Source organism: Paraburkholderia sp. Cy-641 (assembly GCF_011752945.1).
Lineage (GTDB): Bacteria > Pseudomonadota > Gammaproteobacteria > Burkholderiales > Burkholderiaceae > Paraburkholderia.
Window position 1 is genome coordinate 1 of sequence record NZ_VWWM01000025.1, and the last position, 109,899, is coordinate 109,899.

Consider the following 109,899-nt stretch of genomic DNA (forward strand, 5'->3'; position numbering starts at 1 on the left):
CGGCCGTGGCTCGCGACGCAGCGTTGCAGGTTGGCCGGCGCGCCTCCGGCGAGCAGCGCCCGATCGGCTCCAGTGCGGCTTTGGCGGCAACGGCCGCCGCCGCATCCGGCGTGTCGGCCAGAGCCGCGCAGGCGATGGCGGTACGCTCTGCGCCGGGCGGCGGCATGGCGGGGGAATCGATCCATGCTTCGACGCGCGGCAGCCGCGCGGCGTCGCTGCAACGTGCGGCGGATGCGGCGGGTTCGTTCAACCGGACAACGACATCGCGTCAGCCGCTCTCAACCGCGACGCGCACCGGCGGCGTCACGCCGCCGTCCGGTACGCGCAGGCCCGCGCCGGGTTTCGCGCACTCGGCGACGAACTCGCAGAACGTTGCCGAGCCCGCGAGCGTCGAGGAAACACTGCGCAGCATCGCGGAAAACACCGCGCGCTGGACCGATATGGCCGGCGTGAGCCTCGCGCGCAGCCGTGGCGTGGATGGCGTCAAGCCTGGCGATGTCGCGCAGGCGGCGATGCCGGTCGAGGCGCCCAGGCCGGCCAGCGAGGCGCCGGGTAGCGATCCGGTCCAGGCGGTTTCGGCCGGGTCTGTCGCGCAGGCATCTGCGGAGCCGGTGGTCGGGCGTGCGCCGGCGGTAACGCCGGCCGAGCCGTCGGTCGAAACAGCGCCGGTTGCATTGCCAGCCGCTGCTGCCGTGGCTGAGGAAACGGCGATAGCCGCTTCCGATGCACCCGTCGAGGACAGCAACGCGCCTGTCGCGCAATGGCCGACCGAGCCGCCAGTTATTCATGTGCCGGGAGCCGTTGCGTCACAGGTCATGGAGACTGCCGAGCCGGTGGCCGACGCCAACACGACCGAAACTCCGGCGGCCGTGCAAAACGCAAGCGCGACGAGTGGAGAGGCGGTGCATGCGTCGGCGGTATCGGCGGCGGCTTTGGTGGAGTCCGCGGCTGTCCAAGCCGCGCCTGTCGTGGCTATGTCCGCTGCGGCTGTTCGCGCCGAATCCGCGCCTCGCGAGTCGGCGCCGATCGAAACGCCACCGCTCTCGTCCGCGCCGCAATATCCGGCGTCAATCGGCGGCGCGTCGACATCGTTTCAGCGTTTTGCTGCACAGCTGGAGGACAATGCCTCACAGGAAGACGCAGCGCCCGTCGCTAACGATGCGACACACTCGGCGACGCGGGACAGCAGTCACACGGCACCAGCCGATGCAGCGATCAAACCGGTCAGCGGACCTAGCGCGGAATCTCTCGCCGCTGCGCAGACCGTAGTCGCCGCCGCGAGCACAGTCGCCCCAGCGCCGCGAAAGGAAGAACCCGCGCCAACCGTCGATTCAGCCACCACCGCAACCGCGGCACCGACGCTGCCGGCGGCTCCCGCAGCCGAAATCGTGGTCGACAAAACGCTCGTGCCTTGGGAGAGCAAGCTCGGGGCCGTGGCGGCTCAACGCCCCGTGTCGCCGTCGGGTTCGTCGCAACCCGATGCGTCGCAATCCGGGGCGGTCGCATCGCCCGGTGCGGTTGCGCAGTCTTCTCCCGCCACGCTGTCGTCTCCCGTTGCAAGCGCGACTATGGGTACGGGCGCGCAGGCAAGCGAACCTGCAACATCGTCCTCGACGACGGCCGCACGCTCCCCTGCCCTGCCCACGGCGACCGAACCCGCGAGCACACCGCCGACGCCTGACGCAACGCACACGGCGACGACCGCAACCGCGGCAGCGGCAACCCACGCTGCGCCCCCCGCCACGCCCACCCCGGCGCAAAGCGTCGCTTCGAACGTCGTGCGCTTCCCGGGTTTCGGCGCGACGGCACCCAGCGTCGGGCCGTCGCTCGGCGCGCATGAAACCGCCACCGGCAACACCCCGGCCGCTGTCCCGCCGATCGCCACAACACCCGCAGCGGCACCGGCCACTCCCGCACCGTCGTTCGGGCCAACCGTACCGGCCTCGTCCGCAGTCGAGCCGAGCACGCTGACCGCACCGACGCCAACGCCGGTCACATCGTCATTGGCGCCCATCGCGCCGGCTACGCCAGGCGCACTCGCCACCGCGCTCCCCACGCAGGTTGCCGGAACCACCGTTCCCACCGCGACACCTGCCGCACCGGCAACGGCCACAACACCCGCCGCACCCGGCGCATTCGCGGCGAACTCACCATCCACCGCATCGGGCCCGACGCCTGCACCCGCCTCGCCGATCGCCGACACGCCCCCCACGGCAAACGGCGCAAACAGCGCAGACAGCGCAGCCGCCCCCGCCGAGGCCGCCGCCCAGCGCCCGCCGCTGCGCGGCCACGCTCCGGTCAACGGCTTCGAATTCCACGCACCGGCCGCGTCGATGGTCGAACTGCCACCGCTCGATCTGCTCGCGCGCGCGGACGCCGGTGTCGAGCCAATCTCGGACGAAAAGCTCCGCGAGACCGGCCAACTGATCGAGCAGCGCCTGCAGGAATTCAAGGTGCCCGTGACCGTGGTCGGCGCATCGGCGGGGCCGGTCATCACGCGCTTCGAGATCGAGCCGGCGCTCGGCGTGCGCGGCAGCCAGATCGTCGGTCTCATGAAGGACCTCTCGCGCGGTCTCGGCCTCACGTCGATCCGCGTGGTCGAGACGATCCCCGGCAAGACCTGCATGGGCCTCGAACTGCCGAACGCGAAGCGACAGACGATCCGCCTCTCGGAAATCCTCGAAGCGAGCGTCTACCAGAATTCGCATTCGCAACTGACGCTCGCGATGGGCAAGGACATCACCGGCCACCCGGTCATCGCCGATCTCGCCAAGGCGCCACACATGCTGGTCGCGGGCACGACCGGTTCGGGCAAGTCGGTCGCGATCAACGCGATGATCTGCTCGCTGCTGTTCAAGGCGACGCCCGAGGAAGTGCGCCTCATCATGATCGATCCGAAGATGCTGGAGTTATCGGTCTACGAAGGCATTCCGCATCTGCTCGCGCCGGTCGTCACCGACATGAAGCTCGCGGCCAATGCGCTGAACTGGTGCGTCGGCGAAATGGAGAAGCGCTACCGGCTCATGTCGGCGGTCGGCGTGCGCAACCTCGCGGGTTTCAACCAGAAGATCCGCGACACCGAAGCCAAGGGCAAAAAGCTCGGCAACCCGTTCTCGCTGACGCCCGACGCGCCCGAGCCGCTCGCGCCGCTGCCGCTGATCGTCGTCGTGATCGACGAACTCGCCGACCTGATGATGGTCGCCGGCAAGAAGATCGAGGAGCTGATCGCGCGGCTCGCGCAGAAGGCGCGCGCGGCCGGCATCCACCTGATTCTGGCGACGCAGCGGCCCTCGGTCGACGTCATCACCGGCCTCATCAAGGCGAACATTCCGACGCGCGTGGCGTTCCAGGTGTCGTCGAAGATCGACTCGCGCACGATTCTCGACCAGATGGGCGCCGAGTCGCTGCTCGGCCAGGGCGACATGCTGTTCCTGCCGCCGGGCACCGGCTACCCGCAGCGCGTGCACGGCGCGTTCGTCGCCGACGAGGAAGTGCATGCGATCGTCGAGTATCTGAAGCAGTTCGGCGAGCCGCAGTACGAGGAAGGCATTCTCGACGGCCCCGCCACCGACGGCGGCGCGGCCCAGGACCTGTTCGGCGAAACGCCGGATGCGGAAGCCGATCCGCTCTACGACGAAGCGGTCACGTTCGTCGTGCGCACGCGGCGCGCGTCGATCTCGTCGGTGCAGCGGCAATTGCGCATCGGCTACAACCGCGCGGCGCGGCTCGTCGAGCAGATGGAAACGGCGGGGCTCGTATCGGCGATGAGCATCAACGGCAGCCGCGAAGTGCTGGCGCCGGGGCCGGCGGAGTAACGCCCGGCGGCATCGGCAGAACGGATCGCAGCATGAAACCGGACAGCGAGCGATCGGCCTGCGATTCGCAGCCATGCTGCGACCCAGGAAGACCAGGAAAAGTCGGCTGAGCAATAAAAAAACGGACCGTCTCACAGGGCTTGTGAGCGGTCCGTTTTCTTATTGCACGCGCTCCGTCGAATCACGCGCGTGCATCCCTCATCACGACGGCGACGCGAACTTGAAATCCACCGGCGAACCCAGCTCGAAATGCTGCTTCGGCGTCGGATCGAGAAAACCGGTCCGGGGATCGCGCCTGAACACGTACACGGTATCGCTCAACTGATTGCCGACGATCAGCCAGTTGCCGCTCGGATCGATCGCGAACTCGCGCGGCGATTTGCCGAGGCTCGACTGATGGCCGATCGGCTTCAGATGCCCGTTGGCCGGATCGACGGCGAAGATCACGATCTCGTTCGCGTCGCCGCGATTCGATGCATAGACGAAGCGCCCGTCCGGCGACAGATGGATCGCCGCGGCGCCCACCGCGCCCTTGAAGCCGGGCTGGCTCAGCGAGAGCGTCTGCGCGAGCGTGAGCCGGCCGTCGCGATAGTCGAACGTGCTGACCGTGCCGGCCAGTTCGCTCGTCAGATACGCATGCTTGCCGTCCGCGCCGAACACCAGATGGCGCGGGCCCGTTCCGGCCTTCTGCTGCGCGTAGCTCCAGTCGGCCGGCGCGAACGGGCCGGGGCTGCCCTGCGGCGTGTAGCGGTACGCGTACAGCTTGTCGGCACCGAGGTCCTGCGCAAACATGAAGCGGCCGTCCGGCGAGAACACGGTCGAATGCACGTGCGAGTCGTCCTGCCGCCCTTTCACCGGTCCGCCGCCCTCGTGGTGCACGGTCTGCACCGACGCGCCGACCTGGCCGTCGGACTGCAACGGAAACACCGCGAAGCTGCCGCCCGGGTCGGGCGCGACCGAGTAGTTCGCGGTCAGCAGAAACTTCTGGTCGGGCGAAAAGCTCAGGTAGCACGGATCGTTGCCATCCGAGGACACCTTGTTGAGAAACCTCAGTTGCCCGCGCGCGGCATCGAAGCCGAATGCGCTGATGCCGCCGCGCTGGGTGGCTGGACCGTTATCGCCGGGCAGTTCGTTGACCGCGTAGACGAAGCGGCGGTCGCGGCTCACGACGAGGAACGACGGATTGACCGTCTTCGCGACCGACACCTGGGTCGCCGCGCCCGTCTTCGTGTCGAAACGATAGACGTAGATGCCCTCGCTTCTGCCGCCGGTATAAGTGCCGACCAGCAGATTGTAGACGCCGTCGGCGGGGACCGGGCCGGAATCTTGCGCGTACGCTGGCGAAGCAGCAATCGAGACCATAAGCACGAAACCTTTTATCATCGAACGGGCGGCGTGGCGTGGCACGGGCCACGTTGCACGCCATGAAGCCGCCTTGGCGGCGCGGTCCGCGCGAGGGGGGACGGCCGGAGCGGGAGCACAGGCTGAAGCGCAAACACGAGGCATCACGCGGCGTATGACACTACGCGCGGCGGCACGGCAACGGCGAAGCATGGAACCTCCTCGACATCGGTCGGCGGGTAAGAACGGTGATAGCAGTAATCGCGGTGTCTGGTCTGCCTCGTCTGCCGCGCGCGGGGTCGAGCGTCGTTCTGCGTTGTTCTTGCCAAAGCCAGTATAAGAGCGTCCGGTCGGATCATGCAGCGAATGCAGCCAGCCATGCGGCCTAGGCAAGACCGGGGGGAGACCTGAGCGAGACCGATCCCAGGTAAAGACAAACTCATGCGAAGCCATTTTCGCCGACAATCACCGTCCCGCACCACGGGACATTTTTCAATTTCCAATCGCGTATCACGCGTCTCACCCTGGGAGTCTTCATGAACGTCACACTGAGCCTCGGTCCGCTCGTTTCGCTGATCGCCGGCATTCTGATTCTGGTCATGCCGCGCCTGTTGAGCTACATCGTCGCGCTCTATCTGATCATCATCGGCATTATCGGCATCTTCGGCGTGGGGTCGTCGCACCTGTGAGCGGCGCGTAACGCGAGATCGGGAGCGCGGCTTGCGTCCGGCAGCGGAACGCTTCGCGCGCCACGAAGTGCGCGGTGGAGAAGTTGCGGCGGCGTAGCGCAAGTGCGGCTGCAACAACGCCGCGGAGCCTGTCGCCGCGCATCGCACTGCGTCTCGCACAGTGCCTCTTACCGCGCATGTCGCTGCGCAGCATGAACATGGCAATGACAATAGCGCGCAACGAAGCACGCACTCCCGGCGGTACATGCCACGGACTATGGGCTACGGGCAACACGCGCAAAGCGGCCCAAAGCAACCACGCGAGCGCGCCACCCACGCTTGCGCACTCCGTGTCGGTCGTGAGCGGAACGATAGAACCCGATTCAGATAAAGCAGCGCGTCAAACCGCGTGCGTACGCAGTGCCGCTCAACCGTTCGAAAGCTGGTCGAGACGCAAACGCCCCTGCAGCGACAAGGCGCCAACGGCATAATGACCGTCGTCTTCCTGATAGCGCCGGAAGCAGGCCCGCTCGACCAGAAACGCCGCGGTCGCGAGCATGCAGTTGCGGCTCAGGCCAAGGTGGCCATGATCGAGTGGCAGCATCGAGTCGTCGGCAAGTTGGCTGGCGGCCGAGAGAATCGTGATGCAATCGGATTTCGACGGGTTCAGCATGGCTTTCGTCCTCGGAAACGGCGTCTCGATGCGCCATGAGCAAGGCCGATTCGCAGCCCGGTATGCACCGGACATCGGCATGAGGTTCAATTCTAAGCATGGATTTGACAATTTACCAATCGCGTTTTGCCGCACCACGCGATGAACCAACCCAGTTCATGCAGGTCCGGTAATAACCGGCTTTCGAGGCGCGGCACTCGCGGTACCCACCCGCAGTACCGTTTCCGGCCGTCCGCCATCACGACACGTTTTCCGACATGCCCGCACTCATCGAAGACTATGCACTCATCGGCGACGGCCACACGGCCGCGCTCGTCTCCCGCGAAGGTTCCGTCGACTGGCTCTGCTGGCCGCGCTTCGACTCCGGCGCCTGTTTCGCCGCGCTGCTCGGCACGCCCGACAACGGCCGATGGCTGATCGCGCCCGACACGTCGGCCAACGATGCCGCGCCCACCGTCACGCGCCGTTATCGCGGCGAAACGCTGATCCTCGAAACCGACTTCGAAACGCCCGAGGGCGCCGTCACGCTGATCGACTTCATGCCGCCCGGCAACGGCTGGTCGGAAATGATCCGCATCGTCGTCGGCAAGCGCGGCACCGTGCGCATGAAAATGGAGCTCGTGCTGCGCTTCGACTACGGCTTCTCGATTCCGTGGGTCGACCGGCTCGAACAGGACAGCGGCATCAAGGCAATCGTCGGCCCGGACAACGCGGTGCTGCGCACGCCGGTCGAGCTGCGCGGCGAAGACATGAAAACCGTCGCCGAATTCACCGTGACCGAAGGCGAGCGCGTGCCGTTCTCGCTCGCCTATGCGCCGTCGCATCTGCGTATTCCGCCCGCGCGCGACCCGCATACGGCGCTCGCGCGCACCGAGAATCACTGGCTCGAATGGTCGGCGCGCGGCACCGTCGAGGGGCGCTGGGCCGAACCGATCCGCCGCTCGCTGATTACGCTGAAGGCGCTCGCCTACGAACCGACCGGCGGCATCGTCGCCGCGCCCACGACCTCGCTGCCGGAGCAGCTCGGCGGCTCGCGCAACTGGGACTACCGCTACTGCTGGCTGCGCGACGCGACCATCACGCTGCTCGCGATGATGCGCGGCGGCTACTACGACGAAGCGCGCGCGTGGCGCAGCTGGCTCGGCCGCGTGATGGCAGGCGCGCCGGATCAGTTGCAGATCATGTACGGCATCGCCGGCGAGCGGCGCCTGCCCGAATTCGAAATCGACTGGCTGCCGGGCTACCAGGGCGCGAAGCCGGTGCGCATCGGCAACAACGCGGTCGGCCAGCGCCAGCTCGACGTCTACGGCGAAGTCATGAACGCGCTGCATCTCGCGCGGGTCGGCGGCCTGCAGGCGGACGCCACCGCCTGGAACGTGCAATGCGCGATGCTCGGGCACCTCGCGACGATCTGGCGCGAGCCCGACGAAGGCATCTGGGAAACGCGCGGCGGACGCCGGCACTTCACGTTCTCGAAGGTGATGGCGTGGGTCGCGTTCGATCGCGCGATCCGCTCGGCCGACATGTTCGCGCTCGACGGCCCGCTCGACGAATGGCGCGCGACGCGCGACGAAATTCACGCGGAAGTCTGCGAGAAAGCCTGGAATCCCGAGCGCAATGCGTTCGTGCAGCACTACGGCAGCGACCAGCTCGACGCGAGCGTGCTGCTGATGCCGCTGGTCGCCTTCCTGCCGCCGCGCGATCCGCGCATCAAGGGCACCGTCGAGGCGATCGAGAAGGACCTGATGCACGGCGGCTTCGTGATGCGCTACCGCACCACCGAATACGACGACGGCCTGCCGCCCGGCGAAGGCACCTTTCTTGCGTGCTCGTTCTGGATGGTCGACAACCTCGCGCTGCAGGGCCGCGTGAGCGAAGCGATCGAGATGTACGAGCGCCTGCTCGCGCTGTGCAACGACGTCGGTCTGCTCGCCGAGGAATACGACCCGGCCGCGAAGCGGCTCGTCGGCAATTTCCCCCAGGCGTTTTCGCATGTGGCGCTCGTGCACACCGGGCTGAACCTGATGAAACACGAGCAGGAAATGGCCCAGGCGACCGGCCAGCCGCCGCATAACGGCGCGCGCGAGATGGCCCTCGAGGGTGAGGCAAGCCCTGATAGCGGCGCAGCAGCATCGCCACTAGCATGATCCAGTGACAGTTTGCGTACCGTGTGTGCGCGAATTGTTGCGTTGCACAAATTTACATAGTTCGATATCATCGATCCGACTGTCGGCCAAAAACAATGCGCCCACAACCAAAATGGCCCGCCGCAACGCCTCACGCGTGTTTGCGAAGCCCAATGCGAACCGCCTAAAACGGAGCACCCATGCTCTATCAACTGCACGAATTCCAGCGGGCGATGTTGAGCCCCCTCACCGCCTGGGCCCAGGCCGCGTCGAAATCATTCGCGAATCCTGCCAGTCCCTTAGCCTACGTGCCGGGCGCCACGCGCCTCTCAGCCGGTTACGAACTGCTGTACCGGCTCGGCAAGGATTACGAAAAGCCCGAGTTCAACATCCACCAGATTGTCAAAGACGGTCATAACATCCCGATCGTCGAGCAGACCATCATCGAGAAGCCGTTCTGCCGCCTGATGCGCTTCAAGCGCTATGCGGACGACAGCGATGCCGTCAATCAATTGAAAGACGAGCCGGCCGTGCTGGTCTGCGCGCCGTTGTCGGGACACCACGCCACGCTGCTGCGCGATACCGTGCGCACGTTGCTGCAAGACCACAAGGTCTACATCACCGACTGGATCGACGCGCGCATGGTGCCGCTCGAAGCCGGCCAATTCCGCCTCGACGACTACGTCGCGTATATCCAGGAATTCATCCGCCACATCGGCGCGAAGAATCTGCACGTGATCTCCGTGTGCCAGCCGACCGTGCCGGTGCTCGCCGCCATTGCGCTGCTGGCGAGCCGCGGCGAAGACACGCCGCGCACCATGACGATGATGGGCGGCCCGATCGACGCGCGCAAGAGCCCGACCTCGGTCAACTCGCTCGCCACGCAGCATTCGTACGAGTGGTTCGAAAACAACGTGATTTTCACGGTGCCGCCGAATTATCCGGGCGTGGGCCGCAAGGTGTATCCGGGCTTCCTGCAGCACACCGGTTTCGTCGCAATGAATCCGGAGCGCCACGCGGCCTCGCACTGGGACTACTACCAGAGCCTGCTGCGCGGCGACGAAGACGACGCCGAAGCGCATCGCCGCTTCTACGACGAATACAACGCCGTGCTCGACATGGATGCCGACTATTACCTCGACACGATCCGCGTCGTGTTCCAGGAGTTCCGTCTTGCCGAGGGCACGTGGGATGTCGGCGGCGAACGCGTGCGGCCGCAGGACATCAAGACGACCGCGCTGTTTACGATCGAAGGCGAGCTGGACGATATTTCCGGCGACGGACAGACCTACGCCGCGCATGATCTGTGCTCGGGCATTCCCGCGAAGCACAAACAGCACTTCACTGCGGAAAAATGCGGCCACTACGGCATTTTCTCGGGACGCCGCTGGCGCACGATCATCTATCCGCAACTGCGCGACTTCATTCTCGCGCACAACAGCAAGACCACCAGGACGACGAAAGAGAAAGTCGAAGCCTAAGCATTAAACGTGCAATAGCATTGAAAAAGCCAACGGCCTCTACTGAGGCCGTTGGCTTTTCTATTGAGCTGGCTTCTCAACCCGGTGCTTCTCAACCTGGTTCGTGATACTGATTTTTGTTCGCTTTTTGCGTGGCCGGTTGCGAGCGCCCAAAACTCCGCTGCGATAGCCGTTCGCGGCGCGCACCGCCTCGGATCGCCTCGCCCCACCCGGCTACTTGCGCAACAGGTACGCGAGCAGCAACTCGGTATTCATCTGGATCACTTCGCTGCGTTCGGCGGCGCTGCTGAAATCGCGGCCGAGCGTCGCTTCGATCGTGAAGCGGTTCGACACAATGTAGTAGCCCATGCCCGAAAGCGTCACGTAAAAGCGCAGCGGATCGACGTTCGTGCGAAACAGCCCTGCTCGCTGACCGCGTTCGAGAATGCCGCCGAGCGTCGCGACGATCGGCGAGATCATTTCGCGGATGCGCGTCGACTTCTGCATATAGCGTGCTTCGTGCAGATTCTCGTTGTTGATGAGACGCAGCAGTTCGGGATGATCGCGATAGTAGTCCCAAACGAAATGCGCAAGACGCGTAACGGCCTCGACGGGTGCGACGCCGTTGAGTTCGAGCGTGCGCTCCGCTTCGTTGAGCGCGCTGAACGCATGCTCGAGTACCGCGGTAAACAGCTGCTCCTTGCTACCGAAGTAGTAATAGAGCATGCGTTCATTGGTTTCCGCGCGGCGGGCAATCTGGTCGACGCGTGCGCCGAACAGCCCACCATTTGCAAACTCTTCGGCTGCCGCAAGCAAAATGCGCCGCCGCGTGCCTTCAGGATCTCTTTTGATTTTCGGCTGATTCATGGTGGCATCGTCTTCGTGAGCCGCGTTATCCGGATCGCGCTGCCAGCCTCTCTCCTCGGACTTCGCGCTGGCGGCGTTGAGCGGGCGCGTTATGGTTGGGGAACACACCCTTTTCTGCGGTCTTTCGAAAAAGCGCTTCGATTATGGCACATGGATTGCGAATGGCAATCGGGGAAATCGGCGATAATGTGCTATTTAGTTCAGGCTGTGCGCACGCACACCCAACCCCCACGCCGCAACCGTGACAGACGTCAAAACACTCGCGGATCGCATCGAGGATCTGCTGCCCCAAACGCAATGCACGAAGTGCGGTTATCCCGCATGCCGCCCCTATGCCGAAGCCGTCGCAAGCGGCGCCGCGCACTATAACCAGTGCCCGCCCGGCGGCGCCGAAGGCATCGCGCGCCTCGCCGCGCTGCTCGGCAAACCGGTGCTTCCGCTCAATTCCGCCAATGGCGTCGAACGCGCACGGCCGCTGGCGGTTATCGACGAACAGGTTTGCATCGGCTGCACGCTTTGCATGCAAGCATGTCCAGTCGATGCAATAGTTGGTGCACCGAAACAGATGCACACGGTCGTCGCCGAACTGTGCACCGGTTGCGATCTATGCGTGCCGCCCTGCCCGGTCGACTGCATCGCGATGCTGCCCGTCACCGGCGAGGCGACCGGCTGGGATGCGTGGAGCCAAGGCCAGGCCGATGCCGCGCGCGAGCGGCATCACCGTCACGAAACGCGTCTTGCGCGCGAACGCGACGCCGCCGAAGCGCGTGCTGCGGCGCGGCGAGCTGGCAGCGCCGGCGCCGCGGTGAGTCCGGCAAGCGTAGCGGCCGCGGCGTCAGCCGAGGGTGGCGCGGCAGCGCCTGCCGCCCCGGTTACGGCTACCGCCGCCGACGCCGAAGCGAAGAAACGCGCAATCATCCAGGCCGCGCTCGAACGCGCCCGCAAGAAGAAGGAAGAAATGACCGCGACAGGCCAGGGACCGCTCAACACCGAGAACGTCAGCGCCGACGTGCAGGCCCAGATCGACGCCGCCGAAGCGCGCCGCCACCGTCTCGGCCTCGGCACGGCGCCCGGGAACGGCAAGCCGCCCAAACCGTCCGAGCCGCGCTGAGCGCATGCGAAACCGCGCACATTCGCCCGGTTAGCCGAGCCGCCCCCCACCCACCGACACGCTCCGCATGAACGCGAACAAACGCCGCGCTATCTACGAAACGCTTCAGAGCCTGAATCCGCATCCAACCACCGAGCTCGAGTACACGACGCCGTTCGAACTGCTGATCGCGGTGCTACTGTCCGCGCAAGCAACGGACGTGTCGGTCAACAAGGCGATGCGCAAGATGTTTCCGGTCGCGAATACGCCGCAGAAGATCTTCGATCTCGGCGAAGCAGGCGTCGCGGACTACATCAAGACGATCGGCCTGTATCGCACGAAGGCGAAGAACGTCATCGCGACCTGCCGCATCCTGCTCGACCAGTACGGCGGCGAGGTCCCCGAGGATCGCGAGGCGCTCGAAAGTCTGCCCGGCGTCGGCCGGAAAACGGCCAACGTGATCCTCAACACGGCGTTCGGCCATCCGACCATCGCCGTCGATACGCACATCTTCCGCGTCGCCAACCGCACCGGGCTCGCGCCGGGCAAGGACGTGCGCGCGGTCGAGACGGCGCTCGAAAAATTCACGCCCGCCGAGTTCAGGCAGGATGCGCATCACTGGCTGATCCTGCATGGGCGTTACGTGTGCAAGGCGCGCCGGCCCGAATGCTGGCATTGCGCGATCGAGCCGCTGTGCGAGTTCCGCCCGAAGACGCCGCCGCCCGATCTGTGAGCGGTTTGCGGTTTGCGGTTTGAAAGGCGATGCGGCGTGGCGCAAACAACGGTGCGGCGCCCGCGCGACGCGGCTCGGCCGCGCTCCGTCGGAAGCACCGCCAGCGCCCACCCGCACCCCATCGCACCCGGCGTAAAATAACGGGTTCGCGCACGCGACGCGCCCACTCCCACGCACCGGTTCCACGATGTTCAATCCCAGCCGCGACGAAGTCCGCCTCTTTTTCACCGATACCTGGCGCAAGCAGCGTCAGGGGGAAATCCTGACGCCGCTCGAGGCCATCGCCGCCGACTGGATCGTCGAGCATCCGGAATATCACGCCGATCTGAGCGACGGCGCCGCCGCCCAGGCGCAGGACTATTCACCCGAGCGCGGGCAAACCAACCCGTTCCTGCATCTGTCGATGCATCTGGCGATCTCCGAGCAACTGTCGATCGACCAGCCGCCCGGCATCCGCGCGGCGCACGACCGGCTCGCCGCCCGCCTCGGCTCGACGCACGACGCGCAGCACGCGATCATGGACTGCCTCGGCGAGACCATCTGGGAAGCACAGCGCACCGGCACGCCGCCGGACACCGACGCGTATCTGCAACGGATCGAACGGCGCGCGACGCGCGACTGAGCCCACGTTGCACCTGCCGAGCATGACTGCGCGCAAGACGCCGGCCCGGGCTCGTTCATCGACACGCAACACACCTCAGGTACGCGCCCGACAGCAAGCCAAAGCCTGGCCCCCAAAGCAAAACACCCCGCCAAGGCGGGGTGTTTTTCGTTCTCCGTTCGCGCAATCACACGATTGCACGACGAATCTCGCGGGAGCAAGCGCCGGCCACCCGGCGCCCACGTCGACCTGACTTCAGGCGGGCTTACTTCTTCTGCACGAGATCGCCGTCGAGCGATTCGACATAGGCCGCGATGTCCTTCATGTCGCTGAGCGACAGGCTTTGCACCTGCGCCTGCATGATCGCGTTGTTGCGGCCGAAATGCGGATTGCCGGTGCCCATCTGATACTGACGCAGCGCCCAGTAGACGTAGTCGCTATGCTGACCGGCCAGCTTCGGATACTCCGGGCTGACGGGCTTGTTCAGGTTGACGCCGTGGCAGGCCGCGCAGTTGTGGCTGTCGGCCAGCACCTTGCCGTTGGACGCGTCGGCCGCGTGCGCGGCGTTCGCTGCAACCAGACCGATCACTGCCGCCGACGCGCATGCAGCCTTGAACACCGTGTGGAGTGCCTGTTGGGGCTTAATCATGAGATCTCCTATCCCGCGAATTTGATTAGCTGGTGACCCACGCCTAACGACGCCGATCACTTGTCGGGATTGTTTTGCGAAGCGGCAGTTTGCGCGGCGTAGTAAGCGGCGATGTCGGCAATGTCCTGATCCGACAGCGAGGCCGCGATGGCGTGCATCGTGTCGAAATGGCGGTCGCCCTTCTTGTAGGCATGCAGCGCGTTTTCGAGGTAGGCCTGATTCTGGCCGCCCAGCTTCGGCACGCGGAACACTTCCGGATATGCCGTGCGGTATTCGGGAATACCGTGGCAGCCGATACACATCGCGACCTTGTCCTGGCCCGCTTTCGCATTGCCGACGACATCCGCTGCCTGCGCGCTGGCCGCATAGCCCGCGAGCACCGACAACGCTGCGATCACGACGTGTTTGCCGACGAATTTGTTCATAGCATGTAACCTGGCTTGAGGGGAAACGGGCGCCCAGAAAGGCAACGGCCCGCGCCGTTCTTTTTGTAGGGTAGCCACGCAGGCAAAAAATCGGGCCCATTGTACCGCGACGCCGCGCCGAACGTCCACAGACGCCGAAGCGCCGCGCCACCTGCCCGCGCGCCTTGTCCAGCATGCCGCGCAGGCGCTTCTGCGGCCGTCCGCACGCGCCCACGCAACGCGGCACACGGCGGGGCCCGATACCGCCCGACACCTTACGCGAGCCGGTTTCAGGGCAACAGGTCTTCTGACTTATACTGGGTTTTTTCCCGAACACGAGCATCTCGCCATGCGTTTCGAAGGCTCATCGCAGTACGTCGCCACCGACGACCTCAAGCTCGCGGTCAACGCCGCGATGACGCTCAAGCGTCCGCTGCTCATCAAGGGCGAGCCGGGCACCGGCAAGACCATGCTCGCCGAGGAAGTCGCCGCCGCGCTCGGCATGCCGCTCCTGCAATGGCACATCAAGTCGACCACCAAGGCCCAGCAGGGCCTGTACGAATACGATGCGGTCTCGCGCCTGCGCGATTCGCAGCTCGGCGACGAGCGCGTCAAGGACATCCGCAACTACATCGTCAAGGGCGTGCTGTGGCAGGCGTTCGAGTCCGACGAGCAGAGCGTGCTGCTGATCGACGAGATCGACAAGGCCGACATCGAATTCCCGAACGACCTGCTGCGCGAACTCGACCGCATGGAGTTCTACGTCTACGAGACGCACGAGCTGGTACGCGCGAAGCATCGCCCGCTCGTCATCATCACGTCGAATAACGAGAAGGAGCTGCCCGACGCGTTCCTGCGCCGCTGCTTTTTCCACTACATCAGGTTTCCGGACGCGACGACGATGCAGCAGATCGTCGAGGTGCACTACCCCGGCATCAAGAAGGAACTGCTCGCCGCGGCGCTGCAGAGCTTCTTCGAACTGCGCAACGTCGCGGGGCTCAAGAAGAAACCGTCCACCTCGGAGCTGCTCGACTGGCTCAAGCTGCTGCTCGCCGAGGACATCCCGCCCGAAGCGCTGCGTTCGGCCGACCAGAAGCAGATCATTCCGCCGCTGCATGGCGCGCTGCTGAAGAACGAGCAGGACGTGAACCTGTTCGAGCGGCTGCTCTTCATGAACCGCAACAACCGCTAACCCGCGTCGCGTGGGCGCTGCCGATCGCCACCGGGCCCTTTCGAGCCCGCCCGGCCGCAGCGCCGCCCGACCTTCCGCCGCCGCAGGACACCCAGCATGCTGATCGACTTCTTCTACTCGCTGCGCGCCGCCAGGCTGCCGGTCTCGGTGAAGGAATACCTGACGCTGCTCGAAGCGCTGAAGGCCAACGTGATCGCGCCGTCGCTCGACGAGTTCTACTACCTCGCGCGCATCACGCTCGTGAAGGACGAACAGTACTTCGACAAGTTCGACCAGGCGTTCGGCGCCTATTTCAACGGCGTCGCGGCCACCTCGGAACTCGCCTTCGACATTCCACTCGACTGGCTCAAGAAGAAGCTGCAACGCGATCTGTCGCCCGAGGAAAAGGCGCAGATCGAGGCGATGGGCGGCCTCGACAAGCTGATGGAGCGCCTCAAGGAACTGTTCGACGAGCAGCAGGAGCGCCACGAAGGCGGCAGCAAATGGATCGGCACGGGCGGCACGTCGCCGTTCGGCAACGGCGGCTATAACCCGGAAGGCGTGCGCATCGGCGGCGACGCGGCCGGCAACCGCACGGCGGTCAAGGTCTGGGAAGCACGCGCCTATCGCGACTACGACGACCAGGTCGAAATCGGCACGCGCAACATCAAGGTTGCGCTGCGGCGGCTGCGCCGCTTCGCGCGCGAAGGCGCGGCCGAGGAACTCGATCTGCCCGACACGATCCGCAGCACGGCGGCGAACGCCGGCTGGCTCGATCTGAAGATGGTGCCCGAGCGGCACAACAACGTGAAGGTGCTGATGCTGCTCGACGTCGGCGGCTCGATGGACGACCACGTCAAGCGCACCGAGGAGCTGTTTTCCGCCGCCAAGGCCGAGTTCAAGCACCTCGAGTTCTACTATTTCCACAACTGCGTGTACGACTTCCTGTGGAAGAACAACCGGCGCCGCCATGCCGAGCGCACGCCGACGTGGGACGTGCTGCACAAGTTCACGCCCGACTACAAGCTGATCTTCGTCGGCGACGCGACCATGAGCCCGTACGAGGTTTTGCAGCCGGGCGGCTCGGTCGAGTACAACAACGCCGAAGCCGGCGCGGTGTGGCTGCGCCGCCTCGCCGATCATTTCCCACACTTCGCGTGGCTCAATCCCGAGCCGGAAGCGCTATGGCCGTACCGGCAGTCGGTTAGCGCGATCCGCGAGGTGCTCGGGCATCGCATGTATCCGCTCACGCTCGCGGGGCTCGAGACGGCCATGCGCGTGTTGAGCAAATGACACCCTGGGCGCAGGCCACCCGCCTCCGCGTGGCCGACGTCGCCCACGCAGCAGAATCACGCCGCTTTAACTTCGACAACAAGAAAGTATTCGCATGAGTTCGCGCATGAGTTCGCCTCCTTCACCCCAGCTGTCCCCCGCCACCACGCCGCCCGGGCGTCTCAATCCGCTCGCCGATACGTCGCTGTCCGCGATCGTCGCCGGCTTCGTCGCGGCGATGACCGGCTACACCAGTTCGCTCGTGCTGATGTTCCAGGCGGGCCGGGCCGCGCATCTGAGCGACGCGCAGATTTCCTCGTGGATCTGGGCGCTCTCGATCGGCATGGCGCTGTGCACGATCGGCCTGTCGCTGCGCTTTCGCGCGCCGATCGTGATCGCGTGGTCGACGCCGGGCGCAGCGCTGCTGATATCGTCGCTGCCGAATGTCGACTACGCGCAGGCAATCGGCGCCTTTATCGTTTGCGCGGCGCTGCTCACGCTGGTCGGCCTGACCGGCTGGTTCGACACGCTCATGAAGAAGATTCCGGCCGGCATCGCGGCGGCGCTGCTCGCGGGCATCCTGTTCGAGATCGGCATCGAGATTTTCCGCGCCGCGCAGTTCCAGACCGCGCTCGTGCTGACGATGTTCTTCACCTACCTGATCGTCAAACGCTTCGCGCCGCGTTACGCGATCGTCATGACGCTCGTGGCCGGCACGATCGCCGCCGGCGCCCTCGGGCTGCTCGATTTCAGCCACTTTCACATCGCGCTTGCGCATCCGGTGTTCACGATGCCGGCGTTCTCGGTGGCGGCGAGCGTGAGCATCGGCATTCCGCTGTTCGTGGTCGCGATGGCCTCGCAGAACGTGCCCGGCATCGCGGTGCTGCGCGCGGACGGCTACACGACGCCGTCCGCGCCGCTGATCGCGACGACCGGCATCGCCTCGCTACTACTCGCGCCGTTCGGCTCGCACGGCATCAATCTCGCGGCGATCACGGCAGCGATCTGCACCGGCCCCGAAGCCCACGAGAATCCCGCCAAGCGTTACACGGCGGCGGTCTGGGGCGGCATTTTCTATCTGCTCGCGGGCATCTTCGGCGCGACGATCGCCGCGCTGTTCGCCGCGTTGCCGAAGGCGCTGGTCGTGTCGGTCGCGGCGCTCGCGCTGTTCGGCTCGATCATGAGCGGCCTCGCCAACGCGATGCAGGACGCGAGGCAGCGCGAAGCCGCGCTCGTCACGTTCATGGTGACCGCCTCGGGACTCACGCTGCTGTCGATCGGCTCGGCGTTCTGGGGGCTGGTCGCGGGCGTGGTGACGCAAGTGGTGTTGAACGCGCGGCGCGCCTGAAGCGCCCAGGCACGGCCTATGCGCGCGAACGGATCGCAAAGGCCCGCCGTTTATGCCGTCCTCGGCGATCCGCCATAGAATAGATGCATCCGGCAGCGCGTCCCAGCCCTATCATGGGACGCGCTGCGGCGTGACCCGCGGCCGCCGGCACCGGCTCTTCCTGCCGGTACGGCGGCAATCTCATTTCTCCTGAACCACGGCGCACGCGCGCCCAGAAGGCTCGAACATGACAACCGCACTCGATCAACTCAAGCAATACACCACCGTCGTGGCCGACACCGGCGACTTCCAGCAGCTTGCGCAATACAAGCCGCGGGACGCGACCACCAATCCGTCGCTGATTCTGAAGGCCGTGCAGAAGGACGATTACCGGCCGCTGCTCGAAAAGACCGTCAAGGCGCATGCGTCGAAGCCGGTCGGCGCGATCATCGACCAGTTGCTGATCGCGTTCGGCACCGAAATCCTCAAGATCATCCCGGGCCGCGTGTCGACCGAAGTCGACGCGCGCCTGTCGTTCGACATCGAAGGCTCGATCGCCAAGGGCCGCGAGCTGATCGCGCTGTACAAGGACCACGGCATCGGCCGCGAGCGCGTGCTCATCAAGCTCGCGTCCACCTGGGAAGGCGTGCGCGCGGCCGAGGTGCTGCAGAAAGAAGGCATCCACTGCAACATGACGCTGCTGTTCTCGCTGGCCCAGGCCGCCGCCTGCGCGGAAGCGGGCGCGCAACTGATTTCGCCGTTCGTCGGCCGCATCTACGACTGGTACAAGAAGAACGCCGGCAGCGCGTGGGACGAAGCGAAAGACGGCGGCGCCAACGATCCGGGCGTCAAGTCGGTGCGACGCATCTACGCGTACTACAAGAGGTTCGGCTACAAGACCGAGGTGATGGGCGCGAGCTTCCGCACGACCTCGCAGATTCTCGAACTGGCCGGCTGCGATCTGCTGACCATCAGCCCGGAATTGCTGCAAAAGCTGCAGGAGAGCGGCGACCCGGTCGAGCGCAAGCTGTCGGCGCAAATGTCGGGCGACGCGGACATCGAGCGCGTGCCGGTCGACGAAAAATCGTTCCGCTTCCTCGTCAACGACGACGCGATGGCGACCGAGAAGCTCGCCGAAGGCATCCGCGCGTTTGCGGCGGACGCGGTGAAGCTGGAGAAGCTGATCGACGCGCTGCGTTGATGCGCGGAGCGTAGCCGCGGTTGCGGTGGCCCGTCGGCTCTGCCGCTCTGCCGCTCTGCCGCTCTGCCGCTCTGCCGCTCTGCCGCTCTGCCGCTCTGCCGCTCTGCCGCTCTGCCGCTCTGCCGCTCTGCCGCTCTGCCGCTCTGCAGTATGAAGCGGCCAGTCGCGCGGCGGCCAGCGGCAACGCAAGGCATCATCACAGGACGGCCCTGAACCTCGCGGTTCAGGGCCGTTTCGTTTGCCTCTCGCCGTTTGCCGTTTGTGCAGCCCAAGCCGATACCCAACTCGCAAGGCACCCGACGTCCGCACGCTCCCACACCACGCCGCCTACTCCTGCGCCTCACCGTCACAAACCACGCACGGCAGACGACTACAATCGACCCCACACCCGCCCCGTCTCGCCGTCACGCGCGGAGAAACGGCGGCAGTCGGCCCACGCCTGATCTTTCAAGGAGACGATCATGTACGTTCAGCCTTACGTGTTTTTCAACGGCCGTTGCGAGGAAGCGCTCGACTACTACAGCGAAAAGCTCGGCGCTCAGGTGATCTTCAAGATGCACTTCAGGGATGCGCCGCCCGACCCGAACAACCCGCCGCGCCCCGAACTCGCGGACAAGATCATGCACGCCAACGTGCAGCTCGGCACGACCTTCTGGATGGCCTCCGACGGCGCCTGCGATCCCGCAGCCGGTTCGTTCAACGGCTTCAGTCTGTCGCTGACCGTCGAAGACAGCGCCATCGCCGAAAAAAGCTTCAACGCACTCGCCGATGGCGGTCAGGTCGTGATGCCGTTCCAGAAGACGTTCTGGAGCGAAGGGTTCGGCATCGTGGAAGACCGCTTCGGCCTGAAGTGGATGGTCACGCTGCCGCCGCAGGTTTGAGCGGCGCATCGCGGCAGTCATACGGCGAACGTACCGCGCGGCACCATTCGGCTCAGCGCCGGGCGTCACGGTAGGCGGTCACGGCCGGGGCACCGGCCAGAGGCCAAAACCAAAGCCAAGCCTTGGTGACGCACCATGAACGCGTCGCAAAACGACTCCGCCACCCCGCCACGAAGCGCCACACAAACAGCAACGCCCGCAAACTTTCGTCTGCGGGCGTTGCGTTTTCAGCATGCCATCAAAATCCGGAACCGCTCCGGAACGACGGAAGCCGCAAATCCATCAGCTTTCGGCCATGTCCAGATAGTCTTCCGGACTCGTGCGGTCCTCGCCGCCCTGCATGCCGACCACGCGCACGAGCAGGCTCACCACGACGGCCACCACGAGGTTCACGATCAGCGACCACACCGCCGCATAGCCCGGAATCGCCATGCCGAACAGGTGGATCGTGAAGATCGAACCGGCGAGCTTCAGCGAAATCGCCATCCACGTGCCGGTCGCGATGCCTGCTGCCCAGCCGATCAGCAGGCCCCGGTAGTCGAGCACGCGCGTGTAGAGACCGAGCACGATCGCCGGCAGCGTCTGGATGATCCAGATACCGCCGAGCAGTTGCAGCTGGATCGCGTACGTGAGCGGCAGGCCGAGAATGAACGCGACCGCGCCGACCTTGACGATCAGCGAGACCAGCTTCGCGACGTTGGTCTCCTGCTCGTGCGTCATGTTGCGGTTGATGAACTCCTTGTGCACGTTACGCGTGTACAGGTTCGCCGCCGCGATCGACATGATCGCCGCCGGCACCAGCGCGCCGATACCGATCGCCGCGAACGCCACGCCGACGAACCACGACGGGAAGAAGTGCAGGAACAGCGCCGGCACCGCGAAGTTCGGGCCGAATGCCTTGAAATACGGCACGAATTCCGGCATGTCCTTCACGCCGGCCGCGAGCGCCATGAAGCCGAGCAGCGCGAGCAGACCGAGCACGAGCGAATAGGCCGGCAAGAGCGCCATGTTGCGGCGGATCGTGTTGCCCGACTTCGACGACAGCACCGCCGTGATCGAGTGCGGATACAGGAACAGCGCGAGCGCCGAGCCGACCGCGAGCGTCGCGTAGGCGCTATAGCCGTTCAGATTCGAGACGTCCGGCGACTTCAGCAGCAGCTTGGCCGGCGGCACCGCGCCGAAGATATGGCCGAAGCCGCCCAGTTGCGGCGGAATCACGATGATCGCGGCGAAGATCGTCACGTAGATCAGGATGTCCTTGACCACCGCGATCATCGCCGGCGCGCGCAGGCCCGAGGTGTACGTGTAGGCCGCGAGGATCGCGAACGCGATGATGAGCGGCAGATCGCCGACGAAGCCGGTCGTGTCGAAACCGAGCGCGCCGATCACCACTTCGATACCGACCAGTTGCAGCGCGATGTACGGCATCGTCGCGACGATGCCGGTCACGGCGATCGCGAGCGCCAGCATGCGGCTGCCGTAACGCGCCGAGACGAAGTCGGCCGAGGTCACGTAGCCGTGGCGCTTGGCGACGCTCCACAACTTCGGGAACACGACGAACGCGAACGGATAGATCAGGATCGTGTACGGCAGCGCGAAGAAACCGGTTGCGCCCGCACCGAACACGAGCGCCGGCACCGCGACGAACGTGTAGGCGGTATAAAGGTCGCCGCCGAGCAGGAACCACGTGACGATCGTGCCGAAGCGCCGGCCGCCGAGGCCCCACTCTTCGAGATGGGCCAGATCGCCGCGCCGCCAGTGCGCCGCGACGAAACCGAGAATCGTGACGCCGATGAAAAACAGAACGAAGACGAACGTTGCAATGGGGTTCATTGTTGTGCGCCCCCTTGCGAGCGGCCCGTATAGCGGGATTTGGTCTTGTTGTAGACGAACGCGGTAATGACCGCGCTGATCAGCACCCAGAGCAGCTGATACCAATAAAAGAACGGGAAATCGAACAGCTGCGGCTCGACCTTGTTGTAGGACGGCACCCAGATCATCGCGATCCAGGGCAGCAGCAACAGCCAGAGCCAGTGCTTGCTGGCCTTCTTCACGTCGGCGTCGTGAGCCATGACGTCTCCTCTTTCCTATTTGAATTGTTTGCCCGTGGTCGACGGGAGGTGGAATCACAGCGGGTGGTCGTCCCGCGGTCGGCCACGGACGCCCCGAAAGCTTCGAAAGAGTATAGGAGCCCCGAACGCCCGGTCAAGCAGGGACGACCCGAGGCGCAACGGCGCGCGGCAAGGCGCATATCGTAGCGGTATGTATCGGCATGCCGGGGCACGTAGCGGCACGCGAGGCCATGCGGCGGCAACGCGCCGCCGCGATGCGGCTCGCCGGCCGGCTTACCTCAGCCAGCCGCTACGGCGATCAGATCGCAAACGAAGCGCCGCTCTGCCCCGTCGATTCGCGCAGCCCCCTGATCCACTTGCGCGCCGGCAAGCCGAGTTGCGCTTCGATCAGCTTCGCGCGGGTTTCGAGCCTCGCGAACGGCACCTCGAGCGCCGGGCCCGAGAATGCGATCGCGATGCGATTGCCGTCGTGCACTTCGGGCAGCGCAACCACGCGGCCGTCGAATGCCTCGTTAAGACGCTTCATGTTGCGCACGAAGCTCGGATGGTCGCCGAACAGGTTCACCGTGACGATGCCCGCGTCGCTCAGACACGCACGCGCCGCACGATAGAAGGCGACGCTGTCGAGCACCGGGCCGCGCGCGGTCGCGTCGTAGACGTCGATCTGCAGCGCGCCGATCGTACCGTGGTTAGCGCCGTCGTTGACGAAGTCCCAGGCATCGGCTTCGCGCACGGTCAGGCGCGCGTCGTCGTGCGGCAACTCGAACATCGTGCGCGCGGCCACGACGACCGCCGGATTCACTTCGATCGCCTCGACCTTGGCGCGCTTCAGGAAGCGGTGCGCGAATTTGGTCAGCGAGGCCGCGCCGAGACCGAGCTGCACGATGCGCTTCGGCGTTTCGAGGAACAGCAGCCAGGCCATCATCTGCTGCGCGTATTCGAGTTCGATGTGATCGGGCTTGCGCAGACGCATCGCGCCTTGCACCCATTCCGTGCCGAAATGCAGGTAGCGCACGCCGCCCTCTTCCGAGAACGTCACCGGCGCGAAACGCGGCTTGCGCGGGGCTTCGATTTGCGGCGCGTCGCGCAGGTCGCTCGGGTCGCGCAGGTCGTTATCGGCGCCGTTCGTGCGGCCCGCGCCGCGGGAAGTACTGCGGGCATTACGGGCGATTTTCTGCTTGCCGCCAACGGCATCGGCGTCGGCATCGCGGTTACGGAAAGCACGCGCCTCGGCCGAAGCGCGCTTGATCAGTTTCGTCATGTGAGGATGTCGCGCCACGGGCGCAATTTTTGGTCGAACGAGAGCATAGCATTCGACGGGGCAACACTCGGCGTCAATCGCAGACAAGCTGCCGCCCTACTTCGAACTGGCGCGCATGGGGAACGCAAGCATGCGCGGGGTGGCTCGATGGCAGACGCAGAAGCCGGTATCGATCGACTACACGGCTAGCGAAACTGCCATCGCGACGCGCCTTGGCAGCGACGTCCCGTAGACCGATACGATGCTCCCGAAGCGTCTGTCGCCGCGCTCAGGCGTCCTGCCAGTTGCGATACGTTGCGGCCTGCCCCCGATAAACGCCTTCGCTATCGAGCAGATTCCAGACCGTGACGTCCTCGATCCAGAATCGTCTTCCCGAACTCGAGATGCGCAGGCCGCGATAACCGGTCGCGAACCCGTGCAATCGCACCGATTCGAGCAACCTGTCGCGCTCGTCCCGATTCGGGTGTTCGGCCGAAAGCCTCGAACGCAAGGCCGTCATGCCGTCCCAGTCGTATTCGAAGCAGCGTTGAGCCGCTTCGTTCGCGTAGATGAAACGGGGGTCGGCGTCGGTGTTGTGCGCGAGCACGCAGAACGGCGCGCTTTCGTAGAGCCAGCGGGCCGCGTCGGCGCCGGAGATTCCGCCCTCGACCAGCGGCGTGCCGACAAGCCGCAAATGGTTATCCGCCAGCAGATTGAAGAAGTCGAGGTCGCTGCTCAGAGATGCCGTCATCGTATCGGTTACCGTTGTCATTGAATGCGGGCGATTCTATCAAGGGGCCAACTCCGCCGCTCCCAACTCCGCAGGCCTGACCGACAGTACCGTCGTTCAACCGTACGGCCAAAGCGGCCAAATCGTTGCTCGCATGGCCAATCGCTCACCAATCAAGATTCAACGTTTTTATGTGGGCTAAAATGCGCATAATTCACCCACATAAGGAGCAACGCCATGCGTCATCCAGCCGCCGATGTGACTCCTCGTCGGGCCACGAACATTAGCCTGCCCGAAGACGTCTACAAGGATGCCAAGGCACTCGGTATCAATTTCTCGCAAACTTGCGAGCGGGCACTGCGTCAAGCCGTTCAAGTGGAAAAGGATCGCCAGTGGGCCATCAAGTACGCCGGTTTTATCGAGGCCTATAACGAGATGGTTGAGCGCGATGGCCTGCCGCTCGCTCAATACCGGGCGTTCTGATGGCCCGTTTCGACGTATTTCCCAATCCGGGCCAACGTCCAGCGGTGCCTTATGTTGTTGATGTCCAAGGCAACCATTTATCCGGTCTGGCGACACGCGTGGTTATCCCGTTGCGACGATTGGACAGCTTTGCCCCAGTTCCTCTTCCGCCTGACCTGATACCTGTTTTCACGATCGAAGGCATCGAGTGCATGCTGGATACGCCGACACTGAGCGCGATTCCACGCACTGAATTAAGCCAATCCGTTACGTCGCTGCATCACCGGCAAGACGAGATTATTTCAGCGCTAGACCGATTGTTTGGCCGTTGGTAACCACCAGACACGCCAGGATTCCCGCTGACGCGAGACCACGTTCGGACGCGTCAATTCGATTCCCGCAGTTGCCGCCAAACGGCCAACTTTTCTGCGTATGGGACTGTGGCATAGGCGGGACTGCTTGATGGCAGGCGGAGCAGTCTATATTGCCCACCGCGCTCGCCAAGCGCATTCATGCCGATTTTGGCTGCGGTCCCGCCATTGAAGGCGATGGTGACCAGATTCGGCAATGTATCGACAAGAGCGACCAGGTCATTGCTCGCATGGTCGCGTATGCGGCTATCGAGACTCCCGATACGACGGGCCTCTGCAACGACGTCCCATAAACCGATGCGGTATTCGAGCAGCTTATCGAGACGAGTTGCATAGTCCATACCGACCAGATTTTGCTCTATTGCCTCCCCAACAAGCGCCCAGAACTTGTTCTGCTTATGCGCATAGTACTGCCCATGCGCCAACGACATCTCGCCCGGCAAGCTGCCCAGAATCAGCACCCGCGTATGGGCATCGACGACCGGCGGAAAGCAGCGTTTGAGCGTCATGAGCGATGGCCTTCGTCACGGCATCGCGCGAGCGGGCGGCCGTGTTCGCGCTGGTGGGCATAGGCCGTATGCGCGGCGTGCACGGTATCCCCGCGTGCAGCAACACCGCCGTCTTCACCCGAAGCCCCTGAAGCCCCAGAAACACTCAACGCCCCCACACACGCCCACAGCGCCGGCAGCATACACTCCGTCACCATCAAAGGCGCGCCATGCCGCTCGAACACCGAGCGGCGCGCGACCAGCACATGCGGCGCGCGCGCCACGCCCGCGCCGATTTCCCGCGCTGCCAGCGCATACAGCGGATGACGCGCCCCCACCCTGCGGCTCACCAGCGACGAGCGCGCGACGCTGCTGTCGCTATACAGCAATTCGGCGAGCGGCCGCGTGCGCAGCCGCCGCGTCGCCTGCCACACGCCGACGCTCGCCGCGCGCGGCGTCACGCTATGCGCGGCGACGAACGGCACACCCTCGACCGACAGCACGACCTCGCGCACCCATACCGGCGCGCGCGGCGCGAGTCCGAGCGCGGCGGCTTCGTCGGCCCATGGTAGCGCGACCGCTTCGCGCGTCACGCGCACCGCGACCGCGCCGAGCGCACGCAGATGAGCAGTCAGGGAACCGCCGCGAGTCAGCCAGTCTTTCTGCGCGGCGCTGAAGGTGGGCAAAGGTGCGACACGCCAGTGCGCGTCGGCGGGATCGAAACGGATAGGCATGGTGTCGGATTATAGCGGCGCGGTCTTGCAGCCCTCTTCATCGCGGCAGTTCACGGCGCCACTTCTGCAATCTGACGCATAACGCAAATGCAAACGCACCAGTGCATGCGAAAAACGCGTCAGACAAAAACCAGCCAAGCGAAACAACTCACCGCACCCGTTCGCCTCATCGGTCGCAAAACCTCGGGTACAAAACTCCGGGCGCAAAACCTCGGGCGCAAAAAAATGCGCTGCCAAAGCAGCGCATTTTCTCAACCAGGGAGCGTCAATCCAGCAACGACATCAACGCCCCCGACTCACGTTCAACCCGCGCGCGACAGCAGCAACGCATTGGTGCGCTTCACGAAGCTCGCCGGGTCTTCGAGCGAGCCGCCTTCCGCGAGCAGCGCCTGATCGAACAGCAGATGGCACCAGTCGTCGAAATTCGCGCTATCGGCATGCAGGCCCTTCACGAGCGCGTGCTCCGGATTCACTTCGAGAATCGGATGGAACGACGGCGCATCCTGGCCCGCGGCCTTCAGCATGCGCTGCAGGTAGCCGCTCATTTCGCCGTCGTCGGCAACGAGGCACGACGGCGAATCGGTCAGGCGGAACGTCAGACGCACGTCCTTCGCCTTGTCCTTCAGCGCGTCCTTCATCTTCTCGACGAGCGGCTTGAACTCCTCGCCGACCTTCTCCTGCGCCGCCTTTTCCTCGTCGTTCAGCGCGCCGAGATCGAGGTCGCCGCGCGCGACGCTTTGCAGCGGCTTGCCGTCGAATTCGTTGAGGAACGACAGCATCCATTCGTCGACGCGATCGGTCAGCAGCAGCACTTCGACGCCCTTCTTGCGGAACACTTCGAGGTGCGGGCTATGCGCGGCGGCCTGCCAGGTATCGGCGGTCACGTAGTAGATCTTGCTCTGCTCGGGCTTCATGCGCGCGACGTAGTCGGCCAGCGCCACGGTCTGTTCGGCCGTGCCCGTATGCGTCGTCGCAAAACGCACGAGCTTCGCGATGCGCTCGCGATTGGCGAAATCCTCGCCGATGCCTTCCTTCAGCACCTGGCCGAATTCCTTCCAGAAGCCCGCGTACTTTTCCTTGTCGGCGTCGTTGTCCGAATTGGCAAGTTCTTCGAGCATCGACAGCGCGCGCTTCGTCACGCCTTCGCGAATCGCCTTCACGTCGCGGCTTTCCTGCAGGATTTCGCGCGATACGTTGAGCGGCAGATCGGCCGAATCGACCACGCCCTTCACGAAGCGCAGATACGTGGGCAGCAGTTGCTCGGCGTCGTCCATGATGAACACGCGCTTCACGTACAGCTTCAGGCCGCCGCGCTGCTCGCGGTTCCACAGGTCGAACGGCGCGTGCGCCGGCACGTACAGCAGTTGCGTGTATTCGCTGCGGCCTTCGACGCGGTTATGCGTCCACGTGAGCGGGTCCTGATGATCGTGCGAGATGTGCTGATAGAACTGCCTGTACTGCTCGTCGCTGATGTCATTCTTCGAGCGGGTCCACAGCGCACTCGCCTGGTTGACGGTCTCGTCCTCGTCCTTCGTGACCATCTCGCTCTTTTCCGCGTCCCACTCTTCCTTCTGCATCAGGATCGGCAGCGCGACGTGGTCCGAGTACTTCTGGATGATCGACTTCAGGCGATGCGACGACAGCAGTTCGTCCTCGTCGGCACGCAGATGCAGCGTGATGGTCGTGCCGCGCGCGGCGCGCTCGATCTGCTCGACCGCGAAATCGCCCTCGCCCGCGCTTTCCCAGCGAACGCCTTCGGCGGCCGGCAAACCGGCGCGGCGCGTCTCGACCGTGATCCTGTCGGCAACGATAAAGCCCGAGTAGAAGCCCACGCCGAACTGGCCGATCAGCGCCGCATCCTTCTGCTGGTCGCCCGACAGCTTGCCGAAGAACTCCTTGGTGCCCGAGCGCGCGATCGTGCCGAGGTTCGCGATCGCTTCGTCGCGGCTCATGCCGATGCCGTTGTCGTCGATCGTGACGGTGCGCGCAGCCTTGTCGTACGAGACGCGAATCCGCAGGTTCGGATCGTTTTCGTACAGCGCGCTGTTTTCGATCGCTTCGAAGCGCAGCTTGTCGGCCGCGTCGGACGCGTTCGAGATCAGCTCGCGCAGAAAGATTTCCTTGTTGCTGTACAGCGAATGGATCATCAGTTGCAGAAGCTGCTTCACTTCTGCCTGAAAGCTCATGGTTTCTTGGGCCATGGTCGGACTTCCTCTCTGTTGCGAATCAGGTTTCGGGCGATGGGGTGCCGGGCGACAAGGTATCGAACCGCGGCGAACCGGGGTTCGAACCCGCGTCCGGGTCCCGCGGGCGGGCCGAGGCTCACATCAAAGTGCGAGCGAGGCCGCGCCGGATCGTTCGCGCAAATGGGGACGCCCCGGCGCGGTTTCAAGGGGGGCCGGACAGTTCAGGCCGGGCGGCGCGCGACGCCGTCGAGATAGCGGCTCAGAAACGCCGGCAATTCCGGATCGCCGCAATTGGCGATATTGAAGCGCATCCACGTGCTCGGCGACTGCTGCGGCGAAAACAGCCCGCCCGGCGTCAGCAGGAAGCCGGCCTCGTGCCCGGCCGCGGCGAGCGCGCCCGCGTCGACGCCGGTGTCGGCCCACAGGAACATGCCGGCCGTCGGCGTCAGAAACAGTTTCAGGCCGGTCTTTTCGAGTACCCGCACGGCTTTGTCGCGCACGCCGTCGAGCCGCGCGCGCACGCGCTCGACGTGCCGCCGGTAGTGGCCTTCGGTCAGAATCTTGTAGATCACGCGCTCGTTGAGTTCGGGGCTTGTCATGCCGACCAGCATCTTCTGGTTGCTGACCACCCGCGCGACGTCCGGCCCGCACGCGATAAAGCCGACGCGCAGATTCGGTGCGAGCGTCTTCGAAAAGCTGCCGAGGTAGATCACGCGCTTCAGCTGATCGAGGCTCGCGAGCCGCGTGCCCGGGTAGCCGGGCGGGCACAGGTCGCCGTAGATGTCGTCCTCGACGACGATGAAGTCGTACGCCTCGGCGAGGCGCAGGATGCGGAACGCCTGGGCGGCGGAGAGCGACGTGCCGGTCGGGTTCTGCAGCACCGAGTTGATGACGAGCATTTTCGGCCGCCATTCCTGCACGAGCGCTTCGAGCGCGTCGAGATCGGGGCCGTCCGGCGTGTACGGCATGCCGACGAGCCGCGCGCCCTGCGCGGCGAAACAGGCGAACATCTGGAACCACGCCGGATCGCCGACGATCACCGCATCGCCCGGCTTCACGTAAATGCGCGAAATCAGGTCGATCGCCTGCGTGACACCCGACACCATCACGATCTGCTCGGGCGACGCGCCGATCTCCAGTTCCTCGAGCCGCGTCTGCAATTGCTGGCGCAGCGGCAGAAAACCCTGCGCGGTGCCGATGCCGAGCATCTGCGCGCCGCTTTGCCGGCCAAGCGTGCGCAGCGCATTGGTAATCAGGTCGCCGTCGAGCCAGCGCGCCGGCAGGTAGCCGAGGCCGGGGCTGCGCTCGGGCCGCGCGCCGGTGTGGAGCATGTTGCGCAGCAGCCAGACGACGTCGATATTCGCCGGCGCGGGTAAGGTTTCGGCGCGCGGGGGCAGTTCGCTGAACGTCGCGCTGCTCTGCCGCTCGCGCACGTAGAAGCCGGAGCCGCGCCGCGATTCCAGATAGCCTTGCGCGACCAGCCGCTCGTACGCCTCGACCACCGTGAAGCGCGACACGCCCTTGTCGAGCGCGAGCTTGCGGATCGACGGCATGCGCATGCCGGGGCGGAACACGCGCTCCTCGATGCGGCGGCACGCCCACTGGACGAGCTGCTCGACCAGCGTCAGCGACGCCGTGTCGTGTGGGGCGGGAATCTGGGCAAGCGGGACGGACATGACGGGCTCCAACTGTACCGAATAGTATCGCGTCGATTGTACCGTTACTGTGCCGGTCGCGGCCGTTACATTGAAGCGTCACGAAGCGTGATGGCGCGGCGCGCAGACCTCGCAAATACGTTGCAAGCGCGCCGCAGCGGACTGCCTACCACGCTCCGCCAGCCATCCGCATGGCCCGCCGATCCGGCAAACGGTTATGCTTACGGCCCCGGCAGCGCCGCCTGTACACCTCGCGCGCTGCGGCCTCGTTGCCAGCCCCCCGTTTTCGCCGCTCCGCGTCGCTTAGCCATGACAGCTCATTCGCTCAGTCTCGATCACCTCGTGATTTCCGCCCGCACCCTCGACGAGGGTGTCCAGTACGTCGCCGCGAGACTCGGCGTCGCGCCGGCGGGCGGCGGCGCGCATCCGCTGATGCGCACGCACAACCGCCTGCTGAGCCTGTGGGGCGGCGTCTATCTGGAAGTGATTGCGCTCGATCCGCATGCGCCGGCGGAGGCCGGGAGCGGCACGCCGCGCCCGCGCTTCTTCGCGCTCGACGACCCGGCGACGCACGCGCGGCTCGAAAACGGGCCGTATCTGTCGCACTGGGTCGCGCGCGTCGAGCGGCCGAGGCATCTCGCGACCTGGCAAGCGCAGTATCCGCAGCGCATTGCGCCGGTCGTGCCGATGACGCGCGGCGATTTCACATGGGGCCTGACCGTGCCCGACGACGGCGCGTTCCCGGCCTGGCAAGGTGCCGGCGACGGCGTGCTGCCCTCGCTGATCCAGTGGGAGACGACGCGGCAGCCGTCGCAGGTGCTGGCGCCGGCGAATCTCGCGTTGAAGACGCTGAGAGCCGTGCATCCGCAGGCCAAACTGATCGGCGAGCAATTGCGCTGGCTCGGCGCCGCGCATCTGCTCGACGTGCAGCCTAGCGACGGCGCCGCGGCGCTCGTCGCCGAATTCGAAACACCCGAGGGCCCGCGGACCCTCGCATAAAGCAGCGCGTGCGACCCTGCGGTTTCGTGCCCGGTGGCCTGCTCCAGCGGCGCTCCCCGCCGAGTCGCGCGATAATCGATAATTTGACCGGTTCCAGAAATACCAAGCAGAGGAGAGCATGGACCAAAGCGACCTGAAAGCCCCGACGTGGCAATTGTCCGAACGCGCGCGCAAGCTCACGAGCTCCGCGATTCGGGAGATCCTGAAGGTAACGGAGCGGCCCGAGGTCATTTCGTTCGCAGGCGGCCTGCCCGCGCCGGCCACCTTCCCGGCCGAGCGCATGCGCGAAGCCGCCGACCGCATCCTGCGCGACACGCCCGCCGCCGCGCTGCAATACAGCGCGACCGAAGGCTATCTGCCGCTGCGCGAATGGATCGCGCAGCGCTATTCGAGCAACGGGGTGCAGATCCGAGCGTCGCAGGTGCTGATTACGACCGGCTCACAGCAGGCGCTCGATCTGCTCGGCAAGGTGCTGGTCTGCCCGGATAGCCCGGTGCTGGTCGAAACGCCGACCTACCTCGGCGCGCTGCAATCGTTCTCGATGTACGAGCCGCGCTACGTGCAGGTGCCGACCGACGAGCAAGGGCTGATCCCCGCAGGCCTGAAGCCGGAACTGACCCAGGGCGCGCGCCTGCTCTACGCGCAGCCGAACTTCCAGAATCCGACCGGCCGCCGCCTGCCGGTCGAGCGCCGCCGCGCGCTCGCCGAATTCGCCAAGACCGCGCCGTTCCCGGTGATCGAGGACGACCCCTACGGCGCGCTCGACTACGCGGGCGAACCGCTGCCGACGATGCTGTCGATGGCGCCCGATCACATCGTCTACCTCGGCTCGTTCTCGAAGGTGCTTGCACCGGGTCTGCGGGTCGGCTTCATCATTGCGCCCGAAGAGCTGATCTTCAAGCTCGTGCAGGCCAAGCAGGCCACCGACCTGCACACGCCGAGCTTCACGCAGCGCATCGTCCACGAAGTCATCAAGGACGGCTTTCTCGACACGCACGTGCCGACCATCCGCGAGCTGTATCGCAACCAGTGCGAGGCGATGCTCGCCGCGCTCGCGCGCTGCATGCCTGAGGGCGTGAGCTGGAACCGTCCGGAAGGCGGCATGTTCATCTGGGTCGATCTGCCCGCGCAGATCGACAGCATGAAGCTGCTCGAGGAAGCGGTCGCGCAGAACGTCGCGTTCGTGCCGGGCGGCCCGTTCTTTGCGAACGAGGCCCAGCACAATACGCTGCGCCTGTCGTTCGTCACGGTGCCGCCGGCTAAAATCGACGAAGGTGTCGCGCGTCTCGCCGCGCTCGTGCGCGCGAAGCTCTGAACGCCCGCCCAGGCGGCATCGGGGCGAAGCCGGCGCGCTGTACGCGCAAACTTCGCCCCGTCTTCATTAACGCAATCTCACTGAATCGAGGACTCAACATGGCTCAATCGAACGTGTACGACAAGCTCAAGGAACTGGGCATCGAACTGCCGTCGGCGGGCGCGCCGGCCGCCGCCTATGTGATGAGCGCGCAAAGCGGCAACACGGTTTACCTGTCCGGCCACATCGCCAAAAAGGACGGCAAGGTGTGGGCCGGCAAGCTCGGTGCGACGCTCGATACCGAAGAAGGCAAGGCTGCGGCGCGCTCGATCGCGATCGATCTGCTCGCCACGCTGCATGCGCACGTCGGCGATCTGAACCGCGTCAAGCGCATCGTCAAGCTGATGAGCCTCGTCAATTCGACGCTCGAATTTACCGAGCAGCATCTGGTCACGAACGGCGCGTCCGAACTGATCGCCGACGTGTTCGGCGAGCGCGGCAAGCATGCGCGCTCGGCGTTCGGCGTCGCGCAGATTCCGCTCGGCGCATGCGTCGAGATCGAGATGATCGCCGAGGTCGAATAAGGCATCGCGCATCGACGGGTCGTGCGGATTCGCGCGGAGCGTGACATGGCACGGCGATACCGTCGGCATCGGCCCGCCGTCGCAAACAATTAACGAACCGTTCACGCGCAATTCACCGCGCATGGCATTTGAAACGCGCCGCAGAGTGTGAGCCACCTGCGGCGCGTTTGGCTTATCGAGCGAACTGGATCGGCAGCGCGGACACGGATAGAATCCGCGAACGCCCTTCACGCCGGATGCGCCGAATCATGCCGATGCCCGCTCACACCGTCCGTTTCAAACAGGTCGACGTCTTCACGTCGACGCCGTTCAAAGGAAACCCGCTGGCCGTCGTATTCGATGCCGACGCGCTCGATACGAAGCAGATGCAGGCCATCGCGCGCTGGACCAATCTGTCCGAAACCACCTTTCTCTCGACGCCCACCGATCCGGCCGCCGACTATCGCGTGCGCATCTTCACGCCGGGCGGCGAATTGCCGTTCGCGGGCCATCCGACGCTCGGCACCGCGCATGCGCTGCTCGAAAGCGGTTATCGGCCGAAGCAGGACGGCAAGCTGATCCAGCAGTGCGGCGTCGGGCTCATCGAACTCGAAGCCTTGCATGACGCCGACGGCACACGCAACGCATGGGCCTTCGCTGCGCCGCCCGCGCGCGTCACGCCGCTGGCCGAACGCCATTACGAAACACTTGCGGCGGCTTTACGTAGCAATGCGATCGATTTCAGCGCCACCCCGTGCGCGGTCGACAACGGTGCGCCGTGGCTCGTCGTGCGGGTCGATTCGGCGCGCAGCTGTCTCGCGCTCGAACCCGACGCGGCCGCGCTCGCCGACCTCGTGCACGCGGCCGACACGCATGGGCTCGCGGTCTACGGTCCGCACGACGCCGAGGGTCCCGCGACGTTCGAAGTCCGCTGCCTGATGGCGGGCCGCGCTTTCGGCGTCGGCGAAGACCCGGTGACGGGCAGCGCCAACGCCGCGCTCGCGGGTCTGCTGAACGCGCAGCAACGGCGGCCCGGCCCGCGCTACACGGTGCGTCAAGGCACCGTGCTCGGGCGCGCGGGCGAGGTGTCGGTTCTTTACGACGATGCGCGCGGCAAGATCTGGATCGGCGGGCCTTCGGTGACGATCGTCGACGGTACGTGCCGGCTGACGTGAATGGCCCGATAAGCGGCCCGATGAGCGACGCCGCAAGCAACGCACGTTGCATAGCGACATCACTCGGGCAAGGCGCAGGCACGCTCGGGCGGCATCACCTGACGCCCTATCTTGCCGCGCCGAACCACAAAAGGCCGCATCGTAAGGCATGGCAATTGCAACCCATGCATATTGAATGACCGATGCGCGACCGGAAAACCCACGCAGGTCCATGCCGTTCGAGAAAACCTATTCGAGAAATCACGCATGTATTGCGGCATAAACATTGCCGGCATGCAGGGCCAATCCGGTTCAAGGCAAGTGCGCGCCGCGCCAGCGTATACCCCATGCCCTGACGCTTCCTTAATCCAACCTCATTCAGTAATATCGGAAGGAATTCGATGATCTGTGGACTGTCAGGCACGGCGCCACGCCCGCCCCTTCTGCGCAGCAGCTTTGGCACCCTCTCGGTCACCATGCAGCCATCCATGAAATCAGCGCAGTCGATGCCCGGGCATTCATGCCGAGCCCATACCCGGCAACGGGCCTCACGATGAGTCAGTCCCGCTTCTCCGACCCGCGCGAAGCCAGGCCGCGCCGCGACCCGGCATTCACGCGCCGGCGGGCGTTGCTCGTCATTCCCGCGCTCGGCGTGCTGGTCCTGATCCTGCTTTGGACCGTGATTTTCGCGCGGCTGTCGGTGGAAAAAGAAGCGACTTACCGCGAGGCCATGGCCTCTTCCGCGATTCTTTCCGCGGCACTCGAACAGCATACGATCAAGGCGATTCACCAGGTCGATCAGATCACGCGCTTCGTCAAATACGAGTTTGAAAAAACGCCGAATCATTTCGATCTCGCGAGCACCGTCGAAAAAGGCGTCGTGCAAAGCGAAACACTCGTCCAGGTCTCGCTGATCGACGAACACGGCAAGCTGATCGCCAATACGGCCGAACTCAACCCGAAGCACATCGATCTGTCCGACCGCGAGCACTTCAAGGTCCACGAACACGAGAACGACGACCAGCTGTACATCAGCAAGCCGGTGCTCGGCCGCGTGTCGGGTCACTGGACCTTGCAGATGACGCGCCGCCTCAATCATCCAGACGGCTCGTTCGCGGGCGTCGTCGTGGTCTCGGAAGACCCCGGCTATTTCACGTCCGACTTCTACAACAACGCCGCCATCGGCCGCGAAGGCGTGATCGCGGTGATCTCGGACAACGGCACCGTGCTCGCGCGGCGCACCGGCCGCACCAACGATGCGAGCGGCACCTTCACCGCGAGCGGCACGTATCCGACTTCGGAACACGTGTCGGGCACCTACGTCGATTCGATCGACGGCGTCACGCGCATCGTCTCGTACCGGCATATCGACGGCTATCCGCTCGGCGTGCTGGTCGGTCTTTCGCAAGCCGAAGAATTCGCCGACTACAACCACACGCGCAACGTCTATCTGCTGATGGCGGGCTTCATCTCGCTCGCGATGCTGAGCTTCTTCGCGGTCGCGACCGGACTGATCGGCAAGCTGCTCGGCCGCGAGCGCGAGATGACGCACCTCGTCGAATACGATCTGCTGACCGGCCTGCGCAACCGCTACGCGACGCTGCAGGCGCTGCGCCACGACGTCGCGCAGCCGTCCAATCTCGGGCGTCTCGCGATCCTCTTCATCGATCTCGACAACTTCAAGACCGTCAACGACACACTCGGCCACAATGCCGGCGACATCGTGCTGCAGATGACCGCCTCGCGCCTCGCCGCGGCGGTCGGCGAAGGCGGCGCGCTCTCGCGCATCGGCGGCGACGAGTTCGTCGTCGTGCTCAAGGGCGACGACGTCGAGAAGCGCGCGGTCGCGCTCGCCGAAGCGGCCGGCGAAGCGTTCTCGAAACCGTTCGAGGTCCGCGGCAGCTCGTTCGTACTGCATGCGAGCATCGGCATCGCGCTGTACTCGGTCGCGAACGAAAACGAAATCGACCTGCTCAAGAAAGCCGACCTCGCGATGTACAGCGCGAAAGACGCCGGCAAGAACTGCTACCAGTTCTATTCGCCGCATCTGTCGCATCGCGCGGACCATCTGATGAAGTGGGAACAGCAATTGCGCGTCGCGCTCAGCGAAGGCCAGCTGTTCCTCGCCTATCAGCCGAAGATCGATCTGACGCAGCGCTGCATTACCGGCTTCGAAGCGCTGGTGCGCTGGAATCATCCGCAGCACGGGCTGATTCCGGCCAACGAGTTCATTCCGGTTGCGGAATCGACCGGCCTCATCGTGCCGATCGGCGACTTCGTGATCGAAACCGCCTGCCGGCAACTCGCGCAGTGGCAGCAACAGGGCTACGACACGCTGTCGCTCGCGGTGAACATTTCGGCCGTGCAGTTCTGGCGCGGCGACCTGTACGAAACGATCTCGCACGCGATCGAGGAAACCGGCATCTCGGCGCGCCGCCTCGAACTCGAGATCACCGAGACGACGATGATGGAATATCCCGAAGTCGTCTCCGAAAAAATCTTCGCGCTCAAGCGTCTCGGCGTGCGCATCGCGCTCGACGATTTCGGCACCGGCTATTCGTCGCTCTCGTATCTGAACCGCTTCTCGGTCGATACGCTCAAGGTGGACCGCTCGTTCGTCCAGGCCATCCCGGGCGACCGCAGCGTCTGCGTGATGGTCACGGCGATCGTCAATCTCGCGCGCTCGCTCGGGCTCACGGTGGTGGTCGAGGGCACGGAAACCGAAGAGCAGATTGCATGGCTCGCGGCGCTCGGCCATATCGAGGCGCAGGGCTTCCTGTTCTCGCGGCCGGTGCCGGTGGAGGCGATCCCGGCACTGCTCGAACGCTTCGGCGTATGCGGCCTCGGCAACGCGGGCGACCGCCACGCCACGCGGGAAACCGACAACACGAGCAGCGTGTCGAGCACCAACCCTTAAGGACGGGGCCCGCGCACGGGCTCCCGTGGCGCCATGCAGACCGTCACGAACGAAGATGCCGCCGGACGCCGGCAGCCGGAGCCGCTAGGGACGCTGTTCCGGGTCGTGTTCGGCCTGTCGGCGCTCTCGTGGGGCGGCCTCGCGCTGATGGCGCAGCTCGAACATCACTACGTCGAACGCGAGGGGCGGCTCTCGCGCGTCGCCTTCGCGGACCTGATCGCGCTCGCGTGGATGGTGCCCGGGCCGGTCGGCTGCAACGTCGCCGTGCAACTCGGCCACGCGCTGCGCGGACGCGCCGGCGCCTGGGTCGCGGGCATCGCTAGCGTGCTGCCCTTCTTCACGCTGATGACGCTGTTCGCGATCTTCTACCGCACCCCGCTCATCCACGCGATCGCCTCGCAAACGCTGTTGCAGCACTTCAGCGTCGTGCTCGCGACGCTGATCGCGGTAACCTGGTACAAGCAGACGCGCGCGCTCGTGCGCGGCAAGCTCGAATGGAGCGCGGCGGTGCTCGGCTGTGTCGCGCTCTTCTATGCGCACAATGCGGCGGCCTACGTCGTGATGCTCGGCGCGGCGTTCGGCACCGGCTGGTTCGCGAGCCGCGAGCGCGACACGCGGCTCGCGGTGTCGCTCGCACGCGGCGACTACCGGCTGCTCGCCGCGCTCAGTCTGCTGCTCGTGCTGTTCGCGCTGCCCGTGCCGCATCGCTACGAACTCGCGCTGCTGTGGCCGCGCCTCGCGGGCGCGGGCATGACGCTGTTCGGCGGCGGCTTCTCCGCGTTACCGGTGTTGAAGATCCTGTTCGTGACGCCCGCGATCGGCGTATCGGATAACGATTTCACGCTGGCGTTCTCTCTGTCGCCGTTGTCGCCCGGGCCGCTATTGAACGTGGTGCCGTTCCTCGGTTATCTCATCGGCGGCTGGCCCGGCGCGCTGATCGCGACGCTCGCGCTGTTCCTGCCGTCGGGCTGCCTCGTCGTGCTGGCGCAGCGGCATCTGCATCAGTTGAAGACGAACCCGCGCTTCGAGCATGGCATGAAGATTTTGCGCGCGGTCACAACCGCGTTTCTCGCGGTGGCGGTGCTGCGCATCGCCGCGCATGTGCCGTTGAAGCCGATCTATCTGCTGACCGCGCTGTTCTCCGCGACCTGCTTCGCGAAGCTCAAGGTACCGGTGTATGCCGTGTATGGGACCGTGGCGGTCATGTGCGGACTGTGGCTCGCGTTCGGCGCGCCGAGCGGGTAGACGGCTTGGCGCGCCTTCGCCATTGTCTGTTTGGAGCGATGGAGCCGCCCGGGCTCACATGAAGCTCAGAACCCGCGCGACAGCACCGCGACGCCGATCGTCACCACGCCGAGCACGATATTGATCAGCACGAGACGCCGGACCGTGCCGACCGCCCGCGCGCCGTCGGGCCACTTCTGCGCCTGCACGGCACGGCGGATGCGCGGAAACACCGCGAAGCGGATATGCCCGAAGATCAGCATCATGACGATGCCGAGGCCGGCCATCGCATGCAAAGGCCAGGTGGCATGACCGCCGCCGAATTGCATCAGCAGGAAGCCACCGCTGATCAGAATCACCAGCACCGAGACGCCGACCCAGTTGAAGAAGCGGCCGAACACCGATTCCCATAGCGGCAAACGCAATTGGGGCGAGAGATCGCCGAGCGCCGGACGCAGGCAGAAATGCGCGAACACCATGCCGCCAACCCACACCGCCACGCCGAGCAGATGCAGAAAGAGCGCCGCCTCGATAGCCTTGTTCATTTAGTTTTCCTCTCCCACGACGCCATACCGTTTAGGACACTTGATCTTGCTCAGCCGCCACTGAGCGCGTTCGACCATGCGTGATGCGGGCAGTTCCGGGGGCCTGCGAATAATTGTGCCGTATTGCTTCGTTATATTGCTTCGCCGTATTGCTACGTTGCATTGCTTCATTTCTGTCGCGGCGCCGGCGGGCCGCCGCGACACCATCGCTGTGCGTTCGCTTGCGACAGTCTGCTGCCACGTCCCGCACGAACTTTTTTGCGATAACCCGCGAGCGCCCCGCATGCTAGCAGGCGCGCACCGGTTTCTCATGTCAAAGTTTGTTAAACGGGCTTGGCGGCTCTTTCAGTGGCGCCCTCATCGGCTTCGTGAGTCAGGCCGGCAACACCGGACGCATGCCGTCGAGCTTCATCTTGCTCCCGGGCGCGCGGCCCTTGCGCGCGCGCTTGCCGACGTGCGCCGCAAGCTCGGCGCCGGCCAGCTTCTCTTCGTCGACGCGGCCGCCGCGACGCGTGCCGATCAGCACCAGACCGGCCTTGTCGATCGCGAGCGCCTGCACGAGCGCCTCGTTGTCGTCGAGCGCCATCAGCGTGACGCCACGCCCGCCGCCCGAGAGCGTCTTCATCTCGTCGAGACCGAACACGAGCAGACGTCCCCCCGAAGACAGACACGCGACCTGCACCGCATAGGGCAGCATCGGCATCGGCGCGAGCGGCGCGGCGCCCGCGTCGATCGTCATGAACGCCTTGCCGGCCTTCACGCGGCTCACCATGTCGCCGACCTTCGCGATAAAGCCGAAGCCGTTGCTCGACGCGAGCAGCAGCGCCTGATCCGCCGACGCCGCGTAGTAGTGCATCAGATGGCTGCCCGATTCGAGTTCGATCAGCGACGTGACCGGCACACCGTCGCCGCGCCCGCCCGGCAGTTGCGCGACCGCGACCGAATAGACGCGGCCGTTGCTGCCCCACGCGATCAAGGTGTCGGGCGTGCGGCACTGGAACGCCGCATAGAGGCCGTCGCCGGCCTTGAAGCTGAAGCCCGCCGCGTCGAGCCCGTGGCCCTTCAGCGCGCGCACCCAGCCCTTCTGCGACACCACGACCGTGACTGGCTCGTCGACCACGCGCGCTTCGAAGGTCGCGCGCTTTTCCTGCTGGATCAGCGTGCGGCGCTCGTCGCCGTACTGCTTCGCGTCGGCTTCGATTTCCTTGATGAGTTGACGCTTCATCGCCGATTCGCTGCCGAGCAGTTCTTCGAGCTTCGCTTTCTCGTCGCGCAACTCGGCCAGTTCCTTCTCGATCTTGATCTTCTCGAGCCGCGCCAACTGACGCAGCCGGATTTCGAGGATGTCTTCGGCCTGGCGGTCCGTGAGCCCGAACGCGGCCATCAATGCGCTCTTCGGCTCGTCCGATTCGCGGATGATGCGGATCACTTCGTCGATATTCAGGAAGACGATCATCCGGCCTTCGAGAATATGAATCCGGTCGTCGACCTTCGACAGACGATGCTGCGTGCGGCGCGTGACCGTCGCGAAGCGGAACGCGATCCACTCGTGCAGGATTTCGCTCAAGCCCTTCTGACGCGGCCGGCCGTCGCCGCCGACCATCACCATGTTGAGCGGCGCGTTCGATTCGAGGCTCGTATGCGCGAGCAGCGTGTTGACGAACTCGGTCTGGTCGATGCGGCTCGACTTCGGCTCGAACACGAGACGCACCGGCGCATCCTTGCCCGATTCGTCGCGCACCGCGTCGACGAGCGCGAGCAGCGTCTGTTTGGTCTGCAACTGCTCGGGCGTGAGCGCCTTCTTGCCGAGCTTGATCTTCGGGTTGGTCTGTTCTTCGATCTCTTCGAGCACCTTCTGCGCGGCCGTGTTCGGCGGCAGTTCGGTGATGACGAGTTGCCACTGGCCGCGCGCGAGGTCTTCGATCTTCCAGCGCGCCCGCACCTTCAGGCTGCCGCGGCCGGTCTCATAAGCAGCGGCGATTTCCGCCTCGCTCGAAATGATCTGGCCGCCGCCCGGAAAGTCCGGGCCCGGCACGTGCTGCATCAACTCCGCATGCGAGAGCTTCGGATTGCGGATCAGCGCGACCGCCGCGCCCGCGACTTCACGCAGGTTGTGCGAGGGGATTTCGGTTGCGAGACCAACCGCGATGCCCGATGCGCCGTTCAGCAGCACGAACGGCAGACGCGCCGGCAGCACCCTCGGCTCGTCGAACGAGCCGTCGTAGTTCGGCATGAAGTCGACCGTGCCCTGGTCGATTTCGCTGAGCAGCAGCTTCGCGATCGGCGTGAGGCGCGCTTCGGTGTAGCGCATCGCCGCCGCGCCGTCGCCGTCGCGCGAGCCGAAGTTGCCCTGGCCGTCGATCAGCGGATAGCGCATCGAAAAGTCCTGCGCGAGACGCACGAGTGCGTCGTACGCGGACTGGTCGCCGTGCGGGTGATATTTACCGAGCACGTCGCCGACCACGCGCGCCGATTTGACCGGCTTCGCGTTGTCGCCGAGGCCCATCTCGTTCATCGCGAACAGGATGCGGCGCTGCACCGGCTTCTGGCCGTCGCAAACGTCCGGCAGCGCGCGGCCCTTGACCACGCTGACCGCATATTCGAGGTAGGCGCGTTCCGCGTAGTTGCCGAGCGTCAGAAAGTCGCCCTCCGGAGGCGGCGGCTCGTTGAAAAGGTCGAGAGTGTTATCGTCGTCCATCTAGATTCCGTATCCGTGTTTGGCTTGAAGTGTCGTATGCGGCGGTGGCGCTGAAGCTGCAACGCGGCGCTCAGATGTCCGCTTCCACTTCGTTGCCCTTCTCTTCGAGCCAACTGCGGCGCGACGCCGCTTCGCCCTTGCCCATCAGCATCGTCATGCGCGCGACGGTCGCGTCGTAGTCGAGTTCGCCGAGCGCGACCGGTTGCAGGCGGCGCGTGTCGGGATTCATAGTCGTGTCCCACAGCTGCTCGGCGCTCATTTCGCCGAGACCCTTGAAGCGGCTGATCGACCACTGGCTCTCGCGCACGCCGTCCTTGCGCAGCTTGTCGAGAATCGCTTCGAGCTCGCCTTCGTCGAGCGCATAGAGCTTCTGCGCGGGCTTCTTGCCGCGCGCGGGCGCATCGACGCGGAACAGCGGCGGGCGCGCGACGCACACATGGCCGCGCTCGATCAGTTGCGGGAAATGCTTGAAGAACAGCGTGAGCAGCAGCACCTGGATATGCGAACCGTCGACGTCCGCGTCCGACAGAATGCAGATCTTGCCGTAGCGCAGGTTCGACAGATCGACCTTGTCGTCCGGGTTATGCGGATCGACGCCGATCGCCACCGAAATATCGTGCACCTCGTTGTTGGCGAACAGGCGATCGCGCTCGGTCTCCCACGTGTTCAGCACCTTGCCGCGCAGCGGCAGGATCGCCTGGTACTCCTTGTCGCGGCCCATCTTCGCGGAGCCGCCGGCCGAGTCGCCCTCGACGAGGAACAGCTCGTTGCGCGCAATTTCCGTCGATTCGCAATCGGTCAGCTTGCCCGGCAGAACGGCCACGCCCGAACTCTTGCGCTTCTCGACCTTCTGCCCCGCGCGCGTGCGCGCCTGCGCCTGCTTGATGACGAGGTCCGCGAGCTTCTTGCCGTGCTCGACGTGCTGGTTGAGCCACAGTTCGAGCGCGGGCCGCGCGAACGACGACACGAGCTTGACCGCGTCGCGGCTATTCAGGCGCTCCTTGATCTGCCCCTGGAACTGCGGGTCCAGCACCTTCGCCGACAGCACGAACGACACGCGCGCGAACACGTCTTCGGCGAGCAGCTTCACGCCCTTCGGCTGCAGGTTATGCAATTCGACGAAGCTCTTGACCGCCTGGTAAAGACCATCGCGCAAACCCGACTCGTGCGTGCCGCCCGCGGGCGTCGGAATCAGGTTCACGTACGACTCGCGCATGAGCGGGCCTTCCTCGCTCCATGCAACGACCCATGCCGCGCCCTCGCCTTCGGCGAACGTCTCTTCGCTCGAACGCGAGCTTTCCGCGTAGCGCTCGCCCTCGAACAGCGGAATCAGCAGATCGCTGCCGTTCATGCCTTCGAGCAGATAGCCGCGCAGGCCGTCGTCGTATTTCCAGCTTTGCTGTTCGCCGGTTTTTTCGTTAATGAGTGTGACTTCGACGCCCGGCAGCAGCACTGCTTTCGAGCGCAACAGGCGCTGCAATTCGCCGAGCGGCAGGTTCGGCGAGTCGAAGTATTTCGGATTGGCCCATGCGGTCACGCGCGTGCCCGACCTCTTGTCGCCCTTCGCCGCGGCGCGCGTGACGAGCGGCTTCGCAACGTCGCCGTTGGCGAAGCTCAGTTCGGCGACCTTGCCGTCGCGCCACACGGTGACGTCGAGCCGCGTGGACAGCGCGTTCGTGACCGACACGCCGACGCCGTGCAGGCCGCCCGAGAACGTGTAGGCTCCGCCGGCGGCCTTGTCGAACTTGCCGCCCGCGTGCAGGCGTGTGAAGACGATTTCGACGACCGGCACGCCCTCTTCGGGATGCATGCCGAATGGAATGCCGCGGCCGTCGTCCTCGACCGAGACCGAATGGTCCGCATGCAGGGTGACCGTGATTTGCCGGCCGTAGCCGCCGAGGGCTTCGTCCGAGGCGTTGTCGATGACTTCCTGAATGATGTGCAGCGGATTCTCGGTGCGGGTGTACATGCCGGGTCGTTGCTTGACCGGCTCCAGACCCTTCAACACCTTGATCGACGCTTCGCTATACGCGGCGTTTGGCTTTTTCGTGGACATGATTGACTCGGTGCGTCTCGGTTCATCGTTGTCCACAGGTCCTGTGGACAGGTCCGTGGACAATACGTTGAGTTTTCAAAAAAAGCGAAACGAAACAACGGGGTTAGGCGAGGTGCCCGCGCTGCGGGCAAGCTGTTTTGTCGCGCGGCTTGCCGCTGGCGCACCCGCTCACGCGGTCTCGCGCAACCCGGTCGGCGCGCCTGCCGGGGCAGCCTGTTCGCGGGGTATTGTACTGATTTCGATAACGTCGGCAATTGACGGCGCGCGGAATTGGCCGTCCGGACAAGGCCCGCCAGGGCATGGAGACATGCGCGCGGCGGCGCGCACGAGGTGCGGAAAAGCGCTGCATGGCGCGGGGCGGCGGGCGCAGGCACGCCCGCCGCCCCGCGCCGAACCGGTTACTTGCGCCGGTTTTCCAGCTCGTCCCAGCGTTCGAGCGCAACCAGCAGCTCTTCGTCGATCTCGGCATAACGCTCGGTCAGACGCGCGCCTTCGCGCGCATCCCTCGCGAACACCGAGCCGTCTTCGAGTTGCGCGCCGATCGCTTTCTGCTCGGTTTCGAGGTCGGCGATCATTTGCGGCAGCGCTTCGAGTTCGCGCTGCTCCTTGAACGACAGCTTCACGGTGCGCTGCGCATTGCGGCCCGCGGCGCTGTCCTTGGCCGCGGCGTCCTTCGGCGCTTCCTTGCCCGCGTCCTTCTGCGCGTCGAGCGCAAGCTGCTCCGAGCGATCGCGCTGGGTCTGCCAGTCCGTAAAGCCACCGACGTATTCGCGCCACTTGCCCTCGCCTTCCGAGGCGATCACCGAGGTCACGACGTTGTCGAGGAATGCACGGTCGTGGCTCACGAGCAGCACCGTGCCGTCGTAGTCGATCAGCAGTTCTTCGAGCAGTTCGAGCGTGGGAATGTCGAGGTCGTTGGTCGGCTCGTCGAGCACCAGCACGTTGGCCGGCCGCGCGAACAGACGCGCGAGCAGCAGCCGGTTGCGCTCGCCGCCCGACAGCGACTTGACCGGCGAACGCGCGCGCTCCGGCGCGAACAGGAAGTCGCCGAGATAGCTCATCACGTGCTTCTTCTGGCCGTTGATTTCGACCCACTCGCTGCCGGGGCTGATGGTGTCCGCGAGACTCTTTTCGAGGTCGAGCTGCGCGCGCATCTGGTCGAAATACGCGACCTGCAGATTCGTGCCGGTGCGCACCTTGCCTTCGTCCGGCGCGAGTTCGCCGAGGATCGTCTTGAGCAGCGTGGTCTTGCCCGCGCCGTTCGGACCGACGAAGCCGATCTTGTCGCCGCGCATGACCGTGGCGCTAAAGCGGTCGATCACCGTGCGCGTGCCGTAGCGCTTCGTCACGTCCGTCAGTTCCGCGACGATCTTGCCGGACTTCTCGCCCTGACCGACGTCGAGCTTGACGTTGCCCTGCACGTTGCGGCGCTCGGCGCGTTCGTTGCGCATCTGCACGAGCCGTGCGATACGGCCGACGCTGCGCGTGCGGCGCGCCTCGACGCCCTTGCGAATCCACACTTCTTCCTGCGCGAGCAGCTTGTCGAACTTCTCGTTCTCGATGCGCTCGACTTCGAGCTGCTGCGCCTTGCGCGTCTGGTACGCCGAGAAATTGCCCGGATACGACAGGAGCCGCCCGCGATCGAGTTCGACGATGCGCGTCGCGACGCGGTCGAGAAACGCGCGATCGTGCGTGATGAACAGCAGCCCCGCGCGCAGCGACACCAGCAGTTCTTCGAGCCAGCGGATGCCGTCGAAGTCGAGATGGTTGGTCGGTTCGTCGAGCAGCAGCACGTCGGGCTGCACGACGAGCGCGCGCGCCAGCGCGACGCGCTTCTGCATGCCGCCCGACAGCGAGCCGACGCGCGCCTCGCCGTTCAGGCCGATCTGCTGCAGCGTGGTGGCGACGCGCGTGCCCCAGCTCCAGGCGTCCGTCGCGTCGAGCGACGATTGCAGCGTATTCATGCGCGCGAGCAGCGCGTCGTGTTCCGCGCCCTCGGGCGTGTCGGCCAGCTGATGCGCGACCGCGTCGTATTCGTCGAGCAGCGCGCGCGCCTCGGTGAGACCGGCGGCGACCGCGTCGAACACGGTGTCGTCGACGTCGAACTCGGGCTCCTGCGGCACATAGACCGTGCTCAGATGCTGTTGACGCGTGATGAGGCCGTCGTCGGGTTTGGCGAGATCGGCGACGATCTTCAGCAGCGACGACTTGCCCGCGCCGTTGCGCCCGATCAGTCCGACGCGCTCGCCCGCTTCGAGCGAGAAATCCGCGTGATCGAGCAGCGCGACGTGACCGAACGCCAGTTGGGCTCCGGTGATGGTGTAAAGCGACATGGGAATGGGAAAAGACAGCGATGAGCCGAAGCCGCTCATTGTACCGGGTGTGCCGGGTGTGCCGGGTGTGCCGGGTGTGCCGGGTGTGCCGGGTGTGCCGGGTGTGCCGGGTGTGCCGGGTGTGCCGGGTGTGCCGGGTGTGCCGGGTGTGCCGGGTGTGCCGGGTGTGCCGGGCGCGGAGCCGGTCGCCGGGATGTGTCCGGGGGGACACGCGAGGGAAGCGTGGGGAAGCGTGAGGAAAGCGCGGGCGAACTCGTACGAGCGACGCGCCATGCAACGCATGGACGAGGCACGAGCACGCGCCACACAAACTGCGCGGGCAGGCAGCGTGCGCGCCTGCCCTGCTTGCCGGAACGGCGGCTTATTTCACGTGCTTGCTCGACGTGCTTATTTCACGTGAACCGTGATCGTCTTGCTCATCTCGGGACCATACGAGCGATGCATGCCGTCGCCGAATTGCAGCGTCAGCGTATGGTCGCCCGACGGCAGCGTCAGATCGGTTTCGGTCTGTCCCTTGCCGAAGTGCAGCGACTTGTCGGTCGCGGGGATAACCTCGCCCTTCGGCAGCGGCTTGCCGTCGATCAGCAGATGGTGGTGCCCCGTGCCTTCCGTCATCGTGCCGGCCGGCGCGATCTTCATGCCGTCGAGACCGAACACGACATGCACCGGATTGCTCACCGTCGCGCCATCGGCCGGCTGCACGAAGTAGACGCTCGCGGCCTGCGCCACACCCGAAACGGCCAGCAGCCCTACCGCTGCGATACCTGCCAACCAACTGTTTTTAAACATCGTTTTCTCCTTTCAGAAAGGACAATCGCGCACGTGGTGACGCCACGCTCGCCTGAGGCGAATCGCCGCAATGCGTGCGAAGCACGCGGCGCGCCTGTCGAATGAAATAGCTGCGGATCAAGCATACACGCTGCGTATGACGAGGCCCGTCCATGATAGCGAAGGCGCGTTGCACGAGGCGTAGCCCGGGCCGTTCGAGGCCGGGGTGACGAATTCCGGTAATATTGCGGGTCGCCGCGCCGCCCCAAAAAGGGGCGGACCAAGCCGGCCATTGCATTGAAAGAGAGAGTACGTCGTGAGTGAAGTAATCGAAGTGACTGAATACAAGAGCTGGGTCTGCCTGATTTGCGGCTGGATTTACAACGAAGAAGAAGGCCTGCCCGAGGAAGGCATCGCGCCCGGCACGCGCTTCGCCGATATCGCCGAAGACTGGCGCTGCCCGCTGTGCGATGTCGGCAAGGCAGAGTTCGCAGTGGTGGAGTTTTGAGGCAGGCGGGTTGAATTGCACGGCGGCGCGGCACGCTTGGGCGTGTGAATAAGCGCCGCGCGGTTGGCACGGAGAAAGGCCATGCGGCCCGGCAGACGATGTCTGCCGGGCTGTTTGTTTTTGCGGAGTCGTGGGCAGGCGCTCCTTTTGCCGGAGCGGGTTTGATATACTTTGCCCTCGCTGGCGAATTTGGACTTCATGTCCTCGCGGATATCCGCTATATCCGCTTCGGTCCTCTCTCCCTGTAGTTCAATGGATAGAACAAGTGCCTCCTAAGCGCTAGATACAGGTTCGATTCCTGTCAGGGGGACCAGATAGCTTCCCAGCGTCTCCCAAGGTTTCCCAGAAAAGCCCCGTATGCCTTGCGCTGCGGGGCTTTTTGCTGCCATCATTGCCCAAGGTTGCCCAGTACAAACCAGATTCCTTGGGGGCATCGGTGGGGACATCCTTCCGATGCCCCAAAACTGATGCCCCCAAAACCATGCCTAAGCAGATTGAGCCGTTGAACGACATGCGGGTCCGCAAAGCGAAACCCGCGGACAAGCCATATCGGCTCGCCGATGGCAAAGGTCTCTATCTTGAGGTGATGCCGAACGGATCTCGATACTGGCGCATGAAGTATCGCTTTGACGACAAAGAGAAGCGTGCAGCTTTCGGCGTATATCCGGAGGTAACTCTTGCTGAGGCGCGGGAGCGATGCCTCGCCGCGAGAAAGCTCTTGGCCAGCGGCATCGATCCGTCAGAACAGAAAAAGGAAACGAAGCGCACACGCGCGATCGAAGCTACCTCCTCTTTTGAAGCCGTGGCGCGTGAATGGTTTGAATCGCAAAAGGGCGGATGGACCGACGTCTATGCCGGCAAGGTGATCAATTCGCTGGAGGTCGATGCGTTCCCCAAGATCGGCCCCAAGCCGATCGCGGACATTGAGGCGCCCCACATGCTGGAAATCCTCCGGGCGATCGAGGCACGCGGCGTACGCGAGACAGCGAAACGAGTAATGCAACGCTCCAGAGCCGTTTTCCAGTACGGCATCATGACCGGCCGTTGTTCACGCAACCCGGCCGCCGACATTGACGTCGAGACCGTACTGAAGAAAGGGCCTGGTGTTCAGCATATGGCTCGAGTCAAGCCGATGGAAATTCCGCAGTTAATGCGTGACATCGCGGAATATCAGGGCGAAGTGGTGACGCGCTTGGCTCTTCGCTTCATGGCGCTGACTTTTGTCAGAACGACCGAGATGATCAACGCAGAATGGACGGAGATTGACGAAACTCTGCCGGCTGAGTGGCGCATTCCGGCGGAACGCATGAAGATGCGTGATCCGCACATCGTGCCGCTCTCGAGACAGGCGCTTGAAGTGCTCTCGGAACTCCGTAGATTGTCCGGAAGCGAACGACATATTTTCTATAGTGTCCAGAGCCGCGGGCCGATTTCGAATAACACCATGCTCTACGCCCTTTACCGCATGGGTTACAAATCACGTATGACCGGACACGGCTTCCGCGGGCTGGCCGCCACCGTCTTGCGCGAGCTTGGCTACAGCCGCGAGGTTGTCGACCTACAACTCGCACACGCCGAACGCAACCAAGTGACCGCAGCGTACGTGCACGCGGAATTCCTTCCGAAGCGGAGGGACATGATGCAGCACTGGGCGGATTACTTGGACGCTGCCGCAGCCAAGCCACGCGTCGTTTTCTCGGCGGCATAGGTATTCAGAACTGTCCTGCGCTGGGCATCACGCGCCGGGACTCTTTGCCGCGTAAGCAAGCGGATCAGCCAAGTACAGATGAATCTCGCCGTTGTTCCATACCGTGCAACGAGACGACAATTGGATCGGACGCGGCGCCCGTCCGGCCAGACACAATTTTCGCCACGTTTCGCGCGAAACGCCGACGAACGGCTCGATCTGCTTCCATCGAGAATGCCCGACTAACGGTAGGGTGTCGATGTGCTTGTGCATATCACACCTCTCCGCCGGCTAGTGCCTCGCGGCCATACACTTGCTCGACCCATGTGCCGCGCCCGTCTCCGTGACCAAGCCACGTTGACACACCCGCCGCGGCCTCAGGGCGATCCATCCCGGCCGCCTTCATCCGGCGGAGATGCTCGGTCGCGTACGCGTACCGCAGGCTGTGCGGCGCGTTCTCGCCCGTCATTCCGGCCTTGCGCACCACGTAGTGGAAACGGTCCATTGCCCGCTTAAGGTCTGGCTTGCGCACCAGCTTGCCGCCAGATGCCTTTGCGAGATCGATTGCGCGCTCGACGAGCGTGGCCGCGCGATCGCGATCCAGCGGCGGGCTGCGTCTTGTCTTGCCGCCTTTCGTGCCGTGAATGATAGTCACGAACCCGTCGGTAGCAGGATTGCGCAGCGCGCGGTGCCAGTCAGCAAGCGACTTGACCGAGCGCACGCCTTCCTCGGCGCGCAGCCCGAAGTGCGCCATCAGCTCGAGCACCATCGCGATTCCGGGATCAATTGCGGCCACGATCGCAAGGTACGCATCGAACGCCTCGCTCATCATCGGGCGTTTGGTGCCAGCTCGGCTCGCGCCGGCGACGCCCAAGCGTGAGTTGGACATCCTGTCAGCGAACACGCGACGACTGATACCCTCAAGCGCGGTGCGTAGGTGCGCGAGGTTATTCGCTCGCGTGCGCTTTGTCAGGCCGCGTGACTCCATGTCCGCGGCCCATACCTCGACGTGCTTCTCCTTGATCCCGCCAGCCGTGTGAACCTGAAATCCCGCCTCCCAGACGCAAATGGCAAAACGCATGAGCGACTGGTCACGCCCCTTGCGGGTGTGATCTGCCTGTTTTCCGCGCGCCCGGCGCGCAGCACGGCACAGGTCGGCCGTAAGTGATTTGTGCGACATGCGTCCCCCGACAATCCAGTGGTTGCGGCTCGACCCCAGGTTGTCTCCCTCAATGGGCCACGGCGGGCCTGCGCTCAATGCGCAAGGAAGACAACGAACGGGGGCACGAGCCACGTGCTGGTGAGTTTGGGAGCGTGCTGCGTCGGCAGGCCGACGTAGCCTGCACGGACCTCGCCATAGGCGAAGGTCGCGGCAGGTGAGCGCTTCTCCCCGTTCGTTCCGTGAATTTGGCTAAGCGATCGATCAGGGGGCGCCAATGCCCTGACCGCGCGAATTGATAGGTGCTGGGCGAGCCAACACGGAATTGCAGAAGCCGCGGCCGCGCGCGCCGCCGCTCGTCACACGGACGAAGACGACAGACGCAACGAGGCGCGGCGTAGGCGCTGGGGAGCGCACGTCACGGATTGATTGCCGCGGAAGCGGCGAACGGGATTACACAGCAAGCCTGTCGCACGCAGCGAAAGACGAGCAGCACACGACGTCTATGGACGACGCTGTTGCACGATCCACCAGCAAACGATGGACGGATTTTGGGCGTAGTGCCCAACTTGAAAAAATTCATGGCGATGGAGTGACCCACCGCGCCCGCAGAGCGAGCTTCCACTTCATGGCTGCCGATCGCAGCTGATTTCGTCGATGCCTCATACCCGAGGCGAGGGATTTGCGAGCACAGAGTAATCGGAGACATGCAACTCCGCAACTAGTTTTTGCAGGCCGCGCGATGCCCGCAAACCCGCGTCGGACAATGGCGGTCGCGATTACAGAGTGACGCATATTCACTTTCACGACAGCATTGGTTCGGCCGGTGGTTTCACAAAGTGACGTGCCCTGCGCTGCCAAGCGACAGGACCTCGAAGCCGCCCAGTCATCACAAATGGACCTGCCAATCGCAATCGGCATTTCGCGCGAGACCTCTGGCACAATCGGCCCTCGCGCCGCCGCAGATCAACAGAATATCGCTCCGCGATCGCAGCCCTCGTGAACCTCACCGAGCGGTCGGCTGAGGCCCGCATTCCATAGAGCAAAGTGGACATTCAGCATGACAACTTCCGTAGAGTGGAGCACGCTTCAACAAGTCCACGCAGCTTGGGTGCAAGCGATCGGCTCCATTGGCGCAATCCTGGTCGCCATTCTGGTACCGGCGGCACTTTGGTTTCTCGATCGGCGGCGCGCCCGCAACGCCGAAGCCGCTCGCCTCAAAGCAGTCGCTGCGATCACAAGACTTGCGATCGACGCACTAGCGAGCCTCAGCAGGGAGGTGAGGCCTAACGGTCTTCCCGGTGTCACGGGTGTCACGGGTGTCAATGTTGAATTGCTGCATAGCGTGACGAACGCGGCCGATGCAGTCGACTCCATTGAGATCGAAAAGCTGGGCAGTGCGACGCTTGTGCTGAAAGTAGCCACCGTCCGGAGATGTATCCGTCGCGCTCGCGGGCTCGTTCCCGAGATGCTTCCGCCGACGGGCGAAGTCCTAATCGTTCCATATGACTTCGCGGCCCTACTGCACGGGGCGACGATCGCGCAACTCTCCATAGAGGAGGAGGTTTGCGGATGATGTGCCCCGTCATCGCTCAAACCTACCAAGGCCGCATGCGCAGCCACTCACGCCTGCAGTGCGACGGACTCATCGGCTTCAGCCGCGAATCTTGGCTTTGAGCTCGTCGACAGGGAGCCACCCGACGGGACGCTCCCACGGCACGTAGTTGTCGTAGAGCGCACGCTCATGCGGAGTCATCATCTCGCGACTCACCTCACCGCGAAACACGCGCCGGAGCAGGTCGCACCTGGCAACGCTGACGTCATCTGATCGGCCTTTGATCGAACCGCCCTCCAGACGTCGGATCCGCTCTCTAAGGAGCACCATGCTCTTTCTCCAATGCAGCAACGCGCCGCGCCAGATCGTCCGTCTCCACGATCTTCGCCTGCCCCTGAATGACAGCGATAACTGACTGGGCCTGATCCGCGGTCAATTGCCCGCGCGCCAGCGCATCGACGACAGCCTGTCCCTGCACGGCCAGTGATCCGGCGGGCAGAGCCACCGGGACCGGCGCGTCGGTTGGCCGAAGGCTGGGCACTATCTTGTCTACGCACAAGCGCAGCATCGCCGGGTCTCCGGCCAAGGCGAGATCGAGCACCTTATTCACGAGTTCCGGTGCGCGCGCAGCGAAAAGTGCCCGGAAGTCATCCCGACGATCGGTCCGACGGTCGCCTCGTGTCTTCGGTCGCCCTGCGGGATTGCCAGATTGCCCCTTCTTGAAAGCCATTGTTCCGTCGCTTGTTAATAACAGGAAACAGTGCACGCGCGATCGCGCCGCCGCGCGTGACATTGGGCAATCCCGCCACCACTCTTACTCCGCCCGAACAAAAGATCCGTCGTGAGCGAAGTACTTGCCGTCTTGTAGGTATCGGAGAGCTTTGCTCGAGCGGTCCTCGGCGCTGTAGATGGTCGCGTGCGGCCTCTCGGGATCGAACTTATACGGACTCTCCGACTTCGCTTCGGGCGCCGTCGAATGCGAGCCTAAAAACTCCAGCGTGCGCGCGTGAAACACGTTGCCATTCTGCAGGTAAGTGGGAACCTGACCCGGACCATAGGACTCGCCGTATTCCTTGGTGTCGTCGAACTTGGGTTGCTTAATCATCAGTAAAACTCCGTTAAGAAGGAAACAAACTTAAAATCGAACTAAGCGTGCTTGTGTGGCACCTCCTTCAGCGCGACCGTCCGACAGGCCGACAACAGGTCTATACTGCGTTCCATGAATCCTCCGAAGCCATCCACCGAGAACTTCTCCGCATGGGACGACGTCAAGTACGGTCTCGGCTTCCTGCTGTCGGTCGCAATGTGGCTCGGCGGCTTGGGGTTCGTGGTCATTGCGCTGCTGGCTTAGCTGCAAACGACTGAACGGCAGCCTTTGCATAGCGCTGCGCATCGTCCTGAACGTCATCAGGCTCCCCCTGCATGGTTTTGCCAAGACTGAGCACCGCCTGCCGTGCCAGCCCGGGACTCTGGATCTTGGTCGCCCGAGCTAGCCAGCTGACGAAGCGTGGATTCGTCATGAGCCGGGCGGTCAGATTGGCACCAGCCGCTGACGTCAGAAGGCCCGCTGCAAGTTGAGGGCTGCCCGTGCCGATCGCCGCGCCCACCGATGAGATCAGACCGGTCGCGGCCACTACCGGCGCGGTCCCGGAAGGATTCGAAAGCACCTTGCCGCCCTGTTTGATGCGATCAGCGGTTTTCGCGATCGCATCGAGCGACGCGCGGAGATTCCCATCCTTGCTGGAAAACATCACGTTCTTGGCCTGCGGCGACATCCGGTTCCAGTTGGTCAAAAACGTCGAACTGGAAAACGCGTCGCCCTCAGCGTTTTGAGCGCCGGCATTTGCCAATCCCATCCGTCGCACGAACGCCGACTTGACCACATCCCTCTCGGAGGGCGACAGACTCTTCATTACCGCGGAGATCTTGCTCGCGCCGGCCTGCATATCGGATGGGCTGACCGCCGAGGCAAACAGCTTCTCCGGCTCGGCGCCTTTCTTGGCCACGCTATCGAGAATGTCATCGATTCGAGCATGGCCGGCGCGCGCGAAGGCGTTGGCACGCTGCATTGCTTTGGTGGCGTCGGGTCCAGAAGCTACGGCGGCGGCGTCCAGATCTTTACTGAGTGCCGCATACAACGCTTTGAACTTTGATCGAGGTACATCGGCCGCAAGACCGTCCGTAATCTCATTGCCAACCAGAGTGCGCAGCTTCTTCATTGCCTCGTACGGCAACTGATTTGTAGAAGAACCTCCTGGAATCGGCACCGTATAGCCGCCCTTCGGAGCACCGGTTGCGCCTGCAAATGGATTTTCAGGCACTACCATCACCCCCGGCCTCGTGCCGGCGGTGTCCGACTTCAGGGCCGACTCGATGCCCTGAATCTTTCCATTCTTGAAGAACCTCGAGAGTGCTTCCGCGCCCTGAATGTCTTCGTTCATCGACGCAAGCGCTTTGGACGTGTTCGTCACATCGACCGGCGTCTGCGGCTTGATGAAGTCGTCGAGCCTGTCGTATAGCGCCTTCTGGCCTTGCTTGAATCGATCGACGAACCCACCGGGCCCCGACAGTCCCTTTTCGATGGTGCGGCCGGCAACGAATGGCGTGGCGTTGATAGATAACCTGTCTGCGATCCGTTGGACCTTGTCCCCGATCTCGGAAGCCTGTGTCTCCGCCTTATTCGCCATCACGCCCGCGCCTCCGGGATATTTCCCAAGCAAGCTTTCGGTGGCCTGCGCAATGCGCGACCCGGTAGCCTGCCCGACACTGGGTGTGGTTCCCGCTGCCGCGAAATTGTCGATAGTCTTCGCAATGGCCGGCGCGTTACCGTCGCCGCCGCGCAGCAGATACTTGACCGGAGCCATGGCAGCACCGGCGAGATTTTTGAGCGTGTTGGGTGCCACCGGCAGCACGTCCGGGAACGGCGAGTCCGCGCTCAAGGCCTTCTCATACTCCGGATTCGCACCGACCGCTGGTGCGCCGAGTGTACGCCGCATTGTGTTTTCGACTGAGTTCGGATCGTTGGGAGGCAACTGAAGGCGCTGCCACCAGCCAGGCGATGACGCCGCAGACGGTTCGGGCGCAGCAGGCTGCGAACCACCGTCGGAATGGATGTGGGGAAAATTCTTCTGAATTGCCGACGCCATCGCCGTCTGGCTCATTCCGTCTGGAAATTCCAATTCGCCGACGCCGGGCACCTCAACGGTTTGGCTCATTTGAACGTCCCGGACGAAGGGTCATAAACCAGCCGCTTGCCGCCGCCCGCGCCGCCAGATGACTGGCCGGCGCCGCCACCGTCCTCGAGCAATTGTGACGCTGGAGACAGAAAGCGCCGGTTGAAGTCATCCTTGCCAGTGGATGTCTCGTACTGCCGTCTAAGCCCTTGTAGTTGGCCACCGAGCAGCTTCTTGGCGGTCGAAATCGCGCCGGCGAGCTGCGCCGGGCTGTTCGCGTCATTGAACGCTTTCGCAGCCTCCTCACGATCCGAAACTCCGCCGCCGGCCCCGACAATGGCCTTCACAACCTCGTCGGACACGATCTTCTTCGCCTCGTTGAAGTTGGTCGGAGCTGGATTACCGGTGCGCGCGGCGAGGTTCTGCGCCAGCCGGTTGAAATCGGTCGAATTGCCGTTCCTCAACGCCTGGCCGGCTTCGTTGAGCACATCAAGGTGGGACATTGCGACATTCAGCGAGCGAACGGTATTGCCCTGCTTGCCGGTCGCAAAGTCCTTGACAGCCTTCGACGATGCGCCATAGTCCTTCGCGTCGTAGTCGGGATTTAGTTCATGCACGCGCGCCATGATCCGAAGGCCTGCAGGCGTGCGCAGCGCCTGTCCAGTCATCGGAGGCATCGTGCCGTCGGCGATCGACTTGGCAACCGTATCGACGGTCGCCGGATCACTCCCGCCCGTCGCCTTTGTGACCGCGGCATTGTAATCATCCCTGCTGATACGACCCGCCTTCAAATCGGCGTTGAGTTTGCCGACCTCCGTCTCAGGTCGTGACTCCTCGTAGGCGAGGCGGCCGCGGTTCGTTGCCGCGTTCTGCGCTTCGATGCCGACTCGCTGAGCGCTTAGCCCTTCCTCGGCACGGTTGTGGCGCCCACGCTCAACAGAATCCTGATCGGCTCGAGTATCCTGGTTCTGCTGGTGCTGGGCTGCGAACTGATCCTTCACAGACAGCGCCTGAAACACACCGTTCGCGACCTGGTCGGGATTGAATTGCTTGGGTGCCTGAGCGAAATGCTGGGCATCGATCAGCCCACCATTTCTCAGCCCTTCGAGAGACTGTTCATACAACGGCTGAATCTGCGCAATCGCCTGTTGCTGCGGCACTCCTTGCTTTAGCAGATTGCTGTATTGCGTCATCAGTGCACCGCCTGCCTGGGCGAGAGCATCCATCTGCTTCAAGCCATTCTCGTAGTCGAAGTTCTTCGCCTGAGCGTTGTTCTTGCTCGTCGTCGACTGTTTCTCAGCGATATCGGCATAGCTCTTTTGCAAGGCCATGCCAGCGCTCGGATTCGCTCGTGTGACCGCACCTAGAGCGTCCGAGGTCGGCATCCCTGTGGCCGGGTCGAGCGCGCCCGGAGCTGACAGCGCCTGCCGGACCGCCTGGTCTTGCTTCTGCTTATTGATCAGGTCTGCAAGCGTATAGGCCTGCGCAATCGACTGGGTCGGGTTAAATTGCGGTGCTTGCGCCAGCAGCGGAATGCTTGCGTCGATTGCCATTTTCAGCCTCCTTGGGAGAGCGCGGCGGCTTCGTCTGAGCTCACGCCGGTCGAGGGCGCCCATGCCGAGCCGGCACCGTAGCTGCTCGAACCCTGCCCGGTCAGCTGGCTCAACAACCCGTACGTGGACGCGCTATTTCCAAGGCTGCTGAGCGCCCCCGAAAGCGCATTTGAGGACGCGACCGTGCCTGCCGCAGATGCGTTCGCTGCGGAAGTGGTCAATTGCCCCGCGTTCGCAGCCGTCTGCAAACCCTGATTTCCGACATTGGTCGCAGCGTTCTGGCCCATCGTCGTCAGGCCACTCAGACGATTCGCATTGTTGGCCGCACTGTTGTAGTTCGTATTGAACGTCGAAAGCGCATTATTGAAGTCCTGCTGGTACGTCGTATCCGCCAATCCCTGACTGTACGAAAGAAGGTCTTTCAGCGTCGCACCAGAAAGTAACCCACCTCGGGCCGCCGCGCTGTTATTGATCGCCTGTTCGCCCTGATCAAGTTGAAATTGATACCCCGGCGTCTGACGCACCTGAGCCAACGTCGGCGCCGTGAACTGCTGTTGCAGGATACTGTTCGGATTGACGCTGATGCTCAGCGGGTTGGTCGTGCCGTTTGCGCCGTTAGCACCAGTCGTTCCGTTGGCGTTTCCGGTCACGTTGTAGCCCATGGCCTGCAGCAGGGGCGTGATCGCCGCACTGCCAAGATTCATATACGGCTGCTCGTTGCCCTCGATCGCCTGAAATTCGTTCCACTGCGTCTGGGCGGCTGCGTCCGCAGCATTCGCCTGAGTATCTGCCGCCGACTTGGCTCCATTCGAAGAAATAATGGCTCCGCCGATCACAGCGGCCCCCCCGATTGCCGCGGCTGCAATAGCTGCACTCATGCTTGTTGCTCCCTGATTGATTCGTAAGTAGCCTCGCGCTGGACAGCTTGCGGGCTACAGGCGACGATCATCTGCGTCTCTTTCCGTTGCCGGTTTAGCCTCAACTGAACGTTGTCTTCGCCGCCCAGCAGCTCCGCATTCGTCGATTCCGTGATCTCGATCATGATTTTGTCGAGATCGGTTTCGGTCGTCGCGTGATAGGTCGTCCAGACCGTCTCCTCGATCGCATAGCCGACGCGCTTTGTACCGGCCTTCGACACGATCGTGCAGGGTGCCGAGATCTCTCGGATTCCCTCATCAGTCGATACGGCGATGCGGCCTTTCGATACCGTGCAAAGGTGCTCATGCCGATGCACGGCGCCGGTCACCACGACACCGGCCGGTACCGTCATTTCGCGCGCATACATGCCTGGCGCGAAGTAGTGCCGAACCGGGCAATCCGCCTGTGGCAATTTTTGGATCTCGCGCTCCAGTGCCAGAATGCTTTCGCGCGTCACCGGTCCGTCGTCCGATGGCACAACAACGGAAGCGGCGCCGGCCGACAATGCGGACTTGTTCAATGCATGGCCCCTTGAAGCGGTTTCTGTCGTACGCGTGCGTACAGCTCGGCATCGAGCCCATCGGGGGTGTACGCGCGCATCCTCCCCTCGTCGACAAACCCCAGCGCTCGCGCCCACCGCTGGCCGTTTTGTGACACCGTCAAGACATCTGCCGAGATCCGTCGCTCCGGGCGTGAGTTGAGAAATCGCCGGACGATGTGGTGCAGCTCGAGCATTCGCGCCGCGCCGATGTCGGCGGCCACGGCAATCCACGCTGAAGCATTGCCACTCCACCAGGGAAGCAATCCGCCGCACGCCAAAACTCGCTCGCCGGAGAAAACTGAAAACGAAGGATTGGCCGCAAAGTGGGCTAACTGGCCCGCGTCTGATGCGGTCCGGGCGTATGGCGCGCCGGCGGGGTGCGACGCAAGCAAAAGGAAGTGCTGCGGTTTGAACGGCGTGGCGACCAACGGCCAAGCGTCAGGCTCAGACGCGAGCCGCTGACGCGCTCCGCCGGCGACGCGAGTATCTTCGGCTTTGACAACGCTCATGCTTGGCTCACACCGCGGATGGCACGACTTGCCGTGCGGCCGCGATCTTCGAGAGATACACATCCAGATCACGCTCGAGGAAGACCGTTGTGCGAGCACCAAGCTTCAGGGGCTTCGGAAAATCGGCGTCCCGCTTGAGCTTCGCCCACAGCGTGCTGGTGCCGATGCCCAACTTGGCAGCGGCTTGCGCGGGTCGCAGGCACGCGCCGTCGAAGGTGTTGGTCATGGATACTCCTCTCGGTTGAATCACACCGCATCGAAATGAGCGGAATGAGAGAAGTATTCGATTTGAGACTAAGAATGTCTAAGGGACGCTATAAACAACATTTCCGCAACTATTTCGCACCTAGCCGGGATCTGTAGGTTTTCAGACCAGTTTTGACGACCTTCCCTAGTGTCCCATCCGCAAAAATAGAGTCAGGGATTACGAGCCGAACGAAGTCGAAGAACCGGCCTGAAATCTGATTGTCAATCGCGCTCGTCGACACAGTGGCTTGCGACTCCGTAAGTTGCTCATATTTTTCGATCAGCCGTTCGATCAACCATTGACGATCGTCTGGCGCGCGTCCCCGCCGCGGCTCTGCATCGCCCAATCGGACCACTTCGTCAATGATGAGCCCGACTCTCCGAGCCGCGCTCAGCAGGTCGGCATACTCGGCAGTGCCATCAAGCACGCGTTCAACGGTTTGGCTGCGACACAGAACGCCTGCCAGCGACGCTTGGAATGCGCGCAACTCGGCAGCGCGCTGGGCCCCCTTCGGCATTCCGCGGTTCTCTCCTCTGTTGAGCTCATAGAGGCGCACGCAAGCGTCGATTTCATCGAGATCCGCGGCGATCTCGTCAGCGTCCCGGCCGAGCACATCAGCAACTCTCCGGCGCTGCTCGTTGTCCATTCGGACGGCTGCTTGCCCAGTGAGTTGTGCCGTCTCCAGATCGGACCGCGCGTCGAACTCCTCGTTCGTCTTGTCGGTCATCGTCACCCTCACAGCTCGTCGTTCATGTCGTCGCGCGCACCGCCCGTCGGCATTGAGTCTTCCGATTGCATAGCCCGCCGCCTACGCTGCACGTGGTACGCGGTCAGGACACCGTGCGCCACCATATCGAGCGCCGGTCGAGCCTCTCCGTTCTTGTCCGTCCACACTTTGGGCGTCAGCACGCCGGAAAGCGCAACGCTGTCACCGTCATCCAGCGCCATTAGTGCCTGCTGCACTGTGGTGCTGAAGGCGATCACGTTGACAAACAGCGCGTCACCATCACCCATTGTGGCGCGCACCTTCGCGGTAACGAACGACTTGCCATTCTGACCAGCGCGCGCCGCCGGCTTGCCATAGACCTTCCCGCCAACCAGTCCATCAATCATTTCGCCCTTCCTTTCGATCGTCGTGCAGCGTACGGTTTATTGCCCCGCTTTCGCGGCGCCCAGTTGCGACTCAAGCCAATCACGGCACACCTCAAGCCGGGTCAGGGCCGCCTGGTGCACCAACAATGCCGCTCTAACCGCTGCGAAATCGACCGCCGTTGGCCGACCCATGGACCTCGAAGGCGGCACAACGGGACGACGCACCATCAACAGCCCGCGTAGCTCGGTAATCGCTTGACGCTCGGAGGCTATCGCTTCATCGATCCGGTTATGTTCCTCGCGCATCGCCCTGACAGTCTCAGCGTGACTTCTCATTGCTCGACGATCGTGAACTGACCACCGCTGACCTTCGTGAACCCTTCCCGGCCAATTATCCAGTCAAATCCGCAGCGCGGCGGGACGTCGACTTTCGCCGCGATCCACGGGAAATATTTCAACCAAAACTTCGGGCTTTGGGGCCTGAACGTCACGAAGTCGTCAATCGCGTTCGCACGCGTTTCGACGAAGACGGTCGGGTTGACCCTCCCGAGTTGATCACCGAGTGATGCGTTGTACGCTTCGATTACCTCGAGCTGCGGATTGGTGTACTCGGTGTCGATCTCGTCCTGCCAACGGGCAGCGTTGAGCCAAGTCGCCGCGTGCGGAATGAACTGTTTCCGACTCCACTGGGACGATCTCTTCGCCTTCTCGACCGCCGTCAGGATTTCTTCCAAAAGCATGTCGTCAGGACAGAGCTTATCGAAGGCCTTCTGAGCATCCTTTTTTTCTACCTTCCGGGGATACGCCGCCCAGAAAATATCGAATCGCTCGCGAAGCGAGTGAGGGAAGGTTTTGTTTACTGCCTCTTCAGTCCTTTCTATAGATTCAGTTCTTACTAATACGTCCGGATTTTCCAGATCGGGCTTTTCCAGATCGGGCTTTTCCGGATTAGGCTTGTGACCCATATCCGGATTTTCCGGAACGGGTTCAATCTGGCCAGACAGGGTGCGCCCAGTAACCTCGTGGGGCTTTTCCAGATTAGGCTCAAGAGCCTCGTCCGGGTTTTCCGTATTTGGCTGTTCGTAGACTGTCGTGACGACGGATCCATCGGCAAGACGCCGGCGCGCGATATATCCCGCCTCGTTGAGCTCGTCGAGGGTGCGGTACACAGCGTCACGCCCACTGGCGCGCGAACAGGCTTGGGTTTCGTTTATGAGTGCCTGCACGTTCACACTCCAGTGGTCTGGCTTGCTGAGCAGATGAGCGAGCATGCCGCGGGCTGCCCAGGAAAGACGCGGATCGTTGAGAACGCGATTGGCGATGACCGTGAAATCCCGGTCTGGTCGAGGTGCACGGATGATAGGCATCGGCTACTTCGTACCCGCCACCGTTTTAGCCCGCGCCAAGCTGGTTTCGATGCACTTCGCCACGGGCCGAAGGAAACCTTTCACGATGTCGGAGCGCCGCGCGTTGCCGGCGTCGGTGAGCAGCTCGATCAGACACTCCGCGAGCGCGTCGGGCCGCGCGGTGCCGGCGCCGATCTCGCGGAGCATTCTCAAGGCCTCATTGCCAGCTTCAATGCTCCGCATCGCCCGTTCAACGATATGTTCTCCGCTCTCAGCGAGTTCACTCACAGGCAAGTGTGCCTCACGACACGAGTGGACTGTACGTTATGAACAGGCTCCACGTAGCCGGCCGGATCGGCGAGCCAACGATGAACCTCTTCGTTCCTATATACGACGCAGGTCTCGGACAGTCGGATAGCTTGGGGGGCTTTGCCTGCACGGACAAGCTTGCGCCATGTTTCTCTGCCGATCGGCAGGAAAGGCGCGATTTGTGGCCACTTGGATAGCCCGATCGCCGGCAGGACCAGAGGAACCGGAGCATCGGCCGGTTTGTTTTTAACAGCATTCGTCATTTGCTCACCGCCTTGGTAGGAGTTGGTGAGTCAGATGTTCGTGGATCACTTGACGCGCGGGAAGGGCTGAGCCAGCAGAGTAGCTTCATAGCCAGCACAGTAACTACTGTGCTGGCTTGGTAGTATTGACAAGGTACGGATATTTGACGTTCTGCTTGTCTTCCCACTGCCTGAGCCACCTATTTACCGTCTCCGCGTTGCCGGTCAAGGCGGTGGTCTTCCCGTCAAGCATGTCCCGAACAAAGGCCGCCTTGCTTTCGTAAAGATCAGGTTGTTTGATCCAGCGAAGCCAATACGCCTTGACAGTTTCCTTGTCTGCTGTCTTCGGATCCCGGCGAATTCTCTCCATCGCGCCCTTGATCGCGAGTTCCTGCCGCGCTTTTTTTAGCTCCAAGCTTCCCGACCGAAGGGCAATCGCATTGGCATAGTCCGCTGCAGCTCCGAGTGTCGCCTGAACGACGCCTCTGCCCTCAATCATGTACGCGATCAACGCATCGTCTATTTGCTTTAGACACGAATACAAGAAACCTGTCCGCAACAAGGGATCAGCTACCGGCTGGACGTTCGGAATCTGCTCCCGCAACTGCCAAATGTATGCAAGCAGCTCGTCCGCCCTGTAACTTTCCCAGTCTGGAGAAACCGGTATGCCTTCGGCCGTTTGAGGCGAAATTGCTCCTGTCGCGCAAAGCTCGCGCAGCATGGAACGATTCATTTCCATGCCGTCTAGGAACCCTGAAAATCCATCGTCAAATTCGACCTTTGAGCCTACTTCCAACGCCTGAAAGGCATCCCTGCCAAGTCGCCAAAGCGCTATCGCATCGGAAGTAAGCGGGTCACGCCAACCGGAAAAAGATGACTCACCGGTGGATTTAACGAAGCGTTCGCCGAGACCGGTGAACGAGTCGTACGGATCGTACGCAATAAATTGGTTGGCATCGAACTTCATGTGCGTCCCTACGCGCGCTCCCTCAATGAAGCCGCGCCAACAGGGTAAGGGAGCCCTGCTTTCGCCCCGTCGAGCTAGGCGCGGTTGCAACAATTATCGCTGAAAATCCACCAGATATTTCATAGATCAGGCGTGTTGTGAGCCAGCATCGTAGACCAACTTCAAGTATGTGATGCCGTTGTCTTTCGACCAAAGTCGATACGGTGCATAGAAGAATTTCCTCTTGGCGAAAATCCCCCCCTCCTCACATAAAGCAGCACAATAGCCATAACGCCAATTGAACCGGCTACCGCACTTGTCTATGTAGATGCCGTGTTCATCTGTGACCACGTAAAAGTCTGGGCCACTCACGATTTGTACGAGATCGTTATTCTCGTCCAAGACAACATCGCCGATTTGCAGCCGAGCACCGCCTGCGCGCGCCTCGAGGATCGCGGCCTTACCCGGATCTGGAATGCACCCGCGAGCACGATGATCGCGTATTGCAAAGATCAGGGCAGTTTGCAAAGAGCTGAGCGTCTTGCGCTGCCCGCGCTGGGCACCGTCCCAGAGTTCTTGTGCCCATGATTTCAACTCTTCAGCTTGGATCTGCGACAACGTCAGCTCAACTGATACGCCCTTAAGTGGCACCACTGCACGCGCGCCCATCACCCGGCGGTCATCGGATAGCCGGATCATTTCATAGGCCGCCCGGGAAATGCGTACAGTCAACTGGTCGCTGGCGATTGCGACGGTCGTTTGTGAGTTAATCATGCACCGTCTCCTCGAAGTAGCGCTGGGGATTTTCGAGGTCCATCAACCAATTGTCATTATCAAGATCTGGTGATGTTCCATCGAGAGTCCATTGCAGGTAGAGGAAAACTGCGTGCCGAAAGCCTCTGTATTGCTGCTGCGGCATCTTTGTTTGCCGCGACATAAACTGGTCGACCATGTCCCATGGCGCAACTACATCGCGATCGGCCCAGCTTTTGAGGAATTCGACCGCGGCGTGGGCTCCGGCCGTATATTCCTCCGTCACGATTCGATTAGCCATGGTACGCGCTCCAGTCTACGTCCATCAGGCTCGTCGCGAGCTTGTCAATGTCTTCGCGTAGATCCATAAGGGTGCAGCGGATCGGCAGTGCGCCGGCCGCATCGTCGGGCACTGCTTCGACCATAAAGGCGATGACGTTATAGATCTTCCACGCGAAGCGCGACTGCGTTGCAAGGAAGTGCTCGACGCGCGTCAGAGTGAGATTGGCCCTCGCAGACCTGACAAAGTCGTTCAGACCATCCTCAAACTCACCCATCATCGAATCGATGAGTTCTCCGAATTCGCCTTCGGATTGCCCACATGCTTTCGGGATGTTCGCATTCATCCAGCTCACCCATAGGCCGTCGAACGCGTCAGACACAGCAGTACTGTCATGCAGGATTGCGCGGCCGACCTCACGAGCCCGCTGAAGCGCTTCGTCGCGCGGAAGCGACGCGAGATTGATCGGTGATTGCTTGCTTTGCTCAGGACGAGCGGAGGCTTTGATAGACATGGTGCATCCTTTGTGGGCATTAAGCCCGCGCCCCATCGCCAAATGGGGTGGGCGAGCGGATAGCAAGGTTGGCGAACCGGACACAAAGGAACCCGGCATACCCGAAGGTATCCCCACCATCGCCCGCCCGTTGACTGGACGCACGCGAAGTGTACAGACGAAAAAATACCGCCATGTGGCGGTCGTCGTCCGCCTTTGTGAAATCAGGTCGCCAAACCTGATCGCTGTTGTTTCAGCGACGATTTAACTTTAGTGCCAACAACGCGCAGTCGTCAAGCACGGACTATCGATTTTTGAAAGGTGACAGCAGTGGCGGCCGTGGAGCTTCCGGCTTCGTCAATGCATCTGCCACGCCCATGCGTTTCAATAGCAAAGCCTCGAATGCGGACTGCGTCATCAGGATTGAGCCATCAGCGCGGAGCACAGGTTCTAAGCCAAAGTTTTTCTTAAACCATGCGACCTGAGCCGACTTGCGTTTCTTGCCAGTGATCTGGACAAGTTGCTCTGCTGAAAGAATTTCAAATGACACGAGGGCTCTCCCTATTGCGAGGACGTTTCGACAATCTTCCGGCGACGGCCGCGCGTGCTGCCTGCCGATGAGCTCGTTTCGACCCATTTGTCATAAGCCTCTAGGTTGATGTGGCGACGGTTATCAGGAGACCATTTCTAGTGCGTTCCCTCGATAAGCCGCCCGTCGTGCACGAGATGGTTAGCCGAGCGCCGCCGCCTCGCGTTGCGCCCCGCGCGCGAGGACGAGGAAATCGTGCAGTTGCGCCGTGCGCGCTGCGGCGTACGCCGAGCCGAACCAGCGCGCCGAGCACCAGCCAGCGCCCCGTATTTCATTTTGATGCGCCGCGCTTAGGGCGCCCTCTGCGGTGCTCCGCCAAAAGCTTCTCGAACTCGGCCGCCGCCTTGCGAGCCGACATCGGCAATTGAGGCGCCGGGGTACGCGCCGCCTCGTCTTGCTGGCGAGACGGTGATTCAGTGGAGACCGGAGGGCCTGCGGTTGAACCTGACGTCATCTCCTTCAGTTTGTCCGGCCATACGCGCCACTGATTGCCGATCTGGAAGAAGCCCATCTCCAGCTTGTGTGCATAGACGGTACCGTAAGAGACGCCGAGCAGCGCAGCGGCCTCACGCAGGTCAAGCGCGCGGCCAAGCGCTGGCGGCGTTCCCTGCGGCACAACCTGCTGTTGCACTTGTGGCTCCGAGATCCGGATCCCCTCGCGCAAGGCCTGATTCTCAGCGCCAAGGCGCTTGTTCTCTGCTTCCAGAGCCGCGGCTCTGTCCTGCAGTTGGTCGATGGCGTCTGCTGCTTTCCAATCGAGGGACCTCTCACGGTTCGCGCTGCGATCCATGCGCACGCGCAATCGCCTCACCAGGTCGTCGAACTCGTCCATGCATCCCCTCACAGGTTTTCGAGCACACGATAACCGATCTGTGCAAACTCGATCTGGCGATCCAATATAGGACGCCAGTGTGCGCAATCGCCGCACACCAAGTGTCACGGGGTCGGAATAAACTGCCGCCCGCAGCGCGGACCCAGCCCCCTCTCCCGAAAGGCAATCCGATGTCCCAACGGAATGACGCGTCGTTCTTCCATCGGTTGATCTCGCCGATGCTCAAACAACTCCGGTATATCGCAAAGCTCACGCAGGGTGAGCACACCGTCGACGACTTAAAAAGCGAAGCTTGGCTCATCGCCGAGGAGATCAAGGCAGAACGCGGTGGCGCGGTCGAGCCAGACGACGCTGATTTTCAAGAGAGGGTCATAGCGGGTCTGCACAAGCTGTTCGGCCGTTTTGTGAATCGTGCAATGCGCTTCGCCACACGCCTCGATCAGGACGAGCGCGACGATGACGGAGACTTCCGGGAAAACGCGGTCTCCGCTCGCCTATCAGCCCCGCAGAGCTACGAACCCGAGATTGCGCTGCAGCTCGAGGAAGAAGCCGCCGAGGCCGCCCGTGTAATTCACGCCCAGTTCTCAGAGGCAGTCGCCTATTACCACATGTTCGATCAGTTCGACGGCGACACCTCGGCGCTGGCAAGCTATTTCGCGATCACAGCAAGAACGCTGCGCTCCCGGCTCCGACGTGTCGACCTGTCGGCACGCACCCAGCCTTCCGTCTTCGATAACGTCGCATCCATCCCGCCCGACTTCGTTAGCCGCCGAGGTACTTGGCACCGACAACCATCGCTCAACCAGTTTCGGCGCGTGTGCGGATCGGCGCGGCCGGCGCAACTGCATCTATTCCTGAAGTTCGGGAGGGTTTTCGGACCCACGACAAAACGTTACACCGGGCGAGATTCGGCCGCCCCACTCAACAGTTAGCCCGTCGCGTTTGCTGCCGGTGGCGACATTCAGGCAATCGCGCGCACGACGACAATCAAAGCGCATCGTCAACTGCGTTCAAATTTCATGAAGGCAATTGACTCCCTCGGTTGAATTAGCCCCCCGCGCAGCTAGATCGAGCGCGGTATCGACGACTAACTCACCAATTCGCAAACGCTCGACCGGGCCGGCACCGATCACTTATAAATCGAGCCGGACGCGCAACGCGCTCAAAGTCCCGAGTAGACAAGCTGACTGCAAGCGTCAGAATTCAATCCTCAAACGAAAGCTTCCTGTAGGCTTTCCGCATGACAGCCATCCAGCCGAACCTGCTCCTCCAACCGCGAACAGTCCTATCGCCCAGCCCTTCGGAGCAGCATAGAGGTTTTGCCGTAACGTCCATTTCGCAGAAGCGAACGCGTGGCTTCAATGAATATGCTGACTGACAAGCGCCCATCCAGTCGCGATTTTGTTGGGGGTTGATGGGCAATATTGGTAGCTAGTAGCATATCTCTTCCTGTTGCAGAGATCGAAGCAGCGGTTAGTTTGACCGCGCCGGAGACCCCAGATCCTATGAGAACCGACCTGCCAGCAGATCTGGCCGAGATAGTGGCCCGGCCCCCGATTTATCGGTTGCTCGGTGTTGCCGAAAAGGTGCACGGAAAGCATCTGAATCATGTGTGGAAGGGTTTAGCGGGAATACCGTTACTGGATGAGCCAGGCGTTCCTGTATTCGTCAAATATCTCCCTCAGCCCTCACAGGTCGACATCGAGTTCGCATGTGGAATGGCTTCTCAGGTGCTAAAGCTCCCTGTTCCGAAGCCAGCGTTGGTGGTCGCTGATCTGGACGATTTACCTTCCCGTCCGGCAACGCTTAAAGAAGGGCCGGTCGTGTTGTTTGGGAGCGTCTTTCAGCCACCTGATCCGTTCTTCGTTCGCCGCACCACAGACGATCCACTCGCTGCAGAATTCATATGGAGCAAGGTCTGCGAAAACGAAGTCGCCCCTGTTGGAGCCGCATGGGACGAGCTAGTGGCGAATCCCGATCGACACGTTCAAAACCTGCTTTTTGACGGAGGGAAGTGGTGGTTGTTTGATCACAACCTTGCTCTTCAACCGCTATCAAAACTCTACTCATCGATCGACCAAGAAAGCGCTCAAGCAAAAATCATCGACTACGTGGCCCGGGTAAATCAGATTCTCGACCAGCTAAAGCAACGGCGGCCGCACGATCACGGCGTTCGTGAGGAAGCAGACAAAATGCTACGTCAATCGAAACGGCTTAAAATTCTTGCCATTGAAATGGAAAAGTGGCAAGTCGATCGACGATTTTCAGAAACTATCAAAATGGCCGCACTGATTGTGAATCTGATCGCCTTACGTCTCGCGCCACTGGCGCTATACGTCGACCGCCGGCTCGAAGTGCCGACGGAAGATTCACTGTGGTCACAATCATGAACCCTTGGGATACCCCCCCTTTCTCCGCGCACGCGGCGCCGGTTCTCTGGACGCCCAACGCATCAACCGGAGAGCGTTTTGTCGCGATCGTGTTAGTGCGCTATGACGCGCCCGTGGTTGGTGAGGTTGCCGCACCGGTCACGTTTAGTCCTAGGCAGTTGAAGGCCATGATCGGAAGCAGGCGTGCAAGTTCGGCGCTTGGAATCCTTCATCATGTTTCAGAGTTCATGCGCGACCAGATCCTTTCGGGATCTGCCCTCGACAACGTGATAGCGCCGTTTGACGGTTTTGCGATTGGCAAACTAATGCGCGTCCGTGGTTACTCGTCAAAGCAAGTCGTCGATACGGCGATCCGAACGCTGTCGGCTTTCGGTTCACGGGAGTCGTACGATGAGGACGAAGAGACGCCGCAACGGAATTCCGTTCCTACTCGACAGTTTCTTCGGTCACTCCGGTCCGTGTTCGCTCGAGAGGACGAAGAACGTCGAGGGCGCTTCAACAAGAACGTGACCGTCGGCGGGTCTGCGCCTATGACGATTGATTACGCGCACGAAAAACACCTCGTGCAGGTGACAAGCTTGCCTCAAAGCGAGCCGCATTTGATCGCGCTTCAAAAGGAAGCCGAAAGCAAAATACTTGAACTCGACATTACCGCGACGCTACTGCGATCAGATCGGGCGCCAACTCACTCATCGTTGCTCATCAATACCGCATCCCTTGAACGCGCCGATTCGCGAGAAGCACGGAAAGTTGCCAATGAATTGCTCGAGCGGCTGCGATTCATGAGTGAACAGAAAAGCATGACCTTGCTCCAAGCTCGGGATCCGTTTGAAGCCGCGAAGATACTGGACCAGTTTGAGCGGGAGGAAGGACTCCAATACGCCTGAGGGAAATGAGCGCCAATCAGCGAGCATATTGGGGCATTTTTAGGGGCATAAAATATCAAAATCCCATGAGACACCACTCCAGCCTAGCCCCATGATTCCTGTCAGGGACCAGATAGCTTCCCAGCGTCTCCCAAGATTGCCCAAAAAAGCCCCGTGTGCCTTGCGCTGCGGGGCTTTTTGCTGCCATCGGCGCCCAAGGTTTCCCAATACAAGCCAGATTGTTTGGGGATATCTCCGAATACCCCCAAAATCGATACCCCCAAAACCATGCCCAAGCAGATTGCCCCGCTGACCGAGCTTCAAATCCGCAAGGCCAAGCCAGCTGAACAGCCCTACCGCTTGGCCGATGGCAAGGGGCTCTACCTTCAGGTGATGCCAAACGGCTCGCGCTACTGGCGGATGAAGTACCGGTTTGACGACAAGGAAAAACTGGCCTCGTTCGGCGTTTATCCTGAGGTAAGTCTCGCAGACGCCAGAAAGGCATGCCTAGTCGCTCGGCAACTATTGACCGCGGGCACTGATCCGTCGGAGCAGAAGAAGGAAGTGAAGCGTGCGCGGGCACTGGAATCCGAAACCACCGCAACGTATGAAGAAGCGAGCCACTGCAAAAAACCGATAGTGATTGCGAGAATCGCGATTCGGAGGTCATCAATTATCGTATTTAGCCGGCGCTTCCCGCCGAGCACCGGAGTCGCCGACAGGACGACTCGTAAGCAACCGTAATCAGCGGTCACAATTCCTCGCGAACTAAGGCCGTGAGTGCCCTTTCTTACAAGGAAGAAAGGAGCACATCATGATTAGAATCGCGTTGGTAGTGGGGTTGTTGGCTGCACTCTCGGGTTGCGCCGCATACCCTGCGGGATATGGATACAACGACCCTGGATACGCTTACGGTCCTGGCTATGCGCCCGGCTACGGCTATGGTGGCGTCAACGTATGGGTAGGCGGTGGAGGTGGTTACCACCGTGGCGACTACCGTCATAGAGACTGGAATCACGGCCACGGGCGCTGGGAAGGCGGTCGCGGCGGCCATGGCGGTGGACATCATGGCGGTGGACATGGCGGCGGAGGTCACGGCGGCGGCCATGGACATTGAGCAATGTCCTGGCTAGCGCTAAAGGCCCTCTTTGAACGACTTGACCTCTCGCCCGCTACGGCTTGAGGTATACGCGCCACTCGGGAAACTGCTCGAAGAAGCTTTCGCTCACGGAAACCTGATAGAGCGTGTGCGTCCCCCAAGGTTTCCCGGAGAAAAAACCGTACGCCTTGCACTGCGAGGCTTTTTTCTGCCCGCGCCAACCCGTACCCTACCGATACTCATCAATCTCGACAGTCCCGCCCGTCGTCTCCATCATGGTACGGATATTACCCGGCATGTCCGGAACGCGGTCACCCCGCTCATTGACCCAATAACAGAAAAACCGCACAAAACACCCGATAAACCACACCCCCGCATTCACACAGACGAGCACGAAGTCTTCAGTTTTCGCCAACGAGGTCGTTATGACGAGCAGGCAATACCGTCACCGCATCAGGCAAACCCATAATGAATTCCCAAACGACCATCGAAAACGACGAACACACAGAGGCACTCAATCCCGTTACCCGCATAGCGCACACAATCAAAGTGGGGCTTCAATGCCTGATCGGCGCGACCCTCATGGCCACCCTCCTGCTCAAGGGCGCGGCGGAACTCATGCAAACGCTGCAGATTCCCCATGTGTGGGACCAAAAGGCGCTTGAGCAGTCGACGTTTATGGCGCACCTGCTTTCGATCCACACGTTCCAATACATCGGCAAAGCCTTGGGGATTTCGGCCGGGATTGACTTGGGCTACATGCTCTTCACCGAGGGTCCGGATGAAGCCCTCACGCCGTTGATGCTTGGCATCTCCTCGGCGGCATTCTTAACGATTTCCGAGCACCCCGATAACAACTGGACCGTCGGCGTCTATGTGCTCTGCATTCTCGTGCTGATGTTCTGCATGAAAAAGTATGACGACTGGGGCTTGGGGAAAAGCGATGCCCCGAAAAAACTCAAGCGCGCCGCCCCGGCAACCAAGGCAAAGAAATAGTCGGGTTCGTGGGTGACCCTGTGCGCTCGCCGGACTAACAGCGCTCGCCCCATAGATCATCGAGCAGCGGCACCGCCGCTAACGTGAGCAGGACGATCGCAAGCGGCACCGTCGATATGAATCCCAGATGCTTGAAACCCAATGCGCCGGCCACGCCGCCGGCGACGAACGCCAGAAGCAGCGAACCAAGCAGCGCGAGCTTTTGCCGATCCGCCTGGACGCTACCTTCGCCGGCCACCGGTCGCCTGTTCCAGTAGAACATCTTGCCCAGTTCGATTCCGACGTCGGTGACCAGGCCGGTGACGTGAGTGGTGCGAATTTCCGCGCGGGAAATTTTCGTGATCATCGCGTTTTGCAGTCCCATGACGAAGCAAAGCACGCCGACAGTCAGGTGCAGAAAGAGCAGGCGATGATGTTCAAGATTGGCGCCGAGCAGCCCGAAACACAGCAGAAGAACGGCCTCGATCGCGAGCGGCGTCGCGTAAATGCTGCGTAGGCGCCGGCGACGCCCCCAGTTGATCAGGATGGCCGACGCGGCCGCGCCAACGAGAAACGCAAGCAGCGAACCGAGCCCCGAAACGAACAGGCCCGCCTCTCCGAGCACGGCATTATCGGCCAGCGAGGAGACGATCCCGGACATGTGCGAGGTGTACTGGCCAACGGCCAGAAAACCGCCGGCGTTCGCCGCCCCCGCGACAAACGCCAATGATCGGCCGAGGCGGCGATTCGTGGCGTCCGTCCGTTCAGGCGCCGTGAAGCTGCGGAGATAGTTGATGGGCATCCTGGTAACTCGCTTTCATCGCATGGGGTGGACCGACCGAAAGGCGACCGACGGCTGACGATCCTAGCATGCCTCGGCACCGGAACCGCGCCGCACCGTGCCGTGCCGCCGGCTCGCGGCACGGCACACGACATGGACGCGTGAGCACCAGATATGAAAAAGCCCGATCAGCGTGGCAAAGGTATCGCCAAAGCTGCTCGCACCGAGAACGTTCCCGAACCTATTCGCGGACCACGCTGAAAAGCAGAACGGATTCGTCGTGCAATCGCCAGGCGTCCCATTGAAATTAGCGATGTACTTGCATTTCGTGGCGCGAGTTCTTTTTTCGTTATTTATCGCCGCCGCATAAAAAGCCCCAACCACTTCCATTACCATAAACCGCCAACACGCTCGCACACTCAACCGACTACATACAGAACATGAACATGTCTGCGACATCGACCATCGCTATCGGCGTGGCTATCAATCTCGTGCTTCTTGCCGTTGCCTTTTGGGCAGCATCGAACATCGAGAAAAAAAACGCGCGCATCGTGCTCTTTAGCGGCATCGTCATGTTTTTTATCGCTTTCATGACGGGCGCATTCATTCTGCCGGGCTGGACAGAAGCTCAAAAGATCTTCATGACCTCGATGCTCGCGCTCTTCAGCGGCGTCGCCGGCAATTTCATCGCGGCGTCGGTCAACATCTCGTTGCAGGAGAAGATTGCAAGAGAGAAGAAACCGCCCGTGGATCTTTCCGCCGAGTTCCGACGAGCCCAGGTAAAAATCGTGGCCGCGCACAAAGCCGGCTTGGGGCATGCCCCTGCCCCCGCTCCAGCCGTGCACTTCATGATGGAATTGGTCAACGTGCTGGCACTGACCGAAAACGAGTTGAAGATCGTGAAAGAGCGGGCCCGTCACGACAAGGCAACGTGGATCGTGTTTGCCGACGGCGTATTCGTCGAAGCGGCCTGAGCATTCGCCGCTGCGCCCGCCGTCGCACGGCCCCGCGGCGGCCCAACCCGGCGATCCGCGTTCCTCCGTGTTCCCCCTCGTTCCCCCTACCCGCTTCCACTCAAGGCCGGGCTCAACGTCACCCGCCCGGCCCGAGCCCCGCGATCAAGCCGGACGCTGCGGAATATTCAAGCCGCGCGCGACGGCCGGCCGCTCGATAAAAGCAGCGAGCGCGCGCCTCACGTTCGGGAAATGCTGAATGCCGACCAGCTCGCCTGCCTCGTAAAAGCCCACGAGATTACGCACCCACGGGAAGATCGCGATATCGGCGATCGAGTACTGATCGCCCATCACCCATTTGCGTCCTTCGAGGCGCTGTTCGAGCACGCCGAGCAGCCGTTTCGACTCGGCGATGTAGCGATCGCGCGGACGCTTGTCCTCGTATTCCTTGCCGGCGAATTTATGGAAGAAGCCGACCTGACCGAACATCGGGCCGATGCCGCCCATCTGGAACATCACCCACTGAAGCGTTTCGTAGCGGCCGGCCGCGTCCTGCGCGATCAGTTGGCCGCTCTTGTCAGCAAGATAGATCAGGATCGCGCCCGATTCGAACAGCGGCAGCGGCTTGCCGTCGGGGCCGTTCGGATCGAGGATCGCCGGGATCTTGTTGTTCGGGTTCAGCGACAGGAATTCCGGCGTCATCTGATCGTTGGTATCGAAGCGCACCAGATGCGGCTCGTACGCCAAGCCGGTCTCTTCGAGCATGATCGAGACTTTCACGCCGTTCGGCGTCGGCAGTGAATAGAGCTGAATCCGCTCCGGATGCTCGGCGGGCCATTTCTTCGTAATCGGGAAAGCGGACAAATCGGTCATGGGATTGGGTCGCCTCATGCGAGAGAAATTTCAAGACCGGCCAATATAAACCGACACGGCGCAACGCGCGCGGCGACAAAATCTTCGCGGGCGACGCCGTCGCCTTCCGGCTTCGCTACCTCGCTCCCCGGCCTCGCGTCGCCGCCCACACCGGACCGCTCACCATAAATCCTTGGTCGCGGTCCCTGCTCGCACGTTATATCCGTCGCGCCACAAGGCCGCGCCGACCGTCAGCAGCAGCGTCTTTTCGTTGCCGTCGAGCAATTCCCACGCCGCCGCGAGCCAGGCGGCGAAGCTCGCGCAGGCCGCTTCGAGATCGGCCGGTGTCTTGCCTTCCAGGTACTGCCGCTCGAACATCGAAAGCATTTTTTCGGGTGTCATGGGCGCGATCTCCTTGTGGGATGCGCCCAGTCTAAAGGCGACACGCCGCGCACGGAACGTCCGCCATCGACATCGCGGGTTACTCCCAGGCACCGGCACACGCCACGGCGCAAACCGCCGTATCTGCAATACCCGTCACGAGCCGTCCGCTCTCCGTCCGCTTGCCGTCCGCGTTGTGTCGACGCACGGCACCGCCACGTCAAACCAGCACATCAAGGTACGCACCGCATAAAACGCAAAGGCGCCGCCGCCTCGGCGACGCCTTTGCTCCGACGGCAAACCACACCGGGCAAAATTTACGGCTTGTTGCGCTTCGCCTCGTCCTTCGCTTCTTCCTTCGCGTCGCCGTAGGCCTTCTGCACCTTGCCGGCGCCTTGCTGCAGATGGCCCTTCAGCTCTTTGGCAGGGTCGTTCGTCGCCTTGCCGACGGCTTCGTTGATCTTGCCTTTGATCTGTTCGCCTACGCCCTTCACTTGATCCTTGTTCATATGCGACTCCGTTTCCGCGATAAGCCCACATGCCGGCGCGGCATTGCGCCGGTATCGCGGTACAGCAACGGCTATGCCCGAGAACGCCGTCATGCGCGGCGCGGAATCGCGCCGCGCATGCCCGCGATAGCGAAAAATTTCTCATGAGTAGCCTAAAGTCGCGCCGGGCACGGCCGTAACAAAAATCATGGAGGAGCCATGGACAACCTGCTCACGACGCTTTCGGGATCATCGCAAGCCGCGCTGATCGACCAGGACCTCGCGCACATCGCACGCGTCATGCCGGTGTCGTTGCGCGGCGATTTCGGCGGTCCGATTCTGCCCGCCGTTTACTGGCGCAAGCGCCTGCATGCGCTGTTCGACGTCGGCCATCTCTCGCACGCGCAGTTCTGCAAGGTCGACAGCCTGCTGCTGCAACTCGACCGCCTCGAATCGGCGCCGCTGCCCGAATGGGAGCGGTTCGCTCCGGCGGCGGCCGCGCCGTTGCCGCACGAGCACGCGTCAGGTGCGGCGTATTCGGCGCGCTCCAGCGGTTCCTCGCAAACGGGCCGCCCCGTCTGACGCGCTGCGTTCCACGTTCGTCGCTCTACAAGCGCCGCCGCAAAAAAATTGGCCGCGCACACCGTTACGGGTCGCGGCCATAAACACACAGTGCAACGCAGGGAACCGGCGTCACAAGGCAAGCCTACACGCCTAACCGTGACAAGCACATTTCTCCACCGATGAATGTCGCGACGAAGCGAACCCGCGGAGAATTCCTTGAGTATCGGCGGTAAAAATAGGGAAATGGGACAACCTTAGGTCATAATGTCCGCAAATATTCCCAGCAAGGACGCCACGTGACCCTCGCCGCTCCGCTCGACCTGCTCCGGCAGGCGCGCGCCCGCTTCACTCAACGCGAAATCGCCGCCCACGTCGGCAAGGACATCAAAACGGTACGGCGCTGGGAAAAAGGCGAAACGCCTTGTCCCGCGATGCTGGAGCCCGCTTTGCGCGATCTGCTGCAACAGGGCGCGCGCACGGCGAACCACACGAGCGGCGCGGCGCGCTTTCGCTTCATCGATCTGTTCGCCGGCATCGGCGGCATTCGCATGGGCTTCGAGGCGCACGGCGGCGAATGCGTATTCACGAGCGAATGGAACGAGTTCTCGACACGCACCTACTGCGAGAACTACGGCGAACACTATTCCGGCAGCGCGGAGCATGAGCTGATCGGCGACATCGTCGCCTTTCCCGCCGAAGACGTGCCGAACCACGACGTGCTGCTCGGCGGCTTTCCGTGCCAGCCGTTTTCGATCGCCGGCGTCAGCAAGAAAAACGCGCTGGGGCGTCCGCACGGCTTCGAATGCACGACCCAGGGCACGCTCTTTTTCGACGTCGCGCGGATCATCGCGGCGAAGCGCCCCGCCGCGTTCCTGCTCGAAAACGTGAAGAACCTGCTCTCGCACGACAAGGGCCGCACCTTCGACGTGATCCTGCAAACGCTGCGCGACGAACTCGGCTACGAAGTGCATTACCGCGTGATCGACGGCCAGCATTTCACGCCGCAGCATCGCGAGCGCATCATCATCGTCGGCTTTCGCGGCAAGACCGGGTTCTCGTGGGACGACCTGCGCCTGCCCGAGCACGGCCCGCGCCTCGGCTCGATCCTGCATCGCACGGACGGCAGCGAGCCCGTGCTGCCGTGGGACCACGACCGTTTCTTCGACCACGCCGCGCGCCGCGTACAGCCGAAGTACACGCTCACACCGAAGCTATGGGCCTATCTGCAGAACTACGCGGCAAAGCATCGTGCGGCCGGCAACGGCTTCGGCTTCGGCATGGCGTATCCGGATAGCGTCACGCGCACGCTCTCGGCGCGCTATCACAAGGACGGCTCCGAGATCCTCGTCTATCAGGGCGAAGCGCTGCGGCCGCGCCGTCTCACGCCGCGCGAATGCGCGCGCCTGATGGGCTTTCCCGACACCTTCAGGATTCCGGTCAGCGATACGCAGGCCTACCGCCAGTTCGGCAACAGCGTCGTGATGCCGGTGATGCGCGAAGTGGCGCGTATCATGCAGCCGCATCTGCAAACCCTGCTCGCGAGTCCGACCCGCCATGGTTCGAAACAGTCTTGGCCGCTCCATGCGTGAGCGGTCCCGCACGCGAGGCAGCCGGCGCGCCGCGCATGCTTCGCCGGGGCGCTGACGATGGTCGATATCGTCGATAGCGCGACCCGCAGCCGCATGATGTCCGGCATTCGCGGGCGCAACACCAAGCCGGAAATCCTGATCCGCAGCCTGCTGCACCGGCAGGGTTTTCGCTTCCGGCTCGACGCCCGCGATCTGCCGGGCCGGCCCGACATCGTGCTGCCGCGCTATCGCGCGGTCGTGTTCGTGCATGGCTGCTTCTGGCACGGCCACGACTGCCATCTGTTCAAATGGCCGCAGACGCGGCCCGAGTTCTGGCGCGAGAAGATCGGCCGCAATCGCAGCAACGACGAGAAGATGCACGCCGCTTTGCTCGCGAGCGGCTGGCGCGTCGCCGTGGTATGGGAATGCGCTTTGCGCGGCGCGAATCGCGATATCGCGGGCGTGCTCGAACGGCTCGTCGCATGGCTCAAAAGCGACGCGCCGGAGTTCGAAGAACGCGGATGAAAAACAGCGTTAGAACGCGCCAGGACGGCTGAAAAGCGCGCGCTGCCCACGTCTCGTGCGGTAGTCCTGCGGCCGCTGGTGATACACTCGAAAGGCTTGTTCGGAGCGCTTTCGGGGGGCTGTCGAGGGGTTCCCGGAATGCGTATCGGCGTACGTATCGCCCTGCATCCGCAATGCGTGCAGGCGCCTGCGCCGCACGTTGCGCAACACGTCGGCGGGCCGCCCAGGCGCCTTCGTCCGCCGCGCAGGCGCACGCTCCGACGCTCGCAGAACCAATCAACAAGGGAGGCACATCATGGCTGACTTCCGTCTTTGGTCCGACGACTTTCCCACCAACAGCTTCATGCCGAAAGCCCACGAATACGACGACAAGGCATTCGGCGTCGACGGCGAAAACATCTCGCCGTCGCTGCAATGGGAAGCTCCGCCCGCGGACACGCAAAGCTTCGCGCTCACCGTTCACGATCCCGATGCGCCGACCGGCAGCGGCTTCTGGCACTGGGTCGTAGTCAACATTCCGGCCGATGCGCGCGCGCTGCCGCGCAATGCCGGCAAGGCCGACGGCGCGCTGCTGCCGCAAGGTGCGCTGCAGGTGCGCAACGACTACGGAACGGTCGGCTTCGGCGGCGCTGCGCCGCCGCGCGGCGATCGCACGCATCGCTACATCTTCCGGCTGCATGCGCTGAAGGTGCCGCATCTGCCGGTCAGCGCGGACACCACCAACGCGGTGGCGCGCTTCATGACCCACCTGAACGAAATCGACTCGACCACTCACACGGGCCTTTACGAACTCAAATAACGCAGCAGGATGCGGCGCCAGCGTGGGCCGAAGCGGCCTTCACGCCGGGTCGCGCGACTGCGCAGCCGTCCCATCACAACTCGAACAATCGATGCACGCACAATCCTCGCGCAACGACGGCTCCACCCTCGCCGCCTCGCCGGCACAAGGCGCCGAACACCAGGGTCTGCCGATTCCGCAACGCTACTGGGCGATGCTCGTCATCGCGCTCGGGCTCACGCTCGCGGTACTCGACAGCGCAATCGCCAACGTCGCGCTGCCGACCATCGCGCGCAACCTCAATGCCAGCGCCGCCTCGTCGATCTGGGTCGTCAACGCGTACCAGCTCGCGATCACGATCACGCTGCTGCCGTTCTCCTCGCTCGGCGATCGCATCGGCTACCGGCGCATCTATCTGTCCGGGCTGATCGTGTTCACGGTCGCCTCGCTCGGCTGCGCGGTCTCGACCTCGCTGACGACGCTCGCGCTCGCGCGCGTGTTCCAGGGCTTCGGGGCGGCCGGCGTGATGAGCGTGAACACCGCGCTCGTGCGCATGATCTATCCGCCCGCGCAGCTCGGGCGCGGCGTCTCGATCAACGCGGTGGTGGTCGCGGTGTCGTCGGCGATCGGACCGACGGTCGCCTCGGGCGTGCTTGCCGTCGCCTCGTGGCCGTGGCTGTTCGCGATCAACGTGCCGATCGGCGTCGCGGCGATCGTCTGCGCCATCAAGGCACTGCCGCTGAACCGCGGCCACGAATCGCCGTACGACTATCTGAGCGCGGTCATGAACGCATTCGTGTTCGGCCTGCTGATTTTCGCGGTCGATGGCCTCGGTCACGGCGAGCTCTTCGGCTACGTGACGCTCGAAGCGCTCGGCGCACTCGTGATCGGCTACTTCTTCGTGCGCCGTCAGCTCAGGCAGTCCGCGCCGCTCCTGCCGATCGACCTGCTGCGCATCCCGGTGTTCGCGCTGTCGATCGGCACCTCGGTCTGTTCGTTCTGCGCGCAGATGCTCGCGTTCGTGTCGCTGCCGTTCATGCTGCAGGAAACGCTCGGCCTGTCGCAGGTCGAAACCGGTATTTTGATGACACCGTGGCCCGCGATCATCATCATCGCGGCACCCATTGCCGGCGTGCTGTCGGACAAGGTGTCGGCCGGCTGGCTCGGCGGCATCGGGCTCGCCGCGATGACGGCCGGGCTGCTGCTGCTCGCCACGCTCGGCCCGCATCCGGACGCGCTGCAGATCGCCTGGCGCATGGCGCTGTGCGGCGCGGGCTTCGGCATCTTCCAGTCGCCGAACAATCGCACGATGCTGTCTTCGGCGCCGCGCGAGCGCAGCGGCGGCGCGAGCGGCATGCTCGGCACCGCGCGCCTGACCGGACAGACGCTGGGCGCGGCCCTGGTCGCGCTGATCTTCGGCGTCGCGCCGCAGAACGGGCCGATCGTTGCGCTGTATGTCGCCGCGGGTTTTTCGGCAGTAGCCGCGCTCGTGAGCACGATGCGGATCATGCAGAAGGTGACGCAGCCGGATTGAGGTTGCTGCGCGTGTGGTCGCCTAGTCGCGTACTCACGTTCCCGCGGTCGTGCTTGCGTGCCTATACGCGTGTCCATGCGCGTGCACGCAAGCGCATGGACACGCGTAAAAACACACGCGGCCCATAGGCCCACGCAAACGAAGGGCGCGCATCGCACGACGCGATGCGCGCCCTTCCTTCATTGCTCCACGTATTGCTCCAGGTCTCCTGGCGCGCTACCGCGAATCAGACGTGATCGGCATGGGCGCCATCCGCGGCCACCAGCGCGGACGACGCCCCTGCGCTTACGACGACGATGCCGTCACGTCAGCGAGCTTTACCGCTTTGGCCCTCACCGAAGACGCGGTCGCGACGTTGCGCAGATCGTCGAGGAACGTATCGCGCCACACCGACAGGTTGTTCTCGCGCAGCGGCTTCATCATGTCCGCGTGACGCGCCTGGCGCTCGGCGAGCGGCATCGAGAGCGCACGTTCGAGCGCTTCGGCCATCTGCGAGAGATCGAACGGATTGACGACGAGCGCGCCCGGCAACTGCTCGGCCGCGCCCGCGAACTGCGACAGCACGAGCACGCCCGGATCGGCCGGGTCCTGCGAAGCCACGTACTCCTTCGCGACGAGATTCATGCCGTCGCGCAACGGCGTCACGTAGCCGACCTGCGACTGGCGGAACAGCGCCATCAGCAGATTGCGCTCGTATTTGCGGTTCAGATACTGGATCGGCGTCCAGTCGAGCTGCGCGAAACGGCCGTTGATACGGCCCGCCTCGCCCTCCAGCGTCTGCCGGATGCGCTGATAGGTCTGCACGTCGGCGCGGGTCGGCGGCGCGATCTGCACGAGCGAGACGCGGCCATGCCAGCCGGGCGCGTTCAGCAACAGCCGCTCGAATGCCTGGAAACGCTCGACGAGCCCCTTCGAGTAATCGAGCCGGTCGACGCTCATGATCAGCTTGCGGCCGCGCATGCCGTCGCGCAGGCTGCGCACGGGCTTGCGGTCGATGAACTGCTCAGCGGCCCTGGCGATCGCATCGGGATAGATACCGATCGGATAGGCGCCCACCTTGAGGAAGCGATTGAACGCGTGGACCATGCCGTCTTCGCTCGATGTGCCGTGCTGGCCGCGCTCGATGTAGTCGACGAACGACTGGCGGTCGGCTTCGGTCTGGAAGCCGATCACGTCATAGCTGCACATCGCCTTGACGAGTTCGTCGTGCGGCGGAATCGTGCGCAGCACCTCGGGCACCGGAAACGGAATGTGCAGGAAAAAACCGATCGGGTTCTGCACGCCCAGTTCGCGCAGACAGCGCGCGAACGGCAGCAGATGATAGTCGTGGACCCAGATGATGTCGCCCGGTTCGAGCAGCTCCTTGAGCTGCTTCGCGAGCGTCGCGTTGACGCGCTGATAGCCGGCGTACTCCTGGCGGTCGTAGCGCGAGAGATCGTTGCGATAGTGAAAGGTCGGCCACAGCGTCGTATTGGAGAAGCCACGGTAGTACTGATCGTAGTCGCGCTTGGTGAGGCCCACCGTCGCGTAGGTCACGTTGCCCTGTTTTTCGATCACCGGGGCGGACGGCTCGCCCACCGTTTCGCCGCTCCAGCCGAACCAGACGCCGCCGGTCTCCTTCAACGCGTCGAGCACGCCGATGGCCAGCCCGCCCGCCGCGGGCCGCGCCTCCTGGATCGGTGCGACACGATTCGATACCACGATCAATCTGCTCATTGGTACTCCATTGTTTCGTTGTATGCGGATATGTGCCAAAACGGTGCACGCAAGTGGCGTGCCGATTTCCGCGGTATCTCGAAAATAAAAATATATTCAACTGCGTTGGACGAGCAAAAACACGCGACCGCAGACCATCGCGAAGAAGTTTTTTCTGTCTTATATGATGAAACAGGAAGCCTTGTTTACCGGCCCTCGTGCCTGCCCGAAGTGGCCGCCGGGGCTCAAGCGTCCTGCTCCGAGCCGAGGTCGCGCTGGTATTCGAGCCCTTCCTGACGCACCCCGCCCTGATTGTGTTCGCCGTCCGGCGGCGTATGCGGAGCGATCCGGTTCTGCCCGGCCGGGTCCGGCGACACGGCCGGCTCGGCGTTGCCGTCGCCCTGCCGGGGACCGCGCTTCGAGTGCCGCGCGGAACGTCGCAATGCGGGATGTCGCATGATCGATGCCTCCAGGGGAAGCTCGCCGCTGTGGCGGCATTCATACAGTCTAGGGGGCGTGACGGCAAATTGCCGGTAAAAAATGCCTCGGCTTTGTAACAAGTACATCAATTCGCCGCCGCGAACGGGGCGTTTTGCATGATTTAGCCTGTCGCGGCGCGAGGTCCGGTGCGCGGATTGCCGTGACGATGCGGCCAGCGCTTCTGGCGGCGCAAGCGCATCGGCCGCAGTGGACGCGCATTGGCCTGAGGCGCTTGCGTCGGCTGCGGCGGCGGATCGCCGATCGGCGGTGCAAACGGTTCGTCGGGATCGATCGGGTCGGGGCCCGGCGTTGGAAGCGTATCGGGTTCGCCCGGATCGGGCGGCGCAGTGGGCGGCTCGACCGGCTCGGGCCGGTGAGCGCGCTTCGGCAGCGGCGGCTCGGGAGCGGCAACGTCTCGCGGCATGTCGGTGTCCTCGTTTTGCGTTTCGTTGAAACGCAGCAAAGGCTGTGCCGTTTTGCGATGCGCGCGCGGTCGTCTGGGGAGTCAGGTTTGGCGTGCCGGGTTAGCGTGCTGATTCAGACTTATCGAAGCGAAGCACCGGGCGAACCGGCGCCGCTCAACACGACTGGCGCGAACCCGCAGCGTTCTACGCCAATCGCCGCGTCGAATCAGGCGTTCGCGCCGCCCAGCGCGCGCGATTCGTCGGCGGCGTCGCCGTCTTCACGCGCATCGTTGCCATATTCGACAAGGCGGTTGTACAGCGTCTTCAGACTGATGCCGAGAATTTCCGCGGCGCGCGTTTTCACGCCGCCGCATTGTTCGAGCGTCGCCAGGATCAGCTGACGGTCCGCTTCGGCGAGCGACGTGCCGAACGGAATCGTGATCGCGGTGCCGGCCGCGGGCTTCGACAGCGTGATCTGCAACGGCACGGTCGCGGTACTGTCCGAATCGGCGCCCGACATGATGTGCGCACGCTGCACGTAGTTCTTCAGCTCGCGCACGTTGCCGGGCCACGGGTACGACAGCAGCATCTCCTTGACCGCGGCCGGAAAATGCTTCTTCGTGTCATGGCGCTCGTTGAGTTCGTCGAGGAACGCCTGCGCGAGCAGTTCGACATCCTTGCCGCGATCGCGCAGCGGCGGCAGGCTGATCGGAAATACGTTCAGGCGGTGATAGAGATCGAGCCGCAGCTTGCCTTCGAGCACCGCCTGCTCCGGATCGCGGTTGGTGGCCGCGATCAGGCGCACATCGGTTTCGATTTCCCGGGTCGTGCCGACGCGCATGAACATGCCGGTTTCGAGCACGCGCAGCAGCTTCACCTGCAACTCGATCGGCATCTCGGTGATTTCGTCGAGGAACAGCGTGCCGCCGTTCGCGCGCTCGAAATAACCCTTGTGCTGGCGGTCCGCGCCCGTGAACGAGCCGCGCTCGTGGCCGAACATTTCCGATTCGATCAGGTTCGGCGAAATCGCGCCGCAATTGACCGCGAGAAACGCATGCTTGCGCCGCAGGCTCAACTCGTGCAGCGTCTGCGCGGCAACTTCCTTGCCGGTGCCCGATTCGCCGACCAGCATGACCGAGGCCGCCGTCGGCGCGACGCGGCTGATCTGGTCGTAGACCTCCTGCATCGCCGGCGAATTGCCGAGCATCAGACCGAAGCGGCCCATGCGGCGCAACTCGCCACGCAGCGTGCCGATCTCCGCCTTGAGGTCGCCGGCGCGCGGCAGGCGCGAGAGGATCGCCTTCACGCGCTGCATGTTGATCGGCTTCACGAGGTAGTCGGCGGCACCCATTTTCAGCGCGCTGACCGCCGACTCCACGGTCGCGTGACCGGTAATCACGATCACTTCGACGCCGGAGCGCGGATCGAGGTCTTCGAACAGATCGACCCCGCTGCCGTCAGGCAGCTTCAGGTCGGTGAATACGACGTCCGGCATCTGCCGGACCAGTTGAATACGCGCTTCGCGCAAATCGCCCGCGGTGGCGGTGGTCAGGCCGTCTCCCCCCATGATTGCGGAAAGCGCCTCGCGGGTAGCTGCGTCGTCATCGACAATCAGTACATGTGGCATCGCGTCTCGAAAGCCTGCAAGCGTGGGTCAAGAAAGGAGCGAAACATGCGGATCGCATGCCGCCAGGCAGGCCGGCTGCGTGACCCGGAACCGCGCTGGAGTCACACCGAATTCACGTCCGGCCGACCACTGCGAATAAAAGCGCAACAATATCGCGAAAAACCTGCGGAATTGGCGCTTTATTGTTGCCTATTTGCCCATTATACGGCTTTATAGGATTCGTTTAATAACGCCGTCGGGACGCCGCCCAGCAATCCCGCTCAGGCGGCACGCGGCAGGCGCGTGCGGCTCGATCGCGGGTCCGATCACAACTCAGCCGCGCGGAAACGGCCATGCGTCGCCTTCGCCGTGCGCCTGACCCGAACCGTTCGTGCCATTCGTACCGTGCGCGCCCGACGTCACCGCCGCCTCGCTCGCCAGGGCGCGCGGCGTTGCCACCGCGCCGCCCTCGTTTTCCCAGCGGCTCAGGTCGCGAGCGGCGGCAAACTGGTCCGCGCGTCGGTTCTGCACATAGCGAATCGCGAGGAAACCGCCCAGCGCCATCAGTGCGCCGAAGATGCCAATCGTGGGTCGTGCCATGGTGAACTCCTTGGTCGTAGTGGGAAGAGTGCCAGGCATGCGGATGCCGCGAGCCGATGCGCCTTCACGCCACGGCTAACGCGCAACCAGCGCGCCGAGCAGGAAACCGCTGCCCGCCGCGAGCGCGATCGCACGCCATGGGTGGTGGCGCACATAGCGTTCGGTGCGGACGGCCGCCCCGCGATAGCGCCGATGCACGTTGCGCTGCGCATCGCCGAGCGCCGACTGCAGCGTCTCGACATGCGTGCCGAGCCGCTCGCGCAACGCGTCGACGCCCTCGCCCGGCACGTTGCCGGCAAGCCGCAGCATTTCTTCCGAGTCTCTCAGCAGCACCCGTAAATCCTCGACGATCTTCTGGCTGCCGAGTGCAAGTTGTTGCGTCGTGTCGGTCATCGCTCACTCCTTGTCTGGTCTCGTCCGGCTCGGCGTGCGTATGAGCCTCCTGGCATGGATCGCGGCACGCATGCGCCCATCGCCGAACCCGTCGACGGCACCGTTCGCGCGCTTCTCTCCCCTCTTTCGCGTGCCGCCCGAAGCTCTCGCGAGCCGATGAATCCGTCCATGCCGCAAAGCGCATGCCCGGCAAATTTGCCGCTTTAACAGCGCTCGCATGCGGTATTCGGGCAGTTTCGACCGGTTGCGCGCGGCAATATTTCTCGCGCGGCCGCGTCGATTGCCGGAAACCGTACCGAAGTGGTTAAATCGACTTTTGTGGGATAGTGGCTGTACGGTCTATCGCGTCTCAAGGCCTGCGCGCCGCACCACGAACTTCATTTGCACAGGACTCCCCTTCTTTATGGCGTCAATCGATCTGGACTCGCCCACCGTCTCCGCCGGCGGCCATGCTTCGTCACAAGCGAAGCAGCGCGTCGCGGACGGCGTCGCGGGACTGAAATCGTACGGGCTGCTATACGGCTCGTCGCCGGTGATGCTCGATCTCTACGAGCAGATAGAGCGCGTCGCCGATACCGACGCGACCGCGCTGATCATCGGCGAATCGGGCACCGGCAAGGAGCTGATCGCCCGCACGATCCATGAGCGCAGCAGCCGCAAGGACGCCGCGTTCGTCGCCGTGAACTGCGGCGCGATTCCCGATGAACTGATCGAAGCCGAACTGTTCGGCCACGAGAAAGGCAGCTTCACCGGCGCGGTCCAGGGCCGCATCGGCTACTTCGAACACGCGAACGGCGGCACCCTGTTTCTCGACGAGATCACCGAAATGGCGCCGGTGCGCCAGGTCAAACTGCTGCGCGCGCTCGAGACGGGCACGTTCTATCGTGTCGGCGGCAACGAGCTGATTAGCGGCAACGTGCGCGTGATCGCCGCGACCAATCGCGATCCCGCCGTGGCCGTGAAGGAAAACGGCTTGCGCGAAGACCTCATGTACCGGCTCGCGGTTTTTCCGCTGCGCGCGCCGCCGCTGCGCGAGCGCGAAAACGACCGCGAACTGCTCGCGCAGTATTTCCTCGCGCAGCTGAATCAACAGGAAAGCACCGGCAAGAGCTTCAGCAAGCGTTCGATCGAAACGCTGCGCGCCTGGTCGTGGCCGGGCAATGTGCGCGAACTGAAGAACGCCGTGTATCGCGCGTTCATTCTCGCGGAGAAGACGGTCGAGCTGCCGCATCCGCATCTCGCATCGCGGGTCAAGAAAGCGGTCACGCAGGGCGATGCGATGAGCGTGTGGATCGGCACGCCGCTCGCCGATGCGCAAAAGCAGATCATTCTCGGCACGCTCAAGTATTGCGGCGGCGACAAGCGGCGCGCGGCGAAAGCGCTCGGTGTGAGCCTGAAAACGCTGTACAACCGCCTGAGCGCATACGGCGACGAGAACGGCGAAGAGGAGGCCGAGCAGTAGCGAGGCGGTGCGTCGATAACGGGCATCGAATACATGTGCCGACGGCGAATCCGCTGTTCGCGCCGCGATTCATTGCCGGGCACGATGCCCATTCGCACCGGAATGCCGAAGTTCGCGCGTATAGCTTCGCCGCATGGTGCGAGCCGCCTCGCGCGCCGATGAGCGAATCCGCCCAAACGCCAATACGCCAATACAATTCGCCGGCAAACCCCGAAGAAAAAACAGAAAACGCCGTGCCATGCACGATGTTTTGCAATTTCTTGCATTTTCCCACTGCCCATTACAAATATCATCCTGCACAATTCCGCTGCGTATTGGGACGACGGGAACGACAGGAACGACGTGCCGCTCGTTCACATGCTGCCTGGCGCGTGAGCGACGACACCTGTACGAGCAGGGACAAAAGAAATGCAAAAGAACATGGTGTGGGCCGGCAACGCGAAATCCGCTGCCGCGCGCAAGCGCCCTCACGCAACAGCGCTTGTCGCGCTCGCGCTGGCGGTCTCATCGACATTGAGTGGTTGCAGCTCGCTGTACTCGGAAGGCGCGGTGGCGGGCGCCGGTATCGGGGGTGCAGCGGTCGCGGCGAAGGTCACCAGCAATGCGGCGGTCGCGACCGGCATCGGTCTCGGCGCGGTGGCCGCGGCGCGTGCCGGAGTGCAGTACTCGGAGCGCGTGGTCCACAGAAACACCCAGAACAGCATCGCAACCGCGGCAGGGCCGCTCGACGTCGGCGCGGTGGCCCCCTGGAGCATCACGCACTCCTTCCCGATCGAAGACGACGAACACGGCCGCGTGACAGTCAGCCGCCTGATCAGCACCGGTCCGCTCGACTGCAAGGAAATCGTCTTCTCCGTCGATCAGAACGCGACCCAGAATGTGCCCGCGAGCAGTGCGTTTTATATCGCGTCGATCTGCCGTGACGGCAGCAACTGGCGCTGGGCCTCGGCCGAACCGGCTACCGAGCGCTGGGGCTCGCTGCAATGACGAGGCTTTCGCTCAAGGCTGCGAGGCGCCGGCCAGCCTGGTTTGCGCTCCGGCTCCGGTTGCCGTTTCTGGCCGCGCATCCCGTGCGTCAGGTACGTCGTCATGCTTCGCTCGAAGCCACGTCTGATCCAGCCCCTCGCGCTACCGGCACCGCCACGCCCCCAGGCACGCTGACGCTGGCCGGCAACCGCCTGCGCCACATCGCGGCCGGCGTGCTGTGCGTGGCCGCGAGCCTGCTCGCGAGCGGCTGCGGCTCGATCGGCGCGGCAAGCGGTGCTGCGGCGGGTGTCGCGTCGGGGATCGTCACGAGCAATCCGGCCGTCGCGCTCGGCGTCGGCGTCGCCGTGCAGGCCGCGACCGATGAAGTCGTCGCCCGTTATATGCGCAACATGCACCAGGACCAGCAGGACCTGATCGCGGCGCTGGCGGGCGCGATGCCGGTCGGCGAAACGCGGCCGTGGTCGGTCAAGCATACGCTGCCGATCGAGAACGGCCACGGTGAGGTGCGCGTGACGCGCGCCTTCAGTTCGGCGCTCGCGCTCTGCAAGGAGTTCGTGTTCTCGGTGCAGGACGGCGACGGTCCGAACGCGCCGGAAATGTGGTTCACGGCGAGCGCCTGCCATCAGGACAAGGGCTGGAAGTGGGCCTCGGCCGAGCCGGCGGTCGCACGCTGGGGCACGCTGCAATAAGCAGAAACGGCCCGCCCGGCTATGCCGGGCGGGCCGTTTCGGTCAGGCCGACCATCTGGTTGGTGGCAAAGAGCGGCGCAGTCGATTCAATCCGCCCCGCCGCTTGGCCAAGCGAGCCTATCGTTCGAATCGCTTCCTGCCGGCTGAACCTGCAAGCCAAATCGGCCGGCCGAATCGCGCGCACAAAATTCCGCGCTTTACGACTCCACGTCTTCCAGGCTGAAAATTTCGGTCTGGTCGTTGTACGAGAAAATCTCGCCGTAACGGCCCCAGTTGATGACCGCATCGAGCGTTTCCTCGGCGGCGCTATCCGACAGAAAGTCTTCCAGCTCCTGCTCGAAGCGCACGCGCGGCGCGCGATGCCCCGGCCGCTCGTTCAACACCTTCTTGATTCGCGCGGCGAGCGGCACGTGCCGCAGCAGATGCTCGGCGAACATCATCTTCCGTTCCTGCGTGCCGAACTCGGAGAACACGCGCGCGGGCGGCGTGAGGAAAATATCGCCTTCGCGCACGTCGGCGAAACCGAGGTGTTGCAGCACTTCGGCGATCGGAAACAGATCGTCGACCTCGAGATGCAGCGAGCGCGCGATTTCCGGCATGTCCGCGCGGCCGTGGTACGGCGCGGCGGCCAGCGTTTCGATCAGACCGGCCATCAGGTTGGTCGACACATGCGGCAGCCAGCTATGCAGTTCGAGCCCCTTCTTGGTCTGCTCGTCGGTCTGGCGCGCGGTCATCTTCGCGTAGATGTCGTCGACCAGCTTGCGGAACGCCGGGTCCAGACGGTTGCGCGGATGCTTGAACGGCACCTTGATCTCGGCGATCACGCGGCCCGGGTTCGACGACAGCACGAGAATGCGGTCGCACATGAACACCGCTTCCTCGATGTTGTGCGTGACGATCAGCACCGCCTTGATCGGCATGCGGCCCTGCGTCCACAGATCGAGCAGGTCGGTACGCAGCGTTTCGGCGGTCAGCACGTCGAGCGCGGAGAACGGCTCGTCCATCAGCAGCAGCGTCGGATCGACCACCAGCGCCCGCGCAAAGCCGACGCGCTGGCGCATGCCGCCCGACAGCTCGCGCGGATACGCGTTCTCGAAGCCGTCGAGACCGATCAGATCGATCGCCGCGAGCGCGCGCGTGCGGCGCTCGCTGGCGGCCACGCCCTGCGCCTCGAGACCCGCCTCCACGTTCTGCAGCACGGTCAGCCACGGGAACAGCGCGAAGGTCTGGAACACCATCGCGACACCCTTCGCCGGGCCTTGGAGCGGCTTGCCCATATAGGTGACTTCGCCGCCGGTCGGCTCGATCAGGCCGGCGATGATGCGCAGGAGCGTCGACTTGCCCGAGCCCGAGCGGCCCAGCAGCCCGACGATCTCGCCTTCGCACAGCGACAGATTCGCATCGTCGAGCACGAGCAGCTCGCCCTGCGTCTTGTTGAAACCGCGGCACACGTCCTTGACGCGCAGGATTTCGTCGCCGAGACGCGGGGGCTTCGGCGGTGTCTGGATCGGCGCGGCAGTCATAGCAGCTTTAGGATTTTGCATCGCGTTATGCCTTCATTTCTCTTATCAAAACGCCGCGCCGCCCCTCGGGTCTGGCTGGCCGCCCACGAGGGCCCGGCGCGCAGCGACAGGTTCGGGGACGCTCAATCGAGCCGCAGCTTGCCTTCGGCGTACGCGTACATCGGACGCCACAGCAGACGGTTGAACAACGTGACGAACAGCGACATCACGGCGATGCCCACGATGATCTTCGGATAATCGCCCGCCGCGGTGGTCTGCGCGATATACGCGCCGAGCCCGTGCGCCGCGACCTTCGTATCGCCCCACTGCACGAACTCGGCCACGATGCTCGCGTTCCACGCGCCGCCCGACGCGGTGATCGCGCCCGTCACGTAGTACGGGAAAATGCCCGGCAGCATCGCCTGACGCCACCACTGCCAGCCGCGGATATGGAAATTTTTGGCCGCCTCGCGATAGTCGTTCGGGTACGAGCTCGCGCCGGCGATCACGTTGAACAGGATATACCACTGCGTGCCGAGCACGATCAGCGGCGAGAGCCAGATATCCGGGTTCAGATGGAAACGCACGATCACGATCACGAACACCGGGAACAGCAGGTTCGCCGGAAACGCCGCGAGAAACTGCGCGAGCGGCTGGATCTTTTCCGCGAGCGCCGGGCGCAGGCCGATCAGCACGCCGATCGGCACCCAGATGACCGAGGCGATCGCGATCAGCACCACGACGCGCAGCAGCGTGATGAGCCCGAGCACGAGCACATGGCCGATCTCGTCGAGCGTGACGCCGGTGCGCACGTAGAGAAACACGCGATACACCACGTAGGCGGTGGCGATCAGCACCAGCGCCGCCCACACGATGTCGCCGACCTTCGAGCTTTTCTCGCTTTGCGGAATATGAAAGCGCGGCGCGCTGAACGCCGGCAGCTGGAAACGCATGCGCGCAGCGTGCGCGAACAGCCAGCCGAGCGGCACGAGCAGGCGGTGAATCAGGTGCGTGCGGCGGATCAGGTCGAGCAGCCACGATTCGGGCGCGTCGCCCGAGCTGGTGTTTTCCATGCGGAACTTGTCGGCCCACGCGACGAGCGGACGGAACAGGAACTGGTCGTACGCGAGGATCACGACCGTCATCGCGAGAATCACCCAGCCGATCGCGTGCAGGTTCTTGTCGCTGATCGCCTGCGCCAGATAGGCGCCGATGCCCGGCAGCGTAATCGTGTTGTTGCCGACCGTAATCGCTTCGGAAGCGACCACGAAGAACCAGCCGCCCGACATCGACATCATCATGTTCCAGATGAGGCCCGGCATCGAGAACGGCACTTCGAGCTTCCAGAAACGCTGCCACGAAGTCAGATGAAAGCCGCGCGAGACTTCGTCGAGATCGCGCGGCACCGTGCGCAGCGACTGATAGAAGCTGAACGTCATGTTCCACGCCTGGCTCGTGAAGATCGCGAAGATCGCGGCAAGCTCGGCGCCGAGCACGCGGCCCGGGAACAGCGCGAGAAAGAACGTGACCGTAAACGAAATGTAGCCGAGCACCGGCACCGACTGCAGGATGTCGAGAATCGGCACGAGCACGAGGCCGGCGCGGCGGCTCTTGGCGGCCAGCGTGCCGTAAATGAGCGTGAAGATCAGCGAGGCCACCATCGCCGCGAGCATGCGCAGCGTGGTGCGCATCGCGTACTCGGGCAGGTTCGACGGATCGAGCGAGATCGCCTGGGTCTTCAGCGTCGACATCGGCGCGAGCGTCTCGTGAAAGCCGATCGACGCCATCGCGATCAGACAGATGATCAGCGGAAACGCGACGAAGTCCCAGCGGTTGGGCAGCACGCGCCATGCCGACGCATTGGCGGTGCGTTTGAGGTCAAAGCTGAAATCCATTAGATGCCCCCTCTTTCGAAACAGGCATGCGATCGCTCGAAGGAGGTCGCGACTTGAACGCGGCGGTCAACAGATCGGTCCGGAAAGTGGAAATCGGGCATGGCAAAACGCGCGTGCGTGGTAAATCGTTAGCGTTGAAGACACGTGGTCCGGCAACGGACATGTTCGCGAACGAGCCGCCCGCGAGCACAACCATCACACGGATACCTGTCGCCGCGGACGCCGCCCGAAGGCCGGCGGGCTTTCCTCATTTTGGACGGCACGACACTACACCATCCTATGTTTCAGATACAACCTTTCCCCGCAAATTGCGAGACAGGGTTACCGGGGCCTTACAACCGCCCCTGTTTGCGCCATATCGGCAGCGCGCCGCACTGTACCTCGCCGCGCTGCGCGATGGCAGATCCGCGCGCGCACCGTATCGCAAGGCGTGGCGCGCAAACGACATACACGGTAATCGCAGCGTATCGGGAATCCTGACGAATCCGCCTGCGAGACCGATGCAGCCATCAAGAAAACGAGGCGCCTGCCGTTATGAATCTGACCGGCCTGATCCATGCAGTGCGCATCCCTGCAATAAGGATGGCGCCGGGCCTCATGACGGTTAGAATCAGGAAACGACGCACCTGTTTTCAAACGATTCTTGCCGGGCCGCCGTGTTCGCGCCGGGTTTGAATCGTCAGCCGTTTCAAACACGGCGGCAGACCAGCGGCAAACACATCGACCATAGGACCCACCAGGGCATCGGCCGCAAGGCGGGCGAGCAGCCCCGGCCAGGTGCCGACGCAAGGGCCGCAGACCGCACCCGCGCGTTGCCGCGAATGAGCAAGTTGCATGTCACAGACAGACGGATCAGAGGGTCGATGAACAGGACAACCTTGCGCCAGATAGCCGGACCGGTCAGCTTCGCGCTGATCGTACTGGTTTGCTGGTTCGTGGCTGGCATGGTCGCGGACCGGATGGTACAGCAGGAACTGGATGCGGCTCTGCACAGCCAGCGGCAAATGTCCACGTCGATCGTCGACAACATGGCCGAGGTGATTGCCAGCGACCTCGCGATGTCCCGCGCCATCCCCGCGACCATGGCCGAAATGGACGTAGTCCAGCGCGCCCTCGTGCAATCGCAGAATTATGCCGTGAACGCGGGGATGGCGGAACCCGCCCTGCGCGCCGCGCTGCTCGGCAATCCGCAGATGGCGGCGGTCAGCCAGTTCCTGCATGACGCGCAGGGCTTCTCCGGGCTCGACCAGATCTGGATCGTCAACACGAACGGCATCTGCGTGGCGTCGAGCGCCACGATCTCGAATCCGGCCGGCATCCAGCCGTCGCTCGTCGGCGTGGACATGCGCACACGCAGCTATATGACCAACGCGCTGCTCGGCGCGTTTTCGGAAGCCTACGGCGTGGGCCGCGCGAGCGGCGAGCCGGGCATCTTCATCGCCGCGCCGGTCTACTCGGACGGCTTGCTGGTCGGCGTGGTGGTCGCGAAGGTCGGCATCGCGCGGCTGCGTCACTGGGTAGCGCACGCGGGCACCTTCGTCACCGACGACAACGGCGTCATCATCATGGCGCACGACAGCGCGCTCGAAGGCCGCGCGATGCCGAGCTCGCGCATCACGCAGATGAGCCCCGCCGAGCGGCGCATCATCTATCGGCGCGAGACGTTTCCCGAGATGCGCATCCGCGTCGACACGCAGTTGCGCGAGCAGGCGCCGTGGGTCCCGGCGGCCGCGGCCGCGCAGTTCTTCGGCATGAGCGAACAGCCGGCGCCGGCGCTGTATCAGAACCGCAGCGGCCTGAATTCGGGGCTGTCCGCGCATCTGGTCGATCCGCTCGCGGCGTGGCCCGAGTTGCTGCGCAATCACAAGCGCGATCATCTGCTGGTGTTTCTGACGCTGGCCGGCACCGTCGCGCTCGCGTGGGTGATTACCGTGTCCTACGTGCGCGAGCGGCGCCACCATCGTGCGACGCGCGATCTCGCGAAGCAGCTGCAATCGGCCAATACGCTGCTGTCGGCCGAGGCGCGTCACGATGCGCTGACAGGCGCGTTGTCGCGGCGCTACTTCCTCGACCTGCTGCGCCGCGAGATCGACCGCGCGCAGGCGGGCCGCGAGCCGCTGTGCATGGCGATCGCCGATCTCGACCACTTCAAGCAGATCAACGACCGCTTCGGCCACGCGGCCGGCGACCGCGCGCTCGAACATTTCGTCGATACCTGCCGCACCGAGCTGCGCGGCTCGGACGCCATCGGCCGGCTCGGCGGCGAGGAGTTCGGCCTGCTGCTGCCGGCCACCGGTCTTGCCGGCGGCCGCGAAGTGGTCGAGCGTCTGCGCCTCGCGCTGAAGGCCGCGCCGTCGCCGAAGCTGCCGCCCTCGGTCAGCCTGAGCGTGAGCATCGGCATCACGGAATTGTCGCCGGACGATCTGCCCGAGCGCCTCATGAGCCGCGCCGACACCGCGCTCTACGCGGCCAAGACCGGCGGCCGCGACCGCACCGAGGCGCTGCCGCCCGACGATACCGCGCCGCCCACGCGCACGGCGGTCAACGCCTGGTAAGCAGGCGCATCCGTCGACGCCATCTCCGAGCCTCTCGCAGCGAAGCAGGTATCATCGATCCTGATCTTGGAATTGTCGCTACTGCTCTAACGGGAGATTCGCATGAAGGGAAATCTGGTCATCGTCTGTCGCGATCAGGATGCTGATGCATTCGACCACCTGCTGGCCGAATACGGTGCGTTTCAGACGCGCCTGTCGTCGACCGCGTGGTATCTGAAACTGGCGGTCGCGCCGGAACTGATTCAGGAGGAAATACTGGCGCGCCTCGGCAAATACACGACGCACTACATCTTCGAGGCGGAATCGGTCACGTGGAATACGGTGGACAGCGAAACGGCCAACGCGCTCAATACGCTGTTCTCGGATTAAGACGCCGGGGGTGCAATCAGGCGCGAGTCACGTGGCCGCAAGGCCGCGTGCCGCGAACATCGCCCCCACCGTGCCTCGCCTTCCCCAGCCATTTATCGTGGCATTTACCAGGCATGCTCCGAAGTTGCCGCCACCTTCGGCAGCATCTCGAACGAGAAGCTCATCAGCACGCGCAAGCCACGGCCATCGTGATTGCCGATTTCCCATTCGCCGCCCGCGCGCCGCACGAGCCGCTCGACAATCGCGAGACCGAGCCCGCTATGGCCGTTGCCGCCGCGCGCCGGATCGAGCCGCACGAACGGCCGGCTCGCGTTGATGATGTCTTGCGCGGCAATGCCCTTGCCGCTGTCGCTCACCGATAGCGTGAAGCCCTGCGCCGTGCGCGCGGTCGCCACGATCACCGGCGGCGCGCCATAGGCATGCGCGTTATCGAGCAGGTTCGAGAGAATCCGGTCGAGCGTGGCGGCCGGCAGCAGGAATGACGGCCCCGCGGCGAGTTCCGTCTCCACGGTCGGCGCGCCAGAGGCCACCGCCCGATAGCTGCGCACGACCCGCTCGCATTGCGCATCCACTTCGACGGGTTCGCTGCGATCCGCGCCGTCGTGCGCGAACACGAGAAACTGCTCGACGATATGCGTCATCGAATCGACGTCGCGCACCACGCCGTCGCGCGTCTTCGCGTCGTCCATCATCTCGGCACGCAGCCGCAGGCGCGCAAGCGGCGTTTTCAGATCGTGCGCGACACCGGCCAGCATCACCGCGCGATCGTTCTCGGTGCGCGCGACTTCCTGCACCATCTGATTGAAGCCGTGCGTGAGCTGCCGCAATTCGCGCGGGCCGCGCTCGGGCACCGGCGACACCGGCAAGCCGCGGCCGAAGCGCGTGACCGCCTGCGCGAGCGAGCGCAGCGGCTGCTGCAAGGCCCACGCGGCGAACACCGCGGCCATCACCGCGAACGAGAAAATCATGACGAGCCACAGCACCGTGCGGTCGAGCGAGTGCGGCATGCGCAGCGGCTGCACGGGCACGACGATCCAGCTGCTATCGTTCGCCTCGCGCACCCACAGCGTGGGCGGATGGCCCGGCGGACCCACGCGCACCTGGGTGCCGTCCGGCATGCGGTCGCGCACGTCTTCGACGAAACGCGAGAGCGGCGCCGGCATGGTGGAATTTGCCGGCGGCACGTCGGGGCTCGCCGGATCGACGAGCTTCACGCGCGACGGCAACGGTTGATCCGGTGTACGGGCGACATGCTGACGCACCGCGTCGACGAGGAAGATCGCTTCCTCGACCGCGTAGCGCGTCTGGAACTGCGAGCGTTCGAGCCGTATCAGCGCGTACCACGCAAAATGCGACAGCAGCAGCACGCCGACAACCAGCAGTGCCAGTCTCCCGAACAGCGAATCAATGGGCCGACGCATGCTGCTCGCCGTCCGGCACGAACACGTAACCGCGGCCACGCACCGTCTGGATGAAGCGCGGCGTGGACGGATCGGTTTCGAGAATGCGGCGCAGGCGCCACACCTGCACGTCGATGCCGCGGTCGGTGCCGTCGTACTCGGGACCGTGCAGCAGTTCCAGCAAGCGCTCGCGCGTGAGCGTGCGCATGGGATGATTGACGAAAATCTTCAGCAGCGCGAACTCGCTGCCCGACAACGTGAGCGGCTTGTCTTCGTGATGCAGCGTGCGCGACTGGAAGTCGAGCGTGAAGCGGCCGAAGCTGAACGGCTCGCGCTGCTCGGGCGCGGCCGCCGACGGCAGCGTGCGGCGCCGCCGCAGCACCGCTTGCACGCGCGCGAGCAGTTCGCGCGGATTGAACGGCTTGCCGAGATAGTCGTCCGCGCCGAGTTCGAGACCGACGATGCGGTCGACGTCGTCCGCGCGCGCGGTCAGCATGATGACGGGGATATCGTCGCCCGAGGCGCGCAGCTTGCGCAGCGCGGTGAGCCCGTCCACGCCCGGCATCATGAGGTCCAGCACGATGAGGTCGGGACGCTCGCGTTCGAGGCGGCGCTCGAGCGAGCCCGCATCGTGCAGCACCGAGACTTCGATACCCTGACGGGCGAGATAGTCGCGCAGAAGATCGCGCAATTCGACGTCGTCGTCGACGACCAGGATTTGAGTAGCCATGGAATGAAGTTTAACGCGCAGCAGAAAGGGATTTCGTTTTCCAAACAGCGTCAAGGGTTACCGGGTGTTACGGTGAAAGCCTCGCGTAATGCCTGGTAATAGCCGCACCGGAGCACGTAACACAGTGCCCGGCACAGTTCTCTACGCTGTGCCTTACCGAATGCAGGCGAGTCCTCATGACCGGCTGCATCGTCGGCTATTCCATTACAAGGAGCCTTATATGTCCACCAAAAAGATGTCGCGCGTTCTCGCTGTTGCCGCCACCGCTCTCGCCCTCGGCGCGGGCGCCGCTTATGCCGCCCAGCCTGCGGAGCACGCGCACGGCGGCCCCGGCGGCTGGCACGGCCACTTCATGAAGGAACTGACCCAGCTCCACGACCAGCTGAAGCTGAACGCGGATCAGGAAAAGCTGTGGCAAAGCGCGCTCGATACGATGAAGCAGAATCACGAAGCGATGCGCGCGAACCACCAGCAGGCTCGCGAACAGTTCAAGGCGGCGCAGCAGCAGCCCATCCTCGACCTGAACGCGATGGCCGCGACGCACCAGCAGATCGAGCAGAAGGACGCACAACTGCGCCAGCAAACCAGCGACACCTGGCTCAAGTTCTATAACGCGCTGAACGACCAGCAGAAGACCACCGTCAGCACCGCGCTGAAGAAGCGCTTCGCGCGGATGGAAGAACGCCGCGAGAAGATGCACGAGCGCTGGCAGCATCACAAGGCTCAGAAGGGCGCGGCGTCGGCGCCGGCCGCCAGTCAGTAAGCGTCACGCCAGGTAGCGCGGGGCCAGCCGAAAGGCCGCCTCGCGCATGAAACAACGCCACGGAAGCAATCTTCCGTGGCGTTGTTCTTTGGTGGCGGTTAAAGCCGCGCCAAAGCCTCACCATCGAAGCGGGCGCGGCAGCAATCAGCCGTTCAGCTGGCCCAGATCGAACAGCAGCACTTCCGCGTCCTCGCCGTTTTCGAGCGTGACCGTGTCGGTGTCGCTGAGCTTCGCGGCGTCACCCGCCTTGAGCAGCGTACCGTTCACCGTCACCGCACCACGCGCGACGTGCACGTAGGCGAGACGCCCCTTCGGCAGCGCAAACTGCGCGGTCTCGGCGCCGTCGAGAAGACCCGCGTAGATCGAGGCGTCCGCGTGGATCGTCACCGAGCCGTCGTGGCCGTCGGGCGATGCGATCACGCGCAGGCGGCCGCGCTTGCTGTCGGCATCGAAACGCTTTTCCTCGTAGCCGGGCTGGTCGCCCGCGCGGCTCGGCAGCACCCAGATCTGCAGCAGATGCACCTGCTCGTCGCGCGAAGCGTTGAACTCGCTGTGCTGCACGCCGGTGCCCGCGCTCATGCGCTGCACGTCGCCGTGGCGGATCGTCGAGCCGTTGCCCATGCTGTCGCGATGGGCCAGCGCGCCCTCGAGCACGTACGTGACGATTTCCATGTCGCGGTGGCCGTGCGCGCCAAAGCCCTGGCCGCCCTCGATGCGGTCTTCGTTGATGACGCGCAGCGGGCCGAAATGCACGTGCCGCGAATCACGGTAATCGGCAAACGAGAAGCTGTGGTAGGAGTCGAGCCAGCCGTGGTTGGCATGGCCACGTTCTTCGGAACGGCGAATCTCGATCATGGAAAATCTCCCGGTAAAGAAACAAGTTGATGGAGACAATGTAGGGCCAACGCGATCGCCAAACAATCGGCGCACATGCACTGGACCGTTCCACCGGTGCGAGCAATCGCTGCCGGCGGCAAAACCCGCCGCAACGTCGCGCACGCACAACGCCCACCGCCGCTCGTGCCGGTCCACGGACGTCCCGCACTGGCACCCCGGCGCTGTTCGGGTAAAATACCGCCCTTTTCGAGGCGCTCGGACGTTCCATGCGTCGCTCAGGGCCCTTCAGGACACCTCGGCGCAAACAACACTCGACACCGCGCGAGACGAACCGGCAGGCAGTATCCGCGAGACTCGGGACTCGCCCGCATGGGCGTGAGCGGGGCTTCGTACTAGAGTCGGCAACAAGGAAGGTGAGCCCGGTCGCCAGCAACGGCGGCAGTGGCAGAAACCGGCAGTAGATTCAAACCCATTCGAGACGAAAGTCCCAAAAGCGCGCCGCGGGAACGCCAACGCTCCCACGGCATGATTTGCACAGCGGTACGCTGTGCGCCGCGCGTCATGGCGAGCCGAACGCTCGCGGCCCGCGCGGCGCAACACGGGCCGCGTCTTTCGCGATGCGTCACAAGCGCGTCGTCAAGGACTTCATATGTTCCTTCAAGGCTACGGCCCGCTGCTTCTCAGCGGCACCTGGCAGACCGTCAAACTGGCGGTGTTGTCGCTCGTGCTCGCCTTCGTGCTGGGCCTGCTCGGCGCGGCGGCGAAACTGTCGAAAAACCGCCTCTCCAACGGCATCGGCACCGTCTACACGACGCTCGTGCGCGGCGTGCCCGATCTCGTGCTGATGCTGCTGCTGTTCTACAGCATCCAGATCTGGCTGAACAACCTCACCGACGCGCTCGGCTGGGACGAGATCGACATCGATCCGTTCGTGGCCGGCGTCGCGGTGCTCGGCTTCATCTACGGCGCGTACTTCACCGAGACGTTCCGCGGCGCGTTCCTCGCCGTGCCGCGCGGCCAGCTCGAAGCGGGCGCGGCCTACGGCATGACGAACTGGCAGGTGTTCTCGCGCGTGATGTTCCCGCAGATGATGCGCTTCGCGCTGCCCGGCATCGGCAACAACTGGCAGGTCATGGTGAAGGCGACCGCGCTCGTGTCGATCATCGGTCTCGCCGACGTCGTCAAGGCCTCGCAGGACGCCGGCAAGGGCACGCTGCGGTTCTTCTTCTTCACCCTGCTCGCCGGGGCGATCTATCTCGTCATCACCACCGTGTCGAACTTCGTGCTGATGTACCTCGAAAAGCGTTACTCGACCGGCGTGCGAAAGGCGGATCTATGATCGAGATCATTCAGGAATACTGGCGCAACTATCTGTTCACCGACGGCTATCGCTTCACCGGCGTCGCGATCACGTTGTGGCTGCTGGTGGTGTCGATCGGCCTCGGCTTCTGCCTGTCGGTGCCGCTCGCGGTCGCGCGCGTGTCGAAGAAGAAATGGCTCTCCGGCATGGTGTGGCTGTATACGTACATCTTCCGCGGCACACCGCTCTACGTGCAGTTGCTGCTCTGCTACACCGGTCTCTACAGTCTCGACATCATCCGCAACAACGAGCTGACCAACGCGTTTTTCCGCGACGGCATGCATTGCACGCTGCTCGCGTTCACGCTGAACACCTGCGCGTACACCACCGAGATTTTCGCGGGCGCGATCAAGGCGACGCCGTACGGCGAGATCGAAGCGGCGCGCGCCTACGGCATGTCGTCGTTCACGCTGTACCGGCGCGTGATTCTGCCCTCGGCGCTGCGCCGCGCGCTGCCCTACTACAGCAACGAAGTGATCCTGATGCTGCATGCCACCACGGTCGCCTTCACGGCGACGGTGCCGGACATTCTCAAGATCGCGCGCGACGTGAACTCGGCGACCTATCAGTCGTTCAACGCGTTCGGTATCGCCGCGCTGCTGTACCTGTGCATCTCTTTCGCGCTCGTGTGGCTGTTCCGCCGCGCCGAACGCCGCTGGCTCGCTTACCTGCGGCCGCAAGGCAAGTAAGTAACGTTGGACATCGCGGTTAGAGACCGCGTCCGTGGGCAGGCAAGCTCGTCAAGGATCCTGATGAACACCAAGAAGCAGAAGCTCTTCGTCGACGAGCTTCACAAAAAGTACGGCGACAACGAAGTCCTCAAGGGCGTGTCGCTGAAGGCCGATGCCGGCGACGTGATCAGCGTGATCGGTTCGTCCGGCTCGGGCAAGAGCACGATGCTCCGCTGCATCAACTTTCTCGAACAGCCGAACGCCGGGCGCATCGTCGTCGACGGCGAGGAAGTGCGCACGCAAACGGCCAGGGACGGCGCGTTGCGCGTGTCGGACCCGAAGCAGTTGCAGCGCGTGCGCACGAAACTCGCGATGGTGTTCCAGCACTTCAACCTGTGGTCGCACATGAACGTGCTCGAGAACATCATCGAGGCACCCGTGCATGTGCTCGGCCTGAAACGCAAGGAAGCCGAGGACCGCGCGCGCGAATATCTCGAGAAGGTCGGTCTCGCGCCGCGTCTCGAAAAGCAGTATCCGTCGCACCTGTCGGGCGGCCAGCAGCAGCGTGTCGCGATTGCGCGCGCCCTGGCGATGCATCCCGACGTGATGCTGTTCGACGAACCGACTTCGGCGCTCGATCCCGAACTCGTCGGCGAAGTGCTGAAGGTCATGCAGAAACTCGCCGAGGAAGGCCGCACGATGATCGTCGTGACCCACGAAATGGGTTTCGCGCGCAACGTGTCGAATCACGTGATGTTCCTGCATCAGGGCCGCGTCGAAGAAGAAGGCCACCCCGACGAAGTGTTCAAGAATACGAAGAGCGAGCGCCTCAGGCAGTTCCTTTCCGGTAGCCTCAAATAAACCGATGCAGTCCGATACGCATCCCGCATCGCACCGATGCCGTGATGTGTAGTCGAAGTAGTTTTACAAGGCGCTTACGAGCGCCTTTTTTATTGCCCGTTTCTGTTCGCCGGCGACCGTTCGGAGCACCAAAAACCTCGTCCAAACAACGCTAAGCGTTGCTTTTTTGCCTTAACCTGCCACTTTCCGGGCGTCAATAGTGGCAATCCTTAATACGACCCCAGGCTAATCGTGAGTCCCTTGTAAGACAAGGCTTTGCGCGTTTTCCCGAGCGGCACCGGAGAGACGTGGCGCACATTCGTATTGCAATTTGGCGACACAGCCGGAGCACGGCGCCAATTTCTTCTCCCAGCCAAAGTTATTTTTGATAGATTAGTAACCAAAGTAGCAAAACAAAGTTGATTAAAAGTAGTTTCACTTCAAAACACAGAGGAGAACCGGTCGGCGAGGGATCGGCATGACGCACAGATAGCCCCAGGCTACGCGTCACGGCAGGAGACCCTATCCGCCCGCCATCTCCCCTGGTACCGCTTTCTGTTCGGTGCAGATCGCGTCCGAACACCACTCGCAGTACTGGGTTTCATTTTTTGACAGGGTATGGAGGAGAAGATGAAGAAAGCTTTGCTCGCCGCGGCGCTGATGTCGGCCGGCGTTGTCGCACACGCTCAGAGCAGCGTCACGCTGTACGGCCGCCTCGATGCGGGCCTCGAGTACATGTCGGGCGTGCCGACCGGTCCCGCCAACGGCGCGGCCACCGGCAGCGGCAACCGCTTCAAGGCCGAGAGCGGCGACTGGGGTACCAGCCTGTGGGGCTTGAAGGGTGTCGAAGACATCGGTGGCGGCAACAAGGTGCTGTTCCAGCTGGAGGGCTCGTTCAACACGATGACGGGCGCGGGTCCGGGCAACGGCGGCCTCTTCAATCGCTGGGCAACGGTGGGTCTGTCGAACGACCAGTACGGTACGTTCACAATGGGCCGCATGCTCTTCATCTCGAACGGCGTGTGGGACTTCGACCCGTTCGGTCAATCGAACTGGTCATCGGCATCGCTCGTGCGTAGCCGCAACTGGCCGCAGTCGAGCAATAACGTCGCCTACCAGTCGCCGAAGATCGCCGGCTTCGATTTCTATGGTCAGTACGCCCTGTCGAACGCGACGAGCTGGAACGGCAACGGCACGACGCCGCAAGGCCGTGAAGCAGGCGCTCAGGTCACCTACACGAACTCGCTGTTCCAGGTCCGCGGCCTCTACGACGAAATCCGCAACCCGACGAATGGCGGCCTGTGGGGCGGCGCGGTCGCCAACAACGGCATCAATTCGGCTAACACGGGCAATGGCGTATTCTCGGCATCGCGCGAATATTCGGCGCTCGTGAACGTGTTCCTCGGCCAGTTCAAGATTCAGGCTGCTTACCAGGCTGTGCGCTCCGCCGGCGCGACCGGCGTCGCGTATGGCCAGCCGACCACGCTCAATCACGAATGGGGCGGTGTGACGTGGCAAGCCACGCCGGCTGCTGCGCTGATCGCAGCGGTCTACCACGTGAACGGCAACAATGGCGCGGGCAATGCGACGATCTACACGGTCGGCGGTTCGTATAACCTGTCCAAGCGCACGCTGCTCGACCTGCAGGTTGCAACGGTACGCAACAGCAGCAACGCCAACTTCGGCCTGAACGCGAACAACGCGGGCACCTCGGCCGGAACGGATAACCCGCTGCCGGGCCACGCGCAAACCGGCGTGTACGCAGGCATCCAGCACTCGTTCTAAGCGAACGGTGTGCCCCGAGGGGACAACCCTCGGGGCGTCAAATACAGGTTTCTCCAAGAGAATCTTTTTCACGCTGCTGCGAGAGGCGCGTATCGGTGCAATGCCCGCAAGGGTATTGCACCGTTTTTTATTGGAGACGAGTTTTTCGGCCTGGCGAGTCCGTGGGGTGTCCACGGCTTGCCGGCTTGCTCGTCATGCACGCAACGCAGCCGCGCAGGACAGCCGGGACATGCAGCGTGAACAGGCCTTGAAAGTGGGCCTTGAACCTCGCAGGCGGCCCGTGAAACTGCCCTCTTACACCGCCGCTTCGTTCTCTTCGCCGGTGCGGATACGGATCACGCGCTCGACGTCCGCGACGAAAATCTTGCCGTCGCCGATCTTGCCGGTACGCGCCGCGCCGATGATCGCATCGATCACCTGATCGCACTGGTTGTCCGCGACGACGACTTCGATCTTCACCTTCGGCAGAAAGTCGACCACATACTCCGCACCACGATAGAGCTCGGTATGCCCTTTCTGACGGCCGAAGCCCTTGACTTCGGTCACGGTCAGGCCGGTGAGGCCGACTTCTGCGAGCGCCTCGCGCACTTCGTCGAGTTTGAACGGTTTGATGACTGCGGTGATGCGCTTCATGGCGAACCTCGTCTCGTGATAGGGAAAGTGAAAGGGAAATGGGTGATTTTTATTCTACGCCGCGCGTCACACCACCGGCTCGATATAGCGCGACGTGATCGGATAACGCCAGTCGCGGCCGAACGCGCGATGCGTGACGCGAATGCCGATCGGCGCCTGACGCCGCTTGTACTCGTTGATCTTGATGAGCCGCGTGACGCGCTTCACGTCGTCGGCCGCATAGCCCGCCGCGATGATCTCCGCGAGCGAGCGGTCCTCTTCCATGTACATGCGCATGATCGCGTCGAGCACGTCGTATTCGGGCAGGCTGTCCTGGTCGGTCTGGTTCTCGCGCAGTTCCGCCGACGGCGCGCGCGTCAGGATGCGTTCGGGAATCACGTCGCGCGTCGCGAACGTGGTGGCCGCGTTGCGATAGTGGCACAGCCGGTACACGAGCGTCTTCGCGATGTCCTTGATGACCGCGAAGCCGCCGGCCATGTCGCCATACAGCGTGCAGTAGCCGACCGCCATCTCGCTCTTGTTGCCGGTGGTCAGCACGATCGAGCCGAACTTGTTCGACAACGCCATCAAGAGCGTGCCGCGAATGCGCGCCTGGATGTTCTCCTCGGTCGCGTCTTCGGCGCGGCCCGCGAATTCTTCGGCGAGCAAACCGCGGAACGCGTCGAACATCGGCGCGATGGCGATCTCGTCGTAGCGCACGCCGACGCGACGCGCCATCTCGGCGGCATCGGTGGTGGAGATGTCGGCCGTGTAGCGCGACGGCATCATCACGGCGCGCACCTTGTCGGCACCGAGCGCATCGCAGGCGACGGCCAGCACGAGCGCCGAATCGACGCCGCCCGACAACCCGATCAGCGCCCCCGGAAACCCGTTCTTGCCGATATAGTCGCGCACGCCCATCACGAGCGCCGCGTACACCTGCGCTTCGAGCGACTGCTCCGGCGCGATCGCGGCCGGCACCGGCGTGGCACCGTCGAACTCGACGAGCGCCGTGGCTTCCTCGAACTGCGCGAGCTTCGCGACCAGTTCGCCCTGCGCGTCGAGCACGAACGAACCGCCGTCGAACACGAGTTCGTCCTGGCCGCCGACCATGTTCACGTAGACCATCGGTATGCCGGTCTCGCGAATCCGCGCGCGCAGAATGTCGAAGCGCACGGCTTCCTTGTTCAGGTGATACGGCGAGCCGTTCGGAATCAGCAGCACCTGCGCGCCGGCGGCCTTCGCCATCTGCGCGGCCGACGCATGCCATGCATCCTCGCAGATCACCACGCCATACTTCACGCCCTCGAGTTCGAACACGAACGGCTGCGGGTCCGAGGCGAAGTAGCGCTTCTCGTCGAACACCTCGGTGTTCGGCAGATCCTGCTTGCGATAGGTGCCCTTCACTTCGCCGTCGACGATCAGCGAGGCCGCGTTGAACGTATCGACGGGTGGCACGCCGCGCTCGATCGGCGCGTTTGCATTACCATGGCCGTGCGCCCGATCCCGCAGCGGATGCCCGACGATCACATGCAGCCCCGTGAACGGCTTCAGCTGCGCGGCGAGATCGGCCAATGCCGCGGCGCTCGCGGTATAGAACGCGGGACGCAGCAGCAGGTCTTCGGGCGGATAACCCGACAGCGCAAGTTCAGGCGCAACCAGCAGCTTCGCACCATCGTTGTGCGCGGCGCGCGCGGCGGCGACGATCTTCGCGACGTTGCCGGCGAAGTCGCCGACGGTGACATTGATTTGAGCAAGAGCGATTCGGGTCTTCATGGCAGGATCGACAGGCAAGCCATTACGGCTCGCGGGTACCGCGGCTCGATGGCTCGGCGGAATTGGACAACCGGATAAACGAACGGCGTGGCCCGCGCATCTTCACGGCAGCGCACGTTCATTGCAAACAGTCACGCAGATTGAACCAGCAACGCATCGATTATCGCACGGGCATTCTGGCATCGCCCTCCGAGGTGGACGCCGCCGAATGGAACGCCCTTCTCGCGCAACAGCCGCAGCCCACGCCGTTTCTGCGGCACGAGTTTCTGAGCGCGCTCAGCGCGACGCAATGCGCGGTGCCCGACACCGGCTGGGCGCCGCAATTCGTCACGCTCACCGACACGCGCACGGGCAAGCTCGCGGCGGCCGCGCCGGTCTATCTGAAGGGTCACTCGTACGGCGAGTACGTGTTCGACTGGGCCTGGGCCGACGCCTATAAACGCAACGGCCTGCCGTATTACCCGAAGCTCCTGTGTGCGGTGCCGTTCACGCCGGTGCAGGGCAACCGTTTGCTAGCGGCCGACGAACACGCGCTGCGCCATCTCGCGGCCACGCTGCTGGCGTTCGCCGAGCAGGCCGAGGTGTCCTCGCTGCATGTGCTGTTTCCGACGCAAACCGAAGCCGCCGCGCTCGAAGAACTCGGCATGATGCAACGCGAAGGCGTGCAGTTTCACTGGCTCAACGACGGCTATCGCGACTTCGACGATTTCCTCTCGACGCTCGAACAGAAGAAGCGCAAGAACATCCGCGCCGAGCGCCGCAAGGTACACGACGCCGGCATCACCATGCGGCGCATTCGCGGCGAAGACATTCAGGATGCCGACTGGCGCTTCTTCAGCAAGTGCTATCGGCAAACCTATCGCGAGCACTTTTCGAGTCCGTATCTGAACCTCGACTTCTTCCGCATGATCGGCGCGTCGATGCCGGAGAATCTGCTGCTCGTGATCGCCGAATACGAGGGCAAGCCGATCGCGAGCTCGCTCGTCGTCTATCAGCGCGACGCGCAAACCGGCGGCACGCTCTATGGCCGCTACTGGGGCGCGCTCGAACATGTGCCCTGCCTGCATTTCGAAACCGCGTACTACCAGCCGCTCGAATTCTGCATCGAGGCAAAGCTCGGCGCGTTCGAAGGCGGCGCGCAGGGCGAGCACAAAATGGCGCGCGGCTTTCTGCCGACGGTCACGCGCTCGGCGCACTGGCTCGCGCATCCGGCCTTCGCGGACGCGGTCGGCCATTTCCTCGACAACGAAAAGAACAGCATCCACGCTTATGTGGACGAGCTGCGCGAACACAATCCGTTCAAAGGCTGACGGCGCGTTTATGGCGTGGTTTCTCTATCTGCTCGAATGCTCGGACGGCAGCGTCTATACCGGCATCGCGACCGACGTCGCCGCGCGCTTCGACAAGCACACGAGCGGCATGGGCGCGCGCTATACGCGTTCGCACAAGCCGGTGCGCGTGCTGGCGTCGTTCGAACTCGCGGATCGATCGAGCGCATCGCGCGCCGAGTATTGGGTCAAGCGGCTCGCGCCGCCCGAGAAGCGCGCGCTGGCGGCGGGGTTGAGGACGCTTGAATCGGTGGTGCCGACGGCGCCGGTTGCCGAGGCTGAAACGGGGGATGACGGCGAGGTGGTTTGATGCGGCTTGAAGCCTGAAACCCGAGGCTCGGAGTTCGGCGCGGCTCCGTTTGTGTCGCGATCACTTCGCGCCGCTTGCTTCGTAGCGCTGACTTCGGCCCGCTGACTTCGGCCCGCTGACTTCGGCCCGCTGACTTCGGTCCGCTGACTTCGGTCCGCTGACTTCGTCCCGATAACTGCGCCCCGCCAATCCCGCACCGTGCTGCCGCGCAGCCGGCGGCAAGCGGCAAGCACACCCCGCCTCGGCCTACCCCCTCGCCTCACGCATCTTCTCCGTCAACAGACGATGCACGCGCGCCAGTTCACCAACCGCATCCGCTTCGAGCGAGGTCAGCCGCTCGCGCTCGGGCAAGTCGAGCCGCACGGGCTGCAGCGTGCGATTCAGGGCGGCCTCGATCGCCTCGCTCAGCGCCGCGACCCAGGCGCCGAGTTCAGCAGGCATGGCGCGCCGGTTCGCGCTCAGGCGCAACTGCGTCGCGGTGCCGGCCATCCGGCGCAACAGGCTCAGCACCGTCAGCGTCACCGTATCGGCCATCGAGTCTTCGAGTTTTTCGAGGCGCACGCGGCCGAGCGCCTCTTCTGCGTTGTTGCTGGTGAGACCCGCCGCGCGGCGCAGACGCTCCATGTCCTTGTCGCGGCGCCACGGCGTTTCGAGCGACGCGCGCAGATACGCGAGATTCGCGCGCACGGCGTTGCCGAGATAGACACGCAGGTCGAGCTTCTCGCGCGTCGGCCATAACAGGAACGTCGCGAGCAATGCGAGCACGCAGCCGAGCACGTTGTTGCCGAGCCGCGTCAGCGCGAACACGAACTCGTTGGCGCCCGGCGTCGCGAAGTCGGCGACGAGCACGAAGGCCGGCGTCAGGAACAGCACGAACAGGCTGTAGCTGACGGGCCGCAGCGCCATCGTCGCCATCACGAGCGGAAACACCGCGAGCGAAATGCCGAGCGGCGAATGAATCGCATAGCCGATCGCCGCCGCTAGCACGCCGCCGACGATGCTGCCCGCCGCGCGCTCGATGCTGCGCGGCCACGTCGCGGCAATCGACGGCTGCAGGATCAGGAGCGTCGCCATCGTCGCCCAGTAGCCGAACGGCAAGCCGAGCGCGCGGATCACGAGAAAGCCCGCGGTGGTCGTCACGCCGACGCGCGCCGCATGGCGCAGGCCGACCGACTGCCACGACAGGTTCGCCTTCAGCGTCGCCCCGGCGCGCGCGGCGAGCCGCATCGCGCATTCGCTCCAGCGTTCGGTATGCGGCTCGCGCGGCGCGAAATCGACGAGCTCGAAGCCCGATTGCAGCTTGACCGGTTCGAGCAACGCGCCTTCGAGCCGGCTCGCGAGACGCCGCAAGCGCCGTTGCTGATCGGCGAGACGCTCCCAGCGCGCGTCGCCGGCCGCCACGCCGATATCTCGCAGCACCTCGCCGATCGTATTCAGCAGCCGCGCCGCGCGCTGCGTGCGGCGCAGGTCGTCGGGCACTTTCTCGCTCGCGCCCGACACCGCGATCAGATACGCGAACAGCGCCTCGCCGTCGGTCAGCAGACCGAGCAGCGTGTCGTAGGTGACGGCGCCGCCCGTGCGCGAGGCGGGCAAATTCGCGAGCGCATCGCGCGAACGTTCGAGCGCCGCGCGCGCGTCGGCGCGAAAGCGCGCGGCGTGCATGGCCCATTCGCCTGGCGCGGCACGCTGGCCGACGAGACGCGCGCTGTCGAAGGCGACGTCGGCGAGCCGCAGATACACCGCGCGCAGCGACGCGCGGCTCGCGCCGAACGGATGAATGCGCCACACCGTCAGACTCAGCACGACCGCGAACAGACAGCCGACCACGTAGACGCCGAGAAACGCGAGCCCGGCGCGCGCGTCGTGCATCGGCCGGTCGACCATCACGACGCAGGCGGTCGCCGCGAGGATCGTCACCTGCGAGGTGGCCGCGCCCCAGATGCGGCCGAACGCGCCGAGCGTCGTGAACGCGAGCATCGCGAGCGCGGCGAACGCGGTCCCCATGCCAGACGCGAACGCGGTCATGCCGCCGCACAGCGTCGACAGCAACGCGAAGCCCATCATCGAGGCGAAGCGCGCGCGGTTCGAGCCGCCCGCATCGGCGAGGCAGGTCCAGAAGGCGCCGATCGCGGCCCACGCGAAGATCGGATCGTGCAGCACGTTGCCGAGCGCGAGCATCGCCGTCGAAGCGCACGCGGCCCGCAAACCCTCGGACAGACTCGCCTCGCTCGCCGCGAACGACACCATCCAGACCGGCCGCTTGCGGTAGATCGCGGTGACGACCGCGTGCAGCCGGGTCGACCAGCGCGGCGAGTTCGAGTGGGATTTGCTGCGGTTCGTCATCCGGATGGCGGTTCCCGAGAAGGCGCGCGATACGAGGCGGCGCGCGCATGAAAGGTGTGTCGAATGATAAGGGTTTACACCTAACTATAACAATGCGTTTGCTTCATTCCGGCGATGCATCGAGGTTATGCGTATCGAGCACCGTCGTATTTGCACGGTAGCCGAATGCAGCGCAAACGCCATGAAAAAACCGCGCGGCCCTCACGGACTCGCGCGGTTTGCGTCCTGCCTGCGGCGAGCGGGATGCCCCGCCGCGCGCTTACTTCGTGTAGTTCGCGATGCCTTCGCTGATTTCCTTGTGCGCGGCGTCGACGCCCGCCCAGCCTTCGACCTTGACCCACTTGCCCTTTTCGAGCGCCTTGTACTGTTCGAAGAAGTGCTTGATCTGGTCTTTCAGGTAAGCCGGCACGTCGTCGACGGTCTTGAGGCTCGCCGTCATCGGGCAGATCTTGTCGTGCGGCACGGCGATCAGCTTCGCGTCCACGCCCGATTCGTCAGTCATCTGCAGCATGCCGAGCGCGCGGGCGCGCACGACGGAACCGGCCAGCAGCGGGAACGGCGTGATGACCAGCACGTCGACCGGGTCGCCGTCGCCCGACAGCGTTTGCGGAATGAAGCCGTAGTTGGCCGGATAGCGCATGCCGGTGCCGATGAAACGGTCGACGACGAGCAGGCCCAGATCCTTGTCGGCTTCGTACTTCACCGGGTCGCTTTGCGCCGGGATTTCGATGATGACGTTGAAATCGTGCGGAAGGTCTTTGCCTGCGGGAACGTGATTGAAGCTCATGAGCGCTCTCTGAAGGGGATGGAAGTCGGAATGCGGCGTACGGTGTGCCCGGGATCGAGGGTAGGCGTGCGGATTGCCCGCCCTCTCGCCCCGATAGCGGCACCGTGCACCGGACAATGCGGAATGCGCCATTATAGCCAATCGGCCAATGGCCTCTCCCGTTCGATCGGCGCGATAATCGTCTCGCGACTCTCGCTCGTGTTTCCGGTTTGGTGTCTCCCCTTCGAACCTCGCGCCGCCGCACGACGGCTGCGCGTCACCGTCAAGGAGCCTGCATGGAAGAAGCCCGGCATTTCATCGGCGGCGAGTGGTGCGCCGCGTCCGGCGGCGACACGATCGCCGTGCTCGATCCCTCGGACGGCCAGCCGTTCACGCGCCTCGCGCGCGGCACCGCGGCCGACATCGACAGCGCCGTGCACGCGGCGCGGCGCGCCTTCGAGGGCGCATGGGGTGCCGCAAGCGCCGC

At 63.7% G+C, this 109,899-nt stretch carries 106 protein-coding genes and 1 tRNA gene; 50 read left to right on the forward strand and 57 right to left on the reverse strand.

Translation table 11 applies throughout. The features are described 5' to 3' along the window. On the forward strand, positions 1-3,815 hold a 3,815-nt coding region (locus tag F3J20_RS15815; protein ID WP_167283850.1), incomplete at its 5' end, for a DNA translocase FtsK. Between the two features lie 201 nt (positions 3,816-4,016). On the opposite strand, the gene F3J20_RS15820 is transcribed toward F3J20_RS15815, so the two are convergent. Beyond that, entirely contained in the window at positions 4,017-5,198 is a 1,182-nt protein-coding gene (locus F3J20_RS15820; RefSeq protein ID WP_240159364.1) for a lactonase family protein, read from the reverse strand. Positions 5,199-5,692: 494 nt separating this feature from the next. Here F3J20_RS15820 and F3J20_RS15825 point away from each other — a divergent pair, with 494 nt between their 5' ends. Next, on the forward strand, positions 5,693-5,845 hold the full coding sequence (locus F3J20_RS15825; RefSeq protein WP_167049950.1) for a DUF3096 domain-containing protein: 153 nt from the start codon (positions 5,693-5,695) through the stop codon (positions 5,843-5,845). 406 nt (positions 5,846-6,251) lie between these two features. Here F3J20_RS15825 and F3J20_RS15830 read toward each other — a convergent pair whose 3' ends face one another. After that, positions 6,252-6,497 carry a hypothetical protein gene (locus F3J20_RS15830; RefSeq protein WP_167049952.1) on the reverse strand — a complete coding sequence of 82 codons (246 nt, stop codon included), beginning with the start codon at positions 6,495-6,497 and terminating at the stop codon, positions 6,252-6,254. 257 nt (positions 6,498-6,754) lie between these two features. On the opposite strand from F3J20_RS15830, the gene F3J20_RS15835 reads away from it, so the two are divergent. Both F3J20_RS15835 and phaZ read left to right on the forward strand, forming a co-directional pair. Beyond that, entirely contained in the window at positions 6,755-8,644 is a 1,890-nt protein-coding gene (locus tag F3J20_RS15835; RefSeq protein WP_167049954.1) for a glycoside hydrolase family 15 protein, read from the forward strand. A 179-nt stretch (positions 8,645-8,823) separates the two neighbouring features. After that, positions 8,824-10,104, forward strand: coding sequence for a polyhydroxyalkanoate depolymerase (gene phaZ / locus F3J20_RS15840; RefSeq protein ID WP_167283851.1), 1,281 nt, complete (start codon positions 8,824-8,826; stop codon positions 10,102-10,104). A 213-nt stretch (positions 10,105-10,317) separates the two neighbouring features. On the opposite strand, the gene F3J20_RS15845 is transcribed toward phaZ, so the two are convergent. Beyond that, positions 10,318-10,950 carry a TetR/AcrR family transcriptional regulator gene (locus F3J20_RS15845; RefSeq protein ID WP_167049958.1) on the reverse strand — a complete coding sequence of 211 codons (633 nt, stop codon included), beginning with the start codon at positions 10,948-10,950 and terminating at the stop codon, positions 10,318-10,320. A 241-nt stretch (positions 10,951-11,191) separates the two neighbouring features. Here F3J20_RS15845 and rsxB point away from each other — a divergent pair, with 241 nt between their 5' ends. From rsxB to F3J20_RS15860, 3 genes are all read left to right on the forward strand, one after another. After that, complete coding sequence (gene rsxB / locus F3J20_RS15850) at positions 11,192-12,061, forward strand: electron transport complex subunit RsxB (RefSeq protein ID WP_167049960.1); 870 nt, start codon at positions 11,192-11,194, stop codon at positions 12,059-12,061. A gap of 67 nt (positions 12,062-12,128) precedes the next feature. Beyond that, positions 12,129-12,773, forward strand: coding sequence for an endonuclease III (nth, locus tag F3J20_RS15855; protein ID WP_167049962.1), 645 nt, complete (start codon positions 12,129-12,131; stop codon positions 12,771-12,773). Positions 12,774-12,960: 187 nt separating this feature from the next. Then, positions 12,961-13,395: a DUF1841 family protein gene (locus tag F3J20_RS15860; protein ID WP_167049964.1), complete on the forward strand. Its 435-nt coding sequence runs from the start codon at positions 12,961-12,963 to the stop codon at positions 13,393-13,395. Between the two features lie 244 nt (positions 13,396-13,639). Here F3J20_RS15860 and F3J20_RS15865 read toward each other — a convergent pair whose 3' ends face one another. Beyond that, positions 13,640-14,023: a c-type cytochrome gene (locus F3J20_RS15865; RefSeq protein ID WP_167049966.1), complete on the reverse strand. Its 384-nt coding sequence runs from the start codon at positions 14,021-14,023 to the stop codon at positions 13,640-13,642. 56 nt (positions 14,024-14,079) lie between these two features. Then, on the reverse strand, positions 14,080-14,448 hold the full coding sequence (locus tag F3J20_RS15870) for a c-type cytochrome (protein ID WP_167049968.1): 369 nt from the start codon (positions 14,446-14,448) through the stop codon (positions 14,080-14,082). Between the two features lie 328 nt (positions 14,449-14,776). Here F3J20_RS15870 and F3J20_RS15875 point away from each other — a divergent pair, with 328 nt between their 5' ends. From F3J20_RS15875 to F3J20_RS15895, 5 genes are all read left to right on the forward strand, one after another. Further along, positions 14,777-15,619, forward strand: coding sequence for a MoxR family ATPase (locus tag F3J20_RS15875; RefSeq protein WP_167049970.1), 843 nt, complete (start codon positions 14,777-14,779; stop codon positions 15,617-15,619). Positions 15,620-15,715: 96 nt separating this feature from the next. Beyond that, positions 15,716-16,891 (forward strand): VWA domain-containing protein, encoded by a 1,176-nt coding sequence (locus F3J20_RS15880; RefSeq protein WP_167049972.1) that lies wholly within the window; start codon positions 15,716-15,718, stop codon positions 16,889-16,891. A 106-nt stretch (positions 16,892-16,997) separates the two neighbouring features. Continuing rightward, positions 16,998-18,218 (forward strand): benzoate/H(+) symporter BenE family transporter, encoded by a 1,221-nt coding sequence (locus F3J20_RS15885; RefSeq protein ID WP_167049974.1) that lies wholly within the window; start codon positions 16,998-17,000, stop codon positions 18,216-18,218. A gap of 226 nt (positions 18,219-18,444) precedes the next feature. Beyond that, positions 18,445-19,398: a transaldolase gene (gene tal, locus F3J20_RS15890; RefSeq protein ID WP_167283852.1), complete on the forward strand. Its 954-nt coding sequence runs from the start codon at positions 18,445-18,447 to the stop codon at positions 19,396-19,398. 461 nt (positions 19,399-19,859) lie between these two features. Beyond that, entirely contained in the window at positions 19,860-20,279 is a 420-nt protein-coding gene (locus F3J20_RS15895; RefSeq protein ID WP_167049978.1) for a VOC family protein, read from the forward strand. A 282-nt stretch (positions 20,280-20,561) separates the two neighbouring features. On the opposite strand, the gene F3J20_RS15900 is transcribed toward F3J20_RS15895, so the two are convergent. The 4 genes from F3J20_RS15900 to F3J20_RS15920 all read right to left on the reverse strand — a co-directional run bounded on the left by F3J20_RS15900 (position 20,562) and on the right by F3J20_RS15920 (position 24,342). Next, a complete protein-coding gene (locus tag F3J20_RS15900; RefSeq protein WP_167049980.1) occupies positions 20,562-22,112 on the reverse strand; it encodes a sodium:solute symporter family protein in 1,551 nt (516 codons plus the stop codon). Then, positions 22,109-22,351, reverse strand: a complete 243-nt coding sequence (locus tag F3J20_RS15905; RefSeq protein WP_167049982.1) for a DUF3311 domain-containing protein — start codon at positions 22,349-22,351, stop codon at positions 22,109-22,111. The genes F3J20_RS15900 and F3J20_RS15905 overlap by 4 nt, the downstream gene beginning before the upstream one ends. A 298-nt stretch (positions 22,352-22,649) precedes the next feature. Beyond that, positions 22,650-23,612 (reverse strand): spermidine synthase, encoded by a 963-nt coding sequence (locus F3J20_RS15910; RefSeq protein WP_167049984.1) that lies wholly within the window; start codon positions 23,610-23,612, stop codon positions 22,650-22,652. 268 nt (positions 23,613-23,880) lie between these two features. After that, positions 23,881-24,342, reverse strand: a complete 462-nt coding sequence (locus F3J20_RS15920; protein WP_205193393.1) for an MEKHLA domain-containing protein — start codon at positions 24,340-24,342, stop codon at positions 23,881-23,883. A 216-nt stretch (positions 24,343-24,558) separates the two neighbouring features. Between F3J20_RS15920 and F3J20_RS15925 the strand changes: the two genes are divergently transcribed. Continuing rightward, entirely contained in the window at positions 24,559-24,804 is a 246-nt protein-coding gene (locus tag F3J20_RS15925; protein ID WP_167049988.1) for a type II toxin-antitoxin system CcdA family antitoxin, read from the forward strand. Further along, complete coding sequence (locus F3J20_RS15930) at positions 24,804-25,118, forward strand: CcdB family protein (RefSeq protein WP_167049990.1); 315 nt, start codon at positions 24,804-24,806, stop codon at positions 25,116-25,118. Before F3J20_RS15925 ends, F3J20_RS15930 begins: the two co-directional genes overlap by 1 nt. A 50-nt stretch (positions 25,119-25,168) precedes the next feature. Here F3J20_RS15930 and F3J20_RS15935 read toward each other — a convergent pair whose 3' ends face one another. The 4 genes from F3J20_RS15935 to F3J20_RS15950 all read right to left on the reverse strand — a co-directional run bounded on the left by F3J20_RS15935 (position 25,169) and on the right by F3J20_RS15950 (position 30,238). Further along, positions 25,169-25,663: a DNA-deoxyinosine glycosylase gene (locus tag F3J20_RS15935; RefSeq protein WP_167049992.1), complete on the reverse strand. Its 495-nt coding sequence runs from the start codon at positions 25,661-25,663 to the stop codon at positions 25,169-25,171. Then, a complete protein-coding gene (locus tag F3J20_RS15940; protein WP_167283853.1) occupies positions 25,660-26,376 on the reverse strand; it encodes a chorismate lyase in 717 nt (238 codons plus the stop codon). Before F3J20_RS15940 ends, F3J20_RS15935 begins: the two co-directional genes overlap by 4 nt. 302 nt (positions 26,377-26,678) lie before the next feature. Next, complete coding sequence (gene htpG, locus F3J20_RS15945) at positions 26,679-28,577, reverse strand: molecular chaperone HtpG (RefSeq protein ID WP_167049996.1); 1,899 nt, start codon at positions 28,575-28,577, stop codon at positions 26,679-26,681. A gap of 206 nt (positions 28,578-28,783) precedes the next feature. Further along, a complete protein-coding gene (locus F3J20_RS15950) occupies positions 28,784-30,238 on the reverse strand; it encodes a PLP-dependent aminotransferase family protein (RefSeq protein ID WP_167049998.1) in 1,455 nt (484 codons plus the stop codon). A gap of 288 nt (positions 30,239-30,526) precedes the next feature. Between F3J20_RS15950 and F3J20_RS15955 the strand changes: the two genes are divergently transcribed. The 6 genes from F3J20_RS15955 (at position 30,527) to F3J20_RS15980 (ending at position 38,389) form a co-directional block, all read left to right on the forward strand. Beyond that, positions 30,527-31,216: a VOC family protein gene (locus tag F3J20_RS15955; protein WP_167283854.1), complete on the forward strand. Its 690-nt coding sequence runs from the start codon at positions 30,527-30,529 to the stop codon at positions 31,214-31,216. Positions 31,217-31,334: 118 nt separating this feature from the next. Continuing rightward, positions 31,335-32,531 carry a PLP-dependent aminotransferase family protein gene (locus F3J20_RS15960; RefSeq protein WP_167050002.1) on the forward strand — a complete coding sequence of 399 codons (1,197 nt, stop codon included), beginning with the start codon at positions 31,335-31,337 and terminating at the stop codon, positions 32,529-32,531. A 98-nt stretch (positions 32,532-32,629) separates the two neighbouring features. Beyond that, positions 32,630-33,094: a RidA family protein gene (locus F3J20_RS15965; RefSeq protein WP_167050004.1), complete on the forward strand. Its 465-nt coding sequence runs from the start codon at positions 32,630-32,632 to the stop codon at positions 33,092-33,094. A gap of 254 nt (positions 33,095-33,348) precedes the next feature. Beyond that, entirely contained in the window at positions 33,349-34,248 is a 900-nt protein-coding gene (locus F3J20_RS15970) for a PhzF family phenazine biosynthesis protein (protein ID WP_167050006.1), read from the forward strand. A 532-nt stretch (positions 34,249-34,780) separates the two neighbouring features. Next, entirely contained in the window at positions 34,781-37,144 is a 2,364-nt protein-coding gene (locus F3J20_RS15975) for an EAL domain-containing protein (protein WP_167050008.1), read from the forward strand. A gap of 33 nt (positions 37,145-37,177) precedes the next feature. Then, a complete protein-coding gene (locus F3J20_RS15980; protein WP_167283855.1) occupies positions 37,178-38,389 on the forward strand; it encodes a chromate transporter in 1,212 nt (403 codons plus the stop codon). Between the two features lie 65 nt (positions 38,390-38,454). Here F3J20_RS15980 and F3J20_RS15985 read toward each other — a convergent pair whose 3' ends face one another. The 4 genes from F3J20_RS15985 to F3J20_RS16000 form a co-directional block, all read right to left on the reverse strand. After that, on the reverse strand, positions 38,455-38,913 hold the full coding sequence (locus F3J20_RS15985; RefSeq protein WP_167050012.1) for a CopD family protein: 459 nt from the start codon (positions 38,911-38,913) through the stop codon (positions 38,455-38,457). Between the two features lie 373 nt (positions 38,914-39,286). Then, positions 39,287-41,611: a DNA topoisomerase IV subunit A gene (parC, locus tag F3J20_RS15990; protein ID WP_167050014.1), complete on the reverse strand. Its 2,325-nt coding sequence runs from the start codon at positions 41,609-41,611 to the stop codon at positions 39,287-39,289. Between the two features lie 70 nt (positions 41,612-41,681). Then, positions 41,682-43,667, reverse strand: a complete 1,986-nt coding sequence (locus F3J20_RS15995; RefSeq protein WP_167050016.1) for a DNA topoisomerase IV subunit B — start codon at positions 43,665-43,667, stop codon at positions 41,682-41,684. A gap of 398 nt (positions 43,668-44,065) precedes the next feature. Next, entirely contained in the window at positions 44,066-46,000 is a 1,935-nt protein-coding gene (locus tag F3J20_RS16000; RefSeq protein WP_167283893.1) for an ATP-binding cassette domain-containing protein, read from the reverse strand. Positions 46,001-46,004: 4 nt separating this feature from the next. On the opposite strand from F3J20_RS16000, the gene F3J20_RS32150 reads away from it, so the two are divergent. After that, a complete protein-coding gene (locus F3J20_RS32150) occupies positions 46,005-46,400 on the forward strand; it encodes a hypothetical protein (RefSeq protein ID WP_240162813.1) in 396 nt (131 codons plus the stop codon). Here F3J20_RS32150 and F3J20_RS16010 read toward each other — a convergent pair. Further along, positions 46,388-46,789 (reverse strand): DUF4399 domain-containing protein, encoded by a 402-nt coding sequence (locus F3J20_RS16010; protein WP_167050021.1) that lies wholly within the window; start codon positions 46,787-46,789, stop codon positions 46,388-46,390. The genes F3J20_RS32150 and F3J20_RS16010 overlap by 13 nt on opposite strands. A 295-nt stretch (positions 46,790-47,084) precedes the next feature. On the opposite strand from F3J20_RS16010, the gene F3J20_RS16015 reads away from it, so the two are divergent. The 3 genes from F3J20_RS16015 (at position 47,085) to F3J20_RS16025 (ending at position 48,984) form a co-directional block, all read left to right on the forward strand. Beyond that, on the forward strand, positions 47,085-47,276 hold the full coding sequence (locus tag F3J20_RS16015; RefSeq protein WP_167050023.1) for a rubredoxin: 192 nt from the start codon (positions 47,085-47,087) through the stop codon (positions 47,274-47,276). A gap of 238 nt (positions 47,277-47,514) precedes the next feature. Next, positions 47,515-47,589 (forward strand) — tRNA-Arg (locus F3J20_RS16020). Between the two features lie 168 nt (positions 47,590-47,757). Continuing rightward, a complete protein-coding gene (locus F3J20_RS16025) occupies positions 47,758-48,984 on the forward strand; it encodes an integrase arm-type DNA-binding domain-containing protein (RefSeq protein WP_167283856.1) in 1,227 nt (408 codons plus the stop codon). A 27-nt stretch (positions 48,985-49,011) separates the two neighbouring features. On the opposite strand, the gene F3J20_RS16030 is transcribed toward F3J20_RS16025, so the two are convergent. After that, complete coding sequence (locus F3J20_RS16030) at positions 49,012-49,236, reverse strand: AlpA family phage regulatory protein (protein ID WP_167283857.1); 225 nt, start codon at positions 49,234-49,236, stop codon at positions 49,012-49,014. A 1-nt stretch (position 49,237) separates the two neighbouring features. After that, on the reverse strand, positions 49,238-50,143 hold the full coding sequence (locus F3J20_RS16035; RefSeq protein WP_167283858.1) for an integrase domain-containing protein: 906 nt from the start codon (positions 50,141-50,143) through the stop codon (positions 49,238-49,240). 1,039 nt (positions 50,144-51,182) lie between these two features. On the opposite strand from F3J20_RS16035, the gene F3J20_RS16040 reads away from it, so the two are divergent. Next, positions 51,183-51,698: a hypothetical protein gene (locus F3J20_RS16040; RefSeq protein WP_167283859.1), complete on the forward strand. Its 516-nt coding sequence runs from the start codon at positions 51,183-51,185 to the stop codon at positions 51,696-51,698. A 295-nt stretch (positions 51,699-51,993) separates the two neighbouring features. On the opposite strand, the gene F3J20_RS16045 is transcribed toward F3J20_RS16040, so the two are convergent. Together F3J20_RS16045 and F3J20_RS16050 are read right to left on the reverse strand one after the other, a co-directional pair. Next, entirely contained in the window at positions 51,994-52,470 is a 477-nt protein-coding gene (locus F3J20_RS16045) for a DUF5681 domain-containing protein (protein ID WP_345889893.1), read from the reverse strand. Between the two features lie 21 nt (positions 52,471-52,491). After that, positions 52,492-52,782 carry a hypothetical protein gene (locus F3J20_RS16050; protein ID WP_167283861.1) on the reverse strand — a complete coding sequence of 97 codons (291 nt, stop codon included), beginning with the start codon at positions 52,780-52,782 and terminating at the stop codon, positions 52,492-52,494. A 114-nt stretch (positions 52,783-52,896) separates the two neighbouring features. Here F3J20_RS16050 and F3J20_RS32410 point away from each other — a divergent pair, with 114 nt between their 5' ends. After that, complete coding sequence (locus tag F3J20_RS32410; RefSeq protein ID WP_275691464.1) at positions 52,897-53,028, forward strand: hypothetical protein; 132 nt, start codon at positions 52,897-52,899, stop codon at positions 53,026-53,028. On the opposite strand, the gene F3J20_RS16055 is transcribed toward F3J20_RS32410, so the two are convergent. The 16 genes from F3J20_RS16055 to F3J20_RS16135 all read right to left on the reverse strand — a co-directional run bounded on the left by F3J20_RS16055 (position 53,009) and on the right by F3J20_RS16135 (position 65,500). Beyond that, complete coding sequence (locus F3J20_RS16055) at positions 53,009-54,892, reverse strand: hypothetical protein (RefSeq protein ID WP_167283862.1); 1,884 nt, start codon at positions 54,890-54,892, stop codon at positions 53,009-53,011. The genes F3J20_RS32410 and F3J20_RS16055 overlap by 20 nt on opposite strands. Next, positions 54,889-56,403, reverse strand: coding sequence for a hypothetical protein (locus tag F3J20_RS16060; protein WP_167283863.1), 1,515 nt, complete (start codon positions 56,401-56,403; stop codon positions 54,889-54,891). The genes F3J20_RS16055 and F3J20_RS16060 overlap by 4 nt, the downstream gene beginning before the upstream one ends. A 2-nt stretch (positions 56,404-56,405) precedes the next feature. Then, the gene (locus F3J20_RS16065) at positions 56,406-57,281 is read right to left on the reverse strand and encodes a hypothetical protein (protein ID WP_167283864.1); all 876 of its coding nucleotides are present in this window, start codon (positions 57,279-57,281) and stop codon (positions 56,406-56,408) included. Then, positions 57,278-57,841 (reverse strand): hypothetical protein, encoded by a 564-nt coding sequence (locus F3J20_RS16070; protein ID WP_167283865.1) that lies wholly within the window; start codon positions 57,839-57,841, stop codon positions 57,278-57,280. Before F3J20_RS16070 ends, F3J20_RS16065 begins: the two co-directional genes overlap by 4 nt. Continuing rightward, on the reverse strand, positions 57,838-58,371 hold the full coding sequence (locus tag F3J20_RS16075; RefSeq protein ID WP_167283866.1) for a hypothetical protein: 534 nt from the start codon (positions 58,369-58,371) through the stop codon (positions 57,838-57,840). The genes F3J20_RS16070 and F3J20_RS16075 overlap by 4 nt, the downstream gene beginning before the upstream one ends. Positions 58,372-58,378: 7 nt before the next feature. After that, positions 58,379-58,597: an AlpA family phage regulatory protein gene (locus tag F3J20_RS16080; RefSeq protein WP_167283867.1), complete on the reverse strand. Its 219-nt coding sequence runs from the start codon at positions 58,595-58,597 to the stop codon at positions 58,379-58,381. Positions 58,598-58,706: 109 nt separating this feature from the next. Then, positions 58,707-59,345, reverse strand: a complete 639-nt coding sequence (locus tag F3J20_RS16085) for a hypothetical protein (protein ID WP_167283868.1) — start codon at positions 59,343-59,345, stop codon at positions 58,707-58,709. Positions 59,346-59,353: 8 nt separating this feature from the next. Next, positions 59,354-59,731, reverse strand: a complete 378-nt coding sequence (locus F3J20_RS16090) for a single-stranded DNA-binding protein (protein ID WP_167283869.1) — start codon at positions 59,729-59,731, stop codon at positions 59,354-59,356. A 311-nt stretch (positions 59,732-60,042) separates the two neighbouring features. Then, a complete protein-coding gene (locus F3J20_RS16095; RefSeq protein ID WP_167283870.1) occupies positions 60,043-61,077 on the reverse strand; it encodes a hypothetical protein in 1,035 nt (344 codons plus the stop codon). Between the two features lie 3 nt (positions 61,078-61,080). Next, positions 61,081-61,344 carry a hypothetical protein gene (locus tag F3J20_RS16100; RefSeq protein ID WP_167283871.1) on the reverse strand — a complete coding sequence of 88 codons (264 nt, stop codon included), beginning with the start codon at positions 61,342-61,344 and terminating at the stop codon, positions 61,081-61,083. Between the two features lie 387 nt (positions 61,345-61,731). Continuing rightward, the gene (locus F3J20_RS16110) at positions 61,732-62,574 is read right to left on the reverse strand and encodes a hypothetical protein (protein WP_167283873.1); all 843 of its coding nucleotides are present in this window, start codon (positions 62,572-62,574) and stop codon (positions 61,732-61,734) included. Positions 62,575-62,700: 126 nt separating this feature from the next. Next, on the reverse strand, positions 62,701-63,327 hold the full coding sequence (locus F3J20_RS16115; protein WP_167283874.1) for a hypothetical protein: 627 nt from the start codon (positions 63,325-63,327) through the stop codon (positions 62,701-62,703). Further along, positions 63,320-63,607: a hypothetical protein gene (locus F3J20_RS16120; protein WP_167283875.1), complete on the reverse strand. Its 288-nt coding sequence runs from the start codon at positions 63,605-63,607 to the stop codon at positions 63,320-63,322. Before F3J20_RS16120 ends, F3J20_RS16115 begins: the two co-directional genes overlap by 8 nt. Further along, positions 63,600-64,100 carry a hypothetical protein gene (locus F3J20_RS16125; RefSeq protein WP_167283876.1) on the reverse strand — a complete coding sequence of 167 codons (501 nt, stop codon included), beginning with the start codon at positions 64,098-64,100 and terminating at the stop codon, positions 63,600-63,602. The genes F3J20_RS16120 and F3J20_RS16125 overlap by 8 nt, the downstream gene beginning before the upstream one ends. 283 nt (positions 64,101-64,383) lie before the next feature. Next, positions 64,384-64,629: a DUF4224 domain-containing protein gene (locus F3J20_RS16130; RefSeq protein ID WP_167283877.1), complete on the reverse strand. Its 246-nt coding sequence runs from the start codon at positions 64,627-64,629 to the stop codon at positions 64,384-64,386. Positions 64,630-64,939: 310 nt separating this feature from the next. After that, positions 64,940-65,500 (reverse strand): hypothetical protein, encoded by a 561-nt coding sequence (locus F3J20_RS16135; RefSeq protein WP_167283878.1) that lies wholly within the window; start codon positions 65,498-65,500, stop codon positions 64,940-64,942. Positions 65,501-65,670: 170 nt separating this feature from the next. On the opposite strand from F3J20_RS16135, the gene F3J20_RS16140 reads away from it, so the two are divergent. The 5 genes from F3J20_RS16140 (at position 65,671) to F3J20_RS16160 (ending at position 70,851) form a co-directional block, all read left to right on the forward strand. After that, positions 65,671-66,432 (forward strand): hypothetical protein, encoded by a 762-nt coding sequence (locus F3J20_RS16140; RefSeq protein ID WP_167283879.1) that lies wholly within the window; start codon positions 65,671-65,673, stop codon positions 66,430-66,432. Positions 66,433-67,005: 573 nt separating this feature from the next. Next, the gene (locus F3J20_RS16145) at positions 67,006-67,890 is read left to right on the forward strand and encodes a hypothetical protein (RefSeq protein WP_240162816.1); all 885 of its coding nucleotides are present in this window, start codon (positions 67,006-67,008) and stop codon (positions 67,888-67,890) included. Beyond that, positions 67,887-68,777: a hypothetical protein gene (locus F3J20_RS16150; RefSeq protein WP_167283880.1), complete on the forward strand. Its 891-nt coding sequence runs from the start codon at positions 67,887-67,889 to the stop codon at positions 68,775-68,777. The genes F3J20_RS16145 and F3J20_RS16150 overlap by 4 nt, the downstream gene beginning before the upstream one ends. A gap of 267 nt (positions 68,778-69,044) precedes the next feature. Then, entirely contained in the window at positions 69,045-69,500 is a 456-nt protein-coding gene (locus F3J20_RS16155; protein WP_167283881.1) for an Arm DNA-binding domain-containing protein, read from the forward strand. Positions 69,501-70,323: 823 nt separating this feature from the next. Continuing rightward, on the forward strand, positions 70,324-70,851 hold the full coding sequence (locus F3J20_RS16160; RefSeq protein WP_167283882.1) for a hypothetical protein: 528 nt from the start codon (positions 70,324-70,326) through the stop codon (positions 70,849-70,851). A gap of 34 nt (positions 70,852-70,885) precedes the next feature. On the opposite strand, the gene F3J20_RS16165 is transcribed toward F3J20_RS16160, so the two are convergent. Continuing rightward, positions 70,886-71,632 carry a YoaK family protein gene (locus F3J20_RS16165; RefSeq protein ID WP_167036895.1) on the reverse strand — a complete coding sequence of 249 codons (747 nt, stop codon included), beginning with the start codon at positions 71,630-71,632 and terminating at the stop codon, positions 70,886-70,888. 425 nt (positions 71,633-72,057) lie between these two features. Here F3J20_RS16165 and F3J20_RS16170 point away from each other — a divergent pair, with 425 nt between their 5' ends. Next, the gene (locus F3J20_RS16170) at positions 72,058-72,585 is read left to right on the forward strand and encodes a hypothetical protein (RefSeq protein ID WP_167036892.1); all 528 of its coding nucleotides are present in this window, start codon (positions 72,058-72,060) and stop codon (positions 72,583-72,585) included. 144 nt (positions 72,586-72,729) lie between these two features. Here F3J20_RS16170 and F3J20_RS16175 read toward each other — a convergent pair whose 3' ends face one another. From F3J20_RS16175 to F3J20_RS16185, 3 genes are all read right to left on the reverse strand, one after another. After that, on the reverse strand, positions 72,730-73,437 hold the full coding sequence (locus F3J20_RS16175; protein WP_167036889.1) for a glutathione binding-like protein: 708 nt from the start codon (positions 73,435-73,437) through the stop codon (positions 72,730-72,732). A 159-nt stretch (positions 73,438-73,596) separates the two neighbouring features. Next, a complete protein-coding gene (locus F3J20_RS16180; RefSeq protein ID WP_167036886.1) occupies positions 73,597-73,818 on the reverse strand; it encodes a hypothetical protein in 222 nt (73 codons plus the stop codon). Positions 73,819-74,114: 296 nt separating this feature from the next. Further along, positions 74,115-74,306, reverse strand: coding sequence for a CsbD family protein (locus tag F3J20_RS16185; protein WP_167036883.1), 192 nt, complete (start codon positions 74,304-74,306; stop codon positions 74,115-74,117). Between the two features lie 198 nt (positions 74,307-74,504). Between F3J20_RS16185 and F3J20_RS16190 the strand changes: the two genes are divergently transcribed. From F3J20_RS16190 to F3J20_RS16210, 5 genes are all read left to right on the forward strand, one after another. Continuing rightward, positions 74,505-74,867: a hypothetical protein gene (locus tag F3J20_RS16190; protein ID WP_167036880.1), complete on the forward strand. Its 363-nt coding sequence runs from the start codon at positions 74,505-74,507 to the stop codon at positions 74,865-74,867. A gap of 278 nt (positions 74,868-75,145) precedes the next feature. Then, positions 75,146-76,438, forward strand: coding sequence for a DNA (cytosine-5-)-methyltransferase (gene dcm, locus F3J20_RS16195; protein WP_167036877.1), 1,293 nt, complete (start codon positions 75,146-75,148; stop codon positions 76,436-76,438). 57 nt (positions 76,439-76,495) lie between these two features. Continuing rightward, a complete protein-coding gene (vsr, locus tag F3J20_RS16200) occupies positions 76,496-76,942 on the forward strand; it encodes a DNA mismatch endonuclease Vsr (protein WP_167283883.1) in 447 nt (148 codons plus the stop codon). A gap of 295 nt (positions 76,943-77,237) precedes the next feature. Then, a complete protein-coding gene (locus F3J20_RS16205; RefSeq protein WP_167283884.1) occupies positions 77,238-77,741 on the forward strand; it encodes a YbhB/YbcL family Raf kinase inhibitor-like protein in 504 nt (167 codons plus the stop codon). Between the two features lie 91 nt (positions 77,742-77,832). Further along, complete coding sequence (locus F3J20_RS16210) at positions 77,833-79,254, forward strand: MFS transporter (protein WP_167036869.1); 1,422 nt, start codon at positions 77,833-77,835, stop codon at positions 79,252-79,254. A gap of 285 nt (positions 79,255-79,539) precedes the next feature. On the opposite strand, the gene otsA is transcribed toward F3J20_RS16210, so the two are convergent. From otsA to F3J20_RS16240, 6 genes are all read right to left on the reverse strand, one after another. Next, complete coding sequence (otsA, locus tag F3J20_RS16215; protein ID WP_167036866.1) at positions 79,540-80,970, reverse strand: alpha,alpha-trehalose-phosphate synthase (UDP-forming); 1,431 nt, start codon at positions 80,968-80,970, stop codon at positions 79,540-79,542. Between the two features lie 224 nt (positions 80,971-81,194). Further along, entirely contained in the window at positions 81,195-81,407 is a 213-nt protein-coding gene (locus F3J20_RS16220; protein WP_167283885.1) for a hypothetical protein, read from the reverse strand. A gap of 143 nt (positions 81,408-81,550) precedes the next feature. Further along, the gene (locus F3J20_RS16225; RefSeq protein WP_167036861.1) at positions 81,551-81,853 is read right to left on the reverse strand and encodes a hypothetical protein; all 303 of its coding nucleotides are present in this window, start codon (positions 81,851-81,853) and stop codon (positions 81,551-81,553) included. A 206-nt stretch (positions 81,854-82,059) separates the two neighbouring features. Continuing rightward, positions 82,060-83,460, reverse strand: a complete 1,401-nt coding sequence (locus F3J20_RS16230) for a sigma-54 dependent transcriptional regulator (RefSeq protein WP_167036858.1) — start codon at positions 83,458-83,460, stop codon at positions 82,060-82,062. Positions 83,461-83,772: 312 nt separating this feature from the next. Next, positions 83,773-84,039 carry a hypothetical protein gene (locus F3J20_RS16235; protein WP_167283886.1) on the reverse strand — a complete coding sequence of 89 codons (267 nt, stop codon included), beginning with the start codon at positions 84,037-84,039 and terminating at the stop codon, positions 83,773-83,775. A gap of 75 nt (positions 84,040-84,114) precedes the next feature. Further along, entirely contained in the window at positions 84,115-84,432 is a 318-nt protein-coding gene (locus F3J20_RS16240; RefSeq protein ID WP_167036852.1) for a DUF883 family protein, read from the reverse strand. A gap of 403 nt (positions 84,433-84,835) precedes the next feature. On the opposite strand from F3J20_RS16240, the gene F3J20_RS16245 reads away from it, so the two are divergent. The 3 genes from F3J20_RS16245 to F3J20_RS16255 all read left to right on the forward strand — a co-directional run bounded on the left by F3J20_RS16245 (position 84,836) and on the right by F3J20_RS16255 (position 87,570). Continuing rightward, complete coding sequence (locus F3J20_RS16245) at positions 84,836-85,894, forward strand: sigma-54 dependent transcriptional regulator (protein ID WP_167036849.1); 1,059 nt, start codon at positions 84,836-84,838, stop codon at positions 85,892-85,894. 408 nt (positions 85,895-86,302) lie between these two features. Beyond that, positions 86,303-86,881, forward strand: coding sequence for a hypothetical protein (locus F3J20_RS16250; protein WP_167036846.1), 579 nt, complete (start codon positions 86,303-86,305; stop codon positions 86,879-86,881). A gap of 170 nt (positions 86,882-87,051) precedes the next feature. Then, entirely contained in the window at positions 87,052-87,570 is a 519-nt protein-coding gene (locus F3J20_RS16255; protein WP_167036970.1) for a hypothetical protein, read from the forward strand. 197 nt (positions 87,571-87,767) lie between these two features. Here F3J20_RS16255 and F3J20_RS16260 read toward each other — a convergent pair whose 3' ends face one another. After that, positions 87,768-89,114 carry a nitrate/sulfonate/bicarbonate ABC transporter ATP-binding protein gene (locus F3J20_RS16260; RefSeq protein ID WP_167036844.1) on the reverse strand — a complete coding sequence of 449 codons (1,347 nt, stop codon included), beginning with the start codon at positions 89,112-89,114 and terminating at the stop codon, positions 87,768-87,770. A 101-nt stretch (positions 89,115-89,215) separates the two neighbouring features. Continuing rightward, positions 89,216-90,967, reverse strand: a complete 1,752-nt coding sequence (locus F3J20_RS16265; RefSeq protein WP_167283887.1) for an ABC transporter permease subunit — start codon at positions 90,965-90,967, stop codon at positions 89,216-89,218. Between the two features lie 863 nt (positions 90,968-91,830). On the opposite strand from F3J20_RS16265, the gene F3J20_RS16270 reads away from it, so the two are divergent. Together F3J20_RS16270 and F3J20_RS16275 are read left to right on the forward strand one after the other, a co-directional pair. Further along, positions 91,831-93,522: a sensor domain-containing diguanylate cyclase gene (locus F3J20_RS16270; protein ID WP_167283888.1), complete on the forward strand. Its 1,692-nt coding sequence runs from the start codon at positions 91,831-91,833 to the stop codon at positions 93,520-93,522. A 102-nt stretch (positions 93,523-93,624) separates the two neighbouring features. Next, positions 93,625-93,891, forward strand: a complete 267-nt coding sequence (locus F3J20_RS16275; protein ID WP_167036835.1) for a hypothetical protein — start codon at positions 93,625-93,627, stop codon at positions 93,889-93,891. A 104-nt stretch (positions 93,892-93,995) separates the two neighbouring features. Here F3J20_RS16275 and F3J20_RS16280 read toward each other — a convergent pair whose 3' ends face one another. Both F3J20_RS16280 and F3J20_RS16285 read right to left on the reverse strand, forming a co-directional pair. Further along, positions 93,996-95,312, reverse strand: coding sequence for an ATP-binding protein (locus tag F3J20_RS16280; RefSeq protein ID WP_167036833.1), 1,317 nt, complete (start codon positions 95,310-95,312; stop codon positions 93,996-93,998). Beyond that, on the reverse strand, positions 95,296-96,021 hold the full coding sequence (locus F3J20_RS16285; protein ID WP_167036830.1) for a response regulator: 726 nt from the start codon (positions 96,019-96,021) through the stop codon (positions 95,296-95,298). The genes F3J20_RS16280 and F3J20_RS16285 overlap by 17 nt, the downstream gene beginning before the upstream one ends. A gap of 220 nt (positions 96,022-96,241) precedes the next feature. Between F3J20_RS16285 and F3J20_RS16290 the strand changes: the two genes are divergently transcribed. Then, positions 96,242-96,784 carry a periplasmic heavy metal sensor gene (locus F3J20_RS16290; RefSeq protein WP_167036827.1) on the forward strand — a complete coding sequence of 181 codons (543 nt, stop codon included), beginning with the start codon at positions 96,242-96,244 and terminating at the stop codon, positions 96,782-96,784. Between the two features lie 144 nt (positions 96,785-96,928). Here the strand turns inward: F3J20_RS16290 and F3J20_RS16295 are convergent, their stop codons facing one another. Then, a complete protein-coding gene (locus tag F3J20_RS16295; RefSeq protein WP_167036824.1) occupies positions 96,929-97,639 on the reverse strand; it encodes a pirin family protein in 711 nt (236 codons plus the stop codon). Positions 97,640-98,270: 631 nt separating this feature from the next. Here F3J20_RS16295 and hisQ point away from each other — a divergent pair. From hisQ to F3J20_RS16315, 4 genes are all read left to right on the forward strand, one after another. After that, positions 98,271-98,960, forward strand: a complete 690-nt coding sequence (gene hisQ, locus F3J20_RS16300) for a histidine ABC transporter permease HisQ (protein ID WP_167036821.1) — start codon at positions 98,271-98,273, stop codon at positions 98,958-98,960. Next, entirely contained in the window at positions 98,957-99,670 is a 714-nt protein-coding gene (locus F3J20_RS16305; protein ID WP_167036818.1) for an ABC transporter permease, read from the forward strand. The genes hisQ and F3J20_RS16305 overlap by 4 nt, the downstream gene beginning before the upstream one ends. Positions 99,671-99,733: 63 nt before the next feature. Then, positions 99,734-100,513 (forward strand): ATP-binding cassette domain-containing protein, encoded by a 780-nt coding sequence (locus tag F3J20_RS16310; RefSeq protein ID WP_167036815.1) that lies wholly within the window; start codon positions 99,734-99,736, stop codon positions 100,511-100,513. A 609-nt stretch (positions 100,514-101,122) separates the two neighbouring features. Then, positions 101,123-102,277 carry a porin gene (locus F3J20_RS16315; protein ID WP_167036814.1) on the forward strand — a complete coding sequence of 385 codons (1,155 nt, stop codon included), beginning with the start codon at positions 101,123-101,125 and terminating at the stop codon, positions 102,275-102,277. Positions 102,278-102,571: 294 nt separating this feature from the next. On the opposite strand, the gene glnK is transcribed toward F3J20_RS16315, so the two are convergent. After that, positions 102,572-102,910 (reverse strand): P-II family nitrogen regulator, encoded by a 339-nt coding sequence (gene glnK, locus F3J20_RS16320; protein ID WP_006048444.1) that lies wholly within the window; start codon positions 102,908-102,910, stop codon positions 102,572-102,574. 66 nt (positions 102,911-102,976) lie between these two features. Next, positions 102,977-104,665, reverse strand: a complete 1,689-nt coding sequence (locus F3J20_RS16325; protein ID WP_167283889.1) for an NAD+ synthase — start codon at positions 104,663-104,665, stop codon at positions 102,977-102,979. A gap of 140 nt (positions 104,666-104,805) precedes the next feature. Between F3J20_RS16325 and F3J20_RS16330 the strand changes: the two genes are divergently transcribed. Further along, positions 104,806-105,975, forward strand: coding sequence for a GNAT family N-acetyltransferase (locus F3J20_RS16330; protein WP_167036808.1), 1,170 nt, complete (start codon positions 104,806-104,808; stop codon positions 105,973-105,975). Positions 105,976-105,985: 10 nt separating this feature from the next. Beyond that, positions 105,986-106,303: a GIY-YIG nuclease family protein gene (locus F3J20_RS16335; protein WP_167283890.1), complete on the forward strand. Its 318-nt coding sequence runs from the start codon at positions 105,986-105,988 to the stop codon at positions 106,301-106,303. A 246-nt stretch (positions 106,304-106,549) separates the two neighbouring features. Here the strand turns inward: F3J20_RS16335 and F3J20_RS16340 are convergent, their stop codons facing one another. Further along, entirely contained in the window at positions 106,550-108,646 is a 2,097-nt protein-coding gene (locus F3J20_RS16340; protein WP_167283891.1) for an FUSC family protein, read from the reverse strand. 259 nt (positions 108,647-108,905) lie between these two features. Further along, complete coding sequence (gene ppa / locus F3J20_RS16345; protein ID WP_167036799.1) at positions 108,906-109,433, reverse strand: inorganic diphosphatase; 528 nt, start codon at positions 109,431-109,433, stop codon at positions 108,906-108,908. Positions 109,434-109,708: 275 nt separating this feature from the next. Here ppa and F3J20_RS16350 point away from each other — a divergent pair. Next, on the forward strand, positions 109,709-109,899 hold a 191-nt coding region (locus tag F3J20_RS16350; protein ID WP_167283892.1), incomplete at its 3' end, for an aldehyde dehydrogenase family protein.

Bases quoted from the DNA above. Each gene is read 5' to 3' on its own strand.
- F3J20_RS15820 (WP_240159364.1), bottom strand. From the start codon at position 5,198: ATGATAAAAGGTTTCGTGCTTATGGTCTCGATTGCTGCTTCGCCAGCG.
- F3J20_RS15825 (WP_167049950.1), top strand. From the start codon at position 5,693: ATGAACGTCACACTGAGCCTCGGTCCGCTCGTTTCGCTGATCGCCGGC.
- F3J20_RS15830 (WP_167049952.1), bottom strand. From the start codon at position 6,497: ATGCTGAACCCGTCGAAATCCGATTGCATCACGATTCTCTCGGCCGCC.
- F3J20_RS15835 (WP_167049954.1), top strand. From the start codon at position 6,755: ATGCCCGCACTCATCGAAGACTATGCACTCATCGGCGACGGCCACACG.
- phaZ (WP_167283851.1), top strand. From the start codon at position 8,824: ATGCTCTATCAACTGCACGAATTCCAGCGGGCGATGTTGAGCCCCCTC.
- F3J20_RS15845 (WP_167049958.1), bottom strand. From the start codon at position 10,950: ATGAATCAGCCGAAAATCAAAAGAGATCCTGAAGGCACGCGGCGGCGC.
- nth (WP_167049962.1), top strand. From the start codon at position 12,129: ATGAACGCGAACAAACGCCGCGCTATCTACGAAACGCTTCAGAGCCTG.
- F3J20_RS15860 (WP_167049964.1), top strand. From the start codon at position 12,961: ATGTTCAATCCCAGCCGCGACGAAGTCCGCCTCTTTTTCACCGATACC.
- F3J20_RS15865 (WP_167049966.1), bottom strand. From the start codon at position 14,023: ATGATTAAGCCCCAACAGGCACTCCACACGGTGTTCAAGGCTGCATGC.
- F3J20_RS15870 (WP_167049968.1), bottom strand. From the start codon at position 14,448: ATGAACAAATTCGTCGGCAAACACGTCGTGATCGCAGCGTTGTCGGTG.
- F3J20_RS15875 (WP_167049970.1), top strand. From the start codon at position 14,777: ATGCGTTTCGAAGGCTCATCGCAGTACGTCGCCACCGACGACCTCAAG.
- F3J20_RS15880 (WP_167049972.1), top strand. From the start codon at position 15,716: ATGCTGATCGACTTCTTCTACTCGCTGCGCGCCGCCAGGCTGCCGGTC.
- F3J20_RS15885 (WP_167049974.1), top strand. From the start codon at position 16,998: ATGAGTTCGCCTCCTTCACCCCAGCTGTCCCCCGCCACCACGCCGCCC.
- tal (WP_167283852.1), top strand. From the start codon at position 18,445: ATGACAACCGCACTCGATCAACTCAAGCAATACACCACCGTCGTGGCC.
- F3J20_RS15895 (WP_167049978.1), top strand. From the start codon at position 19,860: ATGTACGTTCAGCCTTACGTGTTTTTCAACGGCCGTTGCGAGGAAGCG.
- F3J20_RS15900 (WP_167049980.1), bottom strand. From the start codon at position 22,112: ATGAACCCCATTGCAACGTTCGTCTTCGTTCTGTTTTTCATCGGCGTC.
- F3J20_RS15905 (WP_167049982.1), bottom strand. From the start codon at position 22,351: ATGGCTCACGACGCCGACGTGAAGAAGGCCAGCAAGCACTGGCTCTGG.
- F3J20_RS15910 (WP_167049984.1), bottom strand. From the start codon at position 23,612: ATGACGAAACTGATCAAGCGCGCTTCGGCCGAGGCGCGTGCTTTCCGT.
- F3J20_RS15920 (WP_205193393.1), bottom strand. From the start codon at position 24,342: ATGACGGCATCTCTGAGCAGCGACCTCGACTTCTTCAATCTGCTGGCG.
- F3J20_RS15925 (WP_167049988.1), top strand. From the start codon at position 24,559: ATGCGTCATCCAGCCGCCGATGTGACTCCTCGTCGGGCCACGAACATT.
- F3J20_RS15930 (WP_167049990.1), top strand. From the start codon at position 24,804: ATGGCCCGTTTCGACGTATTTCCCAATCCGGGCCAACGTCCAGCGGTG.
- F3J20_RS15935 (WP_167049992.1), bottom strand. From the start codon at position 25,663: ATGACGCTCAAACGCTGCTTTCCGCCGGTCGTCGATGCCCATACGCGG.
- F3J20_RS15940 (WP_167283853.1), bottom strand. From the start codon at position 26,376: ATGCCTATCCGTTTCGATCCCGCCGACGCGCACTGGCGTGTCGCACCT.
- htpG (WP_167049996.1), bottom strand. From the start codon at position 28,577: ATGGCCCAAGAAACCATGAGCTTTCAGGCAGAAGTGAAGCAGCTTCTG.
- F3J20_RS15950 (WP_167049998.1), bottom strand. From the start codon at position 30,238: ATGTCCGTCCCGCTTGCCCAGATTCCCGCCCCACACGACACGGCGTCG.
- F3J20_RS15955 (WP_167283854.1), top strand. From the start codon at position 30,527: ATGACAGCTCATTCGCTCAGTCTCGATCACCTCGTGATTTCCGCCCGC.
- F3J20_RS15960 (WP_167050002.1), top strand. From the start codon at position 31,335: ATGGACCAAAGCGACCTGAAAGCCCCGACGTGGCAATTGTCCGAACGC.
- F3J20_RS15965 (WP_167050004.1), top strand. From the start codon at position 32,630: ATGGCTCAATCGAACGTGTACGACAAGCTCAAGGAACTGGGCATCGAA.
- F3J20_RS15970 (WP_167050006.1), top strand. From the start codon at position 33,349: ATGCCCGCTCACACCGTCCGTTTCAAACAGGTCGACGTCTTCACGTCG.
- F3J20_RS15975 (WP_167050008.1), top strand. From the start codon at position 34,781: ATGAGTCAGTCCCGCTTCTCCGACCCGCGCGAAGCCAGGCCGCGCCGC.
- F3J20_RS15980 (WP_167283855.1), top strand. From the start codon at position 37,178: ATGCAGACCGTCACGAACGAAGATGCCGCCGGACGCCGGCAGCCGGAG.
- F3J20_RS15985 (WP_167050012.1), bottom strand. From the start codon at position 38,913: ATGAACAAGGCTATCGAGGCGGCGCTCTTTCTGCATCTGCTCGGCGTG.
- parC (WP_167050014.1), bottom strand. From the start codon at position 41,611: ATGGACGACGATAACACTCTCGACCTTTTCAACGAGCCGCCGCCTCCG.
- F3J20_RS15995 (WP_167050016.1), bottom strand. From the start codon at position 43,667: ATGTCCACGAAAAAGCCAAACGCCGCGTATAGCGAAGCGTCGATCAAG.
- F3J20_RS16000 (WP_167283893.1), bottom strand. From the start codon at position 46,000: ATGTCGCTTTACACCATCACCGGAGCCCAACTGGCGTTCGGTCACGTC.
- F3J20_RS32150 (WP_240162813.1), top strand. From the start codon at position 46,005: ATGGGAAAAGACAGCGATGAGCCGAAGCCGCTCATTGTACCGGGTGTG.
- F3J20_RS16010 (WP_167050021.1), bottom strand. From the start codon at position 46,789: ATGTTTAAAAACAGTTGGTTGGCAGGTATCGCAGCGGTAGGGCTGCTG.
- F3J20_RS16025 (WP_167283856.1), top strand. From the start codon at position 47,758: ATGCCTAAGCAGATTGAGCCGTTGAACGACATGCGGGTCCGCAAAGCG.
- F3J20_RS16030 (WP_167283857.1), bottom strand. From the start codon at position 49,236: ATGCACAAGCACATCGACACCCTACCGTTAGTCGGGCATTCTCGATGG.
- F3J20_RS16035 (WP_167283858.1), bottom strand. From the start codon at position 50,143: ATGTCGCACAAATCACTTACGGCCGACCTGTGCCGTGCTGCGCGCCGG.
- F3J20_RS16040 (WP_167283859.1), top strand. From the start codon at position 51,183: ATGACAACTTCCGTAGAGTGGAGCACGCTTCAACAAGTCCACGCAGCT.
- F3J20_RS16045 (WP_345889893.1), bottom strand. From the start codon at position 52,470: ATGTCACGCGCGGCGGCGCGATCGCGCGTGCACTGTTTCCTGTTATTA.
- F3J20_RS16050 (WP_167283861.1), bottom strand. From the start codon at position 52,782: ATGATTAAGCAACCCAAGTTCGACGACACCAAGGAATACGGCGAGTCC.
- F3J20_RS32410 (WP_275691464.1), top strand. From the start codon at position 52,897: ATGAATCCTCCGAAGCCATCCACCGAGAACTTCTCCGCATGGGACGAC.
- F3J20_RS16055 (WP_167283862.1), bottom strand. From the start codon at position 54,892: ATGAGCCAAACCGTTGAGGTGCCCGGCGTCGGCGAATTGGAATTTCCA.
- F3J20_RS16060 (WP_167283863.1), bottom strand. From the start codon at position 56,403: ATGGCAATCGACGCAAGCATTCCGCTGCTGGCGCAAGCACCGCAATTT.
- F3J20_RS16065 (WP_167283864.1), bottom strand. From the start codon at position 57,281: ATGAGTGCAGCTATTGCAGCCGCGGCAATCGGGGGGGCCGCTGTGATC.
- F3J20_RS16075 (WP_167283866.1), bottom strand. From the start codon at position 58,371: ATGAGCGTTGTCAAAGCCGAAGATACTCGCGTCGCCGGCGGAGCGCGT.
- F3J20_RS16080 (WP_167283867.1), bottom strand. From the start codon at position 58,597: ATGACCAACACCTTCGACGGCGCGTGCCTGCGACCCGCGCAAGCCGCT.
- F3J20_RS16085 (WP_167283868.1), bottom strand. From the start codon at position 59,345: ATGACCGACAAGACGAACGAGGAGTTCGACGCGCGGTCCGATCTGGAG.
- F3J20_RS16090 (WP_167283869.1), bottom strand. From the start codon at position 59,731: ATGATTGATGGACTGGTTGGCGGGAAGGTCTATGGCAAGCCGGCGGCG.
- F3J20_RS16095 (WP_167283870.1), bottom strand. From the start codon at position 61,077: ATGCCTATCATCCGTGCACCTCGACCAGACCGGGATTTCACGGTCATC.
- F3J20_RS16110 (WP_167283873.1), bottom strand. From the start codon at position 62,574: ATGAAGTTCGATGCCAACCAATTTATTGCGTACGATCCGTACGACTCG.
- F3J20_RS16115 (WP_167283874.1), bottom strand. From the start codon at position 63,327: ATGATTAACTCACAAACGACCGTCGCAATCGCCAGCGACCAGTTGACT.
- F3J20_RS16120 (WP_167283875.1), bottom strand. From the start codon at position 63,607: ATGGCTAATCGAATCGTGACGGAGGAATATACGGCCGGAGCCCACGCC.
- F3J20_RS16125 (WP_167283876.1), bottom strand. From the start codon at position 64,100: ATGTCTATCAAAGCCTCCGCTCGTCCTGAGCAAAGCAAGCAATCACCG.
- F3J20_RS16135 (WP_167283878.1), bottom strand. From the start codon at position 65,500: ATGGACGAGTTCGACGACCTGGTGAGGCGATTGCGCGTGCGCATGGAT.
- F3J20_RS16140 (WP_167283879.1), top strand. From the start codon at position 65,671: ATGTCCCAACGGAATGACGCGTCGTTCTTCCATCGGTTGATCTCGCCG.
- F3J20_RS16145 (WP_240162816.1), top strand. From the start codon at position 67,006: ATGAGAACCGACCTGCCAGCAGATCTGGCCGAGATAGTGGCCCGGCCC.
- F3J20_RS16150 (WP_167283880.1), top strand. From the start codon at position 67,887: ATGAACCCTTGGGATACCCCCCCTTTCTCCGCGCACGCGGCGCCGGTT.
- F3J20_RS16155 (WP_167283881.1), top strand. From the start codon at position 69,045: ATGCCCAAGCAGATTGCCCCGCTGACCGAGCTTCAAATCCGCAAGGCC.
- F3J20_RS16160 (WP_167283882.1), top strand. From the start codon at position 70,324: ATGAATTCCCAAACGACCATCGAAAACGACGAACACACAGAGGCACTC.
- F3J20_RS16165 (WP_167036895.1), bottom strand. From the start codon at position 71,632: ATGCCCATCAACTATCTCCGCAGCTTCACGGCGCCTGAACGGACGGAC.
- F3J20_RS16170 (WP_167036892.1), top strand. From the start codon at position 72,058: ATGTCTGCGACATCGACCATCGCTATCGGCGTGGCTATCAATCTCGTG.
- F3J20_RS16175 (WP_167036889.1), bottom strand. From the start codon at position 73,437: ATGACCGATTTGTCCGCTTTCCCGATTACGAAGAAATGGCCCGCCGAG.
- F3J20_RS16180 (WP_167036886.1), bottom strand. From the start codon at position 73,818: ATGACACCCGAAAAAATGCTTTCGATGTTCGAGCGGCAGTACCTGGAA.
- F3J20_RS16185 (WP_167036883.1), bottom strand. From the start codon at position 74,306: ATGAACAAGGATCAAGTGAAGGGCGTAGGCGAACAGATCAAAGGCAAG.
- F3J20_RS16190 (WP_167036880.1), top strand. From the start codon at position 74,505: ATGGACAACCTGCTCACGACGCTTTCGGGATCATCGCAAGCCGCGCTG.
- vsr (WP_167283883.1), top strand. From the start codon at position 76,496: ATGGTCGATATCGTCGATAGCGCGACCCGCAGCCGCATGATGTCCGGC.
- F3J20_RS16205 (WP_167283884.1), top strand. From the start codon at position 77,238: ATGGCTGACTTCCGTCTTTGGTCCGACGACTTTCCCACCAACAGCTTC.
- F3J20_RS16210 (WP_167036869.1), top strand. From the start codon at position 77,833: ATGCACGCACAATCCTCGCGCAACGACGGCTCCACCCTCGCCGCCTCG.
- otsA (WP_167036866.1), bottom strand. From the start codon at position 80,970: ATGAGCAGATTGATCGTGGTATCGAATCGTGTCGCACCGATCCAGGAG.
- F3J20_RS16220 (WP_167283885.1), bottom strand. From the start codon at position 81,407: ATGCGACATCCCGCATTGCGACGTTCCGCGCGGCACTCGAAGCGCGGT.
- F3J20_RS16225 (WP_167036861.1), bottom strand. From the start codon at position 81,853: ATGCCGCGAGACGTTGCCGCTCCCGAGCCGCCGCTGCCGAAGCGCGCT.
- F3J20_RS16230 (WP_167036858.1), bottom strand. From the start codon at position 83,460: ATGCCACATGTACTGATTGTCGATGACGACGCAGCTACCCGCGAGGCG.
- F3J20_RS16235 (WP_167283886.1), bottom strand. From the start codon at position 84,039: ATGGCACGACCCACGATTGGCATCTTCGGCGCACTGATGGCGCTGGGC.
- F3J20_RS16240 (WP_167036852.1), bottom strand. From the start codon at position 84,432: ATGACCGACACGACGCAACAACTTGCACTCGGCAGCCAGAAGATCGTC.
- F3J20_RS16245 (WP_167036849.1), top strand. From the start codon at position 84,836: ATGGCGTCAATCGATCTGGACTCGCCCACCGTCTCCGCCGGCGGCCAT.
- F3J20_RS16250 (WP_167036846.1), top strand. From the start codon at position 86,303: ATGCAAAAGAACATGGTGTGGGCCGGCAACGCGAAATCCGCTGCCGCG.
- F3J20_RS16260 (WP_167036844.1), bottom strand. From the start codon at position 89,114: ATGCAAAATCCTAAAGCTGCTATGACTGCCGCGCCGATCCAGACACCG.
- F3J20_RS16265 (WP_167283887.1), bottom strand. From the start codon at position 90,967: ATGGATTTCAGCTTTGACCTCAAACGCACCGCCAATGCGTCGGCATGG.
- F3J20_RS16270 (WP_167283888.1), top strand. From the start codon at position 91,831: ATGAACAGGACAACCTTGCGCCAGATAGCCGGACCGGTCAGCTTCGCG.
- F3J20_RS16275 (WP_167036835.1), top strand. From the start codon at position 93,625: ATGAAGGGAAATCTGGTCATCGTCTGTCGCGATCAGGATGCTGATGCA.
- F3J20_RS16280 (WP_167036833.1), bottom strand. From the start codon at position 95,312: ATGCGTCGGCCCATTGATTCGCTGTTCGGGAGACTGGCACTGCTGGTT.
- F3J20_RS16285 (WP_167036830.1), bottom strand. From the start codon at position 96,021: ATGGCTACTCAAATCCTGGTCGTCGACGACGACGTCGAATTGCGCGAT.
- F3J20_RS16290 (WP_167036827.1), top strand. From the start codon at position 96,242: ATGTCCACCAAAAAGATGTCGCGCGTTCTCGCTGTTGCCGCCACCGCT.
- F3J20_RS16295 (WP_167036824.1), bottom strand. From the start codon at position 97,639: ATGATCGAGATTCGCCGTTCCGAAGAACGTGGCCATGCCAACCACGGC.
- hisQ (WP_167036821.1), top strand. From the start codon at position 98,271: ATGTTCCTTCAAGGCTACGGCCCGCTGCTTCTCAGCGGCACCTGGCAG.
- F3J20_RS16305 (WP_167036818.1), top strand. From the start codon at position 98,957: ATGATCGAGATCATTCAGGAATACTGGCGCAACTATCTGTTCACCGAC.
- F3J20_RS16310 (WP_167036815.1), top strand. From the start codon at position 99,734: ATGAACACCAAGAAGCAGAAGCTCTTCGTCGACGAGCTTCACAAAAAG.
- F3J20_RS16315 (WP_167036814.1), top strand. From the start codon at position 101,123: ATGAAGAAAGCTTTGCTCGCCGCGGCGCTGATGTCGGCCGGCGTTGTC.
- glnK (WP_006048444.1), bottom strand. From the start codon at position 102,910: ATGAAGCGCATCACCGCAGTCATCAAACCGTTCAAACTCGACGAAGTG.
- F3J20_RS16325 (WP_167283889.1), bottom strand. From the start codon at position 104,665: ATGAAGACCCGAATCGCTCTTGCTCAAATCAATGTCACCGTCGGCGAC.
- F3J20_RS16335 (WP_167283890.1), top strand. From the start codon at position 105,986: ATGGCGTGGTTTCTCTATCTGCTCGAATGCTCGGACGGCAGCGTCTAT.
- F3J20_RS16340 (WP_167283891.1), bottom strand. From the start codon at position 108,646: ATGACGAACCGCAGCAAATCCCACTCGAACTCGCCGCGCTGGTCGACC.
- ppa (WP_167036799.1), bottom strand. From the start codon at position 109,433: ATGAGCTTCAATCACGTTCCCGCAGGCAAAGACCTTCCGCACGATTTC.